Here is a 112,469-nt window from a genome sequence, read left to right on the forward strand (position 1 = left end):
AGAAGCCGGTCAGTTCGGGCTTGCAGGTCTGGCTGTAGCCGAACATGACGGCGCTACGGTAATCGGTCAGCGGCCGGGAGGCTTCGAGCGTGATGCGGGCACCATAGAGCGTCTTCCACAGCGCCTCGCTTTCCCCCTTGGGGTAGATTTCGAGCAGCGCCTGCGCGTCGTCGGCGCGGAACGTTGCATCGAACAGCGGGATGACATTGCCCGATAGCCGATCGGCCGAGCTCAGCCAGTCGGGCAGTGGCAGGGAGAATGTGTGCCCCAGGGAATCCAGCACCAGCGCGCTGCCCTCTTCGGTCAGCGGCAGCTCGCTCGATATCGGCTGCGCCAAAGCCGGCCCAGCAAACGCGGAGGCGGCCAACAGAACACCCAACAGGCGCATAAAGCCACGGGACAAAGCCATTGCGGGGGTCTCCTCACCCAATGCAGTCGAACCAATCCGGATCGCTTCCCCCAAAAGCATCCGTGCCGACGATTAGGGTGCAAGCGCCCCGGCTGGCAAGACCCGCCGGCATCGATTGCACCGAAGGCCTGCATTGTGGGTGTTTGGCGCAACACTGGCGCTAGGCGCGCAGGGTGCGCGCTCGGCCATGGGCGCTATCGGGCAGCACGCGATGCGGCGGCTGGTGCCCATCCATGAAGGCCCGGATATTGACGATGACCGTTTCGCCCATCTCGATGCGCGCTTCGAGCGTGGCTGACGCCATATGCGCGGTCAGCACCACCTTGTTGGCCTCGGCCAGCGCCAGCAGCCGCGAATCGATGCCGTTTCTGTTCTCGAATACGTCGAGTGCGGCGCCGCTCAGGTGACCGGATTCGATCTCGTCGACCAAAGCCGTCTCGTCGATCAGTTCAGGTCGCGAAACATTGACCACGAAACTGCCCGGCTTCATCCGCTTGAGCCGTTCGGCCGACAGCAGGTGGAAGGTTTCGCGCGTATGTGGCGTGTGCAGCGACACGATATCGACGGCCTCCAGCATGGGGTCGAGTTCGGGCCAATAAGTCGCACCCAAAGGATCCTCGACGCCGGGCGGCCGGCGATTGCGCGAGAAATAGTGGATATTGAGCCCGAAAGCCCTAGCTCGCTGCGCCACCGCCGTACCGATACGGCCCATGCCAACAATGCCCAGCGACTTGCCGCGCAGCCGGTGGCCCAGCATCGAGGTCGGCGACCAGCCGGCCCAGACGCCGTCGCGCACCAGCATCTGCGTGCCTTCCACCAGCCGACGCGGCAGCGCCAGCATCAGCACCATTGCCATGTCGGCGGTATCTTCGGTCAGCACCGACGGCGTATTGGTGACGGTAAGTCCGGCCGCCCAGGCCGCCTCGATGTCGATATTGTCAAAGCCATTGCCGAACTGGGCGATCAGCCGCACGCTCTTGGGCAGGCGGGCGATCAAGTCGGCATCGATCCGGTCGGTGATCGAACTCACCAGCACCTCTTTGCCCTCAAGCCCGGCAATGATGTCGTCGCCATCGAGCATCACGTCGCCCTCGTTGACGTCGGTCTCGAACAGCGTGGCCATGCGCGCCTCGATGGTCTCGGGCAGGCGCCGCGTCACGAGAATCTTGGGTTTTTGGCTGGCCATCAGTTCCGGGAGCATGGGGCGCTCCTTGTGGAAAAACCCACAATTCAGTGCCCATTAAGGATCATGGGTTAGTGATAAGGCAATTCCATTTGTTCTGCAAAGTCATGTTTGACGAGACCCTGCGCCGTCTTTCCGGCAGCCTATTTCGAGCTCTTTCCGCTCGCTTCGCCTGGATGCTGCTCGCCTTTGGCCTGCTGCTTGCGCCCGCCTTTGCCCAGGCCGCCAACCCGAGCGGACTGCCGTTGCCGCGTTTTGCTACCACGCGTTCTGAGCCCATTAACGTGCGCGTCGGACCGGGCACCAAATACGAGGTCGCCTGGACCTATCTCAAATCCGGCATCCCCGTCGAAATCGTCCAGGAATTCGATACCTGGCGCAAAATTCGCGATGTCGACGGCACCGAGGGCTGGGTCCACCAGAACCTGCTATCGGGTACACGTGCCGGCTATGCCGCGCCGCTGGTGGCCAATGGTGAACTGGCGCTGCGGTCCAACCAATCCGACGAGGCCGGCATCCGCGCGCGCCTCGGCGCCGGTTTCAAGGTCATCATCAAGCAATGCGACGGCACCTGGTGCGAAGTCACCGCCATCGGCCAGGACGCCAACCAACGCTCGACCAGCTATTCGGGCTATCTCCACCAGGAAGAACTCTGGGGCGTCTATCCGGACGAGGTGTTCGACTAACGGTAGCACACCCTCGTGGTTCGAGGGTCGCAAGGGCTCCCGCCTCACCATGAGGGTAACTGGAACACCGCATCAAAAGTAGTCCTCATGGTGAGGTGCGCGTTCTTCAGCGCCTCGAACCACGAGGACGTGCACCTAGCTCAGTTCAGCCAGCGCATTGGCGGTCTGTCGGGCAATGCGCACCGCATTGTCCTGCTTGGGGCAGGTGGCGCAGAGCCGGTCTGGGTCGATCAGGTAATCCAGGCAACAGCCCTTGCGCTTGACGATCAGCGCCTCGCGTCCATCCGGGGCGAACACCGACTCCAGATCGCCCTGGCCGGTGAGGCCCAGCGCGCCGAGCCAGCGGTTTGAGTAACTGCGGATCGTGTCCGCCGGCAGGTCGCGCCGCTTCTGGCTCAGCCACACCATCAGGGTCAGCATACGGTCGGCATGCAGCCGCCGCGCCGGGAGTGGTTTGAGCTTGCTCAGGGCATTGACCTCACCCAGCATCACCGCCGCCATGGCACCGAGCTGCCCGCCAACATCGTCGATCATCGCCTCCACCGAGCCACTGGTCTGCGGCCCCGGCACCAGCCGATAGCCATCGACATAGATGCCCCGGCGCTGCTGGCTGATGCCGGCAAGAGCGGGCACCGCGCCGTGGATATGCACGGCGATCACAGCCAGATAGGCCGGCTGCCACAGCAGGTTGGTCCATAGCCGTACTGCATAAAAGGCCTCCCCGGCCTCCGGATAGGTGACCCGCAGCGCGTCCCGCAACCCACCCAGCACGGCGTCATTATCGGCGCCCGGCTGGTACCAGCCCACCCGTGCCGTTCCCGGTTCACCCTTCATGAAGCCCGTCGCGGCGGCCGCTGTCGCGATCAGCCGTGTCGTGGCGACATCGGCATCGTCAGTCGGGAAAAGGAAGGAGCGGGCCATGACGTGCTTCTAGCGCCCGAGCCTGCAACTGAAAAGGCCGCCGGTGGTGTGCCGGCGGCCCGATGATCAGGCTGACGTTGCGAGATCCTGGCTAGATCTTGAGGATCTTGAAGCGATAGAGCAGCCCACCCAGCGCCCCGCCGACCAGCGGTGCGACGATGAACAGCCAGAGCTGCGCCAGTGCGTTGCCGCCCACCAGGATGGCCGGGCCGAAGCTGCGGGCCGGATTAACCGACACGCCCGTCACCTGGATGCCGACCAAATGGATGGCCACCAGCGTCAGACCGATGGCGAGGCCGGCAAAATGCGGCGCAGCGCGCTCGCCGGTCGAGCCGAGAATGACGATGACGAAAATCGCAGTGAACACGATCTCGAACAGCAGGGCCGCGACCAGCGAATATTCGCCGAGATAGCCCGGACCCCAGCCGTTCTGGCCCAGGCTCGCATTGCTGCCGACGATGGCCCAAAGGATGGCCGCACCCGCCAGCGCACCGGCAAACTGCGCGACCCAATGCTGGATCATGCTGACCAGTTCGAGCCTGCCATCGATGAAGAGCGCCAGGCTCACCGCCGGGTTGATGTGGCAGCCCGAGATCGGGCCGATGGCATAGGCCATGGCGACGATGGCGAGGCCGAAGGCCAGCGAAATGCCGACCTGGCCGATACTGTCGCCCCCCAGTACGGCTGCTCCACAGCCAATCAGCACCAGCACTGCCGTGCCGATGAATTCCGCAATCAGTTTGTTCATGACGCTTGGTATCCCCAGAAAGACTTCCCATACCGACCCCGAATCACGAGGCGGTGATCAAGCCTTCCTGCGACAACTCGCCACGGACAAGCGGATAGATACCAACAGGCACAGGATAATCAGGCCGCGGCGCGGGCTGCTGCGATGGTTTCCCGCACCGCGTCGGTATCGGTCAGCGTGATTTCATATTCCCGCTCGATCGCCGTGCCGCCCATGCCGACATGCGGATTGCGGAAATCCATGCCGCTCTTGATGGTGTGAAGCGCCGCAAAATGCATCTCGTCAACCCCGGTCGCCTGTCGCACCTGGGCTATATTGCCGGCATCCAGCGCGCCGCAGGCCATCACCACGATACGGCCATCGGCGATAGCAGCCGTGTCCTTGAGAATCTCGATGCCCTCGATGGCCGTGTCGCGCTGCCCGCTGGTCAGCACGCGGTCGACCCCGGCTCGAACAAGCGCCTCGATCGCCTCGCGGTAATCCACCGTCATGTCGAAGGCACGGTGGCAGGTGACCTTCATCGGTCGCGCCGCATCGACCAGCGCCTTGGTGCGGACTTCGTCGATCCGGCCGTCCGGTGTCAGGCACCCGATCACCACGCCCGCGACATCGCCCAGATCGCGCAGCGCCTTGATGTCTTCCACCATCGTCTGGAATTCGAGCTCGGAATAGAGGAAGTCGCCGCCGCGCGGCCGGATGATGACGTGAAATGGAATGGTCGCCACCTTGAGCGCTGCCTTCACCACGCCCAGGCTGGGCGTCAGCCCGCCCTCGAGCAGGCTGGCGCACAGCTCCACCCGGTCCGCGCCACCCTGCTGCGCCGCAACAAGACCGTCGATCCCCTCGACGCAGATTTCGATCTTGAACGGGTGCTTCGGCATGAGTGGTCTCCAATTGGTATTGCATTGGTAGTGCTACTGCCGCGGCGCGGCAAGGCGATTCTGCAACTGCTTACGCAGCCTTCCGTAGAGCCCCTCGCAATGATCCGCATACCCACGGTGACCAGGCGCCAGCCATGGTCGTGCCAGACTGGGCGCAGGGAGAATTGCCATGCGCTGCCTTTACGCCTGGGCCCGCAATACCAGCGGCACCTCGGCCGTCGAATTCGCCATCCTGACGCCGGTCTTCCTGCTGCTGCTGACCGGGATGCTGGCCTACGGCATCTATTTCGGTGCCGCCAATTCGCTGCAGCAGCTCTCCGCCGACGCCGCCCGCACCGCCATTGCCGGGCTCGACGAGACCGAGCGCAACGCATTGGTCGAAGACTTCCTCGATGCTAATGCGGACGGATACATGCTGATCGACCGCAGCCTGCTGACCTTCAGCATCGGCGACAAGCCCGGCGATCCCAACCAATACCGCGTCAGCCTGCGCTATGACGCGACCCAGTTGCCGATCTGGAACCTCTATCCGCCCCTGCCGCTGCCCGGCCCCCACATCGCCTATAGCTCCACCATCCGCCGGGGCGGCATATGAGCGGATTTCTCAGCGATACCAGGGGCAATATTGCCGTCCTGTTCGCCATGGGTTTTGCCGTATCGGCCATGGTCAGTGCCGTCGCGGTCGACGCGGCCTCGCTCTATCACGAGCGCCGGATGATCCAGAATGGCGTCGACCTGGCAGCGCTGTCGGCCGCCTCGGACACCGGTCAGGCCTCTGCCATCGCGCAGCAATCCTTGGTCGAAGCCGGCCTGCTGCAGGGCAGTTCGACCAACGGGCTTGCTGTTGCCGCCGGCCACTACAACCCCGATCCGGCCCTGGCCGCCAACCAGCGCTTCAAGCCGGGCGCCACTCCGCTCAACGCCGTCATGGTCAGCTTCGAGCGGCCCGGCCAGCTGCATTTCGCCCGCGGCTGGACGCAGTCGCCCACCATCGGCGCCTCGGCGATCGCCACCGTCACCCCGGAAGTCTCCTTCTCGATCGGTTCGCGCCTCGCCAGCCTCAATGGCGGCATCGCCAATGCCGTCCTCAACAGCCTGCTCGGCACCAATGTGGCGCTGACGGCGATGGACTATAACGGCCTGCTCAATGCGCAGGTCGATGCCTTCAGCTTCCTCGATGCGCTGGCTTTGCGGCTCGGCGTCACCGCCGGCACCTATGACGACCTGCTGGTGATGAGCTCCGATCACGGCACGCTCGCCGCCGCCCTCGCCGATATCCTGACCGGCACTGAACGCAATGCCGCGCTGACCCTGGCCGCTGCTGCCGGCCACAATGGCGTGGTCCCGCTGGGCAAGCTGTTCCAGCTCGGCCGATTCGGCGATGTCGACATCGGCACCGGGGCCGGCGAGGGATTGTTCACCAGCATCTCGGCGATGGACCTGATGTCCGCCAGCGCGGCCCTCAGCAATGGCGGACACCAGGTTTCGCTGACGCTAGCCGCTGGTGTACCGGGTCTCGTCAGTCTCGATGCAACCCTGGCGATCGGTGAGCCGCCCCAGGGCGGCAGCTGGTACGCCATCGGACCGACAGGCGCGGTGGTCCGCACGGCGCAACTGCGCCTCAAGCTGGTGGCTACGATACTTGGCTCAGGCGCGCTGGTCGGCGCGCCGATCCGCGTGCCGCTTTACGTCGAGATGGCCCATTCCGAGGCGATCGCCAGTGCTGCCACGTGCCCCACCGGCAACAACGCCTCCGGCACCGCAACTATCCTCACCAAGCCCGGCGTGCTGCGCGTCATGATCGGCGAGGTCACGCCAGCCAGCTTCGGCAATTTCGCCACCAGTCCGACGGTCGGCCTCGCCAAGCTGGTCGAGGTCAAAGTGCTGGGCCTGACCGTACTGCAGGTGCTGGCCTCGTCACTGGTCGAGATCGCCCAGACCACGCCGATCCCGCTCGGCTTCTCGGCCTCCGAGATCGCGGCGCGCACCGTCAAGACGGCCGCGACCAGTACACCCGTCACCTCGCTCACCACCTCGCTCTTGGGCAATCTGCAGCTCCAGGTGCCCATCCTGGGCCTGGGGCTGAACCTCACCAGCCTCGCGACGCTGCTCAAGGCGATCATCTCCCCTCTGGGCCCGACCTTCGATCTCACCCTCAACCGCCTGTTTGAGGCCGTCGGCCTGTCGATCGGCGAGGCCGATGTGCGGGTCTATGGCGTGCGGTGCTCCCATCCGGTGCTGGTGGGCTAGGTCGGCCTTCGGCATACCCCCTCATCCGTCGCTGCGCGCCACCTTCTCCCGCAAAGGGGAGAAGGTGCCATTACTGAAAGCCCTCGGCTGTGTCGCCTTCTCCCCTTGCGGGAGAAGGTGCCCGAAGGGCGGATGAGGGGGTGTGGCGAGCGCATACGGCCACCCCTTGACTCATCAGTTCAGTGTGCTACAACACCACCACACTACATAGGCACAACACATGGATGACTTTCACACCAGCCAGCCGATCTTCGTCCAGATCCGGCAACGGCTAGCCGAGATGATCCTGCGGGGATCGGTGGCCGAGGGGGACGCTCTTCCGTCCGTGCGCACCATCGCCGCCGATCTGTCGGTCAATCCGCTGACGGTCACCAAGGCCTTCGAGGAACTGGTGGATGTCGGGGTGGTCGAGAAACGAAGGGGATTGGGGATGTTCGTAAAAGTCGGAGCGCGGGCGGAGTTGCTTGCCCATGAGCGCGAAAAGTTTCTGAAAGAAGACTGGCCGCGCATTGCCGCCCAGATCAAGGCGCTCGATCTCGACCTCAATACCCTTCTAGCCAAGTCAAACCAGGCGCCGTCAGCCGAACATAAAGGGCAGACCCATGAATGAGCTTTCCCTCGCCAGCCAGGCGGACAGCATCGAGCCGATCGTCTCCGCCCGCGGCCTGCGCAAGAAATTCGGCGGCAAGGAAATCCTGCATGGGCTCGATTTCGACATCCCGCCCGGCCGCATCTATGGCCTGATCGGCCATAACGGCGCCGGCAAGACCACCACGCTCAACGCCATGCTGGGCCTGACCAGCTGCGAAGGCACCATCCGCGTTCTGGGCGAAGACCCCTTCGCCAAGCGCGCCAAGCTGATGGAAAACGTCGCCTTCATCTCCGACGTGGCCAGCCTGCCGCGCTTCCTGCGGGTGCGGGAGCTGTTTGCCTTGCTCAGCAATATCCACCCCAATTTCTCGATCGAGAAGGCGCGCAGCTTCCTCGAAGGCACCGACATCAAGCCCGAGATGAAGGTCAAGCATCTCAGCAAGGGCATGGTCGCCCAGCTGCACTTGGCCGTGGTCATGGCCATCGATGCCAAGCTGCTGGTGCTCGACGAACCCACGCTGGGCCTCGATATCACCTATCGCAAGCGCTTCTACCGGCGCCTGCTCGAAGACTACATGACCGAGGAACGCACGCTGCTGATCACCACCCATCAGGTGGACGAAATCGAGTTCATGCTCTCCGACATCATGTTCATCCGCGATGGCGAGCTCATCCTGCATATGCAGATGGAGACCGTGAACGACAAGTTCACCCAACTCGTCGTCAACGACAATGCCGCGCAGGCCGCCGCCCGCGCCCACAATCCGGTCTACGAGGAAACCCGCTTCGGCCAGACCGTGATGATCTTCGACGGCGTCGACCGCAACGTGCTGGAACCCTTCGGCAAGCTCTCGACCCCCACCCTCAGTGACCTCTTCGTCGCCCTGATGCAGCGGCCGACAGCCAATCCGGAGACCGCGCGATGAAGGCTTTCACCGCTCTTGTCCATCGCGAGCTCATCGAGCATCGCGGCGCCTTCCTCATCGGTCCACTGATCCTGGTGGGGGTGCTGTTCGGCGCGACCGTGCTGGCCTTTACCGTGGGGCGCGTCGATGCGCGCTTCTCGGGCGCCCTCTTCACCGTGGCGCCGCTGCGGGTCTATGAGATCGGCTTCCTCGCCTTCGGGCTCGGTTGGTCGCTCTATATGATCGCGGTGCTGTTCTTCTATTGTGCCGACGGCTTTGCCGCCGACAAGCGCAACAATGCCATGCTGTTCTGGAAGTCGATGCCGGTCAGTGACTTCCGGGTGCTGCTCAGCAAGCTGGTCGCCGGCCTGACCGTCCTGCCCGGCACAATCTACGCAGTGGCCCTGCTCAGCGGTGTGCTGCTCTATGGCGTGGCTTACGTCACCATGCTGATCAACGGCACCGCCTCGGTGGCGACGCTGGGCAGCATTGCCATCATCTACGCCAATGTGGCCCTGGCCATCATCGTGACGCTGGTCTGCGGCCTGCTGTGGTATCTGCCGGCCATGGCGCTGGTTGGTGCCATTGCAACGGCTGTCGGTCGCTGGGCCATTCCCATCTCGCTGCTGCTGCCGGCCATCGCCTCGACGCTCGAATGGGTGACCCTGGGTGGCTTGCACCCGTTCTCGACCCATACCTGGCGCTTCATCGAATATCGCGGCGCGCTGCCCTCGACGCCCTATGTCGAAAACTGGTTCATGACCGACCAGCCGTTCAGCGGCGTGGCTTTCGCCACCGACCTGATTGCCAACATGGACTGGACCCAGGTGGGCATCGGCATGGTCTTTGCCGTGGTGGTCATCTACCTGGCCAGCGAATACCGCCGCCGCACCAACGACAACTGATAGGCGCCACGAAAAAGGGCGGGCCGAGGCCCGCCCAGTTCGTTGGGAAACGCGATGGGGTCTTACTTGCCCCAGATACGAGCGTATTCGTCCCGGTAGCCATTGCCCGGGTCGAAGAGGTTGTTGTCGCCACCGTCAAAGGAGATGTTGTCCGCAGTGACGACATGCAGCGGTGAGGTATAGCCGGACCATTCGGCGCCCTGGATGGCGCGGTTCAGCTCGTCGATCAGCTGCCAGCCCTGCAGGTTGAGCGGCTCAGCCACCGTCACCGCCTGGTACTGGGCGGTGCGGATGCGCTGGTAGGCGCTTTCCGAGCCGTCGCCGGCCGCCACGGCCTTGGGTGCACCGTCGCCGGCAATGCCGGCTGCGGCCAGGGCTGGCCCCATGAAGTCGAAATAGATGTCGTTGATGGCCAAAGCATGGGTCCAGCTGGCACCATACTTCTGCAGCAGCGCTGTGGTCAGCGAGGGCATGCGTGTGGAGGTGTCGGCGATCGGCGTATCGACATATTCGAGCACCGTGCCGCCCAGCGCTTCGATCGTTTCCTTGATCTTGTCGGCCTTGGCGATGGCGATGGCATAGGTGGAGTCGGTGAAGATCACGACGCCCGGCTTGCCGCCGGCATCGGCGAAGGCCCACTTGGCTGCAGCAGCGGACACTTCCATCGCATCGGTCGAGACGTTGGCGAAGATGCCGCTGGCCGCGTCGGGCCCGATCACGGGGCCAGCATGCCAGCTGACGATCGGGATACCAGCCGCCTTGACCTGCTCGAGCGCCGCCTGCTGTTCGACGGCGTCGAAGCCATTGATGATGATGCCATCGGGGTTGAGTGCCAGCGCCTGGCCGAAGGCGGCGGCGCGGCCCTGGATCGAGCCGGCGCCATCGAGCACGTTGATGGTCCAGCCGATCCTGTCGGCCGCTTCCTGCACGCCCTTGGTGACGCCCAGGATACCGCCGTTCTTGAGATCGCCGGCGAGTACGACGATGGACTTGCCTTCAGCGGCAGCCGGGCCGGCGGTGGGGCCGTCCCAGGTGGTCTTCTGGCCGGCATATTTCTGCACTTCCGCCATGGCGTCCGAAATCGCGTCGGCGAAGGCGGGGCTGGATGCCATCAGGGCAAGCAGCGAGATGGTAAAGGTACGGCGCAGCATGTTTGGTTCCTCCTGTTGTGCTGTCGTTATTTCGAGCCGGCGCCCTTTTTGCGTTGGGCATATCCGGCAATGCCGATGGCGATGAGCAGCGTGGCGCCATTGAAGAGAGGTTCGACCCAGAAGCTGCCGCCGAACTGCTGGATGCCGGCAATGCCGACCGCCAGGATCATCACGCCAATGATGGTGCCCCAGACATTGACGCGGCCCGGCTTGATGGTGGTCGAGCCCAGGAAGGCGCCAACCAGAGCAGGCAGCAGGAATTCGAGGCCGACACTGGCCTGGCCGATGCGCAGCTTGGATGCCAGCAGCACGCCGGCAAAGGCCGTCAGCAGCCCCGAGGCCACGAAGGCGCCGACGACGAACTTGCGCGTCGGAATGCCGTTGAGCTCCGCAGCGCGCTGGTTGGCGCCGATGGCATAGAGGTAGCGGCCGATGGGGGTGTAGTCGAGCACCACCCAGAGCACGAGCGTGATGGCCAGCACGTAATAGGCGGTAATGGGCAGGCCGAAGACGAAGGTCCCGTTGACGGCATAGAAGGCGTCGGGCAACACGCCGACGATCTGCCGACCGCCGGTATGCCAGAGCGCGAGGGCATAAAGGATGGTTCCGGTGCCCAGCGTGGCGATGAAGCTGTCGATGCGCGCCACTTCGACCAAAAGGCCATTGAGCACACCCACCGCGACGCCCAGGCACAGCACGATCCCCACCGCCATCGGCCAGGGCAGGCCGTACATGGTCTGCAGCGAGATGGCGAGAATGTGCCAGAGCACGATGCCATAGCCCACGGTCAGGTCGATGCGCCCGGCCACCATCGGGATCATCGCTGCCAGCGACAGCAGCGCGATGATCGCCTTGTCGGACAGGATGGCCCGCAGGTTGAGCAGCGTCGGGAACGTGGTCGGCAGCAGGATCGAGAACAGCACGATGAGCGCTACGGTCAGGATGACCAGGCCATAGCTCGGCAGCATGCGCACCAGCTTGACCAAGGGCGGCAGGCCGGCCAGTTCGTCCTTGGTGGGCTCGATCGCGTTGGATTCAATCGACGGCATTTGCGGACCTCATGCGGCGTCACCGGCCGAAGCGGCCTGGATGAGAGTTTCGGTGGAGAGTTCGACGCCGGTCAGTTCGGCGACCGGCAGGCCGCGCGAGAACACGATGGCCCGGTGGCAGATATTGGCGATCTCCTCGAAATCGGTGGAGATCACGAGCACGCCCATGCCCGATGCCAGCGCCTCGAACAGCAAGTGGTAGATTTCGGCCTTGGCGCCCACGTCGACGCCGGCCGTCGGGTCTTCGGTCACCAGCAGGCGCCGCCCCGATTCCAGCCAGCGCCCAACAATCACCTTCTGCTGGTTACCGCCCGACAGGGCTTCGATGGGCAGGGATGGATCGTTGGGGGACAGCCCGACACGGGCGCCGATCCGGCGCGCCAGTTCCTCCTCCTGCCGCGGTCCCATCAGCGACAGCAGGCCGCGCCCGGTCGCCGAGGGATTGATGAAGGCATTTTCCCGGATGGTCAGACCCGTGGCGACGCTTTCGCGCACCCGGTCGCGCGCCACCAGGCCAATGCCGTCGCGCATGGCGCTCTGCGGCGACGACAGATCGGGCTCGCGGCCCTCGAGCACAACCCGGCCGCCGTGCTTGCGGCCGCCGATCAGCACGCGGCCGATATCCTCGTGCCCGGCGCCGCGCAGCCCGGCCAGGCCGAGCAGCTCGCCGCGGCGAATGTCGAAACTGACAGGGCCGACACTGCGCGTCGTCAGCTTGTCGACGCTCAGAATGGCCGGGCCCTCGAGCACGGCGGGACGCTGGATTTCGCGGGTCTTGCGGCCGACAATCAGCCCGACCAGCTCGTCCGGCGTGGTATGGGCGACATCGCGCATCGCCACCAGCTGACCATCGCGCAGCACTGCGACACGATCGGCAATTAGGAAGATTTCATCGAGCCGGTGGCTGACATAGATCATGCCCACACCGCGCTCGCGCAGCGGCCTGAGGGCCGAAAACAGGCGCTCTACCTCGTCCGCCGGCAGGCTGGCCGTGGGTTCGTCGAGCACCAGGAAGTCGCATTCGGCGGCCAGGGCACGGGCGATGGCGACCAGTGATTTCTGCGTGCGGGACAGGCTGGACACCCGGGCCGAAGCCGGAAAGTCCGCGTCGACCAGCGCCAAAGCGCGCTCGGCCTTGGCATGGGTGGCTGCCCAGTCGATCCGCCCCATCCGATTCTCATAGCCGAGCAGCATGGCGACGTTCTCGGCCACGGTCATCCATTCGATCAAGCCCAGGTCCTGATGGATGAAGGCGACCTTCTGACCGGAGGCGCGGCCCGCTTCATGGGCATAGGGCGTTCCGTCGATCGAGACCAGGCCGCTGTCGGGGCGGTGGATACCGCCCAGCACCTTGATCAAGGTCGATTTGCCGGCGCCGTTTTCACCCAGCAAGGCCACGATCTCGCCGCGCGCCACCTTGAGCGAGACACCGCGCAGGGCTTGCGTGCCGCCAAAGGATTTGGCGACGCGATCAAAGAATAAACCGCTGGCGGTTTCGTCCATTGGATGATCCTCCCCGGCCCTTGCTTTGATATCAGGTTTACCGGTAACGTAACTGCAACCTGATGCAACGGTCCGCGCGTGTCAAGCAAAAAAGATATCGATAACAATTCGCTCGATGCGTCGCCGGGAGAGCGCCGGCCTGCGGCAGGACTGGGCGATATCGCGCGCCTGACCGGCGTCTCGAAAATGACGGTGAGCCGCGTGCTGCGCGGCGGCACGGGCTTTTCAGAGGACACAAGGCGCAAGGTTCTCCTGGAAGCCGAACGGCTAGGCTACGTGCCCAACCGGCTGGCCTCCGCTTTCGCCGCAGATCAGGCTTCCACTCTCGTCGGTGTCTGCGTGCCCAGGCTGACCTCGGGCCTGTTCGGTCACGTGCTCGACGGTCTGGACCGGGCGCTGTCGCGGCTCGGCTATCAGATGATGATCGGCTGCAGCAATCACTCCCAGCCCGAAGAAGAGGAATGGGTCCGCCAGATCGTCAGCTGGCGCCCGGCCGGGGTCATCCTGGCGGGACGCAGCCACACGCCGGGGACGGTGCAGATGCTATCGACCAGTGGCATCCCGGTCGTCGAAATGTGGGATCTGACCACCAGCCCGATCGACCTGTCGGTCGGCTTTTCCCATTTCGACTGCGGTGTAGAGATGGCGCAATTCGCGCTGATCCAGGGACGGCGCCGCGCCGCTTACCTCGGCGCCCATTCGCGCAGCGACGTCATGGGACAGGCACGGCTCGACGGCTTTGCCTCCGCCCTCGCCGAAGCGGGACATCCGCTGGTCGAATGCGAGATTCTCGAAGACGCACCGAGCTTTTACGCCGGTTTCTACGGTCTCGAAATCCTCCTGGCGCGCCAGCCCGACCTCGACCTCGTCTATTTCCACAATGACGAGATGGCCATCGGCGGCCTGGCCTTCTGCCAGTCGCGCGGCCTGCGGGTGCCCGAGGATATCGGCATTGCCGGCTGGGGCGGCATGGAAGCCGCATCCATCCTGCCCAAGCGCCTGACCACCACTGTCGTGCCCACCACCGGCCTCGGCACACAGGCTGCCCGGGCGCTGGTCGCGCGCATCCGGGGCGAGCCCACCCGCCGCGTCATCGCGGTCCGGACCAAGCTGATCGAGGGCGAGACCATCTGATCAGGGCCGCTGCGCCCCATTCCGGTTGAGGACGACGCTGTAGAGGCTGGTTGTCGCCGTGATGAACAACTGATGCTTGGCCCGGCCGCCAAAGCACAGGTTGGAGGCCCGTTCGGGCAGCCGGATCAGCCCCATCACGTCGCCATCGGGTGATATGCACCGCACCCCATCCCCAGCCGACGACCACACATTGCCGTCGGTATCGAGCCGGATGCCATCGGCCGCGCCCACCGCGATGGCGTGGAAGACCCGGCCATTGCGCGGTCGGCCATCGGCCATGTCGAACTGCAGGATATGCGACGGATCCCCCGCATACATGCGGCCTGTGTCGGCGACATAGAGCGTGGTTTCGTTGGGGCTGAAGGCCAGGCCATTGGGGCAGTTCATGTCGGTGATGACGGCCTCGATGCTGCCACCAGGGTCAACGCGATAAACGTTGCACGAGAGCTCCTGCTCGCCCCGGAACCCCTCGTAGTCGGTCTGGATGCCGTAATGCGGATCGGTGAACCAAATTGCGCCATCGGACGCCACCACCACATCGTTGGGCGAATTGAGCCTTTTGCCGCCAAAGCTGTCGGCGATTACGGTGATCGAGCCGTCCCATTCGGTGCGCGTCACCCGACGCGTGCCGTGTTCGCACGAAACCAGCCGCCCCTGACGGTCGCGCGTGTGGCCGTTGCTGTAGTTCGAGTTCTGCCGGAAGATGCTGATCCCCTCGGGCGACCAGCGCATGATCCGGTTACTGGGAATGTCGGAAAACAGCAGGCAGCCCATATCGCCGAACCACACCGGACCCTCGACCCAGTCAAAGCCGGTCGCCAGCCGCTTCACTGGCGCATTGCCCATCACGAAGCGGCCAAAGCGCTCGTCGAAAACTTCAAAATCCGTCACGTGCCGGTCCTGTCAGGAAAATGCGATCTGCACCTTCATCGCCTGCGAACGGTCCGATGCCAAGGTGAAAGCGTCGACACTCTGCACAAGCGGCAGGGTTTGCGAGATCAGCGGCTTCACATCGATCAGCCCCTTGCGCATCAGCTCGACACCAATGGCGAACTCGCTGTGGAAGCGGAACGAGCCGCGGATTTCCAGCTCCTTGCTGGTAATGGCCTGCATGGGCACGCTCATGTCGCCGCCCAGCCCCAGTTGCAGCACGATGCCGCGCGGCCGCAGCGCCCCGATGCCGCCGGCCAAGGCCACCGCCACGCCGGAGCACTCATACAGGGCATCGAAATAGCCCTTGTCGGCCCCATAGGCCGCCAGCGCATCCGGCTCGCTCGCGGAATTGATGGTCCGATCCGCACCGGCCTTGCGTGCGATCGACAGCGTATAGTCGGACAGGTCCGTGGCCACGATTTCGGCCGCCCCCGCCCGCCGCGCCGCAAGAATGGAGAGAACACCGATCGGTCCGCAGCCGGTCACCAGCACCCGCTTGCCGAACAGGTCACCGGCCCGGCGCGTCGCATGCAGCGTTACCGCCAGCGGTTCGGCCATGGCCGCCTCACCGGCACTCAACCCATCCGCGACCGCGCACTGACTGGCCTTGGCCACCAGCTTCTGGCGAAATGCGCCCTGGATGTGCGGAAACGGCATCGCCGAGCCGTAAAAGCGCATGTTGAGGCACTGGTTGGGTAGGCCCTCGGCGCAATAGCGGCAGCTACCGCAAGGTCGCGATGGCGACACCGCAACCAGTTGCCCCTTTGCGAGACCCGTCACGCCCTCGCCGAGTTCTTCGACCACGGCCGAGACTTCATGCCCCAGGATCATCGGCTCCCGCAGCCGGACCGTGCCGAAACCGCCATGGTTGAAATAGTGCAGGTCAGAGCCGCAAATGCCGCCGGTCGCCAGCCGCAGTCCGACTTCGCCCGGCCCGACCGCCTCCTCGGCGCTTTCCTCGATCCGCAAATCCTTGGCGGCGTGAATAACGATAGCTTGCATCAGAGCACCGGGGTCAGGAGAGGACGGCCGGCAAAATGCGCCGCCAGGTTGTCGCGCACGAGCTGTCCCATGGCCTGGCGCGTTTCCACCGTACCCGAGGCATGGTGCGGCTGCAGCAACACGTTGTCCAGCGTCAGGAAACGCGGGTCGAGCTTGGGCTCGCCCTCGAACACGTCGAGTGCCGCCGCGCCAAGTTGGCCCGAACCGAGGGCCTCGATCAGCGCATTCTCGTCGATATTGGAGGCCCGCGAAATATTGATCAGCATGCCCTCCGGCCCCAAAGCCTCGATCACCGACTTGCCCACCACATGCCGCGTTGCCGCCGATGCCGCCAGCGTCACGAACAGGAAATCCGAGCGCTGGGCCAATGCCACCGGGTCGGGGATGAACTGCCATTGGCTGGCATAATCCTTGGCGCCTATGTCGGAATAGGCAATGTCCATGTCAAAGCCGGCGAGGCGTTTGGCGACCTCGAATCCGATCCGGCCCAGACCCAGCACGCCCACCCGCCTGCCCCACACCCGGCGCTTGAGCGGATAGAGCCCCTTGCTCGCCCACGATCCATCCTTGACCCAGGTTTCGGCGCCAATCACGCCGCGCGACTGCGCCAGCATCATGGCGATGCCGAGATCGGCCACGTCATTGGTCAGCACATCGGGCGTATTGCTGACGCGGATGCCGCGCGCCCGGCAGGCATCGAGATCCACAGCATCAAAGCCGACGCCATAGACGCTGATCACTTCGAGCTTGGGACACGCCGCGATGATCTGGGCATTGGCGCCCAGCTCGCCGCGTGTGGCAATGCCACGAATTCTTGGCCCGACCTCGGCCAGGAATGCGGCCTTGTCGTCTGCCTCGAAATAGCGGTGCGCGGTATATTCGGCATCCAATGGCGTCTGGTCCCAGGCGGGGTAGGGACCCATCTGCAATATCTCGGGCTTGGTCATGTGATCGCTGCAATTCCGGCTTGACACAAAATGTTATCGATATCAAAACAGCTGACGAAGCGTTTGTCGAGAGCAAATTTCGGAGGTGCCGTGTCTATCCAATTGTTCAACCTGGAAGGTCAACGCGCGCTGATCACCGGCTCTTCGCAAGGCATCGGCTTTGCCCTGGCCAAGGGCCTGGTGGCCGCCGGCGCGCAAATCGTGCTCAATGGCCGGGACGCCGACAAGCTGGCCGCAGCCGCGGCACAGCTGCCCGGCGCCACGACGCTCGCCTTCGACGCCACCGACCATGAAGCCGTACGGGCAGCCGTCGATCAGTTCGAGGCCGAAAGCGGCGCCATCGACATCCTGATCAACAATGCCGGCATGCAGCATCGGGCCCCGCTTGAGGATTTTCCGGCGGCCACCTTCGAAAAGCTGCTGCAGACCAACATCGCCAGCGTCTTCCATGTCGGCCAGGCCTGTGCCCGCCATATGATCGCTCGCGGCAAGGGCAAGATCATCAATATCGCCAGCGTGCAAACCGCCCTGGCCCGCCCCTCCATCGCCCCCTACACCGCCACCAAGGGCGCCGTGGGTAATCTGACCAAGGGCATGGCGACCGACTGGGCCAAACATGGCCTCCAATGCAACGCCATTGCCCCGGGCTATTTCGATACCCCGCTCAATGCTGCCCTCGTCGCCGATCCGCAATTTTCCGCCTGGCTGGAAAAACGCACCCCGGCCGGCCGCTGGGGCAATGTCGACGAACTTGTCGGCGCCGCAATTTTCCTCGCCTCGGACGCTTCCAGCTTCGTCAACGGCCACATCCTTTATGTCGATGGCGGCATAACGGCTTCACTATGAGCGCCCTGCGTGTCGTCGTCATGGGCGTGTCCGGCTGCGGCAAAACCACGGTGGGCATGGCACTCGCCGAGCGCCTCGGCGCCCGTTTCATCGAGGGCGACCGGCTCCATCCCGAAGCCAATGTCGCCAAGATGGCCGCAGGCATTCCGCTGACCGATGCCGATCGCTGGCCCTGGCTCGATGCCGTCGCGGCAGCTTTGGCCGCTGACGCCCCCGTCATCGCCTCCTGTTCGGCGCTGAAGCGCGCCTATCGCGAACGCCTGCGCAGCGGCTCAGGCACGCCGCTGCATTTCCTGCACCTGGCGGGCGATCGGGCCATCCTGGCCCAGCGCATGGGCGAGCGGCCGGGTCACTACATGCCCGTCAGCCTGCTCGACAGCCAACTGGCCACGCTGGAGCCACCCGGCCCGGACGAAGCCCTGACCTTGCCGATGGATATGCCGATCGACCACCTTGTCGAAACCGCCATCGCCGCCTTCACGAAAGGATCATCATGAGCCGACCCGTCGCCCTCATCGGAGCCGGAGCCATGGGGGGCGCCATTGGCGCTCGCCTCGCCCAATCCGGCACGACCCTCCGGGTCTATGACCGCGATCCCGCAAAGGTCGCGGCCCTCGTGGCCCACGGCGCCACCGCAGCCGCCAGCGCGGCCGATGCGGCGCGCGGCGTCGAGGCGGTTGTCGTCAGCCTCAATTCACCGACCATTGTCAGGCTGGCAGTATTCGGCCCGCAGGGCGTGGCCGATGGCGCCGATGCCGATACGCTCATCATCGACATGTCATCGATCGACCCCGCTGCCACGCGCCAACTGGCCGAGGATGCAGCGGCCCGCGGCCTGCGCTGGGTCGATAGCCCGCTGTCGGGTGGCGCGCCCAAGGCGGCGATCGGTCAGTTGACGCTGATGCAGGGCGGCAGCGAAGCCGATGTCGCCGATGCCCAGCGCATCCTCGGCAACCTCGCCTCCAACCAGACCCGCATGGGCAATGTCAGCGCCGGACAGGCCACCAAGCTGATCAATCAGGTGCTCTGCGGACTGGGCTTTCTGGCCGTCGCAGAAGCAACGGCGCTGGCTCAGGCCGCCGGCGTCGATGCCGGCCTGGTGCCCGCCGCGCTGAGGGGTGGCCGCGCCGACAGCGCGATCCTCCAGGAATACATGCCGCGCTTCGCCACCCGCGACTATCGCCGCACCGGCCGCATCGACAACATGGTCAAGGATCTCGACGGCGCAATCGACCTCGCCCGCCAGACCCGCGTGCCCATGCCGCTGACGGCGCTCTGCGCCGAAATCCACCGCATGCTGACCTCGGCCGGTCTCGGCGGCGAGGATCAGGCGGCGCTGATGGAATTCTTCAAGGGACCAGACAAGGAACAGTTCTCATGATTACCCGCTACGCCCTGTTCGAGGGCAGCATCCGCAACGGTCAGGTCGACGCCTTCCGCGCTGCCGTGACCGCCGAACTCCTGCCGCTCTGGAAGCAGTTTCCCGGCGCCAGCGCGGTCCGCCTGAGCTTTTCGGATGCCCGCGACGAGGGCGCTCCCGAGTTTCCGCTAATTCTGGCCGTCAGCTACCCCGACCAGGCCGCCATGCAGCAAGCCTTGGCCAGCCCGATCCGCGCCCAATCGCGCGCCGTCACCGAATCGGTGGTGGCCCGCTTCTTCGATGGCCGCATCCACCATCACGTCACCACGGCCACCGACTATCCCGTCTAGCACCGCGGGGGCCGCGCTTGCGGCCTCCACCACTTCCTGATCTCTATGGTGACGATAACACGGATGATTTGAACTGATGGTCAGCGCCAGACAACAGCCCACCATGATGGACGTTGCTCAGCGCGCCGGCGTGTCGCCCATGACCGTGAGTCGCGCCTTCAAGGATGGCACCTCGGTCAGCGCCAAGACGCGGGAAAAGGTTGCCGCCGCCGCCGATGAACTCGGTTATGTCTTCGACAGCACGGCGTCCAATCTGCGCTCGCAGAAAACCAATTTCGTCGCCGTCACCATCCCCTCGATCAACAATGCCAATTTCGCCCAGACCGTTCGCGGTCTCTCCGATGTCCTGCGCCCGCGCGGGCTGCAGATTCTGCTCGGCTACACCGACTACGACATGGCCCAGGAAGAACGGCTGATCGAGCAATTGCTAACCCGTCGGCCCGAAGCCATCGTGGTGACCGGCGGCAAGCATACGCCACGGGCCCGTCGGCTGCTGGAGAATGCCGGCATCCCGGTCGTGGAGACCTGGGACCTGCCCGAGCATCCGATCCAAAATGTCGTCGGCTTCTCCAATGCCGCCGCCGTCGAGCGGCTGGTCGATCACCTCGTCGAGCAGGGCAAGACCAGGATTGCCTTTATCGGTGGTGACACCACCCTCGATACGCGTGGCGCTGACCGGCGCCTGGGCTTTCTGCGCGCGGTGGAGCGGCATGGCCTCGCCACCGACCGGCTGATCGCCGTCGGCATTCCGCCCATTTCCATGCGCGAGGGCGCGGCGGCCATGGGTCATCTGCTCGACACCATGCCCGATACGGAAGCCGTCATCTGCGTCTCCGATCTCTCGGCATTCGGCGCCCTCACCGAATGCCAGCGGCGCGGCATCGCCGTGCCCGGCAGCATCAGCATTGCCGGCTTTGGCGATTATGACATCGGCCAGATTTCCGTCCCGCCTCTGACCACGCTCAACCCGTTCCCGACCGAAATCGGCCAGCAGGCCGCACGCCTCATCCTCGACCTCATGGATGGCCAGTCCCCAGAACCCATCCAGTCCATCGTGCCCGAACTGCTGGTGCGCGAAAGTACGCAGGGCCAGCCGGTCCCGAACCCGGGGCGGTAGCTCGTGCGATTTTGTTGCGCGACTTGAGCAAACCGCGGGACAGCATCGCGTGGCGCCGGGCAGACGCGCGAGCAATGCATGAAACTCCCGATATCGCTGTGCTAGCATCCCGTCCACAGGGTTTGGAGCGGAGATCAACGGGTCATGAGTGACGTCATCATTCTGGGGGCGGGCATTGTTGGGGTGTCGACAGGCATTCACCTGCTGCGGCGCGGCCGTAGCGTGACGCTGATCGACAAGCGCGAGCCGGGGCGAGAGACCAGTTTCGGCAATGCCGGGATCATCCAGCGCGAGGGCGTGCGCCCGCATGCCTTCCCGCGCGATCTGGCCATGCTGATGCAGGTGGGGCTGCATCTGAGCACCGCCGCTCGCTACGAGCCCCTGGCCTTGCCGCGGCTGGCGCCAGCTTTGCTGCGCTATTGGTGGGCCAGTTCGCCCGAGAGCTACAAGCGGGTGGTGGCCAGCTATGCGCCGCTGATCGGCCGCTCGATCATCGCCCATCAGGATCTGATCGAGCAAGCCGGCCCGGATGCTGCGGCGCTGATCCAGAAGGGCGGCTGGTTTCTGGCGTTCCGCAGCGATGAAGGCCTGCGCAAGGAGGCGGCCAAGGCCCAGGCGGACAAGGAGCGCTTCGGCATCAGCCACCGCGTGGTCGAATGGCCTGAGCTCAAGACCATCGAGCCGGACCTCAAAGGCGGGCTGGCCGGCGCCATCCACTGGACCGACCCCTGGACGGTGACCAATCCGGGCGAGCTGGTATCGCAGTATTTCAAGCTCTTCGAAAAGCTGGGCGGCACCTTCGTGCAGGGCGAAGCCAAGGATTTGACCCAGGATGCGTCCGGTTGGAGCGTCACCGCCAATGGCGCGCGCCTGTCAGGCAAGCAGGCCGTGGTGGCCCTTGGGCCGTGGGCGCCTGATCTCCTCGACAAGCTGGGCTATCGCCTGCCGCTCTTCGTCAAGCGCGGCTACCACATGCATTACGGCACCGAAGGCAATGCCAAGCTCAACAACCTGCTGCTCGACGCCGAAGTTGGCTATGTCATCGCCCCCATGGCACGGGGTATCCGCCTTACCACCGGCGCCGAATTCGCCCTGCGCGATGCCGCGCCGACCCCGATCCAGCTCGGCAAGGCCGAAGCGGCCGCCAAGGAACTGTTCCCCCTGGGCGACCGCCGCGATCCCGAGCCGTGGAAGGGCGCGCGACCCTGCACCCCTGACATGATGCCCATCATCGGCAAGGCTCCCAAGCATGACGGGCTCTATGCCGGCATCGGCCACGCCCATCACGGTTTCACCCTGGGCCCGGCGACTGGCGAATTGCTGGCCCAGGCGATGACCGGCGAGAAAACCGCCATCGATATCAAGCCATTCGGCATGGAGCGGTTCCTCTGAGCCGCGCCATCGTCTAGGGTACTGCCATGGCAGATAGTTATCGAGCGTGGCTGCGCGGCGCGGTCAAATGGCAGCAGATCGCAGTGATCGACCTCAAGGAAATCGACGGCACCGGCAAGCGCCTACAGGCAGCAGGCCTCAAGACGCTGGGCGAAATCGACGCGATGGAAGGCGCCGACCTGTTGAAGCTGCCGGGCCTGGGTATCGGCGTGATCAAGAAGACGCGCGGCATCATCAAGACCTGCAAGGCAGTGGAACGGAGGCGAAAATCGGCCGCCCTACCGCAGCGGCTGCGCGTGTTGCGGGTGTTTCCGAGCTGATGTCGTTCTGGCGTTTTGCCAAACGACAGTTCGGCAAGGCAGGGCGTGAAACTCAGTGCAATCGAAGTGGTGACGCGACCTGCCCAGGGTCGCCGGACGGCGGCTTTCGCCGATCCGTCCGGACATGTGTAGGAAGTCGCGCAGGCGATTTAGGACGATCAGGCAGCGCGCGCCGCGGCCCGAACGTGGCCCTGGGCAGGGTCCGACCGTACAAATACATCCACAATCCGGTCGAGTTCGGCCACCTGGCGCTCGGTCTGCTCGATCGCGGCATTGGTCTGCTCGACCAGCGCAGCATTGTGCTGGGTCATCTCATCGACCTGGCGTACGGCGCCCGAGACTTCGCCGATGGTGACGGCTTGCTCCTTACTGGCCTTGGCAATGCTGGCGACCAACTGACTGCTGGTGCGGATATCGGTCAACACAGTGCCCAGATTCTCGGCCGCTTCGGCGACAAAGCGCGTCCCGGCCGTCACTTCGACCGAGGACTCCTCGATGAGCACCTTGACGTCGGCCGACGCGCTGGCGGCCGACTGCGCCAGACGCCTGACCTCGATGGCGACCACGGCAAAGCCCTTGCCGGCATCCCCGGCGCGGGCTGCCTCGACTGAGGCGTTCAGGGCCAGGAGATTGGTTTGGAAGGCAATATCGTCGATCAGGCCGATGATATTGGAGATGCGACCGGAGGAGGTCGTGATACGCGCCATGGCATCCTCGGCCTGCTGCATGACCTGGCCTGTGCGTTCGGCAGTCTGGTTGACGGTCTGGACCGTCTCGACCACGGCATTGGCGCGCTGTGAATTTTCAAGCACGGTCTGGCTGAGCTGTTCGATGGCAGCTGCGGTTTCCTCGACGGAAGCGGCCGAGCGGCTGGTGCGATCGGCAAGGTCGTTCGCGCCGGCCAGGATTTCCCCGGTGGCCGATTTTAGCGCCCGTGAGGAGGTGCGCAACTGTCCAACCACGTGTTCGAGATTTCGGCCACGGCGTTGGTGTCGTCGCGTAGGCGGGCAAACGCCCCCTGGAAATCTCCGGTCATGCGCAGGCCCAACTGGTAGCGCGCCAGTCCTGACAGGACCACAGTGGTTTCGGCCAGGCCGGTATCGATGGTCTGAACCAGATGATTGACGCTGCCAGCCAGCCGGTTGAGCACCTCGTCCTGGAACCCGGCTGGGACACGCTTGCCGAAATCGCCTGCGACTGCCGCGTCAACGACCTCGCCAAAGGCATCCTGCAGCGATTGCATCATGGCGGCGCGCTCCTGGCGCCGGGCGGTGGACTGGGCGATCTCCTCGGCCGACATTTCGGCCAGGCGCAAGCCGTTGTGGCGGAACACTTCAGCGGCAGAGGCGATAGCCTTGAGTTCGTCCCAGGAGCGGGAGCCATAGACCGGCAGGGAGTAGTCGCCCTCGGCGATGGTCAGGAGCTGCGCCGAAATCGATCGCAGGCGACGCAGCACATAGACCGCCACAAATAGCGTCATGAGCACAATGAAGATGACCAAGACGCCGAAGGTGGACACCTGAACCAGGGCTTGATGGTCCCGTGCGGCAGCTATGGTGCGGGTATTGTCCTCGCGAACGGCCTGCACATGGGCGCGGTAGGCTTCGCTGATGCCCTGAAGCCGATCGAGTTCTCCGGTGATGGTCTCCGCTGTGGCATCAAACTCACCCATGAGCGCGTTACCACCCGCCGGTCCGCTTTCCACGAAGGCCTGAGCCATGCGCTGGCCGGTGGCATAGTAGGGCTCAAAGGCTACGTTCAGGCCATCGATCGCCGCCAGCATCTCGGCATCGTCGAGTTCGAGGGCCAGGGCACGCGCCGTCGCCAAGTCGGCCGCGAAGGCGGCGGCATAATTGGCAGCCTGGTCAAAGCCGTCATCAAGCCCATCGAGCCCCCGCGTTGCGGAAATATCGGTAAGCCATTGCTGCACCTGCACGACATCGAACTTGATTCGCGCTGTGGCGTCTGAAAGTTCGGAACTGCTGAGCAGTTGATCGATGCTCTGATCAACCAGCACCTGCTCCCGACGCGTGGCATCAAAATCCTGAACCTGGCTGGAAATTGCCAGGATTGTTGCAATGGTCGCTACCGCCAGACCAGAAACTAAAGCAAACCGCGCTAGGCGCATGAACAGACCTCCCCAAATTCCTGCCAACTTAAATTCCTAGGCGATAATTAATTGTGAATACCTTGTTTACCACGATGGAACGAGTTGACCGGGGCCGTGGCCAAGGCAGGCGAGCTGTGCTCCTTCCCGTCTAGACTCCTATCGATTTCTCGGTTTGGCCGCAGACCATTGCGATGCTATGAGCGGACGCATGACCCCGATGGAAACCAGACAGCCGCCCTTTAAGGTGATGGCGATCTATAAATTCGCCGACCTGCCGGATGCCGAAGCCATCCAGCCGGTGCTGGCGGAACTGTGCTGTGGGCGCGGCATCAAGGGCACGTTGATCCTCGCCCCAGAAGGCATCAACGGGACCGTGGCCGGCACCGAGGCCGCAATCGATGAACTCGCCGATTGGCTCTTCGCTGGCCCGGTGATGGGCGGACGACTCGCCGGGGCCGAGGTCAAGTATTCGACATCCGAGGACATGCCGTTCCTGCGCATGAAAGTCCGCCTCAAGCCGGAAATCGTGACTTTGCGCGCGCCGGAGGCCAATCCGGCCAAGACCGTCGGCACCTATGTCGAGGCCCAGGACTGGAACGCGCTGATCGAGCGCAACGACGTCGTGCTGGTCGATACGCGCAATGACTACGAGGTCGGCCTCGGCACGTTCCAGCGGGCGCTGGACCCGAGCACACAGAGCTTCACCGAGTTCAAGGATTACGTGGAAACCCACCTCGATCCGCGGCGCGACAAGAAGGTCGCCATGTTCTGCACCGGTGGCATCCGTTGCGAGAAGGCGTCGAGCTACCTGCTCTCCAAGGGTTTTGAGGAAGTCTTCCACCTGCGCGGTGGTATCCTGAAATATCTCGAAGTGGTGCCACAGGAGCAAAGCCGCTTTGCCGGCGAATGCTTTGTCTTCGACGAGCGCGTGTCGGTGGGCCATGGCCTGGTCGAGGGCGATGCGACACTCTGCCGGGCCTGTCGCCATCCGCTGACATCAGTCGACCGTGCTGACCCCGCCTATGTCGAAGGCGTCAGCTGCCCGCATTGCGCCGGGGATGAGGCCAAGCATGCCGCCGCCGTCGAGCGGCAGAAGCAGATGGATCTGGCCAAGCGCCAAGGCCTGGCCCATCTGGGCGATGCCGCAGCGACCATTGCCGCCGAGCGCAAGGCCGCCAAGCGCCTGCTGGCCGAAACCTCGCGGGCTCGCAACAAGGCATCCGGCCAATGACCGTGCTCGCAATCGATACCGCGGCGCCCCGCCTGCAACTGGGCCTGCTGCTGGCAGACGGTACGCGGGATGTGTCGGTGGACGATATCGCCACCGGCCATGCCGAGCTGATCTTCGGCCGCATCGCCGCGCTGATGGCCCGCCACGGCGCGACCTATGCGGACCTGACACGCGTAGTGACCACCACAGGTCCGGGCTCGTTTACCGGCCTGCGCATCGGCCTCAGCGCCGCGCGCGGCATTGGCCTCGCACGCGGTATCCCGGTCATCGGCGTGCCGAGCCTCCTGGCCCTGTCTCTGAGCGCCGAAGGCCCCAGCACGGTCCTGCTCGATGCGCGGCGGGACGAAGCCTATTTCCAGACCTTTGCCGGCCCGGGCCAGCCGCTCACCCAGGCTGACCTGCTGCCTATGGTGATCGCCCAGGCGGCGACGGTGCCAGGCACGACGCTGATCAGCTCGCCCTTCGTCGATATTGGCCTTGTCGCCCGTTACGGCGCGACCGCTGATCCCCTGACCCATCCGCCCGACCCCAACTATGTCAGGGATGCCGACGCCAAGCCGCAGACGGCGGCCCGGATCGAAAGGCTCAATTCATGATCAAGCTGTGGATGGCTCCAGCGGGCCTGCATATCGAGCCTGGGCAGCCCAAGGACGCCAGCGATCTGGCCCGCATTCACGCCCAGGGCTTCTATCGCGGCTGGCCGGCGGGCGAGTTCACCAGCTTCCTCAACGAGGCCGATACGCCGGTCTATGTGGCTTGCGACGCCAAGCGGAAAATCGCCGGCTTCGCGCTCATTCGCATCGCCGCCGACGAGGCCGAACTGCTGACCATTGCCGTCGATCCCAAATGGCGCGGCAAGCGCGTCGGCCAGGCCTTGCTCAAGGCCACCTTCGACGATCTGATGATGTCGCCCGCCCGCCGCATGTTCCTCGAAGTCAGCGAAGACAATGCCGCCGCCATCAAGCTCTATGGCAAGGCGGGCTTTACCACCATTTCCGCGCGCAAGGGCTACTATCCCAAGCCGGATGGCTCGGCTGCCACCGCGCTTGTCATGGCGCGCGATCTTGGGTAACCCGGTCTGGATCACTGAGCAGAGCGGAGGCGGCGCGTGAGCAGAGGCCAGACGGATCCAACGCTGGAAGAGGCCTGCGTCGCCAAGGGCATGCGGATGACCGACCAGCGCCGCGTCATCGCAAGGGTGATCGAGGCGGCAACCGATCATCCTGATGTGGAAGAGCTCTATCGCCGCGCCTCCACGGTGGACGACCGCATTTCCCTCTCGACCGTCTATCGCACGGTCAACCTGTTCGAAGAGGCAGGTCTGGTCACCAAGCACGACTTCAAGGATGGCCGCGCCCGCTTCGAGCTCATTCCCGACGAGCATCACGACCACCTGATCGACATCCGCTCGGGCAGCGTCATCGAGTTCCGCAACGAGGAAATCGAGGCCATCCAGGAGGTCATCGCCAAGCGGCTCGGCTATCGGCTGGTCGATCACCGGCTCGAGCTTTATGCGGTGCCGATCGAGGGAGACGGCAAGGGGAAAAAATGATCTTCCGCGTGCTGTTCTTCGTCTTCGTCTACATCCCCGTCCTCATCGTCGTCATTCCGGCCCAGGCGCTGATCAACGCGTTCAGGCTGCCGTTCTGGAATGTGCTGCCACGCTTCTTCCACCGCGTCGGCTGCATATTCCTGGGTCTGCGCGTCACCGTCATCGGCCAGCCGGCCACCGGGCGCGCCACGCTGCTGGTCTCAAACCACATTTCCTGGACCGATATCATCGCAATCGGCTCCGTCGCAGATGTCACCTTCGTCGCCAAGCGCGAGGTGGGCGAGTGGTTTTTTGTGGGCATGATGGCGCGGCTGCAGAAGACTATTTTCGTCGATCGCACCCGGCGCAGCGATGCCGGCCGCACCGCGACCGAAATGGGCGCCCACATGGCTGGTGGCAATGCCGTGCTGCTGTTCGCCGAGGGCCAGTCCGATATCGGCACTCATGTGCTGCCCTTCCGCTCGGCACTGGTCGGCGCGGCGCAGCATGCCATGATCGATGCGGGCGCCAGGGACGTTCTGATCCAGCCGCTGACCATCGCCTATGTCAGGCTCCAGGGGCTACCCGTCGGCCGCACCGATCGATCGCTGATCGCCTGGATCAAGTCCAAGTCGGTCAGGCAGAATATCCGCGAAATCCTGGGCGGCCCGGTCAAGGACGTGACGGTGGCCTTCGGGGTGCCGCGACCGCTGAGCGAGACCGATAACCGCAAGCGGGTCACCAAGGCGGCCGAGGATGATGTCCGCGCCATGCTGGTGAGCCTGAACCGTGGCAAGAGCTTGCCGGCGAAGGTGGCGTAGTCCGGGCACCGCCTGATCCATACAACTTTACCCAGTAATGCTAACGGCGACATCCGTTCGCCCGTTAGCGCTTCGTTAGCTATAGCTGCCTTGATTTCATGGAGGCGGCGATGGTTTGGCAGGTTGTGGCGATGTGGGCGATCGTGATCGTGACGATCACCTGGTTCGTGCGCGACGAACGCCGCCTGCGTCGCGAGGCCGTGCTGGCCCGGGCCGCGGCCTATTACGCGCATGCCCCCAAATATCGCCATGTCTCCGTAGAAGCACCGGCACAGCCACAGGCGCCGGCGCCGCGAGTCGGCGGTCTGTCGCGCAGCCAACGCGACTTTCTCGAAGGCCTGGCCAACAAGGCGTAGGTCAAGCGACCGGACCGCCCAAACTCGCCTTGAGCCGCGCGATAATCCGTGCAGCCTTGAGCATCAGCGCCATGTCGATGTCAGCATCGCTCGCGCCATCGGCCATATCGGCCCATACCGGAATAGCCAGTTCGTGCGTCTGCTCGTGGCCGTCCTGCGTCTCGCTGAGCACGGCGCGCACATGGCCGGTTGTGCGGCCCTCCAACCGTGGATGGGGCGCCTTGTCCCGCACGGCGATATCGATCAATTCAAGCGTCATCTTGGCCCCTGAGGGAGCCCCCGGAGCGAAAGCTAGCGCGCGGATGTTCCCGAGGCCTTAACGCCGAAAGGCTGCATCGGGTTCTCCACAGCGACAGCTTTGCCGGCGCTGTGGCAGCGCCATCACACCTTGACGGCGTGCTCCACCCGTCCGGCATCGCCGAACAACTTGACGTAGCGGGCAATCTCCTCAGGCTCGCCGGTCGCCTTGGCCGGATTGTCGCTGAGCTTGACGGCGGGGCGGCCATTGGCCTCACTCACCTTGGCCACGATGGAGATCGGATCGAGCCCCGGATTGGGGCCATCGGGGGCACAGCCCTCGAAATCGTTGGTGAGGTTGGTGCCCCAGCCAAAGGCCATGCGCACCTTGCCGTCGAAGTGGATATAGGCCTCCTCGATCATGTCGACGTCCAGACCGTCAGAGAAGATCAAGAGCTTCTCGCGCGGATCGCGGCCCCGCGATTTCCACCAGGCGATGATGCGTTCGCCCCCTTCGATGGCGGGAGCAGAATCGGGGCGGAAGCCGGTCCAGTCGGCCACCCAGTCGGGCGCATGCTTGAGGAAGCTGTCCGTGCCGAAGGCGTCGGGCAGCACGATCTTGAGGTTGCCGCCGTAGTAGCTCTCCCAATCCTGCAACACCTGATAGGGCGCGGCCATCAGCGCCTCATCGGTCTTGGCGAGAGCCGCCAGCACCATCGGCAGCTCATGCGCATTGGTGCCCAGCGCTTCGAGATCATTGTCCATGGCCAACTTGACGTTGGACGTGCCGGTAAAGGCCTCGCCGATACCTTCCTTGAGCGCCTCGACGCACCAGCGCTGCCATAGGAACGAATGCCGGCGACGGGTGCCGAAATCGGAGATGCGCAGGTCCGGCAGCTTCTGCAGCCGCTCGACCTTTTCCCACATCTTGGCTTTGGCGCGGGCATAGAGCACGTCGAGCGTAAACGGCCCATAATGCTTCATCGCGGCGCGACCACGCAGTTCATTGATGATGGCGAGCGCCGGAATTTCCCACATCGAGGTTTCGAGCCACAGGCCGGGGAATTCGAGCACGAACTGGCCGTTGCGCTTCTCGAGCGAATATTCCGGCAGGCTGAATGTTTCGAGCCATTTGAGAAAGGCCGGCTCGAAAATCTGCTTGGAGCCATAAAAGCTGTTACCGGCCAGCCAGATCATTTCCTTCTTGGTGAAGCGCAGCGTCCGGGCATGATCGAGCTGCGCTCGCAACTCGTCGATGTCGATCTCGTTGGCGAGCTTGACCGACTTGGTGCGATTGATCAGCGAGAACGTGGCATCGACCTTGGGGTAGAGCCCCCAGATCATCTGCAGCATCAGCAGTTTATAGAAATCGGTATCGAGCAGGCTCCGCACGATCGGGTCGAGCTTCCAGGTGTGGTCGTACACCCGCCGGGCAATATCGGTATAGGTCGCCATGGGTGTCTCCAACTCGCGGCAAGGCTTTTAGCGCGGCATTGGTAGGATGGAAAGCTTCGAACCGGACAAAGGCGAATTGCTCCAGTGGAGCAATTTCAGGTGAAAGGGCCATGAGAACTGTGACCGAATGGCGGTGAGCGGCGGAACCGCTCGGCGCCACGCCCTCGTGGTTCGAGGCTCGTGAAGAACTCGCACCTCACCATGAGGGCTACTATGGAATCGAGCTCCCAGTAGCCTCATGGTGAGGCGGGAGCGCAGCGACCCTCGAACCACGAGGCGTGGCACCTTAATCCCCCAGCTGGAACCGCTCGAACCGCCCCAGCGCCTCATCGATCGCCATCTGCCCTTCGGCCCCCACCTCGGCGAAATCCGTCCGCTTCTGCACCAGCAGCTTGCCAGCGGCCCGGTCCGTCTTCAGATCAAGCGCCGCCACGATGCGGTCGCCCATCAGCACCGGCAGGGCGAAATAGCCGAGCTGGCGCTTTGCCGCCGGCACATAGGCTTCGAAAATGTGCTCATAGCCGAAGAAGAACTTGAGCCGCTTGCGCTGGATGATCAGTGGATCGAACGGCGACAGGATATGCACCAGATCAGGTGGCTCGCCGGCTGTCGCCTCAAGCGTCTCCGGCGCCGCCCAATGCGGCACCTTTTCCGCCCCCTCTATCGTCACCGGCATCAGCAGCCTGCGGCGCACGCGGCTGTCGATCAGTTCCTTGACCGCCTTCTTGCTCGGCGCATCCAGATGGCAGATGGAATCCAGACTCACCACGCCCTGGCTGCGCAAGGCGCGGTCGAGCTTATAGGCGATGACCTGTCGCTCGGTGGCCGGCTTAGGCAGGGTCGCGAAGTGGCGTCCCATCAGGTCATAGGTCTTGAGCATGCCCTGCCGCGCCGAGACCGTCACCAGCCCCTGGAAGAACATCATTTCGAGTACCCGCTTGCTCGGCTTGCGGCTGCCCCAGAGATGGGTCTTGTCGACCAGTTCATCGTCGCCGATATCGCGGATGGACAGCGGTCCCTCCGTCTTGAGGCGCCTCGTCATCTTGCGCACCTCGTCCGGCGTCACCGAGCCGAACCAGCGGCTGGGCGTCTCGCGATACAGTTTCATCGCGGGCAGGAAGAACGGCAGATCGGCTGATGGCACATAACTCAGCGCATGTGTCCAATATTCAAACACCGATTTGTCCGCCGCTTGTGCCTGGACCAGGTGGGCGCGTCGATAACCAGGGATACGCGACCACAGGATGTGGTGATGGCAGCGCTCGATGACGTTGATGGTGTCGATCTGCACATAGCCCAGATGGGCAATGGCAGCCTGCGTCGCCTCAGGCGCATCGCCAAACGGCGCGGCCGTGTCGAGCCGTTGGGCGCGGATCCAGAGGTGGCGGGCGCGGATGGATTCGAGGACGATGGGAGCTTTGGGCAAGACGGAACCTGATCTTTCGGAATACCCACGAAGGGAGCCCCGGAGAAGCGTCAATTCTTGTCAGCAGCTGCTCATAGCCGCTTCTTCGCAAAGGCCCGCCCGGAGCCCGTCTTCAGGTAGGTCTCAAACCCGAACGCCTGCGCTTCATCGTCAAAGGCAAGGTAGGTCTTGATCCTCCAGGGGCCATACTTCGAGGTGTGGGCGACCCCACCTTCATTGTGCTTGGCCAAACGCGCCTTCAGATCGGCAGTGGTGCCGACGTAATGACGCTCTGGGTCGGATAAACTGCGGAGTATATAGACGTATTGCATGACCGGAGCTTAACCGGACATCGGGCAGGGTCAAATCGAGTCTGTGGGACAATCAGTCCGTCTCCGTTGCAAACGCAACTCCGACGCGGCAGCCTTCGCCTGTCATGTCCGCAAACATTCGGCTTAGCCCCGAGGGCTTGCCAAGCCGAAGCTACTGGAAGATCGGTCCGTCTCCGTTGCCAGAGCAACTCCGACGCGACAGCCTTCGCCTGTTATGTCCGCAAACATTCAGCTTAGCCACTAGGGCTTGCCGAGCCGAAGCTGCGGAGCAGCGAAGGCTGGTGGAGCCAAGCGGGATCGAACCGCTGACCTCTTGCATGCCATGCAAGCGCTCTCCCAGCTGAGCTATGGCCCCATTCCATTGGGTGTTTCGGAGCCTAAGCCGTCCGAAGCGAGGCGGAACCTATTGGATGATCCCCCACCACGCAAGTGCCTAAATGACACTTTTTTCTTTGGCCGGCTGACTGTGTCAGCCGACAAAAAAATCATGCAGAATCAACGGTCTTCGTCGCCGCCGACGTCAAAGCCCAGCTCGTCGTCCTCGTCTTCGTCCTCTTCGAGGAACACGTCGGCGTCATCGTCGCCGAGCTCCTCGTCGACTTCGACATCCTCGGTCTCCGGGATTTCCTCGTCGCCGGCTTCCTCGGCATCGGCATCCTCGAGCGAGACGATTTCGGGGGCCGCGACGTCCTCGACCTCCTCTTCGACTTCCTCTTCCTCATCTTCCGCCTTGGCGCGAGCGGCAACAGCCGCCGCCTTGCCGGTCAGCACAGCTTCGAAATAGGAGCGCGGATAGCTCTTGCCGGTATAGGGCGAGACGATCGGATCCAGGTTAAGGTCGTAGAACTTCTTCCCGGTCTCGGGATCGGTCCGCTTGGTGCCGCGTTCGGAACTGGCCATCGTGTTCCTCGTGGAAAGGGTTTGTCGGGGCGGAAAACATCGAACCTGCCCCGGTTCGGTCAGTCCGGTTATGGGCAAACCTGGCCCCTGTCAAACCGAAAATGTGGAGAGCTGGCCCTTGCTGCAACCGGGGTGGTGGCAATCGGGTCGGCGACCGTGTTAAGCCCGGTCCGTCCAGACCCGAGCCGAAATGACCGAGCCAGACGCAAACCACACGCCCCTTGCCAGCCACGGCGCCGATCCGCTGACCGGCCGTATGGTCACGCCAGGCGACCGATCGATCGCGCACCGGGTGCTGTGCGTGGCAGCGCTTACAGTCGGGCGCACCAGCCTCGAAGGGGTGCCTGAAAGCGCCGATATCCGGGCCACCGTAGCGGCCCTGCGGCAGCTCGGCGTGCGCATCGAGGGCCAGGACGGCACCTGGCAGGTGCACGGGCTGGGCGTCGGCGGCCTGCTCGAACCGCGCGGTCCCATGGACTTCGGCAACTGGGGCGCGGCCGTGCCGCTCGTGCTGGGTCTGGCGGCGCCCTATGATTTCACCAGCCGGCTGATCGGGGGACCGACCCTGATGCAGCAGCCGATGCATGGCCTGCTCGAAGCGCTCGGCGCGACCGGTGCGCGCGAAGTTGATGCGCGCGACGGCCGGCTGCCGCTGACCTTCCGCGGGTCGAGCCTGCCGCTGCCGGTTCGGCAGACGGCGGCCAGCGAGGCGATCAAGTCGGCACTGCTGCTGGCGGGCCTGCAGATATCGGGAACCAGCACGATCCGCGAAAGCGTGGCCACGCGCGACCATACCGAAAAGCTGCTGGCGAGCTTTGGCGCCGCCATCACGGTGACACCAGACGAAACCGGCGGCGTGACCATCACCCTGGCTGGCCGCAGCCCCCTGACGCCGCCCCGGCGGCTGGTCGTGCCTGGCGATCCGTCTGCAGCAGCCTATGGTGTCGTCGCGGCACTGGTCACACCGGGATCGGACCTTGTGGTCGAGAACGTTCTGGCCAATCCTTTGCGATCCGGGCTTGTCGATACGCTGCTCGAAATGGGCGGTGACATCCAGTTCCTCAACCAGCGTGAAATGGGCGGCGAACATGTGGCGGACCTGCGGGTGCGTTCGTCACGGATGAAGGGCGTGCGCATCGACGCGGCCCATGCTGCCGCCATGATCGACGATATTGCCGTTCTGGCCGTCGCCGCCGCCTTTGCCGTCGGCGAGACGCGGATCGAGGGTTTGGCCAGTCTGCGGCAGGGCGAGAGCGACCGCCTGGCGACCATCGCAGCCGGGCTTGCCTCCAACAAGGTCAGCGTTACCGAGGGCGAGGACAGCCTCGTCATATCAGGCAATGGCAAGGTCGATGGTGGAGGAACGGTCGTGACGCGCGGCGATGCCGCGGTGGCCATGGCATTTCTGGTGCTGGGGCTGGCCAGCCGGCACAAGGTGACGGTAGACGATGCCGGGGCGATCGAAACGGTCTATCCGGATTTCGTGGCGGCGATGACCGCAGCGGGCGGGCGCTTCCCGCCGATGAAGGGACGCTGACATGATCATTGCCGTGGATGGACCTGCCGCGTCGGGCAAGGGTACGCTGGCCTCGGGCCTCGCCCGTCACTACAACTTGCCCTATCTCGATACCGGACTGCTCTATCGAGCCGTCGGGCGCGCCGTCGAGCAATATGAAAACGACCCCGAATTCGAGCAGCGCGCCATCGCGGCGGCGCAGACGCTCGATGAAAACGACATCGAGCCGGAATTCCTGTTGTCGAGCAAGATCGGCAACCTCGCCAGCAAGGTGGCCGTGATCGGCGCGGTGCGCCATGCTCTGTTCGACTACCAGCGCGAATTCGCCGGCCAGGACGGTGGCGCCGTGCTCGACGGCCGCGATATTGGCACCGTCATCGCGCCCGAGGCTGATGTAAAGCTCTTCATCCAGGCCGACAGCAAGGCCCGCATGGAACGCCGCGCCCGCCAACTCGAAGCGCGCGGTCAGGTGGTTGATCGCTACGCCCTCTATCACCAGATTGAAGAACGGGACGCCCGTGACATGGCCAATCCCCATGGCGGTTTCTATAAAGCCGATGACGCGCACTTGCTCGACACCACGCTTCTCGATATAGAGGCCGCACTCCGCGCAGCCGTCGCGATCGTCGATCGGACCATGGCGCTCAAGGCAGGGGCTGAATAAGCCTCAAATCCAACCTTGGGTGTTCGTCGTCCCGGTGATCACCCAGCGTCGCTGCCGGGAACAATCTCAAATCAACGTTCGATCGGGCGCTCGCGCGCCGGCATACTCGTTTTGCGAGATGGCGGGCCCCGGTTTCACCTCAACCACCGGTGCAACGGAGAAGATATTTGGCACAGCAAACTGTGACGAAAGAAGACTTTGAATCGCTGTTGATGGACTCGTTTGTCGACAACGAGCCGCTAGAGGGTGCCGTCGTCAAGGGCACTGTCGTTGCGATCGAAAAGGACCTGGCGATCATCGACGTCGGTCTCAAGACCGAGGGTCGTATCGCCCTCAAGGAATTCGGCCAGGCTGGCCGTGACGGCACCATCAAGGTTGGCTCGATCGTCGAGGTCTATGTCGACCGCGTCGAAAACGCTGCCGGCGAAGCCGTGCTGTCGCGCGAGAAGGCCCGTCGTGAAGAGAGCTGGGTCAAGCTCGAAGTCATGTACAACAACAACGAGCGCGTTGAAGGCACCATCTTCAACCAGGTCAAGGGCGGCTTCACGGTCGACCTCGAAGGCGCCATCGCCTTCCTGCCGCGTTCGCAGGTGGACATCCGTCCGATCCGCGATATCGCGCCGCTCATGAACGTGCTGCAGCCGTTCCAGATTCTGAAGATGGACAAGCGTCGCGGCAACATCGTTGTCTCGCGTCGCGCTATCCTCGAAGAGTCCCGCGCGGAACAGCGTTCGGAAATCGTCCAGCAGCTCGAAGAGGGCCAGGTTGTCGACGGCGTGGTCAAGAACATCACCGATTACGGTGCGTTCGTTGATCTCGGCGGCATTGACGGCCTGCTGCACGTCACCGACATCGCATGGCGTCGTGTGAACCACCCATCCGAAGTGCTGACGATCGGCGAGACCATCAAGGTCCAGATCGTGCGCATCAACCACGAGAGCCACCGTATCTCGCTGGGCATGAAGCAGCTTCAGGCTGATCCATGGGATGGCATCGAAGCCAAGTATCCGATTGAAGCCAAGTTCACCGGCCGCGTCACCAACATCACCGACTACGGTGCTTTTGTTGAACTCGAGCCCGGCATCGAAGGCCTGATCCACGTCTCCGAAATGAGCTGGACCAAGAAGAACGTCCATCCCGGCAAGATCGTCTCGACCTCCCAGGAAGTCGAAGTCGTCGTGCTGGAAGTCGATCCGGACAAGCGCCGTATCTCGCTCGGTCTCAAGCAGACCCTGCAGAACCCATGGGAAAGCTTCGCCGAGAAGTTCCCCGTTGGTTCGGTCATCGAAGGCGAAGTCAAGAACAAGACCGAGTTCGGCCTGTTCATCGGCCTCGACGGCGATGTGGACGGCATGGTTCACCTCAGCGACCTCGACTGGCAGAAGTCGGGCGAAGTGGCCCTTGAAGACTACAACCGCGGTGACATGGTTTCGGCCAAGGTCCTCGATGTTGATGTCGAAAAGGAACGCATCTCGCTTGGCATCAAGCAGCTTGCCGCTGGCGAAGGCACCTCTGCCGGCGCTTCGGGCAGCAGCGATGCTGGCGAAGCCGGTGGCATCCGCAAGGGTGGCGTCGTGACCGGTACGGTCATCGAAGTCAATGATGGGGGCATTGAAGTCCGCATCGCCGACAGCGAACTCACCGCCTTCATCCGTCGTGCTGATCTCAGCCGCGACCGCAACGACCAGCGCCCGGAGCGTTTCTCCAAGGGCGAAAAGGTCGACGCACGCGTCACCCAGTACGACCGCAAGACCGCGCGTATCCAGCTGTCGATCAAGGCACTTGAGATCGCCGAAGAAAAGGAAGCCGTGGCTGCCTATGGTTCGTCGGATTCGGGCGCTTCGCTCGGCGACATCCTGGGCGCTGCGCTCAAGGGCCGCGACGAGAAGTAATTCTGTCGCAGCAATCATCAGGCCCGCGCTTCCCAGCGCGGGCCTTTTGCTTTTTAAGAACAGTATGAGTCACGCGATGCACTGGCGGCCCCTGACGACGCTCGACCTGCCGGCAGTGGAAGCCATTGCAGAGCAGGTGCATCCGGCCTTTCCCGAGGACACTGCTGTCTTCGCCGAGCGGCAGCGGCTCTATCCCGATGGCACGCGCCTGCTCGAGCTCGACGGCATCCCCGCCGGCTACCTGCTCAGCCACCCCTGGCGCTACAAGGCACTACCCGAACTCAATTCCCTCCTCGGCGCGCTGCCCGACGATGCCGACACCTACTATCTCCACGACCTGGCCATCCTCCCCAAGGCGCGCGGCACCGGCGCCGCCGCCATGATCGTCGGCGAAATCCTGCGCCATGCCCGCGCCGCCGGCTTCGCCAATATCAGCCTCGTCGCCGTCAACGGCTCTTTGCCCTTCTGGCACAAGCATGGCTTCCGCGCCGTCAAGGCGCCGGAACTGGACGCGAAACTGACCAGCTACGAGGCCGCGGCCAAGTTCATGGTCAAGCCGCTTGTGTAGTTACAAATTTGTAGTTACATTTGCGACAAACGCGGAGGGGGACTGCGCGTGGAATTCGAATGGGACGAGAATAAGAAGTTACGCAACCTCGTAAAACATGGCGTCTACTTTGAGGACGCTGCGACCGTCTTCCGGGATCCACACGAACTGACCCTGCCGGCGAGAACGGTCGACGGGGAAGAGCGTTTCAAGACCATTGGTCACTTTGGCCCGGCGGCGATTTTGCTGGTGGTGCATACGAGGCGGCAGATTTCTGGCGGAGACCTGATTGTCAGGATCATCTCGGCGCGACCGGCATCAAGGGTAGAAAGGAAGCTTTATGAACGACGAGAGTCCTAAATTCGTTCGCTATGTGCCTGGGCCCCTCACTGCCGAGCAGATCGAGCGTATGAACGCCTTGGCCGATCGGCCCGACAGCGAGATCGACTTCTCCGACATCCCCGAGCTTGATGACGAGTTCTTCAAGAACGCCAAGCAGGGCATGATGTATCGGCTGATGAAGAAGCAGACCACGCTTCGCCTCGACGCCGATATCCTCGACTGGTTCAAGCGTCACGCCAAGAACGGCAAGGGCTACCAGACCGACATCAACAAAGCCCTGCGCGCCTATGTGGTCGCCCAGGAGAAGCGCGCAGCCAAGAAGGCCGGCTAGACGCGGCTTGCCAAAACCGGCAACAGCGGGTCTAGCTGCGCTCACCTGAATGCCGAGGCCGTCATGACCGACCAGCGCACGTCCGACTCCCACGCCACCATCGCCGCCTATTCTTACCGCAAGTCGCGCGGGCTCTGGCGCCTGCTGGCCTTCATCGCGCTGGCGATCGCCGTCACTGTGGGCCTGGGTCGCTTTGCGCTGCCCGAGGCGCCCGTTAGCGACCATATTGCCCGGCTGGTCATCGATGGCACCATCGCCACCGATCCGGCGCGGCTGGCCGAGATCGAGGCTCTGGCCGAAGATGACAGCGTCAAGGCCGTCATCATCGCCATCAATTCACCCGGCGGCACCACGGCTGGTGGCGAGGAGCTCTACGAGGCCCTCGGCCAGCTGCGCGCCGCCAAGCCTACCGTCGCCGTGATCAAGGAGCTGGGTGCATCGGCGGCCTACATGACAGCCATTGCCACCGACCGCATCTTTGCCCGGCGCCTCTCCATCGTCGGCTCGATCGGCGTGCTCTATCAGCACGTCAACGCCGGCAAGCTGCTCGAAACCATCGGCGTCGACCTCGACAAGGTGGCCTCCGGCCCGCTCAAGGCCGAGCCCGATTTCGACGAGCCGATGGAGGGCGCCCCGCGCGCCTCGATTGCGGCCCTGGTCGATGACAGCTTCCAGTGGTTCGTCGATATCGTCGCCGAACGGCGCGGCATGGACCGCACGGCCACGCTGGCTTTGGCCGATGGCCGCATCGTAACCGGCCGCGTCGGCGTCGAAAGCGGCCTGATCGACGAAATCGGCGGTGAGCTCGAGGCCATTGCCTGGCTCGAGGCCGAGCGTGAGGTGGCGCTCGATCTCGACGTCAGAACCGTCTGGCCACGTCCGGAACAAGGCTTTGACCTTCTTGGAACCTTCCTCAATGGCCAGGCCCGCGCCGCACTCGGTTTGCTCGATGGCCCCATCACGCTTGACGGGCTGGTTTCGCTTTGGCAGGTTGGCTCGGCCTCGTGATCCAATGAGGCGGCGGCCTGCCAACTGGAGCCAGGGATGATCAAGTCGGAACTCGTCGAGAAGCTCGCGGCGGAAAATCCACATCTGTTCCAGCGCGATATCGAAAATATCGTCAATGCCATCCTCGACGAGATCGGGGATGCGATGGCCCGGGGTGACCGCGTCGAACTGCGCGGCTTCGGCGCTTTTTCGGTGAAGAACCGCCCGGCCCGCGTGGGACGGAACCCGCGGACAGGCGAGCAGGTTGATGTGGGCGAAAAGTATGTTCCCCAGTTCAAGGCCGGCAAGGAAATCCGCGAGCGGCTCAACCGTTCGTAACGGGCAAAGCCCAACGGACCAGATTGTGTGGACGGTTGGGTCAAGACGAGGCGAAAATGGTGGTTTTCGAGAACCGGAGCGGAGCGTACTGTTGTACGTGAGCACCGGAAGCGCAGGAAACTGGCATTTGCAGCCCGTCATCACCCAACCGTCCACACAAGCTAAGGCGACTGATGGTCAATAGAATAGTCGGCTGGCTGGTGCTGGTGCCACTTTCGGTGGCGCTGATCGTCTTCGCCCTGGCGAACCGCCATTTCGTGGCGGTCAACTTCAATCCCTTCACCGCGGTCGATACCGCGACGACGCCCGGCTACGGCGTTCCCATGTTCGTGGTGCTCTATGTCGTGCTGCTCGTTGGCGTCTTGCTGGGCGGCATTGCGACGTGGTTCGCCCAGGGTCATCACCGCAAGCGCGAAAAACACTGGCGGCGCGAGGCCCACCTGCTCAATGGTGAGCTCGAAGGCCTGCGCAAGAGCCAGCGCCCCGCCGGTAGCGGCGTCGGCGAAGTCGACGATATCCTGGAGCTCCGTTGAGCGACGCCATGGCCGACCCCCTGATTATCAAGATTTGCGGCATCAAGACCCCTGAACTGCTGGAAACGACCATTGCGGCTGGCGCCGACATGGTGGGCTTCATGCACTTTTCGCGCTCGCCCCGGCATGTGTCGATCGACCAGCTTGGCGACCTGATCTCGCTGGCCCGCGGCCGTATCGAAACCTGCGTGGTGCTGGTCAACCCGGATAATTCCTGCGTAGCCGAAGTCGCGGCGCTTGGTCCGGACTGGATCCAGCTGCACGGCCCCGAAACCCCGCATCGCGCCGAGGCCATCAAGGCCGAGGCCGGCGTCGAAATCATGAAGGCGCTGCCCATCGGCACGGCTGAAGACGTGGCCCATGTCGCCGATTTTCTCGACGTGGTCGACCGCGTGCTGCTCGATGCCAAGCCGCCCAAGGGCGCCGACCGGCCGGGCGGATTGGGCGATACCTTCGACTGGGCCCTGCTCAAGGCGCTTGACCCGTCTATCCCCTTCATGCTTTCCGGTGGCCTGACGCCGCTGACCGTTGCCGACGCCATCAGGACTGTGCGCCCCGCAGGGGTGGACGTATCCTCCGGGGTGGAAAGCGCGCCTGGCGTCAAGGACAAACGGCTGATCGAGGCATTCATCCGAAACGCCCGCGCCGCCGTATAGTCTTCATTCTCCCTCCCCATGCGGGGAGGGCGGCCCGACCGGGTCGGGTGCGGCTCGCTCCGTATTCGCTTCGCGTGGCCACCCCACACTTGGCGCTGCGCGCCTTCCCTCCACGATGGAGGGAGGGTGCAGGCACCGAAGCATTTTGAGGCACACGTGGATACCACCGGCATCAACTCCCTGCGCAACGGCCCGGACGAAGATGGCCGCTTCGGCCTCTATGGCGGGCGCTTCGTCGCCGAAACCTTGATGCCGCTGATCCTCGATCTCGAGCAGCACTACCGTGCCGCCAAGGTTGATCCGGCCTACCAGGCCGAGGTGAAGCACCTCGCCATCCACTATACCGGCCGCCCCAGCCCGCTCTACTATGCTGAACGCCTCAGTAAGCATCTGGGTGGCGCCAAAGTCTGGCTCAAGCGCGAAGAGCTGAACCATACCGGCAGCCACAAGATCAACAATTGCCTGGGCCAGATCCTGCTGGCCAAGCGCATGGGCAAGACCCGCGTCATCGCCGAAACCGGCGCCGGCCAGCATGGCGTGGCCACGGCAACCGTCTGCGCCAAGTTCGAACTGCCCTGCACCATTTTCATGGGCGCCACCGACGTCGAGCGCCAGAAGCCCAATGTGCTGCGCATGAAGATGCTGGGCGCGGAGGTCCGTCCGGTGACCGCCGGCGCCGGCACGCTCAAGGATGCCATGAACGAGGCTTTGCGCGACTGGGTGACCAATGTCGACACCACCTATTACCTGATCGGCACCGCCGCCGGTCCGCATCCCTATCCGGAAATGGTGCGCGACTTCCAATCCGTCATAGGCACCGAGCTCAAGGAACAGTTCAAGGCTGAAGAGGGCAGGCTGCCCGACGCGGTGGTCGCCTGCGTCGGCGGCGGCTCCAACGCCATCGGCACGTTCCATGCTTTCCTCGATGATCCCTCCGTCGCGCTCTACGGCGCCGAGGCCGGTGGCCACGGCATCGATGTCGAGAACGGCCATGCCGCCTCGATGACCGGCGGTCGCCCCGGCGTGCTGCATGGCAACCGCACCTACCTGCTGCAGGACAAGGACGGGCAGATTCTCGAAGGCCACTCCATCTCCGCCGGTCTCGACTATCCCGGCGTCGGCCCCGAGCACTCCTTCCTGCATGACAGCAAGCGCGTCACCTATGCGCCGATTACCGACGGCGAAGCCGTCGAGGCGTTCCAGTTGCTGACCCGCATGGAGGGCATCATTCCGGCGCTGGAATCGGCGCACGGCCTGGCACAGGTGATGAAGCTGGCGCCATCAATGGGCAAGGACCAGTCCATCGTGCTGTGCCTCTCCGGTCGCGGCGACAAGGACGTCGAGACCATCGGCAATCTGCTGGGTCTGCTCTAGCCATGCGCACCGGCCGCGCTGCACTTGTCGCCGGCCTGCTGCTCATGGGTGCTGTGCCGGCTCATGCCTGGATGACCTTTGTGGCCCGCGACGTGGCGACGGGCGCCCGCATCGGCAAGGGTGCCCGTGTGGCCCTCGAGAAGCAGGATCCCGCGCTCAGCATTGCCTGCATGCCCGATGGCCTGACCGCGACCTTCGAGACCGGCCTGCCGATCACGGCGGAAACCAAGCTGGCCGACATGTCCGTGCCGATCTCGGTCGCCGCCGATGGTGGCGAATACGACCCGATTCCGACCACCGCCGAGAGCTTCGATTCCGGCAGCGGCCCCACCATCCGCCTGCGCCTCAGCGCCGACGAGGCGATGGGCCTGGTCGAATATGTGCTGGGCGCCGAAACCTCGATCCAGGTCAGCTACCGCGTCGGGACCGAAGAGCTGGCCCATGCCAGCTTCCCCAACGACAGCGCCCCGATTTCCATCGGCGCCGTGCTGAGCGAATGCGAGGAACGCTAGGCAATCGCGCCACGCCCTCGTGGTTCGAGGCTCGCGAAGGGCTCGCACCTCACCATGAGGACTACTGATACTCCAAGCCAACAACAGCCCTCATGGTGAGGTGCGCTTCTTCAGCGCCTCGAACCACGAGGGCGTGGCACCACGGATGATTGACTCCATCCCCCTCGCCCCCCTAAACCCCAGACCGGAAAATGGGAAACCCGCTTATGTCGTCTCGCATCGAAGCGCGCTTTGCCGCGGTCAAGGCCGAGGGCCGTCCGGCCTTCGTTACATTCGTCATGGCCGGCGATCCCGACCTTGCCACTGGCCAGGCGATCCTTGAAGCCCTGCCGCAGGCCGGCGCCGACATTATCGAGCTGGGCATGCCCTTTTCCGATCCGATGGCCGATGGTGTCGCCATCCAGCTCGGCGGCCAACGCGCCCTCGCCTCGGGCCAGACTCTGCGCGGCGTCCTCGGCATGGTGGAGGACTTTCGCCGCAAGGATGAGCACACGCCCATCGTGCTGATGGGTTACTACAACCCGATCTACATTTTCGGCGTCGACAAATTCCTGGAAGCGGCCAACGCCGCCGGGGTCGACGGCCTGATCATCGTCGATCTGCCGCCCGAGGAAGATGCCGAACTCTGCATCCCGGCACTCAAAGCCGGCATCAACTTCATCCGCCTGACCACCCCCACCACCGACGACAAGCGCCTGCCCGCTGTGCTCAACAACACCTCGGGCTTTGTCTACTACGTGTCGATGACCGGCATTACCGGCGCCGCCATCAAGTCGCGCGCTGCCGTGGGCGATGCCGTCCAGCGCATCAAGAAGCACACCGATCTGCCCGTTGCCGTCGGCTTCGGCATCAAGACCGCCCAGGATGCCGAAGAGATCGGCAAATATGCCGACGGCGTCGTTGTCGGCACCGTTCTGGTCGATGCTGTCGCCAAGACGCTGGTCGATGGCAAGGCCACCGACAAGACGGTCAGCGCCGTACGCGACCTGGTCGCCGACATCTTCGCTGGCGTGAAGCGGGCGCGGGGCTGACACGATCTGTCCCTCCCCCTTCTGGGGAGGTTAGGTGGGGGTACTGTCGCCGCGCCCTTTGCCCTCTCCGCCCCACCCTGATAACAATTGCCACAATCACAGCTTAGGTGACGTCAAAGTCCCCAACGAGGCCGCCATGAACTGGATCGATAACTTCGTCCGCCCGAAAATCCGCTCGATGCTGGGCCAGCGCCCCGAAATCGCGGAAAATCTCTGGGTCAAGGACCCTGAATCCGGCGAGATGGTGTTCTATCGCGATCTCGAGGCCAATCAGTGGGTCGTGCCCAATTCGGGCTACCACATGAAGATCAAGCCGGCCGACCGGCTCAAGACCTTCCTCGACGAGGGCGAATACAAGCTGGTTGCCGTGCCGTCGGTCGCCGTCGATCCGCTGAAATTCCGCGATCAGAAGCGCTATACCGACCGCCTCAAGGAAAATCGCGCCAAGACCGGCTATGACGACGCCGTGATCGTTGCCACCGGCAAGCTGTTTCAGCGCGACATCACCGTCGCCGTGCAGGATTTCGACTTCATGGGCGGCTCGCTCGGAATGGCAGCCGGACAGGGCATCATCACCGGCCTCGAAACCGCTGCCAACCGCAAGACGCCCTTCGTGCTGTTCGTCGCTTCGGGCGGCGCCCGCATGCAAGAAGGCGTCCTGAGCCTGATGCAGATGCCGCGCACCACCGTGGCCGTCCTGCGCCTGCGTGAAGCGGGCCTGCCGTTCTTCGTGGTGCTGACCAACCCCACCACCGGCGGGGTAACCGCTTCCTATGCCATGCTCGGCGATGTCCACCTGGCCGAGCCCGGTGCGCAGATCGGCTTTGCCGGCGCCCGCGTCATCGAGCAGACCATTCGCGAAAAGCTGCCCAAGGGCTTCCAGCGCTCGGAATATCTCTACGAGCACGGCATGGTCGATATGGTGGTCCACCGCCACAACTTGCGCTCGACCATCGGTTCGCTGGCGGCGATCCTGACCAAAAGCGAATCGACAGGCGCGCTTGCGGCCTCGGCTTCGCCGACCGTTTCGCGCTCCAGCCTGCGCGATGCGGCTGTGGCGGCAGAAGGCGATGATGCGGATCTGTCGGCACCCTCCGCCGCGCATGCCGAGTAGGGTCTTTACCCACACTTAAGGACGTTGGGCGTATTTTTGCGCAAAGTCGTGCTGTGCCAGTGAATTAACACCGGCCACACGGCACTGCCGCAAGAGGGGCCCGTCCGTGTTCAAATTCTCGATGCCGATCGCCCGCAAGCTGCCGCTTGCTCTGCTCGGGTCTGCCCTGCTGGTGAGCTTGGGCGTGGGCACGGCCAGCTATATGATCGGCAGCCAGGCTTTGCGCACGTCGGCCGAGACCAACTTGGTCATGCTCGCGACCGAACGCGCTGCGGCCGTCACCACCTATCTCAAATCGGTGCAGGACGACCTCGTCGCCACGTCCCGCTCGGAAGCGACCGTGCAGTCGCTGCGCGATTTCGGCGGCGCCTGGCTTGGCTTCAAGGTCGATCCGACCGCCGAAGTGCGGAAACTCTTCGTCGACGACAATCCCAACAAGGACAATCTGGCGGCGCTCGATACGCTCGGCACCACCGGCACCTATGACGTCACCCATACGCGGTTTCATCCAGGCTTCCGCAACCAGATCACGGCGCGCGGCTATCGCGACCTCTACCTGTTCGATCTCAAGGGCTTCATGGTCTATTCGGTCAACAAGGCCGAGGATTTTGGCACCAGCTTCGCCGAAGGCGGCCCGCTCGCGGGCACCACCCTGGGCCAGGTGTTCCAGCAGGCCGTGGCCATTGAAAACCCCGATGATATTGCCTTCGCCGATTTCGCGCCCTACCAGGCTGCAGCCGGCCTCCCCGCCAGCTTCTTCGCCAAGCCGGTTTTCAACGCACAGGGCCGTAAGGTCGGCGTGCTCGCCATCCAACTGCCCAGCGAGCGTCTCGACGCCGTCATCGGCGACCGCACGGGCCTCGGTCAGACCGGCGAAGTGCTGGTCGCCGGCCCCGATGGCCTGCTGCGCAGCGATTCCACCTTCACCGAAGCCAATGACGCGCTCCTGACTCCCCTTTCCGGTCCCGTGCTCGATACGGCTCTGGCCGGCACGCCCAATGAGGGCGAGACATCGGCCTATCGTGCCACCGACATGCTGGTGGCTGCTGCGCCGATCACCACCCGCGGCCAGCCCTGGGCAGCAGTGGCCGTCATGGCGACCAACGAGGTCCTCGCGCCAGTCGTCAACATGCGCAACATGATGCTGATGATTGGCGCCGGCCTGCTGGCCGTCGTCGCCGCCCTCAGCATCCTGTTCTCGCGCACTATCACCAAGCCGATCACCCGCCTCACCGGCACTATGGAAGCACTGGCGCAGGGCGATCTCGATGTCGAAGTGCGCGGCGCCGCTCGCACCGACGAGCTGGGTGCCATGGCCCGGGCCGTCGAAGTGTTCCGCGAGAACGGCCAGAAGGTCGCCCAGATGACCGAGGCGGAAGCGGCCCAGGTGCTGGCCAACCAGGCCGAACGTGCCCGCATGATGGTCAGCCTGCAGCGTGCCTTTGGCGACGTCGTCGATGCCGCCATTGCCGGCGATTTCACCAAGCGTGTTGGCGCCGAATTCCCCGATGCCGAACTCAATGCATTGGCCCGCTCGGTCAATTCGCTCGTCGAAACGGTCGATCGCGGCCTGGGTGAAACCGGTGAAGTGCTCTCCGCCCTCGCCGATACCGACCTGACGCGCCGGGTGCGCGGCGACTACGAGGGCGCCTTTGCCCGCCTCAAGACTGATACCAACGCCGTGGCCGAAAAGCTGGGCGAGATCGTCGGCCAGCTGCGCTCGACTTCGGGCGCCCTCAAGACCGCCACCGGCGAAATTCTCTCAGGTGCCAACGACCTTTCCGAGCGCACCACCAAGCAGGCTGCGACCATCGAGGAAACCTCGGCCGCCGTGGAACAGCTGGCTGGGACGGTCATCGACAACGCCAAGAAGGCCGAAGCTGCCAGCGTCCAGGCCAAGGCTGTCTCCAAGACAGCCGAAGAGGGCGGCGCCGTCATGGCCCAGGCCACCGAGGCCATGGACCGCATCACCGCATCGTCGAGCAAGATTTCCAACATCATCGGCCTGATCGACGACATCGCCTTCCAGACCAATCTGCTGGCCCTGAACGCCTCGGTGGAAGCCGCCCGTGCCGGCGACGCCGGCAAGGGCTTTGCCGTCGTGGCGGTCGAAGTGCGCCGCCTGGCGCAGTCCGCCGCCAATGCATCGCGCGACGTCAAGGTGCTGATCGAGCAGAGCGCCAACGAGGTCAAAGGCGGCAGCCGGCTGGTCTCCGATGCCGCGACCAAGCTGTCCAGCATGCTGGGCGCCATCCGCGACAATACCACCGCGCTCGAAGCCATCTCGCGCGACAGCCGCGAACAGGCCGGCGCCATCGAAGAGGTCAACGTCGCCATCCAGCAGATGGACGAAATGACCCAGCACAACGCCGCTCTGGTTGAACAAACCAATGCCGCCATCGAGCAGACCGAGGCCCAGGCCACCGAACTCGACCGCATCGTCGACATCTTCACCATCGACGCCAGCCCGGTGCGAGCGGTAACCGCCAAAACCGCCCCGGTCGCTGCCCCAGCCGGTGGCATCCGCGGCATGCAGGAAAAGCTCAAGGCCGTCGCCGGCAGCTACCTCAAGCGCGGCAATGCCGCAGTGGACAAGGACTGGGCCGAGTTCTGATCCTCCCTTCTCCCCTTGCGGGAGAAGGTGGCGCAGCGCCGGATGAGGGGGAGGGTACGTACCGGCATCGGGGCAGCCCCCTCACCCGCCCTTCGGGCACCCTCTCCCGCGAGGGGCGAGGGAGACGCGGTGGGGTGTTGCAGCCATCTCGCATCAGCGCTAACTCATCGGCTCACGCTCTCGCCGTACGAGTCTCATGTCCCGCACCGATGCCATCCTCAAGCGCCTCTCGGGGCTGCACCCTAAGCTGATCGATCTCAGCCTCGACCGCATGCTGCCGCTGCTGGAGGATCTGGGCAATCCACAGGACAGGCTGCCGCCGGTCATCCACGTCGCTGGCACCAATGCCAAGGGGTCGACGATCGCCTATCTGCGCGCTTTCCTCGAAGCCGCAGGCAAGTCGGTGCATGTCTACAATTCCCCCCATCTCGTGCGCTTCAACGAGCGTATCCGCCTGGCCGGCAAGCTGGTGGGCACGCGCCGACTCAACGCGGTGCTGGAGCGGGTCGAGCGGGTCAATGCCGGCCGCGGCATCACCTTTTTCGAGGTGACAACGGTTGCCGCCTTCGTGCTCTATGCCGAGACACCGGCCGACTACCTGCTGCTCGAAGTCGGCATGGGCGGCACCTATGACACCACCAATGTGGTGAAACAGCCATTGGGCACGATCATTACCCCGGTCGACCTCGACCACCAGGCGTTTCTCGGTCCGACCATCGCCGATATCGCCGTCAGCAAGGCCGGCATCCTTAAACGCGGCAGCAAGGCGGTCATCGGCATCCAGCAGAAAGAGGGGCGTGCCGTGATCGATCGCGCCGCTCGCAAACTGGGCGTCCAGCCGATCTGGCAGAACGAGGATTTCCACGGTTCGGCGCAGGATGGGCGGCTGGTCTATCAGGACGAGGACGGCCTGCTCGACCTACCGCCGCCGGCTTTGCCGGGGGCGCATCAATTCGACAATGCGGCTCTGGCCATCGCGGCCGCACGGCATTTCGGCCTGCCGGTCGACGCCGATGCCATCGCCGCCGGTCTGCGCAACGTGGTCTGGCCGGCGCGCATGACGCCACTGCTCAAGGGACCGCTGCGCGACCTCTTGGGTCCGGGTGCCGAACTCTGGCTCGACGGCATCCACAACGCCCACGGCGCCGCCGCCGTGGCGATTGCGCTGCGCGACCTGGACAAGGCCCGCCCGGCGCCGCTGGTGCTGATCATGGGCCTGATGAGCAACCGCTCGCCATCGGCCGTGCTGGCGCCCTTTGCCGGCATGGCGCAGCAGGTGATCGCCGTGCCGATCCCCGGCGAGATCAATGCCCACAAGGCCGAGACCATCGCCGCTGCCGCCCGCGAGGCCGGCTTTGCCGCCTCGGCCCAGCGTTCGGTGATTTCGGCGCTGAAAACCGCAGCAAAGGTCCCCAATGCCCGCGTGCTGATCTGCGGATCGCTCTACCTGGCCGGCGACGTTCTGGCCAAGAACCGGACGCCGCCGGACTGAGCGACCATCAACCCTTGTTGAACTGCAATGCGCTTCATACCTAAGCCCTGAAGGGCTAGGCTCGTTGGCGCGTGTCGACTGATGCTGCCCTAGCAATTTCAGGAAGAACAGCCATGACCATCGACCCCTCCATTCCGTCCGTCGTCGCCGTGCGCGCCCATATCCCCGAAGACGCCTTCACCGCCCGGACGCTGGGCACTTTGCGCGAGGGCAGCGGCGTGGTGATCGGTGACAAGGGGCTGGTGCTGACCATCGGCTACCTCATCACCGAGGCCGAAGAGGTCTGGCTGACTACCCATGACAACCGTGTCCTGGCGGCACATGCGCTGGCTTATGACACGGAAAGCGGCTTTGGCCTCGTGCAGGCCCTAGGCGACCTTAACCTGCCGGCCCTCGAATTCGGCGATTCCGCCAAGGCCAGGCTCGGCGATGCCGCCGTGTTCGCCGACGGGCAGGGCGAAGCGGTGCGCACCGTCATCGTCGCCAAACAGGAATTTGCCGGCTATTGGGAATACCTGCTCGACGAGGCCATCTTCACGGCGCCGGCCCACCCTTCATGGGGCGGCGCAGCCCTCATCGACGGCGAGGGCAAGCTGCTCGGCATCGGTTCGCTGCGTCTGCAGATGATCCACAACGGCCAGGTCACCGACATCAACATGGTCGTACCGATCAACCTGCTGCCGCCCATCATCGACGATCTGCTCTCCCGCGGCAGCGTCGACAAGGCACCACGCCCCTGGCTGGGCGTATTTTCCGCCGAGAACAACGGCGACGTGGTGGTGATGAACGTCTCCGACAACGGCCCGGCCGCCAAGGCTGGCCTGCAGCGCGGCGACGTCATCTCCGACGTTGCCGACGGCAAGGTCTCCGGCCTCGCCGATTTCTACCGCAAGGTCTGGGAAACCGGCCCGGCCGGCGCTGCGGTACCCATGCGGATCGTCCGCGACGGCCGCGAGAAGTGGGTCCGCGTGGCCTCGGCGGACCGCAACAGCTTCCTGGCCAAGCCACATCTGCAGTGAGGTAGCGCGTGCCAAGCCCACGAGGCGTGGCGCTGGCCCTCAATACTTCCCCTGATCGCTCCCCACGAACGGATCGACCGGGCTCACCCCCGAAAACGCCTGCCGCCCCATGATCGCCTCGACCACGGCGGCCTGCAGCGCCTCGCTCGATCCATAGGCGTTGACGTAAGCCGGCACACGCGGCGCGTCGTACAGGTAATATGGGTAGCCGAACGAGATCATCAGCGTCGGGATATCGTGCCAGTAGCGGCTCATGGCGCCGAACACCGAGCCGGTGAGCTTCTGCCAGTCGAGGAAGATGCGGCTGCGGGTGAGCAGTGTCTCCTCGGCGAACAAATAAAGCAGCAGGTCGTAGTCCTTGGGACTGACCGGTGTGCCCGGCGTATAGACGGTGACCGCGAAGCCCTCCTTCTCCAGCCGCTCAGGCACGCTCAGCGGCAGCGGATGCGGCACAAAGGGCAGGATGACGCCGCCCGAAAACACCAGCACCCGCTTGGTCCTGGCCGGCGATAGCGGCAGGATGTTCCTGATATCCTTGACCAGGGTGGGCACGCGCGACGTGACGCCATTGGTAACCAGCCGGCTCTCGTCGCTGGCAACGACCTGCCGGGCCCGCTCGATGCTTGGCTCGGCACGGTCCTTGTGCAGGCCCAGGGCGGCCTTGAGCGCCAGCACGCGGGTCACGGCTTCGTCGACCCGTTCCTGGCTCAGGCGGCCATCGGCTATGGCCTTGACCAGGCGCATCAGGTCGCCATTGGGATCGTCGGAGAACAGCACCACGTCGCACCCGGCAATAACCGTCTGCGGCAGCACCTCGTCGCGATTGCCCCAGTCGTTCATGCCGGCCATCGGCGTCGCGTCCGAGACGATCAGGCCGTTGAATCCGAGCTCGCGCCGGAGCAGGTCCTCGTTGAGATATCTGCTGAGCGAAGCTGGCCGATAGGCCTCGGCACCGGCATCGGGTTCGAGCGCCCGCACATAGGATGGCAGCGCGATATGGGCCGACATCACGCTCATCACGCCGGCCTCGATCGCTTTGCGATAGAGCCGGCCGAAGGTGTTTTCCCATTCCGCCATCGACAGCGGGTTGACCGTGGTCACCAGATGCTGGTCGCGGTCGTCATAGCCCTCGCCGGGCCAGTGCTTGACTGTGGCCGCAACGCCATTGGCCTGGAATGCCGCTATCTGCGCCAGCGCATGGCGCTCGACCTTGTCGATATCGCTGCCATAGGAGCGCGTACCGACAATGGCGCTGCGCCAGGCGACATTGAGATCGACGACCGGCGTAAAGCTCCAGTTGAGGCCCACCGCATTGGCCTCGCGCGCCATGATGGTGGAAATCGCCGTCGTCGAATCGACGTCATCGACGGCCGCCAGACCCAGCGGATTGGGCACAGACGTGCCGAAGGGCATGCTCATGCGGCTGCCTTCGAGATCGGCGCTGACTAGCAGCGGCACCGCGCTCAGCGTACCCAGGTCGCGTGCTAGCCCAATCTCGGCCTCAAGATCAGCAGAGTAGATTCGGGTAATGCCACCCGGCTTGAAGCTGCGGACCTCCTCCGCCACTTCCTCTGGCGTACCCCGCGCCAGCAGCACAAACAGCTGCGAGAGCTTGTCGCGCGGACTGAAGCCATCGCGGGTCGTGTTGACCCAGGCAATGGCCTCGTCATCGAGGTTAAACGGCGCGGCGGAAAGATTGACGGGCGCCATCGGCGTCCTCCCATAAGTCTTCTTGTTGGAAGGACACTACCACCGCGCCATTGCGGCGAAAGCTGGATTCGCGCGCAAAATCAGGCCGCGTGGCCCTCCAGCCACTTGACCAGTTGCACCCGCGATTGCCCGGCGCCGACCTTCATGTCCACCGGCTCGCCATTCTTGAACACGATCAGCGTCGGCATGGCGCGCACGCCATATTGGGTGACGGTGGATGGATTGCTGTCGACATCGAGCTTGACGATGCTCACCTTGCCCGCGAGATCAGCCGAGACCTGCTCGAGAATAGGGTCCATCGCCTTGCACGGCCCGCACCATTCCGCCCAGAAATCCACCAGCACCGGCTTGTCGGAAGCCAGAACCTGGGCGGCGAAATCGGCATCGGTGACCTGGTGGGCCATGAGAAAAGTCTCCATCGGTAAGGGACGATGGATGCTATAGAGAGTCTTGTGGTTTGGGAAGGCACACAAGATGTTGTGGGGACCCAATCGCGAGAAGGATATTCTCTGATCGGCACGCTCGGCGCCGAAGAATACCCCCACCTAACCTCCCCCTGAAAAGGGGGAGGGATTCCATCGAGGCTTTCAACGATCCCGCCACATCCACCGGCCAGTCCCTCCCCCTATCAGGGGGAGGCTAGGTGGGGGTACCCGCCAAAGACTCTTATTGGCCCCCACAAACAAAAACACCGCCAGCGTATGCCAGCGGTGTTCTGCAATTCAATCGCGTGTGAAAAATCAGGCGGCGTGGCCCATCAGCCATTTGCTGAGGCCGGCCTTGGGCGTGCCCGCACCGATCTTCATGTCGGCGGCTTCGCCGCCCTTGAACAGGATCATGGTGGGGATGGAGCGGACGCCATACTTGCTGGCGGTACCCGGATTGTCATCGACGTTGAGCTTGACGATCTTGACCTTGCCGGCCAGTTCAGTCGAAAGCTCGTCGAGCACGGGGGCGATAGCGCGGCACGGCCCGCACCACTCCGCCCAGAAATCCACGAGGACGGGCTCTTTGGAGTTAAGGACTTCCTCGCCGAAATTGGCGTCGGAAACGTGAGTAGTCATGGGTTGTTTGCCTTTTGGGTTAAAGCGGCGGTCTGTCTGCGCCTAAAGCTGGGGAGAGTCCAGCTTGGCGACAAGCAGGGTCACCGCATGGTGAAGCCCTTTGTGCCCGTCGCCAGAAGATCAGGCGGCAGATTCATCAATGATTCCAGTCGTGTCCATAAGATCGACGCATACACCTGTCGTCCGGGGAAAAGCTGACCTGCAACCAACGCATATAATCCGAGCTGGGTGACATAGTTCCCCGGTACGTCGCCCGGCCCCCCGGGAACCGACGCATCGGACTTGTAGTCGACCACCGTTACCCCCCTCTCGTCAACCACCAGCCGGTCGATACGCCCGGTCAAACGGATGGCTTTGCCATCACGTTCTGCGTCGACCAGAAACGGCAGCTCGGCGCGGCTGGACGGGCCGAATACATGCGCCAGCTCAGGGTGATCGAGAATGGAAATGGCCTTGGCGGCGAGGCGAGCGTGGTCGGCAGCCGCGTCGAGCAGCAACGCTTCCAGCGCGCGGGCTGCAATGTCCGGGCGATCATTCCGCTCGATCCGGCCCAGATGCTGCAGCAAGGCGTGCAGCGCAATGCCCTCTCTCCGCGCCCCCTCGGCATCGCGCACCTGCTCGGCGAGGCTATCGAGCGCCAGGATCGGCGCCACATGCGCCCCGACGCGCGACGGCGAGACCAGCGGCACGACCGCCGGCGCTGGCACCGCAGCGGGGCGGATCGGCCGGCGGCCTGCCGCTGTGGCGGCGCCCAGGCTCTTGACCGCATGCGGCTCCACCCGCTCGCGCGGATAGACCAGCGCGATCTCCCGCCCATCCGCGTCCAGCTTGACTTCACTATGCTCGCGCAGGGCCCGCTCGATCGCCTGATACCAGGTGTCCTCCAGTTGCCGCTCGGCCTTGGTGGCGGGCGTCAGCGGGCCGGTCACATAGAGCTCGTCTTCCGCCCGCGTCATGGCGACATAAAGCTTGCGCCAGTATTCCTTGCCCAGATTGGCCTCGATCGCGTCGCGCGCCGCCTTGCTGCCCGCCGCATGCTGGCGACTGCCCGAAGCATGCATCAGCAGGGGGCCGGGGGCCTTGTCGAGCACATAGACCGGACGGTTGACCTGATTGCCCTGCGGCTTGCTGGCCGCGTCGGCCAGGATGACGATGGGCGCCTCAAGCCCCTTGGCGCCATGCACGGTCATCACACGCACCCCACCGCTGGTCTCGTCGAGATTGCGCTTGATGGAAATTTCGGTCTGCCGCAGCTCGGCGACAAAGCCCTGCAGCGACGGCTGTGTTCCCTGCTCATGCTTGAGCGCCAGCTCCAGCAGTTCGGCGAACACCTCGTCGACCTCGTCACCGAGCCTGGCATGGAAGCGCCGCAAACCGCCCCCGGCATAAAGCACCTCGGTCAAGAACTCGAAGGGCCGCTCGAAATCGAGCTCGCCGCGCCAGCGGAACAGGCGCGCATAGGCCTCCATGCAGCTTGGCGTCGTGCAGGTCTGCAGCGCCCGCCACAGCGTGGTGTGGTCGTCGCGTGGCTGCGCCAATGTGTAGAGATCGTCCTCGCTGACATCGAACAGCGGCGAGCGCAGCAAGGCGGCCAGCTGCAGATCGTCGGCGGGATTGAGCAGCACGTCGCATAGCGCCAAGAGGTCCAGCACGGCGATATGGGTGCTGACTTCAAGCCGGTCGGCGCCGGGCGTCGGCAGGTTATGCTTGCGCAGGGCACGGATGATTTCCTGGAACAGCGCGCCGCGCGATTGCACCAGGATCAACACGTCCTGCGGCCTGACTGCAACGCCCCGGTTGGCCAGCGGACGCTTGCGCGCGATCCAGCCTGCAATTTCTCCGGCGATGCGCTCGGCCACCTGACGCGGCGCGGTGCGCTCGCCACCCTGCGCCTGGATCGGCCAATCGGCGTCGTCGGTGGCGCTGGCCAATTGCTGGATCGGCGGCCACAGCGTCACCAGCCCGCCCGTCGCCTGTCGCGCCGTATCGTGATGCACCTTGTCGATGGAGAGGAGGGCGGCCTGGATGTCGGCCTGGTCGCTGACCAGGTCGACCGCTCTCAGGATTTCGGGCAGCGTGCGGAAGCTGGTATGGAGCGGCAGCCGCTCGAAGGGGATGGCGCTTTGCCGGGCGCGCACACCGAAATCGAGCCCCGTCTCGGCAAACAGCGTCGGCTCGGCGCCCTGGAAGGAATAGATCGACTGCTTCTGGTCGCCCACCGCAAAGAGCGAACGGCGGCGGTTGGTCCCGGCCGCGCCGGCGAAGAACTCCTCGGCAATGGCCCGCACGACTTTCCACTGCTCAGGATTGGTATCCTGGCTTTCATCGACCAGCACGTGGTCGATGGCGGTATCGAGCTTGTACTGCACCCAGGCGCCGACATCCCGGTCGGCAAATAGGCTCCCCAGCCGCTCGACCAAATCGTCGAAATCGAGCCGCGACCGGGCCCGCTTGCGGGCTTCATAGCGCTGGGCAATGGCGGCCACGACATCGAGCAGCGCCTCGCTGCGTTCGATCAACTGGGCGCTGCGCAATTCCGTCATCATCGTAGCAAGGCGCTCGGCCTCGTCGGCGACCAGCTGCGCCAGCCCCGGATCGGCCGACCACACCGCCTTGGCCGGAAAATTCTTCTGCAGCTCGTCCTTCTCGGTCAGGAAGATGCCCTTCCAGTCTTCCTGCTGCGGATGGTCGAGGTCGACGCCATCGAGACGCTTGCGCAGAGCATCGTTGGCGATCGACAGCAGCTTTCGAGCGGCTGCGCCATCGAGCAGCCGGCCGGTGACCACCTCGGCCTCGATCGTGGCGCCCGCGCGGGGAAACGCCACATCGGCCAGCTTGCGCAGATTGGTCTTGGCGTTGTCTGGCTTGGCCAGCACGGTCCGCAGCTTGCGCCCGTCCATCAGCGCCAGTTCGATCGCCTGCGAAATCTGGAAGTCGCTGAGCAGGGCGAACAGCGTCTCGACGGCATCGGCTGGACCGGCACCGCGCAGGCCATCGGCCAGCACTGCCTCGCGCGCGGCCAGGATCATCTGCTTGCGCTCTTCGTCCTCGATCACCGAGAAATCGAAGGGCACCCCGGCCTCGATCGGAAAGCGATGCAGGATGCTCTCGCAGAAGGCGTGAATGGTGAGGATCTTGAGGCCACCCGGCGTTTCCAGCGCACGGGCGAACAGGGTTCGGGCCCGCTCGACCATGTCGGGGACGAAGTCCTTGCCCTCGATCTCCTTGAGGTCCTTGATCAGCGCTGCCTCGTCCATCGTCGCCCAATCGGCCAGCCGGGCGGCGACGCGGCTGCGCATCTCGGCGGCCGCCGCCTTGGTATAGGTGAGGCACAGGATCGCCTGCGGCCTGACCCCACTCAGCAACAGCCGCAGCACGCGGCGCGTCAGCACATAAGTCTTGCCGGAGCCGGCATTGGCCTCCACCCAGATCGACCAATGCGGATGCGACGCCAGCGCCTGGTGACGGCGCGTCTCCGGTGGCACCGACATGGCGCCGCGTTCGCTCACCACCATTGGATGATCTCCTCATCATCCTCGACGGCGGTCCATTCGGCCATGCGCATGAGATGGTCATAGGCGCCGGGGAAGCGCTGTTGCTTGACCGGCAGCAGCCGCGGCGGCATCGGCGTCTGCTTGAACAGGAACAGGTCCACATGGCGCTGCATCCGCCGCACAATTTCGTCGGCGGCCGTCATGATCGTGTTGCCTTCAGCCAGCGAAAACCCCTTGTCGATGAAGGCGTCAGGGCCAAGCCCGATCTTGATATAGCGCAACGCCGAGGTATCGAGCGGCGGCACCGGGGCCAGGCCATTGCCCTTGGCCATGGCCGCTTCGAGCAGCATCTGCGGCGCCTCGAACGCCTTCATGGCACCCGGCGCCGGAACCGAGCCGGTCTTGAAGTCGATGATTTCAAGCGTGCCGTCGACCAGCTCGTCGACCCTGTCGGCCCGGCCGGTCAGCGTAAAGCCAATTGGCAGCTCCCAGCGACCATCGATCTCGGCGTGCCGCAGCCTGACCCTGTCGTTGCGCTCCCGCTCGAAGGCGAGGAATTGCCGTGCCGCCACCGAAAAACGACGCACCCAGATGTCGCGGCGCTCGGCAATGGCGTCGAAGCCGGCAAACTTCTCTCGGGCAATATCAGCGAGAATGCCAAGCGCATTGGGATCGGTGACCGCATGCCCCCTGAGCACGAAGTCCGAAAAGATATCGTGCACCGCATTGCCGCGATCGCGCGCATCCGCTGTCACGCCCAGGCCGTCGAGCGGCCGCAGCTGCAGCACATGCTTGGCATAGACGTCGTAGGGCGAGCGCATCAGCGTCTCGATCTCGGTCACCGACAGTTTGCGCGGGCGCGTTTCGACCGGCGGATTTGGGGCAGGGCGGGGCGCGCTTGCCACGCCATCGACCGCATCGAGCAACCGCGACTGGTCCAGCCAATGCGCGCCGCGCTGGCGCCAGTCACCGGCCAGCGCCGCGCCGGCAAAGGCCTCCAGCCGTTGCAGCAGCCTTGATGGCAGCGACGGACTGGTGCCGACGCGGTCGGCATAGGCGATGATCACGCGCCGGTTGCCCAGACCCTGGACGAAGTCATGCGCCGCCTGTCCCTGCCGCCGCTCCGGTGGTTCGAGTCCGGCGGCCAGCCGCATACCGCGACTGAGCCAGGGCCCCGGATCGGCCGTTTCAGGCCACTTGTCCTCATTGAGCGCCGCCATGATCAGCAGATCGGGATTCTGCAAGCGCGCCTCGAGCTGCCCCCAGATCGCGATATCCTGCCGCCGGACCTCCTGGGTGCGCACCTGGAAGCCCAGCATCAGCGCCTGCAGCACGCGATCGAGCCCGCGCGGCGCGAAGGGATGGCCATTGCCGGCCTGAGCTGCCATCTGCTCGGCCCAGACTGTTAGTTCGGCACGGCCGGGAATATCGGCACCCTCGGCCACCAAAACGAAACTCTGGCACAGCGCCTCTGCCAGCGCGCTGGCCGTGATCGTGGGCAGGGCGATCAGCGCCAGCAGTGGCGCAATCGTCGCTTCGATCCGACTGAACAGGGTTTCGATCGGCTCACGGTGACGGTCGCCCAGGCGCTTGGCCGGATATTTGGTATCCTTGCCGATATTGGCATCGAGCAGCGTGCGCAGGCCGGCCAGTCCGGGCATCGGGCGCTGGCCCCGCAGCAGGCCCAGTTCGATATTATCGGCGAGGCGCGCAATGTCGTATCGCTGCTGGCCGAACAGGGCCGCGCGATTGCGCAGCAGCGCGACGAGGTCGACCGCGCCGCAGCCGCTTTCGGCCAGCGCCAGGATTTGCCGCAGCAACCGCCCGGCCGCCGACTGGAACAGCGGCGCACCGGCCGCATCGTCGACTTCGATCTCGAACCGCTTGAGCTCGGCAGCGATGCGGCGCGCCAGATTGCGGTCCGGCGTGACAATGCCGACCGTGCTACCCTTCTCAAGTGCATCGCGTGCCGCCAGCGCCACCGCGCGGGCCTCTTCGTCCTCGTTTCGCGCAGCAATCACCGCCATGCCGACGGTGGCCAGGCCATCCTCCATGGCCATGGCATGGGCCTTCTGCCCTGGCCAGCGCGTCGTATCCTTGGCCAAAGCCATGGCCCGATTGACCATCGTTGTCCTTGCGTCGGTCGTCTCGGCCAGCTCCTCGACCGCGGTGGCTGGACTACCCAGTTCAGCCAGCAGCCGCGCCAGCTGGTATTGCGGATGGCCGTGTGGATTATGCTCGTTGTCGAGCAGGGCTGCCTGATCGGCAGCACTCATCGTCGTATCGAGCCCCGGCAGGACGACCGCACCACGCGGCAATGCATTGATCGCCTTGAGCAGTCGCGCCGTCGCCGGAATCGACCCCGTCGACCCCGCCGCGATCACCGGCCGATCCCCGAACAGCCACGGCAGCGCCAAGGCTTGCCGTTCAAGCCGCTGGCGACGGAGCGTAGCGCCATCGGCCAAGCCCCGCGCCGCCAAATGGGCGGGCCAGTAGTCGAGGGCGATATCGAGAAAACTCAGCGTCTGTTGCCAATAGGCGCCGAGATCGCCCGCCAGATCGGGGACGATGGCGCGGATATCGTCCGCGTTGCGCTCTTCAGTCAGCAGGTCATCGATCAACGAACCGAGCGATTCGGCCATGGAGAGAATTTCCGCCGCCGTCGGCGGGGTCGAGAAAGCGCGGCGCCCGGCCGGAGTGGTGGCCCATTTGTCCACGAGGCTCGACAGCGCCAACCGCCGCTCCAGCGCTGTCGCCGGTTTGCTCAGACTCGGCGTCTCGAATGGCGGCAGAAACGGCTCCTCGTCTTCGGCCTCGCCGCCGAAGGTGCGCAGGTCCGGCAGTAGCCCAAACCCGCGCCGGGAAAACGCATCGGCCAGTGCCAGTTTGGCGCGGCGGGTGGGGAGGATGATGGTCGTATCGGCCAGCCAGAACGGGCTGGACCGATCTGCGCCTTTCAGGAGCGTCCCATCGATCACCTTTTCGGCCAGAGTGGGGATGAATTTCGAATGGGGCGCGATGGAAAACAGCGTCATGCCGAGAGCCGCTTTTCCGCCTCTGCCAACGCTTGGGGATCACCGACATGAAACCACGGCGCATCCAGCGCAACGCCGAACAGCGTCTCGCGTTCGAGGCATTTTTCGAACAAATCATTGAGCGAAAAGGCGCCGTCGGGGGTACCCTCGAACAGCGACTTGCCCAGCAGCGCAACACCGCCATAGATGACCGGCGCGCCATAGTCGCGCGTCACAACGCCTTGCGGCGACAGGCAAAAATCGTGGCTGCGGGCAAAGCCGGTGGCGTCGCGCGGATGGACGCAGAGCAGCACCATTTCGGCTTCGTCACGATAGCGCGCGATCATTCGCCCGATCGGCGCATCGCTGCCTGCCGGCCAGAAGGCGTCAGTGTTCATCACCAGAATGGGATCGGAATGCAGCATCGGCAGAGCCCGCTTCACGCCGCCACCGGTGCCAAGCAATTCATCCTCGCGACTGACCTTCAGCAACCCGCCGAAATGGGCGAGAATCTGGTCGGCCCGATAATGGGCATTGGCCACAAACCGTTGCGCGCCCTCGGCTTTTGCGTTGCCCATGATGCGCTCGATCAGCGGCACCCCAGCTACCGGCACCAGCGGTTTCGGGATCGTGTCCGTGATCGGCCGTAGCCGCGTGCCGAGGCCGGCCGCGAGCAGCATCACATCTGGGAATCGGGCGGGTTCGGTCATGGGCGGATAAGACCGAGGTGGGGGCGGGATGTCCAGTGCCCGACCTCGTGGTTCGAGGCTCGCAAGGGCTCGCACCGCACCATGAGGTCTTCGAGAGTGTCGCGCTCCCAGCAGCCCTCAGGGTGAGGCGGGAGCGCCGCGACCCTCGAACCACGAGGGAGTGGCACTAGGTCCGCAGCACGCCACCACTCGTCTTGGTCACGGCCGCAACCACGGCAGCGGAAATCTTGTCGATGTCCTCATCCGTCAGCGTCTTGCTGGTCGGCTGGATGGTCACTTCGATGGCGACCGACTTCTTGCCCTCGCCAACGTGAACGCCCTCGAACACGTCGAACACGTTGACGTCCTTGATCAGCGCCTTGTCGGCGCCGCGTGCCGCCTTGAGGATGGCGCCGGCGGTGACCGCTTTGTCGACGACGAAGGCGAAGTCGCGGCTGAGTGGCATCAGCGCCGACAGATCGAGCGCCGGCTTGGTGCGCGTGGCTTTCTTGCGCGGCTCGGGCAGGGCGTCGAGATCGAGTTCGAACGCTGCGACCGGCCCGTCAATATCGAGGTCCGCCGCCCAGGCCGGGTGCAGCTCACCGAACCAGCCTAGCGTTTTGGGACCCTGCGCAATACGGCCACCACGGCCGGGATGCGACCAGGCGGCCGGCTCGGCAAAGAGCTGCACCTTGTCAATATCGTAGCCCAGCGCGTCGAGCACGGCGGCAAGGTCGGCCTTGGCGTCGAACACACCGACGGCTTCCGGCTTGCCCGACCAGTGACGGCCGGCGCCGCCGAGTTTGGCCGTGCCGGTGCGGATGCCGGTCGCATAGGTGTGTTGGCCCTCAGGGGCGTCGCTGAGGAAGACCTGGCCGACTTCGAAAATGGCGAGGTCAGCAAGGCCGCGATTGGCATTACGCCGCGCCGCCGCCAGCAGGCCCGGCAGCAGTGACGGGCGCATGTCGGTCATGTCGGAGGCAATTGCATTGGCCAATTGCAGCGCTTCGCTGCCACCGCCAAAGCGCGTGGCTTCGTCGTGGCTGATGAAGCTCCAGGTCACCGCTTCGTCGAGGCCGCGTGCCGCCAGCGCCCGGCGGGCGATGCGGCGGCGATTCTGGATATTGGTCAGCATGCGCGGCGCCACGTGACTGAGACGCGGCAGCGGCTCGACCGGAACATTGTCGACGCCGACCATGCGCATGACTTCCTCGACCAGGTCCGCCTTCTGCGTCACATCGGGGCGCCAGCTCGGCACCTTGACTGTGAGGACATCGCCTTTGGTCGCCGCAATCTCGAAGCCCAGGCGAGCGAGGATGGCATTGACGATCATGGGCTCAACCGAAAGTCCGGTGAGGCGGCGGATTTCGCTGAGCGGGAATTCCACAACCGTATTGGGGAACACGTCCTCGCCGGAGATTGCCGGCTCCATCGGCTCGCCGCCGCAGAGTTCAAGCACCAGCCGCGTCGCCAGCTCAAGGCCGGGCTCGGTCAATGCCGGATCGACATTGCGCTCCAGCCGATAACGGGCGTCCGAGACGATACCGGTCTTTCGGCCGGTGCGGGCGACCAGTTCAGGGTCCCAGCTGGCGCATTCCATGAAGAGGTTGACCGTCTCGTCAGTCGTACCCGAGCGAACCCCGCCCATGATGCCGCCCAGGCAAAGTGGGCCCTGGTCATCGGCGATGACGGTCATGGTCTCGTCGAGCGTATAGATCTTATTGTCCAGCGCATCGAACGTCTCGCCAGCTTTCGCATTGCGCAGCACCGGTTGGCCGACCAGCTTGTCGGCGTCATAGGCGTGGAGCGGGCGGCCCCAACCGAGCGACACCCAGTTGGTGATGTCGACAATGGCGTTGATGGGGCGCAGGCCGACGGCGCGCAGGCGCTGCTGCAGCCATTCCGGCGACGGGCCGTTCTTGACGCCCTTGATATAGCGACCGCCGAACTTGCGGATAGTCTTGGGGTCATCGGCCGAAAACAGCTGCGGCAGCGGCGCGATCGGGCTCTTGCCCTTGGACGGAATCGGCGACATGTCGGTGGCTTTGAGCGTGCCGAGACCGAAGGCAGCCAGATCCCGCGCCACGCCATAAACGCCGGTCGCGTCGCCGCGGTTGGGCGTGATCGAGATATCGAACACCACGCCGTTGATGCCCGCATAGTCGACATATTTCGACCCGATCGGAGCGTCATCCGGCAGGGTTATGATCCCGTCGTGGTCGTTGCTGAGTTCCAACTCTGCGGCCGAGCAAAGCATGCCATTGGACGGCGCGCCGCGAATGACAACGCCGCCCTTGAGCTCGAAATCCTTGCCCGGAATGTACGTACCGGGGAAAGCGAAGACCGACTTCATGCCCGTCTTCACATTCGGCGCGCCGCAGACCACGTCGATCAACTCGCCCGTTCCGGCATCGACCTTGCAGATATTAAGGTGGTCGGAATTGGGATGCGGCTCCGCCTTGACCACTTGGGCCACGACGAACTTCTCCAGGCGCAAGCCCATGTTCTCGACGCCTTCGACCTCGAGGCCGACAGTGGTGAGCGTGGTGGCGATCTCATCGACCGATGCATCGGTGTCGAGGTGATCCTTGAGCCAGTCGAGGGTGAACTTCATGGGTCTGGGCCTTTAGCGGAAGTCGGACTTGCTGCCAGTGATGGCAGGCAGGGAACGGGAGATTTTCATCAGTTCGACGAGCACGTTGGCGAAGCCGCGCGCATCATCGATGGCTTTATGCGTATGGGCGATGTGGCCGTAGAATTCGGCCGGCAACTTGCTCATGCCCCAATCGAGATAGGGGGCGCCGCGCAGCGTGCCGGCCATCGTGTAGAGGCAGACGCCGCCGCCGCGGAAGATCTGCCGCTGTTTGAACGGACCCGACAACACTCGTGTACCCGCAAATTCGTCGAGATAGTGGTCCATCCAGAGGCCGTCAAAGATCATCGGCGCGGCGACGAAGACCTTGGGACCCGGAAGACTTTCGACCCAGTCGGCAAAGCGCGGCATCACCACTGAGGGTTCCTCGGCATTAGCTGTGGTCGCTTCCCAGGCCTCGGGCTGCGTCGCCCACCACGCCATGGTCTGTTCGTTGGTTGTGCGGTCTGGGCGCTGCAACAGCTGGGCTTCGAATTCGCCATGGCGCGTGCCATCGGCCTCGATGGCAACCGAGGCAAAGCTCAGCATGGAATTGTGCAGCGGCGTCGGCCCATCGGACTCGATGTCGGTGACGATGAAGATCGGCGAGACCACCTGATTGTAGAGTGCTCGTCCTGCCGGCAACACTTCGATCAGTTTGAACTGCTCGCAGACCAGCTCGATTTCCGGCGAGAAACCACCATTGCGGGCGAAATAGGCCTCGTGACCGGTGCGCCAGGCCGCATAGTCACCCTCGCCTTCGCGGTCGGTGAAGCTTGGCTCGACGTCCTCGAAGCGCTTGATCTCGATCGACAGGGTTTCAATCACCGCCGCCGGCTCGCCGGCCCCGTTCAGCACCACGTCGCGGCGCCCGGCCACCGGCATGGCCTCCTTGCCCGGACCATAGTCGCGCAGCGCGCCACAGGTTGCCGTCTTCTTGCCCGCTAGCATCAGGCCGAGCAATTCATCGTTCAGCTCGGGCGAGTCGCCGAAGCTGAAGGTGACGGCATTGGCATATTGGGGCGGGAGCTCGGCCATTGGTTTACTGGCTCAGCCCACCAAACAGCGTCGGCAAATCCAACGGGCGGAACCCATAGTGGTCCAGCCAGCGCTGGTCACCGTCGAAGAACGCCCGCAAATCCGGCATGCCGTATTTCAGCATGGCGATGCGGTCGATGCCCATGCCCCAGGCGAAGCCTTGGTAGACATCAGGATCGAGGCCAGCATTTCGGATCACATTGGGATGGACCATGCCGCAGCCCAGGATTTCGAGCCAGTCGCTGCCCTCGCCGATCTTCACTTCACTGCCCGAGCGATCGCATTGCACGTCGACTTCCATCGACGGTTCGGTGAAGGGGAAAAAGCTGGGGCGGAAGCGCAGGGTGACGTTGGGCACCTCGAAATAGGCCTTGAGGAACTCCTCCAGCACCCAGCGCAGCTGGCCGATATGGCTCGACTTGTCGATGACGAGGCCCTCCACCTGATGGAACATCGGCGTGTGGGTCTGGTCGGAGTCATTGCGATAGGTGCGGCCGGGAATGACCACGCGAATGGGCGGATCCATCGATGGCGTCATGTAGCTGGCGGGCGGCTTTTCGTTGGTCTTCTGCATGACGCGGACCTGCACCGGCGAGGTGTGGGTGCGCAGCACCTTCTTCACCCCATCGGCACCCGGCTTCATGAAGAAGGTGTCGTGCATCTCACGGGCCGGATGGCCCTCGGGGAAGTTGAGCGCCGTGAAGTTGAAATAGTCGGTCTCGATATCGGGGCCCTCGGCGATCGAGAAGCCCATGTCGGAGAAGATCGCGGTGATCTCGTCGATGGTCTGGCTGATCGGGTGGATGCGGCCGCGGGCGGTCGGCGCGGGCTGCAGCGGTAGGGTGACATCGACGGTTTCGGCCTTGAGGCGAGCGTCGAGCGCGGCGGATTTGAGCTGGCCGCTCTTAGCCTCGATAAGGCCTGCGATTTCGGCCTTGAGGCCGTTGATGGCGGGGCCGGCGCTCTTGCGCTCTTCGGGGGCCATGGAGCCAAGCGAGGCGAGCAGCGCCGACACGCTCCCCTTCTTGCCCAATGCCGAAACGCGCACTGTGTCGAGCGCGGCGTCGTCGCCTGATGCGGCAATGGCTGCCGAGAGTTCGGCGCGAAGGGTTTCGATCTGGCTATCGAGGGACATCGAGAATACTTCCAAAATTGCTGGCTGCGTTAGAGCAAAACAAAACGCCCCGCGCCAGCCTTCACAGGCGGCGCAAGGCGCTATTTTGACCTCAGCAGAGCTGGGGAGTGTTAGGCGGTGACGCGCTCGTGGGTCGTCTTGTCGACGCTTTCGAGATACGCGAGAGCAGCCTTGGCCTTTGCGACCAGCACGCCGAACGCTTCAGGCTGGGTGATCGCGAGATCGCTCAGCACCTTGCGGTCAACGGCAACCTCAGCCTTGCTGAGGCCGTCGATAAATCGGCCATAGGTCAGCCCGTAATCGCGCACGGCAGCGTTGATACGCTGGATCCAGAGCGCGCGGAAATTGCGCTTCTTGACGCGACGATCGCGGTAAGCGTACTGGCCGGCCTTTTCGACGGCCTGCTTGGCGATACGGATCGTCGACTTGCGGCGGCCATAATAGCCCTCCGCAGCCTTCAAGACCTTCTTATGACGGGCGTGGTTGGTAACGCCTCTTTTAACGCGTGACATGTGTCAGCTTCCTTTCAGCGTTAGCGGTTGTACGGCATGTACCACTTGACCAGACCCTCGTCGCCCTTGGACAGGATCTTGGTGCCGCGGTTCGTGCGAATGTACTTGGCGTTGTGGTTGATCAGGCGGTGGCGCTTGCCGGCGACGCCTGCCTTGACACGACCGGTCGCTGTGAAGCTGAAGCGCTTTTTGGCGCCAGACTTCGTCTTCATCTTGGGCATTTTGCGGGTCCTTGGATAGAGATTGGATGGATTTGGGCCCATCGCATTCAAGAACCGCCACGGCATGCCTTTTGGCCGGGCGGTCCGGAGAAGTGGGGTCTATAGGGGGAATCCGGCGGGCTGGCAAGAGGCCGGGCGGGCAGCATTGAATGTCGATCACGCGGGAGTGTCACCGCAAACGAACACTGCACTGAAACCTTTTGGGCGGGGGCAGCGTAATTACCTGTACAGATCGACATTCCTGGTCTGCGTCAACCCAAGGATTTCATTATGAAAATGCTCAAGATCATTGCCGTTACCGCTACGCTTGTTGCTGGTGTTTCGGCTTCCTACGCCAGCCCGTTCAACGCCATGGGCGGCATCGATACGCTCGACGCCATTGGCTCGGCCACTCATGCCACCGTATTGCAGGCCGATGCCGGCGAGGCCAACTTCCTGCGCTTCGACAATGACGTCGACTCGGTCCAGTCGCGCATCCGCAACAACCCCTACCTGGCGCGCACTGTTGTCGAACAGGGCTACTCGATCGACCAGATCGTTGGCGTGACCGGTAGCGAAACCGACCTGACGATCTACGCGCTCTAATTGAGCCGGTTCGTCTGCCAAGAACGGGCGGTCCCTTGCGGGCCGCCCGCTTTCATTTGAGGCGGGGTTCGAGATGGTCCTCGAACAGCAGGCCGGGTCGGGCAGCCAGCGCGGCGCCATAGAGGCCCTCCGCTTCCAGCGATATCCGCAGGAAACGCGCCACGCCGTCCACCTCAGCCTCGGGCAGGCCGTAATGGCCCGTTTCCAGCCGGCGCAGGATCTCGGTTTTCGACCGGATCATGCCCTCAGCGACATTCTTGCCGTTGCTCATGGATGAACTGCGCTTGATGTAGTCGTGCAGGGGCGTTCCCAGATGCATCGAGGTCGGCGCAGTACGGTAGAGCTGCAGCAGGAATTCGAGGTCGGTCATGTTGCTCATGGTGGGGTCGAAGCGGCCCTCGGCGCGGCGCCGATCCCAGACGATCATCGAATCCATCGAGAGGTTGACCCATTTATGGGTGCCCGGCGTCAGCACGCGATCAGGTCCGTCGCCGACGAACCGCAGGTGCTGGAAATCATCGGTCATCACGTCGAGTGCCGTGCTGACAATGCCGTGATCAGCCAGAGCGCGGACGGCGAGTTCGAGCTTTTGTGGCTTGAGGCGATCATCGGCATCGAGAATGGCGGCATAGGGCGCGTCGATCCGCTCCAGCGCCACATTGCGGGTATTGGAGGCGCCGCGACCCGTGCCGCCGCTCGACAAATACCGGATACGGCTGTCGCTGATACCAGCAGTTGCGAGGAACGCTTCGTAGTCAGCGCCGTCGTCGGCAATTAGCCACAGCTGCCAGTCGGCATGGGTCTGATCAAGCACGCTTTGCACCGTGGTGACGATGGTGTCCTGCGCGTTCCAGGCGGGGGTGATGATGGCAACGGTCTCGGTCATGGGGAAATGTCGGTCTTGAACGGGGAAACGTCCTGTCCCATATCTCTGTCAGGCGCGCGATGCCACTGCTTGGGTCGCGTGCCGAGACGTTGCTTGACGATCAAGGACGGTTTGGATGTCGCGTATTTCGGTGTTTTCAGCCCCATTTCTCCTCGGCTTCGATAGTTTCGAGGAGCGTGTCGACCGGTTGGCCAAGTCCGCCGACGGCTATCCGCCCTACAATATCGAACGCGCCACCGATGCCGAAGGCACCGAGCGTTTTCTGGTCTCCGTCGCGGTCGCCGGCTTTTCCGCCGCCGAACTCGATGTTGTCACAGAAGACAACCAGATCGTGGTGCGCGGCAAGCAGAAGGACGAGGCAGGGCGTGAGTTCCTGCATCGCGGCATTGCCGCCCGGCAGTTCCAGCGTTCGTTTCTTCTGGCCGATGGCATGATCGTGAAGGATGCAACTCTTGGGCATGGTATGCTCGTTATTGCTATAGAGCGCCCCAAGACGCCCAAGATCGCCCGCCGTATCGAAATTCGCTCCGTTTAGAGGAAAGGGCCGACAATGTTTGAAAAGCGTAATGACGAGGCCGCAACGGATCACGTGATCCATCCCCTCAAATCCCTGACCAGCGCCCAGTTCGCGGCGCTTGGCGGCGATGCCGTCGCCTATATGCGCCCGGTCAGCGGCGCCCTGCTCGGCACGATGATCCACGATGCCGAATTCGAGGCGGAGACGGAATATCAGCTGCTGATGTCGGCCGATGGCACGCCGCTGCTGGTGACCGATACCGAAGACGCCGTGACCGACTGGCTCGGCGACAAGAATCTGGGGCTGGCGACGCTGCACTAGCAGCGGTCATAGCCCAAACAAAGAGACCCTCGGGCGACAGCGCCCGAGGGTCTTTGCTTTTGCGTGTTTGGCCTCAGGCCGCGTAATGCGTTGCGACAGGCGCGGTCAGTACGGCATGCAGCCGGTCACAGTCCGCGGTACCACGAAGTTCGTCCACCACCGACTCGGTGCGGAGCAGGCGCGCCACCCGCGACAGGGCCTTGAGATGATCGGCACCGGCGCCGGTCGGCGCCAGCAGCATCACCACCAGGTCGACCGGCTGATCGTCCACCGAATCGAACTCGAGCGGCGAATCGAGCCTTGCGAACAGAGCCGTCACCGATTTCAGCCCGGCGATCTTGCCATGCGGAATGGCGATGCCATTGCCAAGCCCGGTCGAGCCAAGCTCTTCCCGGCTGCTGATGGCCTCGAGGATTTCGGCTTCCGGATGTCCGGTCAGTTCTGCTGCGCGCGCAGCAAGCTGTTCAAATAACTGGCGTTTCGATTTTACGCCGGTGCAACAAAGCACCGCGCGCTCAGCCAGGATATCGGCCAATTCCATTCAGTTCGCCTTGAAATCAACTACACTGGAGTGTGGCTGGGAGCCGTCAATTGGCTCCGAGGGCCGGATCAATCCAGCCTATATTGCCGTCGGAGCGGCGGTAGACCACATTGAGCCCGCCATGTCCAGCGTGGCGAAACATCACAACCTGGCCACCGGTGAGGTCCAACTCCATCACCGCCTCCTCCACGCTCATCTGGCGCAGGTTCTTGGTGGTTTCGGCGATAACCGGTGGTGCATAGTCGTCGTCAACCTCGTCCAGGTCATCGGCGGCACTGAACACGGTGTAGGACGCGGTGAAGCTATCGGCATCGCCATTGATGCCGCGCGGGCGCTGCTTGAGTTTGCGGTTATAGCGGCGCAGGCGCTTCTCGATATTGAGCGCCATCACTTCATAGGCAGAGGTGGCGTCGCCGCCCTGGGCGCTGGCCTGCAGCACCGCGCCGGAATCGAGGTGGACCACGCAATCGGCGCGGAAGCCGATGCCGTCGGGGGTGAGGGTGAGATGTCCGTCATAGCCGCCGTCGAAATACTTCCCGACCACGGCGGCGAAATGATCCTGCGCTTTGCCGCGCAGAGCATCGCCGACATCCATGTTCTTTCCCGAAACGCGTAAGGTCATGGCTTCCTCTTTCCTTTGTCGTTATCAGACACGAGGATCCCTGAAAGCCGGTTCCCGGTTTTCGGGATCACGCCTGCGGCTTACCTGATGTGGGTATGCGGCATGAGCGATGCTAGACCCGCGTGCGCAGCATACGCAATGCGCAAGACCCCCTGCCGGTTCGTTTATCCTTTGGACATCGCCACACAATGGCCTTAGCGTTCGCGGGCGGTTAAGCCGGCTAGGTGATTTGGCGCTATGAGCGCGTGCCGCTAAGCCCGCTCCAGGTTCTTCTTCTGCCGCCGCCGGATCACGGAAGAGGGGATGTTCATGCCCTCGCGATATTTCGCCACCGTGCGTCGGGCCACGTCGATGCCCTGCTCTTTCTTCAGCATCTCGGCGATCGTGTCGTCGGACAGCACATCGGCCAGCACCTCGGCATCGATCAGCTGCTTGATACGATGGCGCACCGCCTCCGCCGAGTGATCGCCACCGCCATCGCTCGACGAAATGGCGGTGGTGAAGAAGTATTTCATCTCGTAGAGGCCACGCGGCGTCGCGATGTACTTGTTGGACGTAACGCGGCTCACGGTCGATTCATGCATGTCGATGGTCTCGGCCACCATGCGCAGGGTCATTGGCCGCAGATGGGCAATGCCGTGGGTCAGAAATCCATCCTGCTGGCGTACGATCTCGGCGGCCACCTTGAGGATTGTCTGGGCGCGCTGGTCGAGACTCTTGGTCAGCCAGTTGGCCGTGGCCAGGCAGTCGGACAGAAAGGCCTTCTCCGCCGGATCGCGCGTCTTCTTGGTCACCGTCGCGTAGTAGACCCGGTTGACCAGCACGCGCGGCAATGTCTCGCTGTTCAGTTCGATCTGCCAGGCACCGTCATTGCCACGGCGCACGAAGACATCGGGCACCACCGCTTCCACCGGACCGCTGTCGAAGGCCAAACCCGGCTTGGGATCGAGCTGGCGCAGCTCGCCCAGCATGTCCATCAGGTCTTCGCGGTCGCAGCCCACCGCTTTCATCAGGCCGGCCATATTGTGTTCGGTCAGCATGGCGATGTTGTCGAGCAGCGCCAGCATCATTGGATCGAGCCGATCGCGCTCGCGCAGCTGGATGGCGAGGCATTCTGGCACAGTGCGGGCGAACACCCCGATCGGATCGCAGCCCTGCAGGGCTTCGAGCACTGCTTCGATATCGCCCAGTTCGGTGCCAAGCAGGTCGGCCAGCGCTTGGAGGTCGGTGGTGAGGTAACCCGCTTCGTTCAACCCATCGATCAGGTGCCGGGCAATCAGGCGATCGGCCGGCATCCGCAGGATCATGTTGGCCTGGTTTTCGAGGTGCTCGCTGAGCAGCGGGCGCGAGGCGACGAACTGGTCGAGATCGGGGGCCTCGCCGCCCTCGCTCGACCCATTGCGGTCGAGGCGGCTTTGCGGGTTGAGCTGGTCCTGAGCACCTTGGTCGGGAAAGACGTTTTCCACCGCCGTGTCGTAGCCATCGGCGATGGAATTGGCGTCCTGGATGCGATCGCCGCGATCGACGGTGTCTTCGTAGGCGCTGATTTCGGTGGAGCGCTCCGGTGCTTCGGCAGGCTCGGTCTCGCCGGGTTCGGCGCCGTCCTCGCGTTCGAGCAGCGGATTGCGCAGCAATTCGGTATCGACGAAATCGTTGAGTTCAAGGTGGCTCAGCTGAAGCAGACGGATCGACTGCATCAGTTGCGGCGTCAGCGTCAGGCTCTGGGCCTGGCGGAATTCAAGACGCGGCGAAAGAGCCATTAATGGTCAGACCTTTAGCGCAAACATCAGCCGTTGCCGGCCGCTTCCCGGATCGGACCATGACTCATTTTTGGGCAGGCCGCAAGCGCAAGGGCAAGTTCCGTGCCAAGTTGGCACGCGGGCTTGCAAGCTGGGTTGCCACGCCCTCGTGGTTCGAGGCTCGCGAAGAGCTCACACCTCACCATGAGGGCTACAGGGCACTCGGTTTATCAACAGCCCTCATGGTGAGGTGCGCTTCTTCAGCGCCTCGAACCACGAGGGCGTGCCACCAGCGCGGCTAGATTTCGAAGTTCTCGCCCAGATACACCCGGCGTGCATCCGGATCGGCGCTGATGGTCTCGGGGCGGCCCTGGATCATCACCTTGCCGCCATGGATGACATAAGCGCGGTCGACCAGGCCCAGCGTCTCGCGCACCGCATGATCGGTGATGAGCACGCCGATGCCCCGCTGGGTCAGCTGGCGGACAAGGCCCTTGACCTCGGCCACGGCAATCGGATCGACGCCGGCAAACGGCTCGTCGAGCAGCATGAAGGCGGGATCGGCCGCCAGTGCCCGGGCGATCTCGACGCGACGGCGCTCGCCGCCGGACAAAGCCAGCGCATTGGACTTGGCCAGGTGCTGGATGGAAAACTCTTCCAGCAGCGATTCAAGCCGCGCCTTGCGCTCCGCCCGGCCCTTCACGTGATTCTCCAGCACCGCCAGGATATTGCCGCTGACGGTGAGACCACGGAAGATCGAGGGTTCCTGCGGCAGATAACCGATGCCCAATTGCCCGCGCTGGAACAGCGGCAGGTGGGTGATGGCGCGGCCATCAAGCTGGATCGAGCCGGCATCGGGCTTCACCAGCCCCATGATCATGGTGAAAACCGTTGTCTTGCCGGCGCCATTGGGACCGAGCAGGCCAACCGCTTCGCCGCGACGCACCGCGATCGACACATCCCGCACCACGATGCGCTTGCCAAAGCTCTTGGCCAGGCTATGGGCCACCAGCCAGCCGGTCTGGTCGATGCGGGGCTTGGTCTGCGTCTCGGTCATTGCGAGGTAAAAACCCCGGTGACCCGGCCACCATTGCCGCTGGTGAAGGTCGAGACATTGGTGGCCAGATTGACCACCAGCTCGTTTGAATTGACGGTGCCGCCCGAATTGGTCACCACCACATTGCCCGTCAACCGCAGCAACTGATCGCCGGGTGTGAACACCGCCTGCTCGCCGGTCGCAACCTGGTCGGTGGTCTGCAGTTTGACGTTACCCGTCGCCACGAAGCTCTCGATATCGGAGGTTCCGCCGGCGCCATAGGTGGCGACCACCTTGGGCGCCCAGACCGTCACAGTCGGGTGGGTCACCACCACATTGCCGGTGAAGACCGCATTCTTGGTCGCTTCATCGATGGTGAAGAGGTCTGCGGTGATATTGACCTTCTGCTGCGCCAAAGCGGGCGAGGCAGCCAAAGCCAGCATCAGGAACGCGACCAGGCGGAGCATCATGGTGTGGTGATTTCCGATGGTTCTGGTTCCTGTGTGTCCAGTCCGGGCGTGCCGGGCAAGGTGACGTTAGCCCCTGAAAATGTCCAGACCATGCTCTTGGCGTCATACGTCATGCCGACGCCATCGAGCGTGGTGCCATCGGCATAGTCGATATGGACGGCGCCCTCGCCCACCAGTGTCTGACTGGCATAGTCGAACACCGAATCGTAAATGGTGCCCGAGGTGCCGGTGGAATCCTCGACATAGGCGACGTCGGTAATGGTGACGATTTCTCGCGTGGAATCGAGCAGGGCGCTTGGAGCGTTGACTTCCATGGTCACCCCGGTGACGCGATTGAGGGTCAGCGCCGCGTCGATCAGCCCGATCTGGTCGGTGCTTTCGATGGCGGCCTCGGCCGAGGCCGCCCAGACGCGATAGGTGGTGCCATCTTCCAGCACGCCCGAATATTCGGGCGCCTCGATCGACACCGCGTCGCGGCTCACCGAGATACGACCGACGCCGAAGCGGTTGGAGAGGCTCGATATGTAGATCTGGCCGATCAGCGCCACCAGGATGACGGCGCCCAAAGCCGGCACACCGATGCGCAGGATGCCGACGAGCCGGTTGCGCCCTTCCAGGCGCCGGTAGAGGGCGAGGCGTTGGCTGGCATTGGCCTGCTGGTTCATCCGGCGTCCTCGGCTCAGGTATGAGCGAAGATGTCGGTTTCGTCCCAGCCAAGCAAATCAAGTTCACAGCGCGTCTTGAGGAAATCAAAGCAGGCCCGGGCAATGTCGCTGCGGCCCTCGCGCACCAGCATGCGATCGAGATGGCGCTTGAGATCATGCAGGTAGAGCACGTCGGAAGCGGCATAATCGAGTTGGGATTCGCTGAGCTTGTCACCACCCCAGTCCGAGCTTTGCTGCTGCTTGTTGAGATCGACGTTCAGCAGTTCGCGCACCAGATCCTTGAGGCCATGCCGGTCGGTATAGGTCCGCACCAGCTTGCTGGCGATTTTGGTGCAATAGATCGGCCCCGTCACCACGCCGAAGCGATGCTTGAGCACGGCGACGTCGAAGCGGGCATAGTGGAAAATCTTGGTGACATCAGGATTGCCCAGCAGCTTGACCAGATTGGGCGCGTCACTGGCATTCTGCGGAATTTGCACAATGTCGGCACTGCCATCGCCGGGCGACAACTGCACCACGCACAGCCGATCGCGATGCGGGTTGAGGCCCATGGTCTCGGTATCGATCGCCACCTCGCGGCCGTCATAGTTATTGAGGTTCGGCAAGTCGCCGCGATGCAGTCGGATGGCCATGAACAGTCTCGATGTTGCTTGCAGTCCGTGATGACACAGCAAAACGGCGATGGGAAGGCGGTCAGACCACCCGCTTGCGCTTCCGCCCGGCGACCACCGAGATCAACAACCCCGCAATCAGTGCGATCAACAGCGGCCAGTAGCGGACTTGCGAGAACACCGTGCTCGCCAGCCGCTCATGCGGGCGCGCGTCGAGCGCCGCCATCTGCATGGGGGGCAGCTCGGCGGTGATCCGACCCAGCGGATCGGTGGCGAAGGTGAGGCCGGTATTGGCTGCGCGGATCAGGCTCATGCCTTCTTCCACTGCACGCACCCGCGCATGATGGGCATGCTGGGCCGGGCCAATGGAGTTGTCGAACCAGGCATCGTTGGTGATGTTGAACAGGAACTGCGCGCTGGCCGTATCGCCGAGATCGCCCGAAAACAGGATTTCGTAGCAGATCAATGCCAGCAGCGACGGCGTGTTGGGCAGGTTCATCAGCCGGCGGCGGGCATCGCCATGCGCCCAGCCTTCGGCACCGGGCACGAACTGCTTGATGCCGATCTTGCCCAGCAGCTCGCCAAACGGCAGGAACTCGCCGAACGGCACCAGGTGGGACTTGTCGTAGCTGGCGACGACCTCGCCATTGGTATCGATGGCGAGCAGGGCGTTGAACGGTGGCCCAGCCCTGGTGGTGTCGCCAGGCTCATACTGCTGGCGCGGGGCACCCGTCAGCAGCATCGCGCCATCGGGCAGCATGCGGGCGATGCGGGCCAAGGCTTCCGGATAGGTCGAGAGGAAGAACGGCAGGCTCGATTCCGGCCATACCAGATGCGTAATGTCAGCCAGTCCCTGGTCGGACGGGTCCATGCGCATGTCACTGAGCATCAGCAGGCGATCGATCAGCGCTACCGGGTCGACATTGCCGAAATCGGTATGCTCATAGACCAGCGGCTGCACCAGCCGCATGGCAATATCGGTGCGCTCGGTCGACACCGTGCCGGTCAGGCGATTGTAGCCATAGGCGAGCTGCCCGGCGATCACCAGCAGCGCGATGAACAGCGGTAGCAGCCGCCGGCTGAGGCTTCTGTTATCCGCCGGCCAGATCAGCGCCGGGGTCATGGCGAGGAGCGCGGCCACCAGCGTCAGGCCATAGATGCCGATGACCGAGGTGATCTGCATCATCTCGTCGGTCGGCGTCAGCGCATAGCCCAGCAGGTCGAACGGGAAACCGGTCAGCACATGGCCGCGCGCCCATTCGGCAATGGTGAGGAAGGTGGCGAGCGTCACGATGCGCCAGGCGCCATGCGACCAGAACAGATGCGCCAGCGCACTGGCCACGCCCCAGAAGAAGGCAATCATCGCCGCCAGCGCCAGAATGGCGAAGGGCATCAGCACCAGCATGATGCCGCCATCGACAAAGAAGGCAGCACCCAGCCAGTGGAAGGCCACGGTGAAGTAACCCCAGCCAAAGGCAAAGCCGATGCTGAAAGCCGGACCGAAGACGCGCCGCCAGCCACGACCAGGTTCGGCGCCATCGAGGCACCAGATCCAGATCGGGAAGGCGATGAACAGAGCCGGGACGATGAACAGCGGCGGTACCGAGAGACCGGCAATGGCGCCCGCGACGACCAGCAGCAGGAAGCGCCGCCAGCCATGGCTCAGCATGGCAGTTTCGGCCAGCCAGGTCATATCAGGGTGCTCGGCGAATCAGGACGCATGGGGGCAAGCTGGCTGGTGGGGCAGGGACCGTCAAGGCAGGCGCAGAGCAGGCATCCTCTGGTTCGGCTTCGCAATCGCAAAAGCCGATGCTAGACATCAATTCTCAGCGATTTTCGCGTCTTACATAAGCCGAACCGATGGACCTCGACCAACTTCGTACCTTTGACCGCATCGTGCGCGAGCAGAGCTTTACCCGCGCTGCGGCCTATCTCAACATCACCCAGGCGACGGCCTCCATGCGTATCCGGGCGCTGGAGAGCCTGCTCGGCGTGTCGCTGTTCGTGCGCGGCCGCACGGTGACGCTGACCGACCAGGGCATGACGTTCCTGCCGTTCGCGCGCCGCATCATCGGCACGGCGCAGGAGGGCCGCGAGGCCCTGCGTCGGGTCGAGCGCGGCCGCATCGCCATCGCATCGCTGCGCAGCCTCGTCAGCCCGCTGATCACCGAGCCGCTGCTGCGCTTCCAGGAAAAATATCCTGGCGTCGACGTGGTGGTGAATGAGGGGCGGCAGGCGCAGATCGCTGCCATGCTGCATGAGCGCGATGTCGAGATGGGCATCCTGTGCTGGCCCAATATCGATCCCCTGCTCGTGGACCTGGTGCCGCTGGTGGTGATGCGCGAGCGGGTGCCGCTGGTGGTCGCGCCCGAAATCGCGGCGCAACTGTCGGCACAACCCAGCATCGAGGAGGTTCTGGCCCTGGTGCCGCGTGTCATCTCGCTGCGCTGGTGGCAGGCAGAGCCCGAGACGGCGGCTGCTTTGGTGCGGCTGGCCAAGACCAGCGTCGAGCTGCCCACCGGTCCGGCGCGGCGGCTGGCGGTGAAGGGGCAGGGCCTCGGCTTCTTCGTCAATTCGGCCATTGCGGACGATGTGGCGGCTGGGCGGCTGGTCGAGATTGCGCCCGTCAATTTCGAACCGTTGCATCGCGACACCGCCATGGTGGTGCGCTCCACTTCAGCCCTCGATCGCGACATGCTGGCCGATTTCATCGCCGAGATCGCCCAGGAATGCGCCAAGGTGGGGATGATTATCGACAATCGGCTGGTAGAGCTGACCTCGGCTGCATAAGCTCGGCAGCGGAGGACTACCGATGCCAGACTATGATTTCGTGATTGCCGGCGGCGGCTCGGCGGCAAGCGTCGCGGCGATGCGGCTGGTCAGCGAATTCGGCTTTCGCGTGCTCATCATCGAGCGCGGCCCGGCCACGACCAACCGGGTCATGGCCATGCCCGCCGGCTACATGAAGTATCTGGCCCGCGACGATTTTCTCGAAATGCACAAGACGGTGCCGCAGCCGCAACTGGGTGGCCGCGCCCCCATCGTGCCCGTCGGCAAGGCACTGGGCGGCGGCAGCGCGGTCAATGCCATGGTCTATATGCGCGGCCAGGCCGAGGATTATGACGGCTGGGCCGCCGGGTTGGGCAATACCGGCGAATGGTCGTACCGGGACATGCTGCCCCATTTCACCGGCATCGAGGCCAATAGCCGGTTCAACGACCAGTATCACGGCATATCGGGCAATCTGCGGGTGTCGGAGCCGGGTCAAATATCGCCGACAACCGAGGACTTTCTGCTGGCCGCACAGGGGCTGGGTCATGCCTTCAACCCAGACTTCAACGGCGTCAGGCAGAACGGCGTTGGCATCATGCAGCACACCTATGGCCAATGGGGTCGCTACAAGGAGCGCTCCGACGCCAAGAAGGCCTTTCTCGATCCGCTCAAGGATGATGGCAGGCTGACCATCATCACCGGCGCGCGGGTCGATCGCATCGTGGTCGAGAACGGCCATGCGCGCGGGCTGGTCTACGAGAAGGACGGTCAGCAAAACACCGTCCATGCCGAGCGCGAAGTGCTGGTCGGATCAGGCACCTATAACAGCGCCAAACTGATGCTGCTGAGTGGCATCGGGCCGGCCGATCACCTGCGCCAGCACGGCATCGACGTCGTGGCGGACATTGCCGGGGTGGGGCAGAACCTGCAGGATCATCACGAAGTCCCTGTCATCGCCACTACGCGCGGTCCCTCGGGCTATTTCGGCCAGGACAAGGGCTGGAACATGGTGCGCAATGGGCTGCAGTACCTGCTGTTCAATTCGGGTCCGGTCACCACCACGGGCATCGAGGCCTGCCTGTTCTTCGATCCCGATGGCGGCGAGCGGCCGACCATCCAGCTCTATTGCGCCCCCATCGTCTATCTTGACCGCGACGTCAGCGCCGCCGAGCCGACCTGGGGCGTCACCTTCACCTCATGCCTGCTGCGACCCAAGGCGCGCGGCAGCGTGACGCTGCGTTCCGCCGATCCAGGGGATCAACCACTGGTCAACTGCAACTTCTTCGGTGATCCCGACGATCTGCGGCTGACCATCGCGGCCCTGCACACCGCCCGCAAACTGCTGGCGACCGAGCCCTTCAAGAGCAAGATCGCCGACGAACTGCTGCCGGGCGCCGGTGTGATTGAAGACCAGGCGGCGCTGGAGCGCTATTGCGGTCAGACGGTCAAGACCAACTATCACCCGGTGGGCACCCTGCGCATGGGCGTCGACAGCGATCCGACGGCGGTGGTGGGGCCCGATCTCAAGGTGCGCGGCATCACCGGCCTGCGGGTCATCGATTGCTCGATCATGCCGCAGATCGTCTCGGGCAACACCAATGCGCCCGCCATGGCGATTGGCAGCAAGGCGGCGAGTTTGATCGCGGCAGATTACTAGCCAATCAGCCCCGCTGCCTTGGCGGCCGAAAGATAGCTGCGGCTGATAGGCACAACGGTGCCGTTCTCCAGCTCGAGCATCGGTTTGCCGGATTGGCGCATGGCGCGGTGCACCGCATCGAGGGCAACCCAGTGGGAGCGGTGGACCTGCAGCCCCTGAACAGGTGCGGTTTCGCGTATGGCGTCGGAGAGGCGCATCAGCAGCAGGGCTCGGCCCCTGTCGGTGGCAACATCGACATAGTGATCGGCCACCGCGATATGCAGCAGGCGTCCGCGCTGCGGATAGGGCAGGCGCTCCAGCAAAGCGGGGGACGCCATCGCGACCGGCGCGGCGGCATGCGGCGCGAGAACGGCGCCCAGGACGCCGACGGCCGCTGAGATGACGGTGCAGTAGAACCACAGTGTCAGCAGGTTGAGCGGCTGGGCCCACAGGCCGAATGCAATCACGTTGATTGCAGCCACGACCAGGACAACGGGAAGACCAGCAAGAGCTCCGGCAAGAGCTGCCCGCGGCAGCCAATACAGATGGTCACCTATGAGTCGCTCAGCCAGGGTCGTCACTGTGGTGCCCATGGCGGCCGTTGAGAGGACGACCGCTGTCCAGTAACCCAATCGCCCCAGGGGCGGCATTTCAAACGTTCCGAACGGACCGATGAGCCCGACCACAAGGCTGAGCACGGCCAGCACGGACCAGGTCCGGGCATTGCGCGCAAGGACGCGCATTTCACGAAGCGTGGATTGCAGGGCGGTGAAATTCACGTAGCGGGCTTGCCGTTGGCGAAAGGAGCGTTGCGCGGCAGAGTCTAGCCGTTCATGCCGGGTTGGCAATCCCCAGCAAGGTGCTTCCTCATGTCGCTCGACCCCCTGCTCCAGGCCACTCCGGCCATCCAGATCCACGCGTTCTCGGCCATTGCCGCCTTTGCGCTCGGTGCCTTCGTGCTCTGGCGCAAAAAGGGTACGCGGCTGCATCGAACGCTGGGCATGGTCTGGGTCGTGCTGATGCTTGTGGTGGCGACCAGTTCGTTGTTCATCAACGAAATCCGGCTCATCGGCCCCTTCAGTCCGATCCACATCTTTGCCGCCATGACCTATATCGGCCTTGGCCAGTCGCTGTGGGCCATCCGCGTCCAGCGCAACGTTGCGGCGCACCGGGCTGGGATGCAGGGCGTCTATCTTGGGGCGCTGTTGTTGGCCGGCGCCTTCACCTTCCTGCCGGGCCGGCGCATGCATGCAGTGCTGTTTGGCGCCGATGCCGGCTGGACCCCGTCGCTGATCGTTATCGGCGCCGCCTTGGTCGCGACCGCCATTCTGTGGTGGCGGCTGCGGCGCGCCAGTCCACTGGTTACGCTGCGGTCCAGAACGTCGTGAGTTCACGCCGCCATGCCTGCGTGGCGTCCAGATTGGAGCAGTGACCGCCCAGCGGCAGTTCCGTCACCGTCCAGTTCGGCCGCGGCGTGATGCGTCGCAGCGTGGGTCGCAACGCCAGGTTGACGGCCGTATCGTGGCCGCCCACCAGCACAAGAACCGGACCGGCGAATCCCAGCGCATTGTCGAGCAGATCATAGCGCCGCACATGCGCGCTGATCGCAGCGCCAACCTTTGGATCAAACGCATGCGCCATAGCCGCGATCACCGGTCGCGCTGGCCTGTGCCGCGTCGTGTTGAAGGCGGTGACGCGCGACAGCAGCCTGCGGCCCAGCACGCCATAGAGCAGCGGAAATACCGGACTGACCACCGCTGGCAGATTCAGCGCGAAGGCCGTGCCGAACAAGGCCAGCGAGGCAAACCGCTGTGGCTCCCGGCCGATGAGGTCGAGCGCGACGATGCCACCCAGCGAGTTGCCCACCCAGTGGACTGACGCAGCTCCGGCATGATCGAGCATCGCGCCCATATCGTCCGCCATGGTGCGGATCGAATAAGTGTCCGGCCCGATTTCCAGTGGTGCGGTCGATCGGCCGTGGCCGCGCAGATCGGGCAGCAATACCCGGTAACCCAGACCCGCAAAATGCTCTGCGTCGGCGGTGAACTGCAGGCTTCCGGCCGCCAGCCCGTGACACAACACCACCATGGGTGCATCGGGCGCGCCGATAGCGGCATAGCTCAACAGCACCCCGTCCGGCGCGCGATAGTTCTGGTGCTGCAGATGCGATCCTCCCAGATCAGGCGTTGCCGATCAGGATTCCCGCGGCAAACACCAGCGAACCACCCAGCACCACCTGCATCACGGCCCGCCAGAACGGGGTCTGCATGTAGCGGTTCTGGATGAACGCGATGGCCCAGAGTTCCACGAGAACCACGGCAATGGCAACAGAGGTGGCGATGGTGAAGTCGTGGATCAGGTAGGGCAGCGCATGGCCCAGGCCACCAATCGCCGTCATGATGCCGGCGGCAAGGCCGCGCTTGATGGGTGAGCCACGCCCCGTCAGCTTGCCATCGTCCGAAGCGGCCTCGGTAAAGCCCATCGAAATGCCCGCGCCGATGGCGGCGGCAAGGCCAACCAGAAAGGTCTGGTGCGTATCGCCGGTGGCAAATGCAGCGGCAAACACCGGGGCCAGTGTTGACACCGACCCATCCATCAAGCCGGCCAGACCCGGCTGCACATAGGTCAGCACGAACTGCCGGTGCGACTCGCTGCTTTCGCTGTCGCGCCCCTCGGCGCCCAGCACGCCCGCATCGATGCGATCTGCCGCGTCGGCATGCTTGCGCTCCTGCGCGGCCAGATCGCCCAGCAGCTTGCGAATACCGGCATCGGTGATCTGCTTGGCCGCCTCCATGTAGAAGCGGTAGGCGCCCTCCTCCATCTCCCACACCTGCTGGCGTACGGCTTCCAACGTCAGCGATTTCATCAGCCATAGCGGCTTGCGCGCCACGAAACCCTTCACATGCTCGCGGCGGATGGGGACCAGCCGCTTACCGAAGCGCTCGACATAGAGATCGAGCAGCCGTCGACGATGCTCATCCTCCTCGGCCGCCATGCCCTCGAACAAGGCCGCCGAGCCCGGATAGGCCTCGGCAAGGCGCGTGGCAAATTCGAAATAGATACGCCCATCCTCCTCCTCGGCAGCGACCGCCAGGGAGAGGATTTCACGTTCGGACAGTGAGGTGAACGGGCGGCGGTTGTCGGGCAGCAGCGTGAACATCGGGTGCTTCATAAATTAGAATAGTTCTAAACAATGATTAGAACGGTTCTAAGGTGAAGGCAAGAGTGTGAGGCGAGCGTAGTGGGCGGCGCGGGACCGGTGGAACCTCCAAACCTTCAGTCGACACCCTCCCCCTTGTGGGGAGGGATCAAGGGAGGGGGTAGCCCAACCTATAGGACTCGCGGGAGAACCCCCACCCGACCCCTTCGGGGCCACCCTCCCCACAGGGGGGGGGACATCGATTGTTGGCTCGCTGCGCGTTATACCAGCATCGACTGCTGCGCAAAGATCGCGGCCATCGCGCCGTTCGAGCTGGCCAGCGTCACCGACGCCATCGGATTGGCTAGGTCTCCAGCCGCGTAGATGCCCTTGATGCTGGTCTCGCGACGCTCATCCACCTTGAGCACCATCCCAACCGGCCCATCGACCGTCTCCAGCCCAAGCGCCTCATGCAGCTTCGCCGAAGGTCGGTTGCGCGGATGGGCGAACAGGACATCGACCGCGACATGAAAGCCGGTATCGAGATTGACGGTCGATATCTGGCCCATGTCATGGGCGATTTCGATGATCTTGCCATCGACCACCGGCACATTGCGCCGCGCGAGATCAGCTCGATCGTCTGCGCTGATCTCGTGGCCATCGGCAAACAGCGTCAGTCGGTCCGTCCAGTCGTGGAACAGCGTCACAGCGTGAATGGAATGCGGGCCGGAATAGACCAGCCCCCAATGCTGCCCCGCCACCTCGAAGCCATCGCAATAGGGGCAGGGCACGATGGACTTGCCCCAGCTCTCGGAAAAGCCGGGGATATCCGGCATCTGGTCCGTAACGCCGTAGCTCAGCAACAGGCGGCGCGCTTTCAGCGTCTCGCCGTCATCAGTCAGTACGGAGAAGTCGTCGAGGGCGCCGGAAATGCTGTCGGCCCGCGCAGTGACCAGCTTGATCGTGGGGTAGCGAGCGAGTTGCTGCCGTGCCGCTGCCAGAATCTCCAGCGGCGGCTTGTGATCGTGGCCGAGCAGGCCGTGCGAATGCCCGGCAAAGCGATTGCGCGGCAGGCCGGTATCGAGAACGGTGATCTTGCGGCGGGCGCGCCCGAGCTGCAACGCACCGGCAAGGCCGGCAAAGCTGCCGCCGATGATGATGACGTCATCCATGAGAATGGCTTTCGTGATTGGGAAAAAGGGGGTGGGGCGTCGCCTGACGGGCGATGTCGTCGAGCGAGACGCGCTCAAGCCTTGCCGCCAGCAGCGCTTCGGCATCGGCTAGGAACTCACCCATCACCGCATTGACCGATCGCACGATGCCGCACTGGATATCGCCGGGGTCGCTTTCGGTCCGGATGAGGAGGCTCTCGCCCATGGCGGCATAAATTGATCGCAACGTGATCTCGGCTGCCGGACGCAGCAGCCGCCATCCCCCATCGGGGCCTTTTGCGGCACCGACAATGCCGGCCTCGCGCAATTCTCCCAGCACCCGGCGCACCACGACCGGATTGGTCATCAGGCATTGCGCCAGGGTTGTCGAACTGATGGCGGTATCGGGCTGCTTGTGCAGATGGACGAGCGCATGCAAAGCGAGGGAGAGGCGACTGGAGCGTTTCATGTAACTTTAATTGTTACATATAAATCGACCTGTCAACCCTGGCGCGCAATCCTGCTTCCGCCGCAATGGCGCGGTGATATGCTCCGGCGTCTGCGGCGCTCCGGGAGGACCCCATATGAAAACCTTGCTTACGGCCCTGGCTCTCAGCCTGGCCTTCGGATCAACCGCCTTTGCCTTCGACGCCGAGACCCAGGACGTGATTGGCCGCCACAAGGCCAACAAGCCGCTCAACAGCACCGATATCGCCACGCTGATGCGATCGAGCGAACGGTGGTGCTATGCAGAAGACGCCGGCACCTGTTCATGGTCCGATATCTATCTCGACGTCACCGACGAAGGCGCCGAATTCGAGATTGGCAATGCCTGGAGCGAGACGGTCGACGTGATGTTCACCGATACCGGCGTGTTCAAGGACAGCCGCTACATCTGCGAAGCCGGCATAGACTGGGTGCCGACCCTGCGCGCCGCCAACCGCTCGGACAACACGATCGTAACAGGCAAAGAGCTCAAGCAGATCAAGACCGACCTCTATGCAACGCAATCGGAAACCGTCATCGACTGCTTCGACTACCTCTATCGCGGCTCCGATGCCGAAACCCAGACGATAACGCTGCTGCAGCGGCAATATACCGAGGACGTCTACGATCCCAGCAAGGACACCGAGGTGACCCTGCATTTCAATGCGGACAACGCGGCAGCACTCACCTGGCGCTGGTAGCAGATCGGGGCAAAGCCGGCGGGCACGGCTTGCATTGACCGCGGCTATGGGGTTTGTGTCGCCAGCAATCGACCAGGGCCTGCCATGAACCCCATTCGCCAAGGTGCGACCGCCGCACTCGGCCACATCACCCTGACCGCTCTCCTCGTGCTGCCATGCGTGCTGGGAAGCTACGCAGCCTATATTGCGCTGCTGGCCACCCTGCTCGCACTGGTGGTGGGCTTTGACAGGGCTGCCTTGTTCGCGGCGACGCAGGCGGGCTGGGTGCGGATGATGGCGGCCGCCTTTGCATTGCTTGCCGTGGCTTTCGTGGTGGGTGCAAAGACCCAGCAAGATGCGCTCTACGCGCTCGATTTTCTCCCGCTGCTGCTGGCGGCACCAGCCGTGATGATGCTGCAGACGATGCGGGTGGCCAATGGCCCACAATATCTGGCGCGACTGGCTCTGGCCGGATCGGCAGCAGCCGTTCTGGCCGGGGCATATGACCTGCTTGTACTGGGACTGGACCGCGCCAAGGGACTCGAAAACAGCCCTATCCACTTTGCCGACTACGCCATGATGCTCGGCTTCATGGCGCTAGTTGGCGTGATCGTGGACCGCTCGCGCTGGCGCTGGGTCTATGTCCTGGGGCCAGTCTTCGGGCTGGTGGCCGTGCTGCAATCGGGTACGCGCGGCGCGCTCCTGGTGGGTGGATTGCTGGCCGTGATCTTCGTGCTGACCCTGTGGCGTCGGTGGATTCGCCGCTGGCGTGAGGCTTTGGCGGCCCTCGCCGTGGGCGTGGCAATAGTGGTTGCTGCCGCCTTAGCCGCCGAGGTAATGGGCTTCGCGCGGCCATTCGGAGCGCTGTCGGTCGTCGGCGATCTCATCGCCGGGCGGCCGGTAACCGACTACTCGACGGCCCTCCGTCTGGACTTCTATTCAAGCGGGTTGCGCGCTATTGCCGATGCGCCCTGGTTTGGGCATGGCTGGCACAACCAGATCAAGAGTGCCTTGCCCTATTTCAGCGAGGCGACGCTGGCCGCCTATGCCAATGAGGGCTGGGGCTTCATCCACAATGAACCGCTCGGCTTTGCCATCAGCGGTGGGCTGGTGGGTTTCGTGGCCTATTGGCTCTTCACGCTGGCGCCCATCGCGGCCCATGTCACAGCCCCCAAGGGCAAGGGATCCGACATCCGGCTCAGCCTGATTCTGACCCTGGTGGGTGGATTCTTCCTCGGGGGGATGACGGATGTGCTGATGATGTGGGAATTGCCCAAGATGATGTTCGTTATTCTCACCGCCGCCATCGTTGTGCTGGCCGGTCCGCGGCAGCAAGAGGTCTAGTTGACACAAGCACCCATCCACATCGCGCTGACCTTCGACGATAATTTCTGGGCGCCGGCCTATGCCACCATGCGCTCGATTTGCCTGTTCACGCATCGCCGCAGCGACCTGGTGTTCCACCTCTGCCACCGTACCCTGACCGATGCGCATCGCGCCGACCTGCTGGCGATCACCGAAGAATTCCCGATCACCCTCCGCTGGTATGATCTCGACGCCTCCGAGCTGTTCCGTGATGTCGCCAAGCGCATGCCCGAGAACAAGCGCCTCTCCAACATCGTCTATGCCCGTCTGATGATCGACCGGCTGGTCGGCCCCGACGTGTCCCGCGTGCTTTATCTCGATTGCGACATGCTGGTGCGCGACAATATCGAGAAGCTGTTCGATATCGACATGGAGGGTCGCCCGATCGCGGCGGTACGAGACAGCATCGGCGCCTTCATCACCGGCCGTCGCGACCTCAAGAGCAATCGCGACCTGTTCGATCCCGCCGATGCCTATTTCAATGCCGGCATGGTGCTGATCGACGTGGCCCAATGGCGCGACGCCGATATCATCGGCCGCATGGAGAAGGCGCTTCGGGATGGCGTAATGGCGCGCATCTATTACGACCAGGACTTTTTGAATCTGGTCTTCCAGCGCAACTGGCTGCAGCTAGCCTGGCGCTGGAACACCATCGATGCCCGCCACGCCCATGAAGGGCTCGATCCGGCCATCCTGCACTATACCGGCGAGAACAAGCCCTGGGGGGTTCTCTCAGGCATCCTGCAATCGGTTGCCTTCGCCCGGCTCTATCGCCACGTGATGACCAACGACCTCTTCTACCAGTTCGCCCGCCACCGCTGGAAGCGCTGGTGGAAGAAGAAGCTGGGGCTGGGACGCTAGTGCCATGCCCTCGTGGTTCGAGGCGCCAAGAGGCGCACCTCACCATGAGGGCTGTTGATACATCGCGCTCCCGGTAGCCCTCATGGTGAGGTGCGAGTTTTTCACGAGGCTCGAACCACGAGGGCGTAGCACTATATTGTAGCGATCCCCTCGCGCCGGCACAGCTCGGCCAGCGCGCTGCCCGGTTCGGGCGGCGGCAGGTCGGCCCGGCCCCGCCGCGTCAGCTGGCTGCGCCACAGATGCACCGCCAGCGTATCGGGCGCGATCGCCGCATCAATGCTCGATCCCGGATGCATCAGCGCTGGAATGCCCTCGTATGGGATCGGGTAGAGCACCCGGCTGGGCAGTACGAGATGCTCCAGCCCGCGTTGCCGCATGTAGTGGGTCAGCGCCATCGGCCCGGTGGCGCCATATTGCATATCCTCAGGCGCAATCTTTTCACCGAACAGCCGCCGCGCCGCCACTTCGATGCGCCGGATCGGCGGTAGATGCGGCTCGAGCAGCGGTCGCTGCGTATCGGTGAAGATGGCCAGCAGATCATTGAGCAGCGGCGCATCGGCTGGAATATGCAGCACCGCGCCATTGATTGAGCCCGGCCGCTCATAGGCCATCAGATAGTCCGGCGGTCCCGCGATCGGCTTGACGCAATAGACGTCGAGATCGGCATAGACGCCACGCCCCTGCTTGAGCGCCGACATGCGGAAATAGTCCGAGAACACCCCCGGCGTACCCTTGCCCTTGTAGAACACCAGCTTGTCGCGCGGCAGCACCTCGGCCGCATCGCGCCAGATGGCGCCCTCCGGCAGCCCCTCGATCGGATCGAAGGAATACACCTCGACGACGTGGCCATGCCGGCGGAACGAGGCGATGCTGAGCCGTTCGAGCCAGCTCATCGGCCCATGCCAGAAACTGACGATGGTGGGCAGGCTCACTTGCTCTTCTCCGGACCGAACACGTCGGCAAAGGTGTCGATCATAAGCTCGTCCCGCACATGCAGCCTGGCGTCGAAGGGAACATTCTCGGTGCGGTCCCAATACCACGAGCGGGAAATGCCGATGAAATGATAGCCATAGAACATGTCCGACGAGCCCGACAGGTTGAGCCACCCCTTGACCTGGTGCGTCCACGGTTGCGCGCGCCAACTGGCGAAAAGCGCCCGCCCCGGCGCCAGCGCCCACTTCTTGCCGCGGTCACGCGCGGCGACGCCCTTCTTGCGGATAAAGAACTGCCGGTGGCGCGGCGGGCCGTCTTCCTCGCGCGCATTGAGCACCCACACCCGGTTGAATCGTAGCAGCCCGAACGGCGAGCGCTCGACCGCCTTGAACACCGATTTGCGGAACGGCGAAAATACCAGCTCGTCCACATCGACATTGAGAATGGACCGCGCCGACATCGCATATTTGCGGAAGAACTGGGTGAATTTGGGCGGCTGGGCAAACATGCCCCAATTGCCGCCGAATTTGTGGCCCTCGAACACATCGTCCATCGAGCCGAAGCGATAGGGCCAGAGGATGACGAGGAATTTTTCCAGGCCCGCAACGGCAGCCAGCGTATTGCGCAAGTCATCGAGGCTATAGCTGACCGAGCCATTGTCATAGACCACGGCGGCGGTCGCCCCATGCTCGACGACGTAGAACCGCGCCCAGTCAGCGATCCAGGCGAGATCATTGTCCTTGTTGATGGTGAAGATCACCCGGTCGCCATCAAGCGCATCGCTGCGATTGGGCTGGATCGCCACCCCGACCTGCTGGTCGCCAAAGTCGAAGCTGAGCCGGGTATCGTCCTCGGGCAACGTGACCCGTAGGATCTCGGCCTGCACACCGTGATGGATCCTGGGCCTGGCTTCGACGCCGGAGGGATGGCCGGTGATAACAAGGCTATCGATCAGCGGCGTCAGGTTCAGTGCCATGGGGCCAATCAGATAGACATGGCTCCCGGTATGGTCGCGAAACACATCATAGAACACGGCGCTGTCATCGAAGCGCTCATAGAAGCTCGGCGGTCGCTCCAGCTCCGGCCCCAGCGGAATGCGACGCAGCGGCTTGCTCGCGTCGAGCATGACGGCGGAGGAAGCAGCAATGGCGGGGTCGGTGAGCGCAAGGTCGATAGCCATGGCGGTGCCATAGCGCGAGATTGCGGCCTTGGGTAGGGGTGGAGCGGTCTCGATCTGACTCCCTCCCCTTGATGGGGAGGGTTAGGGGTGGGGTGGGCCGAGAGCGTTGCGTTTGGGGCTCACCCCCACCCTTAGTCCCTCCCCACAAGGGGGAGGGAGACCGCCTGGTGAGCCGGGACAGGTTGTGTCCTAAATCCGCCCGTTCTTCAGCGACTCCGCCAGCGGCGCGGGCCGTTCGACCGGGGTCTTGATGTCGATGGTTCGGCCTTCACGCGAGGCAACTTCGAACGCTTCCATCACTTCGAGCACATGCAGGGCCAGGTCGCCATTGGCGCGATGCGGGCGGTTTTCGAGAATGCCCGTGGCCATGTCTGCAACGCCGAGCGAGCGATAATTGCCATCGGCATAGGGCTGGTTCACCGGAACGGGTGTCCACTCCTCGTCGCGGCCACGCTTCTTGAGCTCGACATCGCCGCCGAAGAAATTGGGGTCCGGAATGATTAGGCTGGCTTCGGTGCCATAGAGTTCGAGCGGTACATGCTTGTGCCCGGCCACGTCGAAGCTCATGCCGACCTGCACGATAGCGCCATTGGCAAAGCCGAGCGATCCGGTGACATGAGTGTCAACCTTCACATCCATGATCTGCCCCTTCTTGGGCTCGGACAACACCGGGCGCTGCAGCCGCAAGCGCGACGCCATTGCCGAAACCCGGGCGACCGGGCCGAGTAGATTGACCAGGTCGGTGATGTAATAGGGGCCCATATCCAGCACGGGGCCGCCGCCGATATCATAGTAAAACGCTGGATCGGGATGCCAGGCTTCGTGACCCGGTGCCTGCATGAAGGCGGTGCCGCCCACCATCTGGCCCAAGGCGCCGCTATCGACCACGGCACGCGCTTGCTGGTGCGAACCACCGAGGAAGGTGTCCGGCGCCGAGCCGATCCGCAAGCCGGCCTTGACTGCCGCATCGAGCAGCTTGCGCCCTTCGGCATAATTGATCCCGAGCGGCTTCTCCGAATAGACGTGCTTGCCGGCGGCCAGCGCCCGCAGGCCGACATCGACATGGGCGCGCGGGATCGTGAGATTGACGATGAGCTGGATCTCGGAACTAGCAAGCATCTCATCGATGCTCATCGACTTGAGGCCAAATTCGGCCGCCCGCGCCTGCGATGCTTCCGGCCGCATATCGGCGAGGCCCTTGATATCGAGCACCGGAAAGCCGGCCATGTTTTCATGGCCGGTAATGGCCCGCAGATAGGCTGATGAAATGTTGCCGGTACCGATAAAGCCGATACCGAGGCGCCCAGTGGTCATGGCGCGATCCTCCCTGAAATGTTAGCGCAAACTAACGGGGACGATCGCGCCGCGCCAGACGGTCGGGCTATTTTATTTGGATCACGCAGAATTTGTCTTGAGCCATTCCGGATCGGGCTCGATCGGGGTGATCACGTCGAGATAAAGCCCGTTGGGATCGGTGGCGATGAAGTGGCGTTGGCCGAAGACTTCGTCGCGTAGCGGCTGGGCGATGGGCACACCTGCAGCGACTAGGCGGGCGTGTTCAGCCGCAGCATCCTCGACGTAAAAGCTCAGCAGCATGGCCTTGGTCGGACCGCGGCCCGGCTCGGGGATGGTCTCGTGATCCTGCACGATCAGGGCAATCTCGAACGGGTGGTCTGCACTCGCCCGCAACTGCACATACCAGTCACTGCTGAAAATGCGGGTGAAGCCGAAGTTCTGCTCATAGAAGCGGGCAGTGGCCTCGACATCGTCGACCTGAATCAGCGGATAAAGGCTTTGGGTAAACATGGCTTGCTCCTTGATATAGCGATCAATAAAATACATACTGCATGTATCAAACATATACATACAGGCTGCATGCTATGCAAGCACGAAAAACCCAGGAAGAACGGCGGACGCAGACGCAGCGGGCTCTGATCGCCGCCGCTCGGCGCCTCTTCGCGGAAAAGGGCTATGCCGGCACCGGCACGCCCGAGATCGTTGCCGCCGCAGGCGTGACGCGCGGCGCGCTCTATCACCACTTCGCCGACAAGCTGGCTTTATTCACCGCCGTGGTCGAGGAAGAGCACCTGCTGATGGCCATGGCCATCAACGCCGCCGCCGAGGGCGAAGACGAGCCTGGCCCGATCAAGGCGCTGATCGCCGGTTGTGACGCCTTCCTCGATGCCATGCAGGACCCCGGCCGCCGCCAGATCATGCTGATCGATGCCCCCGCCGTTCTCGGACGCGCCGTGGTCGACGAAATCGACGGCCGCCACGGCCTCGACACGCTGATCTGCGGTCTGCGCGACGCCATGGAGGCCGGCGCCATGAAGAAGCTGCCGCTCGAACCCCTGGCCCACCTCTTCGGCGCGCTGTTCGATCGCGCGGCTCTGGCACCGCCCGACGAGCTGGCGGACTATCGCAAGAGCATCAAGGCGCTGATCCGGGGACTGAAGATTTAGGAAGAGTACCCCCACCTAACCTCCCCCTGAAAAGGGGGAGGAATTTGGCCGGTGCTAGGCTTTGATCGCGCCCCAAACTCGGTCAATCCCTCCCCCTCTTCAGGGGGAGGTTAGGTGGGGGTATTCTTGCTGCTTTCCAAAGCCTCAACCTTCACCGCCAACTCCTGCACCGCCTTGACCAGCGGCGCAATGAACGCGTCATAGCGCAAGCCCTGCTCGCTCTCGGCATCACCAGGGTCGGCCAGAATGTGCCCGCCGAAATCCCTCCCATCGAGCACCGCCAGCACCTCCTGCGCCAGCAAGCCATAATGCGTACGCCGCCCCGCTCGGGCCTCGCCGTCCTCATTGCCACCCACGACCCAGCGATAGCGCACCGGGTTGAGGCCCATGATGAAATCGAGGCCCAGATCGCTGGGTGCGATATCGGTCTTCTGCCTGATGTCGGATGTCTGGATCGTCCCCGTGGCCGCCCACACCGCGGACCATCGGGCACCCGATCCGCCCAGCGTCATGGCATTGTCGGTGGCGGGCCGAAAGGTTGCGGCGACGGTGGCCGCGCCGGTCGTAGCATTGACGACGACGGCACTGACCCAGCTCGACCCATCCGGGCTGACCTTGAGCCGCCAATCGTCATCTCCAGCCAACCCCATCTCGGCGCGCCCAGACCAATTGGTCTGGTACAGCAGGCTCGCCGTATCGCCGGCTGCGTTCTTGTTGATCTTGATCTGATGACCGTTGCCGGCATGGTTCAGCAGCGTCGCCGCCGCCGATACGGCAAGCCGGTTGGTGGTATCCGCCGTGGCATTGATGCCCAGCCGTGGCAGGGCCGAGCCGAGCGAGGTCAGCGGCGTCCACGCACCGGCGTCGAACACATATTGGGTCTTGTCGGCCTTGCAATAGACCTGCCAGCCCGACGCCGGATCAAGAAACAGCCAGGCGCCGGATTGGAACGTGGCAATCTCGTCCGTATGGCCCGACCAGGCACCGCTGGCGCCCGACGGCACGATATAGGTGTCGCCGGCCAGCGGACTGCCCGGCGGGGTGGTCAGCGTCCGGCTTTCGATGGCGGCTTGCACCAGCGCATCGAGCGCCTGGATGGCCTCGTTATGCGTAATGTGCTTCTGCGCCTGGCTCGGCATGATGAAGGGCAGCGTAAGGCGTGGGGTATGGTCCATGGGATCTCCTTTGCGAGGAGTATCCGGCCGGATGGGCAGGGCGGGGATAAGCGGGAGAAGTTATGCGGCAACAGCTGCCGGCCGCCGCATCGTCGTCACCACAAACGTCACGACGAAGGTCGCACTCATCAGCAGCACGATGGTCGGTGCCGGCGCACTGTCGATGAAGAAGCTGGCATAGATGCCTACCAGCGAACTCAGCACCGACACAGCCACCGCTATCAGCATCATCGGCGCAAAGCGCTTGCTGATGAGATAGGCGATCGCGCCCGGCGCCACCAGCAGCGCGATGACCAGCACGATACCGACAGCCGTCAGCGCCGCCACGATGGTCAGCGACAACAGCGCCAGCAGCCCATAATGCAGCCAGCGTACCGGCAGGCCGATCGCCCCGGCCTGTTGCGGATCAAAGGTGAACAGCAGCAGGTCGCGCCATTTCGCGAGAACGATCAGCGTCACCACCAGCGCGATGATGCCGGTCTGCACAAGGTCAGCCTGGCTGACGCCAAGGATATCCCCGAACAGGATATGGTCCAGATGCACATCGGTCTGAATCGAGGTGTAGAGCACGATGCCCAGGCCAAACAGCCCGGCAAACACCACACCCATGACCGTGTCTTCCTTGATGCGGCTATTTTCCTTCAGATACCCCACCGACAGCGCGCAGCCCATGCCGGCGGCGAAGGCGCCGATGCCGAGCGGGATACCGACGATATAGGCCAGCACCACGCCGGGCAGCACGGCGTGAGAGATCGCGTCGCCCATCAGCGACCAGCCCTTGAGCACCAGGAAACAGCTGAGCAAAGCCGTGGGGATGGCGACCGTGACCGCGATCGCCATCGCCGAGGTCATGAACGGAAACTGGAACGGCCACATGGCATAGACGAGAAACTCGTTCACTTGGCGATCTCCTCGGCAGCACGACGCCTGTTGGCGAGGAGGCCATGTTTGGGCGCGAACACGAAGGCGAGCAGGAAGACGCCCGTCTGCAACACCACGATAACGCCCCCAGTGGCGCCATCGAGGAAGAACGAGATATAGGCGCCGACCAGGCTCGATAGCGCCCCAACCGCAATGGCAATCAGGATCAGCCGCGGAAACCGATCGGTGAGCAGGTAGGCCGTCGCGCCGGGGGTCACCACCATGGCGATGACGAGAAAGGCACCGACAGTTTGCATGGCCGCCACCGTGCAGGCGGCCAGCAGCGTAAAGAAGATCACCCGCAGCAGCGGCGGATTGAGGCCAATGGAGCGGGCATGGCTCTCGTCGAAGAAGGTCACCATCAGGTCCTTCCAGATGAAGAACATGACAATGAGCGTCACCACCGAAATGATCACCAGCTGCAACGTATCCTCCGGCGTCACCGCCAGGATATTGCCCATCACGATGGTCTGGATGTTCACCGACGTCGGCGACAGCGAGATCATGAACAGGCCCAGCCCGAAGAAGGCCGTGAAGATCAGCCCGATGACCGCATCTTCCTTGAGCTTGGTGCGCTGCGTCAGGAACAGCATGGCCCCTGCCGCCAGTCCGCCCGAAAAGAACGCGCCGATGGAAAACGGCAGGCCCAGCATATAGGCGCCTGCCACGCCCGGCACGATGGAGTGGCTCAGCGCATCGCCGATCAGCGACCAGCCCTTGAGCATCAGATAGGCCGACAGGAAGGCGCAGACGCCGCCAACCAGGGCCGAGACCCAGATGGCGTTGATCATGTAGCCGTAGGAAAAAGGCGCCAGCAGCGTTTCGATCATTTGGGTTCGACCGGGTCGGACTGCTTGGTGGTCATCTTGCCCTTCTCGCCATACATCACCAGCGGCCGCTCATCGTCGGTCAGTACCGAAATGTGGCGCGGATCGTCATCGTCATGCAGGCCTGCTCCGGCCAGCACGAAGTGGCGCAGCGCGCCGCCGAAGGTGATTTCGAGCCATTCGCGGGTGAAGATTTCCGAGGTTGGGCCCGAGGCCAGCACTGTGCCCTTGACCAGCACCGTGCGGTCGCAGAATTCAGGCACCGAGCCCAGATTATGCGTCGACACCAGCATCACCTTGCCCTCGTCGCGCAAAGCGCGCAGCAATTCGACGATGGCGTCCTCGGTCTTGACGTCGACGCCGGTAAACGGCTCGTCGAGCAGGATCACCTGCCCCTCCTGCGCCAGCGCCCGCGCCAGGAACACCCGCTTCTTCTGCCCGCCCGACAGTTCGCCAATCTGGCGGTGGCGGAATTCGAGCATGTTGACCCGCTGCAGCGCCGAAGTGACCATGTCGTGGTCAACCTTGCGCGGCCGGCGCAGCATGTTCATGTGGCCATAGCGGCCCATCATCACCACGTCTTCGACCAGCACCGGAAAGTTCCAGTCGACATCTTCCGACTGCGGCACATAGGCGACCAGGTTACGCTTGAGCGCCTGCTTGCCGGGGACGCCCAGAATCTCCACCGAGCCGCCGGCCAGCGGCACGAAGCCCATGATGGCCTTGAACAGGGTCGATTTGCCCGAACCGTTCACGCCGACCAAGGCGGTTATCGAGCCTTTCGGGATGGAAAAGCTGGCATGCTTGATGGCGGTGGTGCCGTTGCGATAGGCGACGGTGATGTCGCTGATCGCAAGGCCGGGCTGCTGGGCGTCGTTCACTGGGTCAGGCCTTGCACGATGGTCGATGTGGTAACGGACAACAGGTCCAGATACGTCGGAACCGGGCCATCTGGTTCAGACAGCGAGTCCACATACAGCACGCCGCCATACTTGATGCCAGTTTCCCGGGCGACCTGTTCGGCCGGCTTGGACGAGATCGTGCTTTCCGAGAAGATTGCCGGCACATCATTGGCGCGCACTTCGTCGATCACGTGGCGCACCTGCTGCGGCGTGCCCTGCTGGTCGGCATTGATGGGCCAGAGATAGAGTTCCCTCAGGCCGAAATCGCGGGTGAGATAGCTAAACGCACCCTCCGACGTGGCCAGCCACCGGCGCTCTTCGGGAATGGCAGCGATGGCGGCGCGGATCGGCTCGACCGTCGCGGTGATCTTGGCCGAATAGGCGGCGGCATTTGCGGTGTAGACCGCCTCATTGGCCGGGTCGGCGGCGACGAAGGCCTTGCGGATGTTCTCCACGTAGATCAGCGCGTCGGTGGGCGACATCCAGGCATGCGGATTGGGCTTGTCTTCATAAGGGCCTTCGCCGATCCCCATCGGCTCGATGCCTTCGGTGACCACGACAGATGGCACATCGCCCAGATTGGACAGGAACTGCTCGAACCATTGCTCGAGATTGAGCCCGTTCCACAGGATGAGATCGGCATCCTGCGCCGCGATCAGGTCGCCGGGGGTCGGCTGGTAATTGTGGATTTCGGCACCGGGCTTGGTGATCGACACCACATCGGCAGCATCCCCCGCCACGTTCCGCGCCATGTCGGCGATAATGGTGAAGGTGGTGACAGCCTTGAGACGCTCCTGGGCCAAGACGGGAAGCGAGCCGGCCAGCACAGCCGATAGGGCAAGAACAGAAAACAGGCGGCGATGCATCAATCACTCCAGGTCAGTATGACTGACATGCATAGTGCAATTGCAAATCATTCGCAATAGCAGAGTGTCGTAGCCCTACGAATCGTCCGGCAGTGTTAGCGGGTGGAAAGGATTGCCCATGCCCATTCAAAAATGGCCCACGCCCCCCTAACAGTTTGGCCCATTGGTGATGGACGGAAAAAGTCAGCTACATGGCCTCATTCGGGCTACATCCGACAATTGTAGAGATCCGGGCGTCTAATCTGAACGACGCTTGTTCTGCTTTGGGGCGGGAAGCTGCTGATCGTCGATGCCCCATTTCGGCCCTCAGGCCGCCTTTTCGATTTCCTGAAACCTGCCGGTCCGCTTAGCCGCTGGCGGTGGCAGCAAGGAGGTGGGAAGGCGACCCAGCGGACTACATCACGTGTCTATACCTGGCGATACACGACCCATCGGGCTGTATCCAAATGATCAGGCTTTCCCGAATAAGGATGTCCACCGGCCTGAAGAAGATCCAACTCATCGTGCCGTCGGGAAATCCCGCCCCACTACTTGGCACCACAGCGCGAGGAAATTCGGGGTCCCGCAAAGCAATCTCATTTAGAGAGTCTGGATCGACCATTGCGCATACAAGTTCAGAGACATCGATCGCGCGTGATCCCTCGGGCCCAAGTTTGAGCCAGAGTTGCTTTCGCTCGTTCATGAGCGCTTCGATTTGCGTGCGGAGATTGTGCTTCATTTGCTCCTCAGCACTCGGAGCATTTGGGAGGGTTAAGGCTGCACAACAGAGTATGGCGCTGAGTGTCAGAGTTCGCATACTTGGTCTCTCCCAATCATCAATCTCTAGGATCGATTCTATCGATCGCCAGACTCTTCGGCGACAAGGTGTTGGAATGCGCTCACCATGCAAGATTGGTTAGCGGACGTCGGTAAGCTGCCCAGCCGCAGTCGACCCCATGGCGGTCCTTCGGGGTTCGATAGTGGCCTCCTAAAGCAGACGTTGAAGTCTGCACCCGGGCATGTCGGAGGTGAAGGCCTGGCGCTGCTTAATCCCATTCTCGCCTGATTTGGCAGTTACTGACACCTACTGATCGAGATCATTGCCGGGTGGTTGGGCAGGTCGACAGGTGACTTCGTTATTCGCCTGTGTGTGCGGTCTCCTCGCGCGTGGTCGAAGAAGACATCGGCCTTGCCGAGGCTTTCACCCCTCTCAGACGTGGTGTCTCGCATGGCAGGAGCCATCCGCGCCGCGAGCACATTTCGTTCTGTGACCCGCTACGGCTGCGCAGGGTGAACCAGTCTCTCCCCGCCGCACCGAAATCAAACCTCACCGGAGCTTTTCATGCGCATTTCGTGGGCCTTCCTGGCCCTGACTCTGCTCGTCCCCGGCTCCGTAGCCGCCCAGCCCACAACGGAAACAGACATGTCCCAAATGATTTATCCCGAAACAAAGCAGATACCGGTGGTCGAGGATCATTTCGGCCATACCATCACCGATCCCTATCGCTGGCTGGAGAACGATGTTCGCAGCGACGAGGAGGTGTCCCAGTGGGTCGAGGCGCAGAACTCGGTGACCGACGAGTATCTGGCTGGCCTACCGGGCCGGGCCGTTTTCGCCGAGCGAATGGCTGCACTGCTGAACTACGAGCAGGTCTCCGCGCCCGTCAAACGGGGCGGCCGGTATTTCTACACGCGTAATTCGGGCCAGGAGAACCAGCCGACACTTTACGTGCGGGACGACCTTGGTGGGCCGGCGAAGGCGCTGATCAACCCCAATGCGTGGTCGGCGGACAGCGGCGATGCGCTGGCCGAGTGGTCGCCATCCGACGATGGCCGTCTGGTCGCCTATGGCGTGCAGCAGGGCGGCACAGACTGGCGCACCATCCGCGTGCTCGACGTCGATACCGGTACGGTGCTCGAGGATAGCGTCGCATGGGCCCGCTTCACCGACATAGCCTGGGCCCCCGACGCCTCCGGCTTCTTCTATGCGCGCTTCCCCGAACCCGAAGGCGCCAATGCGGCGGCCGGTATCGTCAATCACGCGGTCTATTTCCACGCTATCGGCACGCCTCAGTCCGAGGATCGGTTGATCTATGCCGACCCCACTCGGCCCACCAATCTCGTCCCGATCAAGCGGACTGCCGATGGCCGTTACCTCGCCATCTATCCCACCCCCGGCGCCGGCGCGAATGCCCTGGCGGTGGTCGATCTGGATAGCGAGTATTGGACACCGCGCATGCTGATCGAGGATTTTACCGCCGATTGGTCCGTGGTCGGCAACGGTGGCAGCCGGCTCTATGTCAACACCAACCAGGATGCAGAGCGGGGGAAGATTGTGGTCTTCGATCTGGCGGAAGCCGAACCGCAGCCTGTCGAGGTGGTCGCGGAGGACGAAGCCGTAATCAGCAATGCCATCCTCGTCGGCGGGCGCCTGCTGACCACCTATCTTGTGGATGCCCAGACCGAGATGCGGCGCTTCCTGCCTGACGGCACGCCGGACGGCGTGGTGGACTTGCCGGGCATCGGCACGGCGGGCGGCATCCAGGGCGATTTCGCTGAAGATGAAGCCTTCTTCCTCTTCACCAGCTTCGACACCCCGATCACAGTCTACCGCTACGACGTGGCCGCCAACAGCTACGACGGGTGGGCCGAGCCAAAACTGGCGGCAAATTTCAACAATGTCGTGGTCGAACAGCGGTTCTATACGTCAAAGGACGGGACGCAGGTTCCGATGTTCATCGTCAGCAATGGTGATGTCACCAAGCCGGCGCCGACCTTGCTGTATGGGTATGGCGGGTTCGGCATCCCCATGGTGCCGTTCTACAACCCCCTGCAGATGGCCTGGGTAGAACAGGGCGGCGTGCTGGCGGTCGCCAATATCCGCGGTGGCGGCGAGTATGGCCGCGCCTGGCATCGGGCTGGACAGCTCGAAAACCGGCAGAACGCCTATGACGACTTCATCGCTGCAAGCGAATATCTCAAGGCCGAGAAGATTGCCAGCGACGATGGTTTGGTCGTCCAGGGCGAATCCAATGGCGGCCTCCTCGTCGGGGTGGTGACCAACCAGCGGCCTGACCTTTTTGCAGCGGCGCTTCCCGGCGTCGGTGTGATGGATATGCTGCGATACCATCAGTTCACCGGCGGCGCCTTGTGGATTTCCGATTTTGGCAGCCCGGATGAAGAGGTGCATTTCGACAATCTCCTTGCCTATTCGCCCTATCACAACATCCGGGACGGCGAAGACTATCCGGCGATCCTGGCGACCACCGCGGATACCGACGATCGTGTTGTGCCGGGTCACACGTTCAAATACACCGCCGCTCTTCAGGCGGCAGACCTGGGAGACAAGCCCCATCTGGTCAGGATCGAGACCAGGGCCGGTCATGGCGCTGGCATGCCCCTCGACAAGGTCATCGCCCTGCATGCCGACCAATGGGCCTTCGCCGCACACTGGGCTGGCCTCGAAGTCGGCAAGACGCCGTGATCCTGGTCTTGGATCACAGGTCAAACCCCGTTTGGTGGCATGACCTCCAAGTCCGGTTTTGCCGAAGTCAGCGTCTCGAACGCCGCGCGGTTGGGAGGGCGAGCAATGTTCGCCCCTCGATCGCAGATGCTAGAAAAGGGACCGTCGCTGGGCCGTCTTGTACTCGCTTCATTGTTACCAGAAGCTGATATTCCGTTGTCGGCCCAAGTTCACCAATCGCAAAAATGATCCGTTAGTGCATTGTTCTTACTTATCTTTCTTTGATGTCTGGGGCATCCTATGGGCGATTTTACAAGTGAGTGTGAGCGGGTGGGCTGGAATGTTCACTACCCCCAGGAAATGGCCCACGCTTTCATAGTGATCCGGTGGGCGACCACCCGCGTAAGGACATTACCTGCGCGGAGAAACCGATGTATATGGTGCCCATGACCGATGCAGAACGCAGGCAACCCTTGAGCGCTGGACTGCAGGAAGACCCGTCTGCTTTGCTGCATCGCGTTGCACAGTTTAGGGACAAGGCTGCTCTGGCGGCCTTGTTCAGCATGTATGGCCCAAAGCTGAAGTCGATGATGCTCAAGCTTGGCACCAGCGACGCTCTGGCCGAGGACTTGGTTCAAGACACGTTTCTCAATGTCTGGCGCAAGGCCGCGCTCTATTCCAATCAACGCGGTGCGGTGAGCACCTGGATTTTCACCATCGCCCGCAACCTGCGGATTGATCAGCTTCGGCGTCAATCCAACAAGCCCTACGAAGATCTCGAAGCTCTGGAACTGGCCAGCGAGGCGCCGACGGGATTGTTTCTGACCGAGCAAAACCAGGTTGTCGCCCGGGTAACGGCGGCTCTGGATACCTTGCCGCTGGAGCAGCAGGAGGTGATCCGCCTCAGCTTCATTCATGAATTGCCGCATGCGGAGATCGCCGAACGGACCGGCATTCCGCTTGGAACCGTAAAATCTCGACTGCGCCTTGCCTATGAACGGCTCCGGCCTGCGCTGGAGGATCTGCAATGACCGTCAACCATCACCCCGACATCGCGACGCTCATGGCGTTCAGCGCCGGCACGCTTGACCATCCCTATGCCACGGTTATTGCCACGCATTTGGCAATGTCCGAAGGCGGTCGCGAGACGATGCGTCATATCAATACGATCGGCGGGGCGCTGCTGACGGCAGAGCCGGGGGGCGATCTGGCTCCCGATGCCCTTGATCGTCTGCTGAATTCGCTGGAAGACGACGAGAGCGAGGTCGTTTCGCAGCCCCTGCTGAACAGCGATCTACCGATCCCCCTGCAGCGCTTCCTGCCCGATGGCCTCGACAGCGTGCGATGGAAGTGGACCGGGCCCGGCGTGGCGACGGCAGACCTGGCATGGAGTGCGGCCGGGTCGCGCCTGATGCTGCTGCGCGTTGCCGCTGGCCGACGCGTTCCCGAGCATGGGCACGGCGGCCAGGAACTGACCTTGATCCTCAAGGGCGCCTATCGCGACCGCTTCGGCATCTTTGCGGCGGGCGATATCGCCGACCATGACGAGGATGTCGAACACCAGCCGATCGCCGAACCGGGCGAAGACTGCATTTGCCTGGTTGCCGTGGACGCCAGGCTCACCTTCCGCGGGCGGCTCATGCGGCTGTTGCAGCCGCTGTTTGGCATGTAGCGGCGGGTCTGGCTTCTACCCCTTGGTCCGCAACGTCGAGCGACCGCCGTCGACGCCGAGCACCTGTCCGGTGACCCATGTCGATTGGTCGGACAGCAGGAAATCGGCTGCAGCGGCGATGTCGTCCGCTTCGCCAAGCCGCCCCATGGCGTGCATCTGGGCGATGGCGCTCGCTGTCGCCTCGTTGCTGGTCAAAGCCTGGGCGAGCGGGGTTTTCGTAAGCGACGGCGCCACGGCATTCACCCGGATCCTGGGGGCCAGCTCGGCGGCGAGGGCCCGCGTCAGGCCCTCGATCGCGCCCTTGGCCATGGCCACGGAAGCATGGCCGGCAAAACCCTGGCCAACGGCCACGCTCGAAAACAGCACGACTGAACTCGTCGTGGCATTGGCCTTCATGGCCGGGAGCGCCGCCTGGACGGTGATGGCAGCACCCAAGGCGTTCAGAGCGAAGTCGGTGGCAAAGTCGTCGAGCGACAGGCGCGCAAGCGGCTTGAGATTGATGGAGCCCACAGCGTAGACGAGGCCGCCCACCGGCCCCGGCGAAGCCTCCACTGCTGCCTTCAACGCCCCGGTGTCGAGCACGTCGGCGATGGCCCATGTCGCACCCGTCGCGCCCGCAAGCGCTTCCAGCTTTTCGGCGTCACGGCCGACCAGGTGGAGCGGAACGCCGCGAGCGCTGAGGCGGCGAGCCAGGGTAGAGCCCACGCCGCCGGTTGCGCCAACGATGATTATGGTTCCTGACACGGCACACCTTTCGGTTGATCGGTCGGCCCGCGCATTCGTGCCGATAGAAGCTGATACGCAGCAGTGCCCGATGCGGATTGGCGGTGCTCATAGCCGCCCGCGCTGCGTGACAACGCCCAAAAAGCCGCTAAGCTCCAGCTCATGATTTCAGCGCCAAACAACCCTTCCGACCTGCCGTTGATCCTGGTCGGCGCGGGCCTGGCTAGCGCGCTGATCGCGCAGCGGCTGTCCCATGGCGGCAATGGTCCGGCGATCGTCATGCTTGAGGCCGGTGAGACGCCGTTTGGCGAACACACCTGGTCGTTCCACGAGGCCGACGTCGAAGCCGAAGACCTGGCGTGGCTCGCCCCCCTTGTTGCCCATCGCTGGGATGCGCAATCGGTTCGGTTTCAGAATCTGCGGCGCCAATTGCAGTCCGGCTACGCGACTCTGACGTCGGCTTCGGTCGCGAGTGCGATGTCGCAGCTCGCCAATTTAGACCTGCGAAAGCGCAGCGCTGCGGTGGCAGTGGGCCCCGATCACGTCACCCTCGCGGATGGAACGCGCATCGATGGTGCCTGCGTCATCGACGCGCGCGGTTACCAGCCGAGTGACGCGCTGGCCCTGGGCTACCAGAAATTCGTCGGCCTCGAGATCGAGACCGAACAGCCGCATGGCCTGGTCAATCCTGTGATCATGGATGCTTCGGTCGACCAGCGCGATGGCTACCGGTTTGTCTATCTGCTGCCCTTTTCGCCGACACGCGTCCTGATCGAGGACACGCGCTATTCGGATGGCGAGGCACTGGACCTGCAGGCATTGGCGGCCGATGTGTCCGCCTATGCGACGGCGCAAGGTTGGTCCATTGCGCGTGTCGTCCGCGAGGAGCATGGGGTGCTGCCTATCGCGCTGGCGCATGACGCCGAACGCTTCTGGTCCAGCAAACCCCGCGACGTGCCACAGGCGGGCATGCGCGCCGCGCTGTTCCACCCGACGACCGGTTACAGCCTGCCCGAAGCGGTCAGGGTCGCCAATCTGGTCGCCTCGGCCTGGCCGATCGGCAGTGCCGAACTTGCGCCCAGAATACGGGATCACGCGGTGACGCGGAACCGGCAGCAGCGGTTCTATCGGCTGCTCAATCGCATGCTGTTTAGGGCGGCGCGGCCGGAGCGGCGGCACCTGGTGCTGCAGCGCTTCTATAAATTGCCAAAACCACTGATCGAAAGGTTCTATGCCGGCCGTACAAGCTGGACAGACATTGCCCGTATCCTGATCGGCAAGCCGCCGGTTCCCATCCACCGCGCTCTCGCCTGTCTGCGAGAAGCGCCCCTGCTCAAGCCGGAGAAGCCGTGAACTCGCCAACCAGGACCGCAGCAGTCATCGGCGCAGGCTTTGGAGGCTTGGCCCTCGCGATCCGGCTCCAGAGCGCCGGCATAGCGACGACGCTGTTCGAGAAGCGCGACAAGCCCGGTGGTCGCGCCTATGTCTATGCCGATGATGGCTTTACCTTCGATGCCGGCCCCACCGTCATCACCGATCCAGACTGTCTAGAACAGCTCTGGGCGCTTTCCGGCCGAAAGCTGTCGGACTATGTGACCCTGCTGCCGGTGACGCCCTTTTACCAACTGTGCTGGGAAGACGGCTATCGCTTCGACTACGCGGACGATCAGGCCGAGATCGATCGCCAGATCGCTGCCAAATCGCCGGAGGATGTCGCGGGCTACCGCAAGTTCCTCGCCTATTCCGAGGACCTGTTCTGCGAGGGCTACGAGAAGCTGGGCACGGTGCCCTTCCTCAATTTCTGGTCGATGATCAAGGCGGCGCCGCAACTGGTCCGCCTCGAAAGCCATCGCAGCGTCTATTCCAAGGTCAGCCAGTTCATCAAGGACGACCAGCTGCGCCAGGCCTTCAGCTTTCACTCCCTGCTGGTCGGCGGCAACCCGTTTCAGACGTCGTCGATCTATGCGCTGATCCACGCCCTGGAGCGCAAGGGGGGCGTGTGGTTTGCCAAGGGCGGCACCGGGGCGTTGATCGCCGGCATGGTGAAGCTGTTCGAGGATCTCGGCGGCAAGGTGCATCTCAACGCGGAAATCGATCGCCTTGAGACCAGCAACGACCGCGTTACGGCGCTGATGCTGAGGGATGGCAGCCGCCACGTCTTCGACCAGGTGGCTTCCAATGCGGACGTCGTCCACACCTACAAGCACATGCTGCGGGATACGGAGCGCGGCAAGGCCAATGCCAAGGCACTGGAAAAGAAGCGCTTTTCCATGTCGCTCTTCGTCATCTATTTCGGGCTGAAGACAACGCATCCCGAGCTCAAGCATCACATGGTGCTGTTCGGGCCGCGCTATCGCGATCTGATCGCCGACATCTTCAAGGCCGATGGCCTCGCCGATGATTTCTCGCTCTACCTGCATGCGCCGTCGGTGACCGACGACAGCCTTGCCCCGGCTGGGTCGAGTGCGTATTACGTGCTGTCGCCGGTGCCGCATCTCGGCACTGCCGATATCGACTGGGCGGTCGAGGGGCCGAAATACCGCGACCGCATCCTCAAATATCTCAACGACCGCTACATTCCCGGCCTGCTCGACGATCTGGTGACGGTGCGCCATTTCACGCCCTTCGATTTCCGCGACGAGCTCAACGCCCATCTGGGGTCGGCATTCTCGGTCGAGCCCATCCTGACCCAGAGCGCCTGGTTCCGACCGCATAATCGGGACGACGAGATTTCCAATCTCTATATCGTCGGTGCAGGCACCCATCCGGGTGCCGGCATTCCCGGTGTCGTTGGCTCCGCCAAGGCGACCGCCGGCCTGATGATCGAGGATGCACAGGCATGAGCGATGCCGTTATTGCCAATAGCGAAGTCGCCATTGCGCAGGGTTCGCAAAGCTTTGCGGCGGCGGCACGCCTGTTCGACAAGGCGACGCGCGACGACGCTGTCATGCTCTATGCCTGGTGCCGGCATTGCGACGACGTCGTCGACGGACAGACCCTGGGTCACGCCCAGCAAGACGATTTTCGTGACGGCCAACACCAGCGCCTCGATCTGCTGCGCCACCAGACAGCCGCGGCACTGAATGGCGAACGCACCGACGATCCGACCTTCGAGGCCTTGCGCCGCGTCGTGCAGCGCCACCAGATCCCGCACCGCCATCCGCAGGAGCTACTGGCCGGGTTCGAGATGGATGTCTCTAATCGGCACTATGCCACGACGGGCGACACACTCGACTACTGCTACCATGTCGCTGGCGTGGTCGGCGTGATGATGGCGATGATCATGGGCGCGCGTGATCCTAAGGTGCTGGACCGGGCCTGCGATCTGGGCCTGGCGTTCCAGCTGACCAACATCGCCCGCGACGTGATCGACGATGCCCGTGTGGGCCGCGTTTACGTACCGGCGGATATCCTGCGTCGGCACGGTATCGCGCGGATCGACGCTGATGACCTGTCGCAGCGGCCGGCGCTGCACGCAGCCGCGCTGGAGCTCCTCGACCTCGCCGAACGTTACTACGCGTCCGCCTATATCGGCATGGCCGCGCTCCCCGCACGCTCGGCCTGGGCGATCGCGGCTGCGCGGCGCGTTTACCGTGCCATCGGCAGCAAATTGCGGGCGGGTGGTCCGGCAGCCTGGAACCAGCGCGTCTCGACGACAAAGGCCGAAAAGCTCGCTCTGCTCGGCCTCGCCCTCGGCGATGTGGGCGTGACACGGGTCATCAAGCGCAACACGCCGCGTACGGGCCTCTGGCAGCGTCCCTGATCAATTCGCCGACGGCCGCTGCTCCTCATCCTTCAGAGCATTGGTGTCAAACCCGCGCTTGTTGTCCTGTAGTTTCGCGACCAGTTTATCGACCGGTTCGGCATAGACGAAGCCGAAGGACACGCAGCCATCGCGTCCCTCCACGGCGTGGTGCAGCCGGTGCGCCTGATAAACGCGCTTGAGATAGCCCCTGCGCGGCACATATTTGAACGGCCAGCGCTGATGCACCAACCCGTCATGCATGAAGAAGTAGAGGATGCCGTAGATCGTTATGCCGACGGCGATCCACCAAAGCGGCCAGAACCAGGTGGCGCCGATCCAGAACAGCGCGATAGCGAAGCCGGCGAAAACGACGGCATAGAGGTCGTTTTCCTCCAGGGCCTCGTCATGCGGTTCGTGATGGGACTTGTGCCAGCCCCAGCCCCAGCCATGCATGATGTGCTCATGCGACCAGGCGGCAAACCATTCCATGAAGGCAACCGTCCCCACAACCAGCAGGGTGGGGATGAGATAATGCAACACGCTATCCATTCTCGACCTCAGGCTATTCCTGGTTGATTGCCGACCGACGTTGAGCCGGCAATTTCCACCACGGCACCCATGGCGTGTCGTGATGCTCATGATGATAGCCGAAATGAAAGCAGGTCAGGAGAGACATCAAGGGCGAAAAATCGTTGCTACGGGCACGGTGCCGATCGCTGAACGGGACCTCATCGATGCGGTGCGGACGATAGGTGCCGAAATAGAAAAGCTGCACCGATGACAGCAATGCGGGCAGGGCCCAGAAGACCAGCATGCTGGGAAAGCGCTCGCGCAGGATGAACAGGTAGATGACGACGGCGATAGTCAGCACGCCGAATTCGCGCCAGCCGAAATAATGGCGGAAGAATTTGAAATACCACGGCCAGAAGCTCGACGAATGTTCGATATCGAAATCCGGATCGTCGGCGGTGCCGGCATTACGATGATGGGCGTGATGGTTCTCGTAGAGCTTGTCGTAGGAAAAGCCGGCATAGATGAAGACGCAGAACCGGCCGATGGCGCGGTTCAGCCACGGATGCTGCGGCGCCAGTGAGCCGTGCATGGTGTCATGGGCGACAATGAACAGGCCGACGCTCAGCCAGCATTGCAGGGCGACAACAACGGGAGCCGCCAGCCAGAGCGAGTTGGCCGTCCAATCGACCAGGAAGATCGCGCTGATATGGACGGTCAGCCATGTGCCGACGACAAGGCCTGCCAGCACCAGACCGACCGCTGTATTGGCGCCGCTGACCCGGCTATCAATCGTCGATGTCGCCATGTCCGATTATTCCTTAGAGCCGCAGTCGCAGCCTCGACACCAGCAGGGCCAGCGTGGTTCCGACGACGGCCATCGCCAGCAACCAGCCAAGTTCCGGCAGCAGATCCATCAGGTCTTCGCCGCGCCAGAGCACGCCATGATAGGCCTCGATGGTCCAGGCATTCGGCGTGTACCAGCCGATATCCTGCAGCCAGGGTGGCATCATGAAGCGTGGCACCATCGACCCGCCGATGGCCGAACAGACTAGCACCACGAATGTGGAGATTGTTTGGGCCTGCTGCTTGGTGGTGCACGCCGCCGCGACGGCCAGCCCCAGGCCCGAGGCGGCGGCCGCCGCAGCCAGCGTGGTCATCGCCCAAAGACCGGCATGCTGCAGCACATCGACCTGGTAGACGAGCGCCGCCACGGCAAAGATCAGGCCCACCTGTACGATGCCTTGGACCGTCAGGAACAGAAATTTGCCGAGCACCACGACATCGGTGCCCGCAGGCCCGACCGCGATGCGATCGATAATGCCCGAATGGCGCTCCTCGATCAGCGTGGCCGCGCTCTGCATGGCCGAGAACAGAAGGAACAGGATGGCCACCGCACCGGCATAATAGGTGACCGTCGCCCCAGAGCCATTCTGTGGACCCACGGTCTGGGACTCGATCATGCCGGCCTGACCGTCTTCGGTCGGGCCATCGGTGGCAAGCTGCTCAATCGCGGCGGCAAGGCGCGCCGACTGTTCTGGTGTGAAGCCGCCCACCAGCGCTTCAATCGTGGGCGCCGTGCGTGACAGCGCCAGATCCGGCAATTCGAGCCCGATCAGGCGCTGCACCTGGCCCGACAGGATCGCCCCGGCCATCACCTTGCCCGGATCGACGTATACGACGGCCGGTGCCGCGCTGGTCTCATTGAGGTCACCGCGCAGCAACAGCCCTACGTCTGCCTGCCCGCTTTCTACGACCGCGACGACTGCCTCTTCGTCAGCCGCCGTGCTCGGCAGTATGCGCAAAGATGGTTCGGCGCGCAGGGCCGTTTCCAGTCGCTCCGTCAGGCTCGAGCTCTCGCTGATGCCCAGGACGACCTGCAGGCGCAGTTCATCGCCGCTGGTGCCTGAAAAGATTGCGGCGAAGATTACGAAGATGGTGGGCGGCAGCAGGAACGCCATGACCAGCGCACCCCGATCCCGGATCAGGCTCAGCGCCATGACGCGAAGCATGGCCAGGATCATTGCGCGGTCTCCAGGTCCGGACTGCGCGATAGTTGCACGAACAGGCTGTCGAGCCCCGGTTCACGCAGCCTGACCTCACGGGTCGCTATGCCGGCCTCCTCGAGCGCAACCGTGAGCTCTTCCGCCGAACCGTCCGAAGCACGGCCGAGCATGGACCACGTCACGCCCCCATTGGTCGCCGAGAATCCGGCCTGGCCGAGCGTAACGGCCTGGCTCGCTGAAGGGACATGCCTCAGTTCCAGGATGATTTCGCGCCGCCCACCGAATGTCGTCTCGACCAGCGTCCGCGGAGCACCTTGCGGCGCCACGACGCCGCTGCGCAGAAAGCCGACGGTGGTGCAGATGGTCTCAGCCTGGTCGAGATCGTGCGTCGCCAGCAAAACTGCCATTCCCGTCTGGCTCAACTGCTGGATCACGTCCTGCAAACCGTTGCGGGCGTCGACGTCGACACCGACGGTTGGCTCGTCGAGAATGAGCAGTGCAGGTCGATGCAGGATGGCTGCGGCGATGTTGACCCGACGCTTCCACCCTCCCGACAGGATCTCGATCCTGTCCTTGAGGCGCTCGGTCAGATTGGCGGCCTCGCTGGCCCACTCTATGGCCGCCTTGGTCGCCGCCGAATTCATGCCCGATAGCCGGCCAAAGACCTCCAGATTTTCCCGAACGGTCAGATGCCCGTAAAGCGCAATCTCCTGCGGCACGAGGCCGATCTTGCGCAACGCCTCCCGGCCGGATGGAAGGCCTGCAACGGTGACACTTCCGGCGACAGGGCGGAGGCGCCCGCAGATAGTGCGGATCAGCGTGGTCTTGCCCGCGCCATTAGGGCCGAGCAGGCCATAGATTTCGCCCGCCGCAACGCTCAGGTTCAGTCCGCGCAGCACGTCGCGATCACCGTAGCGGATGCGCAAATCGGCGATGGTGAGCGCGGCAGGCTGTCCGTTCACTGCGGCGAACCCGGCTGGCGGGCGTCGAACAGCCGCATCATCAAAGCGCGAACAGGTGCCGCGGAGACGCCGCTATCCGCCAGGGCCTGCTCGGCATGGGCAAGGTGCTGCTGGCAGGTCATGCGAGCATGGCTCGCGCCGAACAGGGAAACCAGCGTGGCTTTGTCTCCATCCTTGCCCACATCCTTGCCGGCCTGCTCCGCCGTATCGGTGCGGTCGAGCAGGTCATCGGCGGTCTGGAAGGCCAGGCCGAAGTGCCGGGCGAACCGTCTGACCGCCTCCAGGCGCTCAGCTTCGAGGCCGCGCAGGATCGCCCCCATCTCGGCAGCTGCCACGAACAGGACGCCGGTCTTGAGCCAGTTGAGGTTTTCCACCTGCTCGGCGTCCTGCAGGCTGGCGCGGTTGTTGATGTCGATTTCCTGACCGGCGACGAGGCCATCCCACCCCACTGCATCGGAAAGCACCGCAGCGAGCCGCGTACGGGTGGTCGCCGGCACGTCCTCCAGAGCGGCGATGATGCCAAAGGCCCGCGTCAGCAGCGCTATGGCGCTGAGGATGGCGGTCGGCTGGCCGAACGCAATATGCGTGGTTGGCCGCTGCCGACGCAAAGTCGCGTCGTCCATGCAGGGCAGGTCGTCCAGGATGAGGGATGCCGTATGGACCATCTCCACCGCACAGCCGACATCGAGCACCGGGCCAATCTGGGCATTACGCGGCTCAGCGATCATGAACATCATCACCGGCCGAACGCGCTTGCTGTGTCCCAACAAGGCATGCCGCAGCGCCGCATGCAGATTGCCGGGCACGCTCGCCTGCAGATCGATCAAACTGGCAAGACGCTGTTCCACCGCGGCGCGAATATCACCCGGGTCCGTCAGATCATCGTCCAGTTTCCGGCTGCCTTCGACGAATAGGCCCGAAGATGTCATCGATGGGTCTCCCCAAGCAGACTGATCAAACAGCAGTGAACCAGAAACTTGGCGCCGACGTAAGTAGAGAAGGATCGGAAGTGAGCCGTTTGATTCCTGCAAGCGAATGCTAAGGTGGTCAGCGGAGATATGTGTTTGTCGCGGGCGGGGGACGTCATTGCTGACTGATCGCAAGAATGAACACCTCGACGTCGTCCTCGGCGGCAGGGCCGGCTCTCAGGCAACCACCGGTTTCGACGAAATCGTCTTTGAACATGCGGCTCTCCCCGAGCTCGATATGGACGAGATCGACCTGACTACGCATTTCCTCGGCAAACGGATCAGCGCCCCCCTGCTGGTGAGCTCGATGACCGGTGGTCCGGCTCGGGCGGCTGTCATCAACGAGAACCTCGCCATAGCCTGCCAGAGCCTGGGTCTGGCACTGGCCGTTGGCTCCCAACGCGTTGCGCTGGAAAACCGCGAACTGGCAGGGCTTGGCGCCGAGTTGCGCCGACACGCTCCCGATATTCCGCTGCTTGGCAATTTTGGCGCGGCACAACTCAATCTCGGTTTCGGTGTCGACGAGGCCAGGCGCGCGGTCGACATGATCGGCGCCGACGCGCTGATCATCCACCTCAATCCCTTGCAGGAAGCCGTGCAGCCGGAGGGCAACCGCAACTGGCGAGGTCTGCTTGGCAAGATCGAGGCCCTTGCAGGGACGTTGGGCGTTCCCCTGGTCGTCAAGGAAGTCGGCGCCGGCATATCGGCGCGCCTGGCCAGGCGGCTCGTCGATGCGGGCGTTGCCGTCATCGACGTTGCCGGCGCCGGTGGCACCAGTTGGGCTGCTGTCGAGGCCGAGCGGTCCAAAACGCCTGAACAGGCAGCCATAGCGCGGGCGTTCGTGGATTGGGGCCAGCCCACGGCGCACGCCATTGCCGAGGCCCGGGCAGCGTGTCCCGATACGGTGATTGTGGGTTCAGGCGGGGTTCGCAACGGCCTCGATGCCGCCAAGGCCATCCGTCTTGGCGCTGACATTGTTGGCCAGGCCGCCGGCGTGCTGCACGCCGCCACGCTTTCCCCCGAAGCCGTAATCGCCCACCTGTCCGTGGTCGTGGCTCAACTCCGCGTCGCCTGCTTCTGTACATCATCAATTGACCTGACGGCCTTGCGGACGGCGAGCTTGCAGAAAGGCGTGATGGGATGATCGCGGAGTCGACACGGCTGGAGCACGCCCCCAGTGCTGGCGATCTTGGCTGGATTTGCCGGAGCATGGTGTTCTCATGGCGCGGCAGCGAACCTCGCGGCGACGCTGCCGAACTATTCGCCGATGTCTTCGGCTTTGGCGCGACCAACGCCCATCGCAACAAATTTCCCACGGCGAGCATGCCTTGCCGCAGTTGGGCGCGTGGCATGAGCGACGGAATCGCCGTCGACCTGCGCATCGGCGTGGACAACGATCATTCACAGTTGCGTCTGCTGGCCAGTGCAAAGGGCGAACCGGTGCCGAGCGCTCTTGCCCAGTTCAGAGTCTGCGTCGAAAGGCTGGAAGCTGCAGCGGCCGCCTCGCTTGTCAATCACCGCGCGGTGCTCGACCTAGAGCTCCCGGACAAGGCGGATCATGCCGGTTTCCTGCACTGGCTTGGCCATGAAGATTGGCAGGCCCACGCTCGGCTGTTCAGGCAGGAGTATGTGTTTGCACCCGGTGGTGGGAACACCGAACTCAGCATTGCCGCATCGGTGGATCGTCGTACCGACAAGACGCGATTGACGGTCGGCGTAGCCTTCCCTGCCACCCCGGACGTCGCTGGTTCAGCGGAGCTGTTCGAGACTATCCATCTCTTGCTCGCCACCGGGCGGATTGCCGATCTCGCCACCGTCTAGCGCGGCAAACGCATCGTCGACGATCTGGCCATTGATGGGTGAGAAAGCGCCAGACGCCGTCGCCACCACTTCACCTACATCATCCAGCACAAGCACATGCACCGCAGATGTACCGTCGATGGCGAGCTGCTCTTGCAGGGCTCCGACATCGGTGAACAGCAGAATAGTCCGGTCAAGCTGCACGGGGTCCTTCGCCGTGCTCCGAATGATGCCTTCGACCATGCCGCGCACCATGCTGAGGCCAGCGGCCAGAACCGGAAGAACATAGTAGCGCGCTTCTGGCCTGGCAGCCGTCATTTCATCCAGGAACGGTACCCAGCTATCGGCCTCCGGCTGCTGGTTCTGATCATAAACGATGACGATGATGCTCGGCCCGTCAGCGAACGCCTCGGGCAGGTCCAGCGCCAGGCCACTGATGGTCTCGACGTCCATCTGCGGAAACGCGGCCGCCGTGGCAACAGCCGGCCCCACCACGATTGGCCATGCGACCAGCATGAGTGCAAAGCGATGCAGGCCGGCGATCCGGTAAAAACGCATGTCTGGCCCTGGCCTGTTTCCGCAACATTGTGTCCGGCGCAGCAGCGGCGTCAAGCGGGGCAGTCCGCCAACATCTGGTCGCCTGTGCGGGCGGCCATGGGCCGGCCGATCTGGCCAAGTGTACGGCTGGGCGACGCTGGCGTGAGCAGCGCCACCGTGAACAGCGCTGCAACGACCCGCTCAGCGCCCTCAAACTGCATTAATTCCATACTATGAAATTGTTCGCGGTGTCATTGCATCTTCGGCCGTGCAATATGCAGACTGGTATTGGCTCAAGCCCCCTCATTTCGTATAGTTTTTTAGTTTGTTCGCTCGTATTCCGCCTCCGAATTTAATCGCGAAAATGCGCTAGAACGCAAAATCAGGTTTCCCGCATGCTTGAATCGAAAAAACCCATCGAGCTCGGCGGCGCCATCGTCGACGGGAGCCGGATCGAGGACGCGCGCACCTTCAATCGGCGTCTGGTTTTCGAGACGATCTTTCAGCGTGGACCGATCAGCCGCGTCGAGATTGCGGGTCTCGTGGGACTGCGGCCGCAGACTATTTCCTCCATCACGCGCGAGCTGATCGAGCAGGAATTGATCGTTGAAGCCGGGCGCTCCAGCGGCCTGCGTGGCCAGCCGCAGATCTATCTCGAGCCCAATGCGCAGGCCGGCTATTCTGTCGGCGTCCATATCGACCGCAATTTCTGCGTGCTGGTGGTGTGCGATCTCAAGCGCACCGAGCTGGTCCGGCGCGAACTCAGCTTCGACACCGCCGATCCCAGGGATGCGCTGGCCCGCATCGCCCGCGCCATCGACGAGGCGCTCGCCGTCGCCAAGGCACCGCGCAACCGTGTCTGGGGTGTAGGTCTGGTCCTGCCGACCTTTGGTTCGGACATCTACGATTTCAATTTTGCCATGCCGCATTGGGAGGCCTGGCGCAACATCTCCTTCGCCGAAGACCTGCGCGCCCTCTGCGGCCTGCCGGTGCTGGTCGAGAACGACGCGACCGCGGCGGCCATCGGCGAGCGCTTCCACCGGCAGGACATTACCAACGCCATTTTTGCCTATTTCTATATCGGGCACGGCACCGGCTGTGGGCTCATCATCGATGGCGTGCCGTTCAAGGGCTTTGGCGGTAATGCGGGCGAAGCCGGTCTGCTACCCGTCTTCGGACTTGATGGCTCGCCCGTCTGGCCCGATTTGCAGACGACAGACGTGCTGTCGCTCCGTGGCATCGCTGCAGCCCTTGCCGTCGATGAAAGCGAACTCACCATCGACATGATCACCCGGCTGCATGCCGTCCGCGATCACCGGCTG

115 protein-coding genes, 1 tRNA gene and 1 pseudogene (2 of these 117 only partly in view) are annotated in these 112,469 nt (G+C 63.7%); 56 read left to right on the top strand and 61 right to left on the bottom strand.

All coding sequences use genetic code 11. The annotated features are described in order from the left end of the window. Both IM737_RS13970 and IM737_RS13975 read right to left on the bottom strand, forming a co-directional pair. On the bottom strand, positions 1-409 hold the 5' portion of the coding sequence (locus IM737_RS13970) for a hypothetical protein (protein WP_236894619.1). The gene continues 272 nt to the left of window position 1, outside the view; only the first 409 of its 681 coding nucleotides appear in the window; it begins with the start codon at positions 407-409; the stop codon falls past the left edge of the window. Positions 410-569: 160 nt separating this feature from the next. Further along, positions 570-1,610, bottom strand: coding sequence for a 2-hydroxyacid dehydrogenase (locus tag IM737_RS13975; RefSeq protein WP_236894621.1), 1,041 nt, complete (start codon positions 1,608-1,610; stop codon positions 570-572). A gap of 89 nt (positions 1,611-1,699) precedes the next feature. Between IM737_RS13975 and IM737_RS13980 the strand changes: the two genes are divergently transcribed. Then, the gene (locus tag IM737_RS13980; RefSeq protein ID WP_236894623.1) at positions 1,700-2,278 is read left to right on the top strand and encodes an SH3 domain-containing protein; all 579 of its coding nucleotides are present in this window, start codon (positions 1,700-1,702) and stop codon (positions 2,276-2,278) included. 135 nt (positions 2,279-2,413) lie between these two features. Here the strand turns inward: IM737_RS13980 and IM737_RS13985 are convergent, their stop codons facing one another. From IM737_RS13985 to IM737_RS13995, 3 genes are all read right to left on the bottom strand, one after another. Next, on the bottom strand, positions 2,414-3,199 hold the full coding sequence (locus tag IM737_RS13985; protein WP_236894625.1) for a siderophore ferric iron reductase: 786 nt from the start codon (positions 3,197-3,199) through the stop codon (positions 2,414-2,416). Between the two features lie 91 nt (positions 3,200-3,290). After that, entirely contained in the window at positions 3,291-3,947 is a 657-nt protein-coding gene (locus IM737_RS13990; protein ID WP_236894627.1) for an aquaporin, read from the bottom strand. Positions 3,948-4,066: 119 nt separating this feature from the next. After that, entirely contained in the window at positions 4,067-4,828 is a 762-nt protein-coding gene (locus IM737_RS13995) for a copper homeostasis protein CutC (RefSeq protein ID WP_236894629.1), read from the bottom strand. Positions 4,829-4,997: 169 nt separating this feature from the next. Between IM737_RS13995 and IM737_RS14000 the strand changes: the two genes are divergently transcribed. From IM737_RS14000 to IM737_RS14020, 5 genes are all read left to right on the top strand, one after another. Continuing rightward, complete coding sequence (locus IM737_RS14000; RefSeq protein WP_236894631.1) at positions 4,998-5,423, top strand: TadE/TadG family type IV pilus assembly protein; 426 nt, start codon at positions 4,998-5,000, stop codon at positions 5,421-5,423. Next, entirely contained in the window at positions 5,420-7,078 is a 1,659-nt protein-coding gene (locus IM737_RS14005; RefSeq protein WP_236894634.1) for a TadG family pilus assembly protein, read from the top strand. Before IM737_RS14000 ends, IM737_RS14005 begins: the two co-directional genes overlap by 4 nt. A 220-nt stretch (positions 7,079-7,298) precedes the next feature. Further along, on the top strand, positions 7,299-7,688 hold the full coding sequence (locus IM737_RS14010; protein ID WP_236894642.1) for a GntR family transcriptional regulator: 390 nt from the start codon (positions 7,299-7,301) through the stop codon (positions 7,686-7,688). Next, complete coding sequence (locus IM737_RS14015) at positions 7,681-8,595, top strand: ABC transporter ATP-binding protein (protein WP_236894644.1); 915 nt, start codon at positions 7,681-7,683, stop codon at positions 8,593-8,595. The genes IM737_RS14010 and IM737_RS14015 overlap by 8 nt, the downstream gene beginning before the upstream one ends. Continuing rightward, positions 8,592-9,479, top strand: coding sequence for a hypothetical protein (locus IM737_RS14020; RefSeq protein WP_236894646.1), 888 nt, complete (start codon positions 8,592-8,594; stop codon positions 9,477-9,479). Before IM737_RS14015 ends, IM737_RS14020 begins: the two co-directional genes overlap by 4 nt. 62 nt (positions 9,480-9,541) lie before the next feature. Here IM737_RS14020 and IM737_RS14025 read toward each other — a convergent pair whose 3' ends face one another. From IM737_RS14025 to IM737_RS14035, 3 genes are read right to left on the bottom strand one after another with little or no spacing between them, the layout of a single operon-like run. After that, on the bottom strand, positions 9,542-10,630 hold the full coding sequence (locus IM737_RS14025; protein WP_236894648.1) for a substrate-binding domain-containing protein: 1,089 nt from the start codon (positions 10,628-10,630) through the stop codon (positions 9,542-9,544). Positions 10,631-10,656: 26 nt separating this feature from the next. After that, positions 10,657-11,679: an ABC transporter permease gene (locus tag IM737_RS14030; protein WP_236894650.1), complete on the bottom strand. Its 1,023-nt coding sequence runs from the start codon at positions 11,677-11,679 to the stop codon at positions 10,657-10,659. Positions 11,680-11,688: 9 nt separating this feature from the next. Further along, on the bottom strand, positions 11,689-13,182 hold the full coding sequence (locus tag IM737_RS14035; protein WP_236894652.1) for a sugar ABC transporter ATP-binding protein: 1,494 nt from the start codon (positions 13,180-13,182) through the stop codon (positions 11,689-11,691). Between the two features lie 78 nt (positions 13,183-13,260). On the opposite strand from IM737_RS14035, the gene IM737_RS14040 reads away from it, so the two are divergent. After that, entirely contained in the window at positions 13,261-14,316 is a 1,056-nt protein-coding gene (locus IM737_RS14040) for a LacI family DNA-binding transcriptional regulator (RefSeq protein WP_236894654.1), read from the top strand. Here the strand turns inward: IM737_RS14040 and IM737_RS14045 are convergent, their stop codons facing one another. Genes IM737_RS14045 through IM737_RS14055 form a run of 3 tightly spaced genes read right to left on the bottom strand, consistent with a single transcriptional unit; the run spans position 14,317 to position 17,198 of the window. After that, positions 14,317-15,162, bottom strand: coding sequence for an SMP-30/gluconolactonase/LRE family protein (locus tag IM737_RS14045; protein WP_442874205.1), 846 nt, complete (start codon positions 15,160-15,162; stop codon positions 14,317-14,319). Between the two features lie 57 nt (positions 15,163-15,219). After that, entirely contained in the window at positions 15,220-16,251 is a 1,032-nt protein-coding gene (locus tag IM737_RS14050; RefSeq protein ID WP_236894666.1) for an L-idonate 5-dehydrogenase, read from the bottom strand. After that, positions 16,251-17,198 carry a 2-hydroxyacid dehydrogenase gene (locus IM737_RS14055; RefSeq protein ID WP_236894668.1) on the bottom strand — a complete coding sequence of 316 codons (948 nt, stop codon included), beginning with the start codon at positions 17,196-17,198 and terminating at the stop codon, positions 16,251-16,253. Before IM737_RS14055 ends, IM737_RS14050 begins: the two co-directional genes overlap by 1 nt. A 90-nt stretch (positions 17,199-17,288) precedes the next feature. On the opposite strand from IM737_RS14055, the gene IM737_RS14060 reads away from it, so the two are divergent. The 7 genes from IM737_RS14060 (at position 17,289) to IM737_RS14090 (ending at position 22,583) form a co-directional block, all read left to right on the top strand. Beyond that, entirely contained in the window at positions 17,289-18,044 is a 756-nt protein-coding gene (locus IM737_RS14060) for an SDR family oxidoreductase (protein ID WP_236894670.1), read from the top strand. Next, positions 18,041-18,541, top strand: coding sequence for a gluconokinase (locus tag IM737_RS14065; RefSeq protein WP_236894672.1), 501 nt, complete (start codon positions 18,041-18,043; stop codon positions 18,539-18,541). The genes IM737_RS14060 and IM737_RS14065 overlap by 4 nt, the downstream gene beginning before the upstream one ends. Next, a complete protein-coding gene (locus tag IM737_RS14070; RefSeq protein WP_236894674.1) occupies positions 18,538-19,425 on the top strand; it encodes an NAD(P)-dependent oxidoreductase in 888 nt (295 codons plus the stop codon). The genes IM737_RS14065 and IM737_RS14070 overlap by 4 nt, the downstream gene beginning before the upstream one ends. Next, positions 19,422-19,754 (top strand): hypothetical protein, encoded by a 333-nt coding sequence (locus IM737_RS14075; protein WP_236894676.1) that lies wholly within the window; start codon positions 19,422-19,424, stop codon positions 19,752-19,754. The genes IM737_RS14070 and IM737_RS14075 overlap by 4 nt, the downstream gene beginning before the upstream one ends. Before the next feature lie 76 nt (positions 19,755-19,830). Then, positions 19,831-20,871 carry a LacI family DNA-binding transcriptional regulator gene (locus tag IM737_RS14080; RefSeq protein WP_236894678.1) on the top strand — a complete coding sequence of 347 codons (1,041 nt, stop codon included), beginning with the start codon at positions 19,831-19,833 and terminating at the stop codon, positions 20,869-20,871. A gap of 144 nt (positions 20,872-21,015) precedes the next feature. Beyond that, positions 21,016-22,263, top strand: coding sequence for an NAD(P)/FAD-dependent oxidoreductase (locus IM737_RS14085; protein ID WP_236894680.1), 1,248 nt, complete (start codon positions 21,016-21,018; stop codon positions 22,261-22,263). Positions 22,264-22,289: 26 nt separating this feature from the next. Next, complete coding sequence (locus IM737_RS14090) at positions 22,290-22,583, top strand: hypothetical protein (protein ID WP_236894682.1); 294 nt, start codon at positions 22,290-22,292, stop codon at positions 22,581-22,583. Between the two features lie 158 nt (positions 22,584-22,741). Here IM737_RS14090 and IM737_RS14095 read toward each other — a convergent pair whose 3' ends face one another. Beyond that, positions 22,742-23,533, bottom strand: a complete 792-nt coding sequence (locus IM737_RS14095) for a methyl-accepting chemotaxis protein (protein ID WP_236894684.1) — start codon at positions 23,531-23,533, stop codon at positions 22,742-22,744. After that, complete coding sequence (locus tag IM737_RS14100) at positions 23,509-24,711, bottom strand: hypothetical protein (RefSeq protein WP_236894686.1); 1,203 nt, start codon at positions 24,709-24,711, stop codon at positions 23,509-23,511. Before IM737_RS14100 ends, IM737_RS14095 begins: the two co-directional genes overlap by 25 nt. A gap of 190 nt (positions 24,712-24,901) precedes the next feature. Here IM737_RS14100 and trhO point away from each other — a divergent pair, with 190 nt between their 5' ends. From trhO to IM737_RS14130, 6 genes are all read left to right on the top strand, one after another. After that, positions 24,902-25,924: an oxygen-dependent tRNA uridine(34) hydroxylase TrhO gene (trhO, locus tag IM737_RS14105; protein ID WP_236894689.1), complete on the top strand. Its 1,023-nt coding sequence runs from the start codon at positions 24,902-24,904 to the stop codon at positions 25,922-25,924. Beyond that, positions 25,921-26,520, top strand: a complete 600-nt coding sequence (gene tsaB, locus IM737_RS14110) for a tRNA (adenosine(37)-N6)-threonylcarbamoyltransferase complex dimerization subunit type 1 TsaB (RefSeq protein WP_236894691.1) — start codon at positions 25,921-25,923, stop codon at positions 26,518-26,520. Before trhO ends, tsaB begins: the two co-directional genes overlap by 4 nt. Beyond that, the gene (gene rimI / locus IM737_RS14115; protein WP_236894693.1) at positions 26,517-26,996 is read left to right on the top strand and encodes a ribosomal protein S18-alanine N-acetyltransferase; all 480 of its coding nucleotides are present in this window, start codon (positions 26,517-26,519) and stop codon (positions 26,994-26,996) included. Before tsaB ends, rimI begins: the two co-directional genes overlap by 4 nt. A gap of 90 nt (positions 26,997-27,086) precedes the next feature. Further along, positions 27,087-27,476 carry a Fur family transcriptional regulator gene (locus IM737_RS14120; protein WP_236899929.1) on the top strand — a complete coding sequence of 130 codons (390 nt, stop codon included), beginning with the start codon at positions 27,087-27,089 and terminating at the stop codon, positions 27,474-27,476. Continuing rightward, the gene (locus tag IM737_RS14125) at positions 27,473-28,276 is read left to right on the top strand and encodes a lysophospholipid acyltransferase family protein (protein WP_236894703.1); all 804 of its coding nucleotides are present in this window, start codon (positions 27,473-27,475) and stop codon (positions 28,274-28,276) included. The genes IM737_RS14120 and IM737_RS14125 overlap by 4 nt, the downstream gene beginning before the upstream one ends. 110 nt (positions 28,277-28,386) lie before the next feature. Next, entirely contained in the window at positions 28,387-28,632 is a 246-nt protein-coding gene (locus tag IM737_RS14130) for a hypothetical protein (RefSeq protein WP_236894705.1), read from the top strand. A gap of 1 nt (position 28,633) precedes the next feature. Here the strand turns inward: IM737_RS14130 and IM737_RS14135 are convergent, their stop codons facing one another. The 6 genes from IM737_RS14135 to IM737_RS14160 all read right to left on the bottom strand — a co-directional run bounded on the left by IM737_RS14135 (position 28,634) and on the right by IM737_RS14160 (position 32,961). Beyond that, positions 28,634-28,891, bottom strand: coding sequence for a hypothetical protein (locus IM737_RS14135; RefSeq protein WP_236894707.1), 258 nt, complete (start codon positions 28,889-28,891; stop codon positions 28,634-28,636). Positions 28,892-29,013: 122 nt separating this feature from the next. After that, complete coding sequence (gene pncB / locus IM737_RS14140; protein ID WP_236894709.1) at positions 29,014-30,324, bottom strand: nicotinate phosphoribosyltransferase; 1,311 nt, start codon at positions 30,322-30,324, stop codon at positions 29,014-29,016. Positions 30,325-30,610: 286 nt separating this feature from the next. Beyond that, the gene (locus IM737_RS14145; protein WP_236894711.1) at positions 30,611-31,750 is read right to left on the bottom strand and encodes a winged helix-turn-helix domain-containing protein; all 1,140 of its coding nucleotides are present in this window, start codon (positions 31,748-31,750) and stop codon (positions 30,611-30,613) included. Positions 31,751-31,821: 71 nt separating this feature from the next. Then, entirely contained in the window at positions 31,822-32,061 is a 240-nt protein-coding gene (locus IM737_RS14150) for a GIY-YIG nuclease family protein (RefSeq protein WP_236894713.1), read from the bottom strand. 279 nt (positions 32,062-32,340) lie between these two features. Then, a tRNA-Ala gene (locus IM737_RS14155) sits at positions 32,341-32,416 on the bottom strand. 140 nt (positions 32,417-32,556) lie between these two features. Beyond that, positions 32,557-32,961: a TIGR02300 family protein gene (locus tag IM737_RS14160; RefSeq protein WP_236894715.1), complete on the bottom strand. Its 405-nt coding sequence runs from the start codon at positions 32,959-32,961 to the stop codon at positions 32,557-32,559. Between the two features lie 190 nt (positions 32,962-33,151). On the opposite strand from IM737_RS14160, the gene aroA reads away from it, so the two are divergent. From aroA to IM737_RS14245, 17 genes are all read left to right on the top strand, one after another. Continuing rightward, entirely contained in the window at positions 33,152-34,498 is a 1,347-nt protein-coding gene (aroA, locus tag IM737_RS14165; RefSeq protein WP_236894717.1) for a 3-phosphoshikimate 1-carboxyvinyltransferase, read from the top strand. Between the two features lies 1 nt (position 34,499). Continuing rightward, positions 34,500-35,141: a (d)CMP kinase gene (cmk, locus tag IM737_RS14170; RefSeq protein WP_236894720.1), complete on the top strand. Its 642-nt coding sequence runs from the start codon at positions 34,500-34,502 to the stop codon at positions 35,139-35,141. Between the two features lie 212 nt (positions 35,142-35,353). Continuing rightward, positions 35,354-37,033, top strand: coding sequence for a 30S ribosomal protein S1 (rpsA, locus tag IM737_RS14175; protein ID WP_236899930.1), 1,680 nt, complete (start codon positions 35,354-35,356; stop codon positions 37,031-37,033). Positions 37,034-37,109: 76 nt separating this feature from the next. Next, positions 37,110-37,601 carry a GNAT family N-acetyltransferase gene (locus IM737_RS14180; protein WP_236894723.1) on the top strand — a complete coding sequence of 164 codons (492 nt, stop codon included), beginning with the start codon at positions 37,110-37,112 and terminating at the stop codon, positions 37,599-37,601. Between the two features lie 48 nt (positions 37,602-37,649). Continuing rightward, positions 37,650-37,940, top strand: a complete 291-nt coding sequence (locus tag IM737_RS14185; RefSeq protein WP_236894725.1) for a BrnT family toxin — start codon at positions 37,650-37,652, stop codon at positions 37,938-37,940. Beyond that, positions 37,921-38,253 carry a BrnA antitoxin family protein gene (locus tag IM737_RS14190; protein ID WP_236894727.1) on the top strand — a complete coding sequence of 111 codons (333 nt, stop codon included), beginning with the start codon at positions 37,921-37,923 and terminating at the stop codon, positions 38,251-38,253. Before IM737_RS14185 ends, IM737_RS14190 begins: the two co-directional genes overlap by 20 nt. 63 nt (positions 38,254-38,316) lie before the next feature. Continuing rightward, complete coding sequence (gene sppA, locus IM737_RS14195) at positions 38,317-39,261, top strand: signal peptide peptidase SppA (RefSeq protein ID WP_236894729.1); 945 nt, start codon at positions 38,317-38,319, stop codon at positions 39,259-39,261. Positions 39,262-39,297: 36 nt separating this feature from the next. Then, positions 39,298-39,579 carry an integration host factor subunit beta gene (locus tag IM737_RS14200; protein WP_035099264.1) on the top strand — a complete coding sequence of 94 codons (282 nt, stop codon included), beginning with the start codon at positions 39,298-39,300 and terminating at the stop codon, positions 39,577-39,579. A gap of 173 nt (positions 39,580-39,752) precedes the next feature. Further along, positions 39,753-40,112, top strand: a complete 360-nt coding sequence (locus IM737_RS14205; RefSeq protein ID WP_236894731.1) for a DUF1049 domain-containing protein — start codon at positions 39,753-39,755, stop codon at positions 40,110-40,112. Positions 40,113-40,120: 8 nt separating this feature from the next. Beyond that, on the top strand, positions 40,121-40,768 hold the full coding sequence (locus tag IM737_RS14210; RefSeq protein ID WP_236894733.1) for a phosphoribosylanthranilate isomerase: 648 nt from the start codon (positions 40,121-40,123) through the stop codon (positions 40,766-40,768). 156 nt (positions 40,769-40,924) lie between these two features. Continuing rightward, positions 40,925-42,142 carry a tryptophan synthase subunit beta gene (gene trpB / locus IM737_RS14215; protein ID WP_236894735.1) on the top strand — a complete coding sequence of 406 codons (1,218 nt, stop codon included), beginning with the start codon at positions 40,925-40,927 and terminating at the stop codon, positions 42,140-42,142. A gap of 2 nt (positions 42,143-42,144) precedes the next feature. After that, positions 42,145-42,654, top strand: a complete 510-nt coding sequence (locus IM737_RS14220; protein ID WP_236894742.1) for a hypothetical protein — start codon at positions 42,145-42,147, stop codon at positions 42,652-42,654. A 206-nt stretch (positions 42,655-42,860) separates the two neighbouring features. Beyond that, on the top strand, positions 42,861-43,685 hold the full coding sequence (trpA, locus tag IM737_RS14225; RefSeq protein ID WP_236894744.1) for a tryptophan synthase subunit alpha: 825 nt from the start codon (positions 42,861-42,863) through the stop codon (positions 43,683-43,685). Between the two features lie 136 nt (positions 43,686-43,821). Continuing rightward, positions 43,822-44,799 carry an acetyl-CoA carboxylase, carboxyltransferase subunit beta gene (gene accD, locus IM737_RS14230; RefSeq protein ID WP_236894746.1) on the top strand — a complete coding sequence of 326 codons (978 nt, stop codon included), beginning with the start codon at positions 43,822-43,824 and terminating at the stop codon, positions 44,797-44,799. Positions 44,800-44,905: 106 nt separating this feature from the next. Next, positions 44,906-47,413, top strand: coding sequence for a methyl-accepting chemotaxis protein (locus IM737_RS14235; protein ID WP_236894748.1), 2,508 nt, complete (start codon positions 44,906-44,908; stop codon positions 47,411-47,413). Between the two features lie 196 nt (positions 47,414-47,609). After that, the gene (locus IM737_RS14240; protein WP_236894750.1) at positions 47,610-48,905 is read left to right on the top strand and encodes a bifunctional folylpolyglutamate synthase/dihydrofolate synthase; all 1,296 of its coding nucleotides are present in this window, start codon (positions 47,610-47,612) and stop codon (positions 48,903-48,905) included. A 113-nt stretch (positions 48,906-49,018) separates the two neighbouring features. After that, positions 49,019-49,924 carry a S1C family serine protease gene (locus IM737_RS14245; RefSeq protein WP_236894753.1) on the top strand — a complete coding sequence of 302 codons (906 nt, stop codon included), beginning with the start codon at positions 49,019-49,021 and terminating at the stop codon, positions 49,922-49,924. A 39-nt stretch (positions 49,925-49,963) separates the two neighbouring features. On the opposite strand, the gene IM737_RS14250 is transcribed toward IM737_RS14245, so the two are convergent. From IM737_RS14250 to rpmI, 11 genes are all read right to left on the bottom strand, one after another. After that, positions 49,964-51,634 carry a glycoside hydrolase family 3 protein gene (locus IM737_RS14250; protein WP_236894761.1) on the bottom strand — a complete coding sequence of 557 codons (1,671 nt, stop codon included), beginning with the start codon at positions 51,632-51,634 and terminating at the stop codon, positions 49,964-49,966. Positions 51,635-51,714: 80 nt separating this feature from the next. Continuing rightward, positions 51,715-52,038, bottom strand: a complete 324-nt coding sequence (trxA, locus tag IM737_RS14255; protein ID WP_236894763.1) for a thioredoxin — start codon at positions 52,036-52,038, stop codon at positions 51,715-51,717. 336 nt (positions 52,039-52,374) lie between these two features. Then, positions 52,375-52,698, bottom strand: coding sequence for a thioredoxin (gene trxA, locus IM737_RS14260; RefSeq protein WP_236894764.1), 324 nt, complete (start codon positions 52,696-52,698; stop codon positions 52,375-52,377). A gap of 80 nt (positions 52,699-52,778) precedes the next feature. Then, a complete protein-coding gene (addA, locus tag IM737_RS14265; RefSeq protein WP_236894765.1) occupies positions 52,779-56,213 on the bottom strand; it encodes a double-strand break repair helicase AddA in 3,435 nt (1,144 codons plus the stop codon). Beyond that, positions 56,204-59,227 carry a double-strand break repair protein AddB gene (addB, locus tag IM737_RS14270; RefSeq protein ID WP_236894766.1) on the bottom strand — a complete coding sequence of 1,008 codons (3,024 nt, stop codon included), beginning with the start codon at positions 59,225-59,227 and terminating at the stop codon, positions 56,204-56,206. Before addB ends, addA begins: the two co-directional genes overlap by 10 nt. Next, positions 59,224-59,916, bottom strand: a complete 693-nt coding sequence (locus IM737_RS14275) for a nucleotidyltransferase family protein (protein ID WP_236894767.1) — start codon at positions 59,914-59,916, stop codon at positions 59,224-59,226. Before IM737_RS14275 ends, addB begins: the two co-directional genes overlap by 4 nt. 166 nt (positions 59,917-60,082) lie before the next feature. Beyond that, entirely contained in the window at positions 60,083-62,509 is a 2,427-nt protein-coding gene (pheT, locus tag IM737_RS14280) for a phenylalanine--tRNA ligase subunit beta (protein WP_236894768.1), read from the bottom strand. Positions 62,510-62,521: 12 nt separating this feature from the next. After that, positions 62,522-63,565, bottom strand: coding sequence for an ASCH domain-containing protein (locus IM737_RS21015; protein ID WP_336886205.1), 1,044 nt, complete (start codon positions 63,563-63,565; stop codon positions 62,522-62,524). 4 nt (positions 63,566-63,569) lie between these two features. After that, entirely contained in the window at positions 63,570-64,700 is a 1,131-nt protein-coding gene (pheS, locus tag IM737_RS14295; RefSeq protein ID WP_236894769.1) for a phenylalanine--tRNA ligase subunit alpha, read from the bottom strand. A 110-nt stretch (positions 64,701-64,810) separates the two neighbouring features. Continuing rightward, positions 64,811-65,212 carry a 50S ribosomal protein L20 gene (rplT, locus tag IM737_RS14300; protein ID WP_236894770.1) on the bottom strand — a complete coding sequence of 134 codons (402 nt, stop codon included), beginning with the start codon at positions 65,210-65,212 and terminating at the stop codon, positions 64,811-64,813. A gap of 20 nt (positions 65,213-65,232) precedes the next feature. Next, positions 65,233-65,433, bottom strand: coding sequence for a 50S ribosomal protein L35 (rpmI, locus tag IM737_RS14305; protein WP_035099236.1), 201 nt, complete (start codon positions 65,431-65,433; stop codon positions 65,233-65,235). Positions 65,434-65,703: 270 nt separating this feature from the next. Here rpmI and IM737_RS14310 point away from each other — a divergent pair, with 270 nt between their 5' ends. Then, the gene (locus tag IM737_RS14310; protein ID WP_236894771.1) at positions 65,704-66,018 is read left to right on the top strand and encodes a hypothetical protein; all 315 of its coding nucleotides are present in this window, start codon (positions 65,704-65,706) and stop codon (positions 66,016-66,018) included. Positions 66,019-66,070: 52 nt separating this feature from the next. On the opposite strand, the gene IM737_RS14315 is transcribed toward IM737_RS14310, so the two are convergent. Continuing rightward, a complete protein-coding gene (locus IM737_RS14315; protein ID WP_236894772.1) occupies positions 66,071-66,904 on the bottom strand; it encodes a glycosyltransferase family 2 protein in 834 nt (277 codons plus the stop codon). Between the two features lie 115 nt (positions 66,905-67,019). Between IM737_RS14315 and IM737_RS14320 the strand changes: the two genes are divergently transcribed. Both IM737_RS14320 and IM737_RS14325 read left to right on the top strand, forming a co-directional pair. Then, a complete protein-coding gene (locus IM737_RS14320) occupies positions 67,020-67,439 on the top strand; it encodes an Hsp20 family protein (protein ID WP_236894773.1) in 420 nt (139 codons plus the stop codon). A gap of 15 nt (positions 67,440-67,454) precedes the next feature. Next, positions 67,455-67,742, top strand: a complete 288-nt coding sequence (locus IM737_RS14325) for a DUF1150 family protein (protein WP_236894774.1) — start codon at positions 67,455-67,457, stop codon at positions 67,740-67,742. Between the two features lie 73 nt (positions 67,743-67,815). Here IM737_RS14325 and IM737_RS14330 read toward each other — a convergent pair whose 3' ends face one another. The 8 genes and pseudogenes from IM737_RS14330 to lnt all read right to left on the bottom strand — a co-directional run bounded on the left by IM737_RS14330 (position 67,816) and on the right by lnt (position 75,119). Next, complete coding sequence (locus IM737_RS14330) at positions 67,816-68,283, bottom strand: PTS sugar transporter subunit IIA (protein ID WP_236894775.1); 468 nt, start codon at positions 68,281-68,283, stop codon at positions 67,816-67,818. Between the two features lie 46 nt (positions 68,284-68,329). After that, positions 68,330-68,905 carry a ribosome hibernation promotion factor gene (locus IM737_RS14335; RefSeq protein WP_236894777.1) on the bottom strand — a complete coding sequence of 192 codons (576 nt, stop codon included), beginning with the start codon at positions 68,903-68,905 and terminating at the stop codon, positions 68,330-68,332. A gap of 251 nt (positions 68,906-69,156) precedes the next feature. After that, entirely contained in the window at positions 69,157-70,665 is a 1,509-nt protein-coding gene (gene rpoN, locus IM737_RS14340; RefSeq protein WP_236894779.1) for an RNA polymerase factor sigma-54, read from the bottom strand. 277 nt (positions 70,666-70,942) lie between these two features. Further along, positions 70,943-71,662, bottom strand: a pseudogene (gene lptB, locus IM737_RS14345) (LPS export ABC transporter ATP-binding protein); the annotation flags it as partial. Between the two features lie 35 nt (positions 71,663-71,697). After that, a complete protein-coding gene (locus IM737_RS14350; RefSeq protein ID WP_236894781.1) occupies positions 71,698-72,150 on the bottom strand; it encodes an LptA/OstA family protein in 453 nt (150 codons plus the stop codon). Then, the gene (locus IM737_RS14355) at positions 72,147-72,815 is read right to left on the bottom strand and encodes a hypothetical protein (RefSeq protein WP_236894783.1); all 669 of its coding nucleotides are present in this window, start codon (positions 72,813-72,815) and stop codon (positions 72,147-72,149) included. The genes IM737_RS14350 and IM737_RS14355 overlap by 4 nt, the downstream gene beginning before the upstream one ends. 14 nt (positions 72,816-72,829) lie before the next feature. After that, positions 72,830-73,447, bottom strand: a complete 618-nt coding sequence (locus IM737_RS14360) for a ribonuclease D (RefSeq protein ID WP_236894785.1) — start codon at positions 73,445-73,447, stop codon at positions 72,830-72,832. A 61-nt stretch (positions 73,448-73,508) separates the two neighbouring features. Continuing rightward, entirely contained in the window at positions 73,509-75,119 is a 1,611-nt protein-coding gene (gene lnt, locus IM737_RS14365) for an apolipoprotein N-acyltransferase (RefSeq protein ID WP_236894788.1), read from the bottom strand. Between the two features lie 167 nt (positions 75,120-75,286). Between lnt and IM737_RS14370 the strand changes: the two genes are divergently transcribed. Further along, positions 75,287-76,216 (top strand): LysR family transcriptional regulator, encoded by a 930-nt coding sequence (locus IM737_RS14370; RefSeq protein ID WP_236894789.1) that lies wholly within the window; start codon positions 75,287-75,289, stop codon positions 76,214-76,216. Between the two features lie 22 nt (positions 76,217-76,238). Beyond that, positions 76,239-77,855, top strand: coding sequence for a GMC family oxidoreductase (locus tag IM737_RS14375; RefSeq protein WP_236894791.1), 1,617 nt, complete (start codon positions 76,239-76,241; stop codon positions 77,853-77,855). Here IM737_RS14375 and IM737_RS14380 read toward each other — a convergent pair. Then, positions 77,852-78,577: a LytTR family DNA-binding domain-containing protein gene (locus tag IM737_RS14380; RefSeq protein ID WP_236894794.1), complete on the bottom strand. Its 726-nt coding sequence runs from the start codon at positions 78,575-78,577 to the stop codon at positions 77,852-77,854. The two genes, IM737_RS14375 and IM737_RS14380, sit on opposite strands and share 4 nt — an antisense overlap. Positions 78,578-78,703: 126 nt before the next feature. Here IM737_RS14380 and IM737_RS14385 point away from each other — a divergent pair, with 126 nt between their 5' ends. Then, complete coding sequence (locus tag IM737_RS14385) at positions 78,704-79,222, top strand: DUF2306 domain-containing protein (RefSeq protein ID WP_236894795.1); 519 nt, start codon at positions 78,704-78,706, stop codon at positions 79,220-79,222. On the opposite strand, the gene IM737_RS14390 is transcribed toward IM737_RS14385, so the two are convergent. From IM737_RS14390 to IM737_RS14405, 4 genes are all read right to left on the bottom strand, one after another. Next, entirely contained in the window at positions 79,197-79,958 is a 762-nt protein-coding gene (locus IM737_RS14390; RefSeq protein WP_236894796.1) for an alpha/beta fold hydrolase, read from the bottom strand. The two genes, IM737_RS14385 and IM737_RS14390, sit on opposite strands and share 26 nt — an antisense overlap. Before the next feature lie 55 nt (positions 79,959-80,013). After that, positions 80,014-80,994: an iron exporter MbfA gene (gene mbfA / locus IM737_RS14395; RefSeq protein WP_236894797.1), complete on the bottom strand. Its 981-nt coding sequence runs from the start codon at positions 80,992-80,994 to the stop codon at positions 80,014-80,016. Positions 80,995-81,254: 260 nt separating this feature from the next. Further along, positions 81,255-82,145, bottom strand: a complete 891-nt coding sequence (locus IM737_RS14400) for an NAD(P)/FAD-dependent oxidoreductase (RefSeq protein ID WP_236894798.1) — start codon at positions 82,143-82,145, stop codon at positions 81,255-81,257. After that, the gene (locus IM737_RS14405; RefSeq protein ID WP_236894799.1) at positions 82,138-82,593 is read right to left on the bottom strand and encodes an RrF2 family transcriptional regulator; all 456 of its coding nucleotides are present in this window, start codon (positions 82,591-82,593) and stop codon (positions 82,138-82,140) included. Before IM737_RS14405 ends, IM737_RS14400 begins: the two co-directional genes overlap by 8 nt. A gap of 115 nt (positions 82,594-82,708) precedes the next feature. Here IM737_RS14405 and IM737_RS14410 point away from each other — a divergent pair, with 115 nt between their 5' ends. From IM737_RS14410 to IM737_RS14420, 3 genes are all read left to right on the top strand, one after another. Further along, entirely contained in the window at positions 82,709-83,311 is a 603-nt protein-coding gene (locus IM737_RS14410; protein WP_236894800.1) for a hypothetical protein, read from the top strand. An 84-nt stretch (positions 83,312-83,395) separates the two neighbouring features. Beyond that, positions 83,396-84,634: an O-antigen ligase family protein gene (locus tag IM737_RS14415; protein ID WP_236894801.1), complete on the top strand. Its 1,239-nt coding sequence runs from the start codon at positions 83,396-83,398 to the stop codon at positions 84,632-84,634. Further along, on the top strand, positions 84,635-85,516 hold the full coding sequence (locus tag IM737_RS14420) for a glycosyltransferase family 8 protein (RefSeq protein WP_236894802.1): 882 nt from the start codon (positions 84,635-84,637) through the stop codon (positions 85,514-85,516). It abuts the gene before it with no gap. Positions 85,517-85,647: 131 nt separating this feature from the next. On the opposite strand, the gene IM737_RS14425 is transcribed toward IM737_RS14420, so the two are convergent. The 4 genes from IM737_RS14425 to IM737_RS14440 form a co-directional block, all read right to left on the bottom strand. After that, positions 85,648-86,448 (bottom strand): hypothetical protein, encoded by an 801-nt coding sequence (locus IM737_RS14425; RefSeq protein WP_236894803.1) that lies wholly within the window; start codon positions 86,446-86,448, stop codon positions 85,648-85,650. Then, positions 86,445-87,629, bottom strand: coding sequence for a hypothetical protein (locus IM737_RS14430; protein WP_236894804.1), 1,185 nt, complete (start codon positions 87,627-87,629; stop codon positions 86,445-86,447). Before IM737_RS14430 ends, IM737_RS14425 begins: the two co-directional genes overlap by 4 nt. A gap of 189 nt (positions 87,630-87,818) precedes the next feature. Further along, on the bottom strand, positions 87,819-88,943 hold the full coding sequence (locus IM737_RS14435) for a Gfo/Idh/MocA family protein (protein WP_236894805.1): 1,125 nt from the start codon (positions 88,941-88,943) through the stop codon (positions 87,819-87,821). An 81-nt stretch (positions 88,944-89,024) separates the two neighbouring features. Further along, a complete protein-coding gene (locus IM737_RS14440) occupies positions 89,025-89,435 on the bottom strand; it encodes a VOC family protein (protein WP_236894806.1) in 411 nt (136 codons plus the stop codon). 65 nt (positions 89,436-89,500) lie between these two features. Here IM737_RS14440 and IM737_RS14445 point away from each other — a divergent pair, with 65 nt between their 5' ends. Continuing rightward, positions 89,501-90,091, top strand: a complete 591-nt coding sequence (locus tag IM737_RS14445; protein WP_442874206.1) for a TetR/AcrR family transcriptional regulator — start codon at positions 89,501-89,503, stop codon at positions 90,089-90,091. Positions 90,092-90,201: 110 nt separating this feature from the next. Here the strand turns inward: IM737_RS14445 and IM737_RS14450 are convergent, their stop codons facing one another. From IM737_RS14450 to IM737_RS14470, 5 genes are read right to left on the bottom strand one after another with little or no spacing between them, the layout of a single operon-like run. Then, positions 90,202-91,266 carry a DUF2793 domain-containing protein gene (locus IM737_RS14450; protein ID WP_236894810.1) on the bottom strand — a complete coding sequence of 355 codons (1,065 nt, stop codon included), beginning with the start codon at positions 91,264-91,266 and terminating at the stop codon, positions 90,202-90,204. Between the two features lie 60 nt (positions 91,267-91,326). Continuing rightward, positions 91,327-92,142: a metal ABC transporter permease gene (locus IM737_RS14455; RefSeq protein WP_236899932.1), complete on the bottom strand. Its 816-nt coding sequence runs from the start codon at positions 92,140-92,142 to the stop codon at positions 91,327-91,329. 20 nt (positions 92,143-92,162) lie between these two features. Next, positions 92,163-93,017: a metal ABC transporter permease gene (locus IM737_RS14460; RefSeq protein WP_236894813.1), complete on the bottom strand. Its 855-nt coding sequence runs from the start codon at positions 93,015-93,017 to the stop codon at positions 92,163-92,165. After that, positions 93,014-93,895, bottom strand: coding sequence for a manganese/iron ABC transporter ATP-binding protein (locus IM737_RS14465; protein ID WP_236894815.1), 882 nt, complete (start codon positions 93,893-93,895; stop codon positions 93,014-93,016). Before IM737_RS14465 ends, IM737_RS14460 begins: the two co-directional genes overlap by 4 nt. Further along, positions 93,892-94,782: a metal ABC transporter substrate-binding protein gene (locus IM737_RS14470; protein ID WP_236894817.1), complete on the bottom strand. Its 891-nt coding sequence runs from the start codon at positions 94,780-94,782 to the stop codon at positions 93,892-93,894. Before IM737_RS14470 ends, IM737_RS14465 begins: the two co-directional genes overlap by 4 nt. 1,402 nt (positions 94,783-96,184) lie before the next feature. Here IM737_RS14470 and IM737_RS14475 point away from each other — a divergent pair. The 3 genes from IM737_RS14475 (at position 96,185) to IM737_RS14485 (ending at position 99,896) form a co-directional block, all read left to right on the top strand. After that, positions 96,185-98,245 carry a prolyl oligopeptidase family serine peptidase gene (locus tag IM737_RS14475; RefSeq protein ID WP_236894819.1) on the top strand — a complete coding sequence of 687 codons (2,061 nt, stop codon included), beginning with the start codon at positions 96,185-96,187 and terminating at the stop codon, positions 98,243-98,245. Positions 98,246-98,655: 410 nt separating this feature from the next. Further along, positions 98,656-99,255 (top strand): sigma-70 family RNA polymerase sigma factor, encoded by a 600-nt coding sequence (locus IM737_RS14480; protein ID WP_236894821.1) that lies wholly within the window; start codon positions 98,656-98,658, stop codon positions 99,253-99,255. Further along, a complete protein-coding gene (locus IM737_RS14485) occupies positions 99,252-99,896 on the top strand; it encodes a ChrR family anti-sigma-E factor (protein WP_236894823.1) in 645 nt (214 codons plus the stop codon). The genes IM737_RS14480 and IM737_RS14485 overlap by 4 nt, the downstream gene beginning before the upstream one ends. Positions 99,897-99,911: 15 nt before the next feature. Here IM737_RS14485 and IM737_RS14490 read toward each other — a convergent pair whose 3' ends face one another. After that, positions 99,912-100,640 carry an SDR family NAD(P)-dependent oxidoreductase gene (locus IM737_RS14490; RefSeq protein ID WP_236894825.1) on the bottom strand — a complete coding sequence of 243 codons (729 nt, stop codon included), beginning with the start codon at positions 100,638-100,640 and terminating at the stop codon, positions 99,912-99,914. Positions 100,641-100,781: 141 nt separating this feature from the next. On the opposite strand from IM737_RS14490, the gene crtY reads away from it, so the two are divergent. Genes crtY through IM737_RS14505 form a run of 3 tightly spaced genes read left to right on the top strand, consistent with a single transcriptional unit; the run spans position 100,782 to position 104,382 of the window. Further along, entirely contained in the window at positions 100,782-101,972 is a 1,191-nt protein-coding gene (crtY, locus tag IM737_RS14495) for a lycopene beta-cyclase CrtY (protein ID WP_236894827.1), read from the top strand. Next, positions 101,969-103,462, top strand: coding sequence for a phytoene desaturase (locus IM737_RS14500; RefSeq protein ID WP_236894830.1), 1,494 nt, complete (start codon positions 101,969-101,971; stop codon positions 103,460-103,462). The genes crtY and IM737_RS14500 overlap by 4 nt, the downstream gene beginning before the upstream one ends. Next, on the top strand, positions 103,459-104,382 hold the full coding sequence (locus IM737_RS14505) for a phytoene/squalene synthase family protein (RefSeq protein ID WP_236894832.1): 924 nt from the start codon (positions 103,459-103,461) through the stop codon (positions 104,380-104,382). The genes IM737_RS14500 and IM737_RS14505 overlap by 4 nt, the downstream gene beginning before the upstream one ends. Here the strand turns inward: IM737_RS14505 and IM737_RS14510 are convergent, their stop codons facing one another. Genes IM737_RS14510 through IM737_RS14530 form a run of 5 tightly spaced genes read right to left on the bottom strand, consistent with a single transcriptional unit; the run spans position 104,383 to position 108,771 of the window. Continuing rightward, a complete protein-coding gene (locus IM737_RS14510) occupies positions 104,383-104,913 on the bottom strand; it encodes a sterol desaturase family protein (protein ID WP_236894834.1) in 531 nt (176 codons plus the stop codon). A 13-nt stretch (positions 104,914-104,926) separates the two neighbouring features. Next, positions 104,927-105,682, bottom strand: coding sequence for a fatty acid desaturase (locus IM737_RS14515; protein WP_236894835.1), 756 nt, complete (start codon positions 105,680-105,682; stop codon positions 104,927-104,929). Between the two features lie 13 nt (positions 105,683-105,695). Continuing rightward, positions 105,696-106,898 (bottom strand): ABC transporter permease, encoded by a 1,203-nt coding sequence (locus IM737_RS14520; protein WP_236894836.1) that lies wholly within the window; start codon positions 106,896-106,898, stop codon positions 105,696-105,698. Next, positions 106,895-107,842, bottom strand: a complete 948-nt coding sequence (locus IM737_RS14525; RefSeq protein ID WP_236894838.1) for an ABC transporter ATP-binding protein — start codon at positions 107,840-107,842, stop codon at positions 106,895-106,897. The genes IM737_RS14520 and IM737_RS14525 overlap by 4 nt, the downstream gene beginning before the upstream one ends. After that, positions 107,839-108,771: a polyprenyl synthetase family protein gene (locus IM737_RS14530; protein WP_236894840.1), complete on the bottom strand. Its 933-nt coding sequence runs from the start codon at positions 108,769-108,771 to the stop codon at positions 107,839-107,841. Before IM737_RS14530 ends, IM737_RS14525 begins: the two co-directional genes overlap by 4 nt. A 157-nt stretch (positions 108,772-108,928) precedes the next feature. On the opposite strand from IM737_RS14530, the gene fni reads away from it, so the two are divergent. Further along, entirely contained in the window at positions 108,929-109,954 is a 1,026-nt protein-coding gene (gene fni / locus IM737_RS14535; protein WP_336886206.1) for a type 2 isopentenyl-diphosphate Delta-isomerase, read from the top strand. Next, entirely contained in the window at positions 109,951-110,631 is a 681-nt protein-coding gene (locus IM737_RS14540; RefSeq protein ID WP_236894844.1) for a hypothetical protein, read from the top strand. Before fni ends, IM737_RS14540 begins: the two co-directional genes overlap by 4 nt. Here the strand turns inward: IM737_RS14540 and IM737_RS14545 are convergent. Together IM737_RS14545 and IM737_RS14550 are read right to left on the bottom strand one after the other, a co-directional pair. Continuing rightward, the gene (locus tag IM737_RS14545) at positions 110,560-111,168 is read right to left on the bottom strand and encodes a hypothetical protein (RefSeq protein ID WP_236894846.1); all 609 of its coding nucleotides are present in this window, start codon (positions 111,166-111,168) and stop codon (positions 110,560-110,562) included. The genes IM737_RS14540 and IM737_RS14545 overlap by 72 nt on opposite strands. Positions 111,169-111,218: 50 nt before the next feature. Beyond that, positions 111,219-111,368 carry a hypothetical protein gene (locus IM737_RS14550; RefSeq protein WP_236894847.1) on the bottom strand — a complete coding sequence of 50 codons (150 nt, stop codon included), beginning with the start codon at positions 111,366-111,368 and terminating at the stop codon, positions 111,219-111,221. Between the two features lie 174 nt (positions 111,369-111,542). Here IM737_RS14550 and IM737_RS14555 point away from each other — a divergent pair, with 174 nt between their 5' ends. Then, positions 111,543-112,469, top strand: partial view of an ROK family transcriptional regulator gene (locus IM737_RS14555; protein WP_236894856.1) — the 5' portion only. The gene runs 345 nt beyond the window's last position; 927 of the gene's 1,272 nt are visible here — the first part of the coding sequence; the start codon lies at positions 111,543-111,545; its stop codon lies beyond the right edge, outside the window.

Source organism: Devosia sp. SL43 (genome assembly GCF_021729885.1).
In the GTDB taxonomy this organism is placed as follows: domain Bacteria; phylum Pseudomonadota; class Alphaproteobacteria; order Rhizobiales; family Devosiaceae; genus Devosia.

Bases quoted from the DNA above. Each gene is read 5' to 3' on its own strand.
- IM737_RS14330 (WP_236894775.1), bottom strand. From the start codon at position 68,283: ATGGAATTGGCCGATATCCTGGCTGAGCGCGCGGTGCTTTGTTGCACC.
- IM737_RS14515 (WP_236894835.1), bottom strand. From the start codon at position 105,682: ATGGCGACATCGACGATTGATAGCCGGGTCAGCGGCGCCAATACAGCG.
- IM737_RS14430 (WP_236894804.1), bottom strand. From the start codon at position 87,629: ATGGCTATCGACCTTGCGCTCACCGACCCCGCCATTGCTGCTTCCTCC.
- IM737_RS13995 (WP_236894629.1), bottom strand. From the start codon at position 4,828: ATGCCGAAGCACCCGTTCAAGATCGAAATCTGCGTCGAGGGGATCGAC.
- IM737_RS14325 (WP_236894774.1), top strand. From the start codon at position 67,455: ATGTTTGAAAAGCGTAATGACGAGGCCGCAACGGATCACGTGATCCAT.
- IM737_RS14135 (WP_236894707.1), bottom strand. From the start codon at position 28,891: ATGACGCTTGAATTGATCGATATCGCCGTGCGGGACAAGGCGCCCCAT.
- aroA (WP_236894717.1), top strand. From the start codon at position 33,152: ATGACCGAGCCAGACGCAAACCACACGCCCCTTGCCAGCCACGGCGCC.
- IM737_RS14410 (WP_236894800.1), top strand. From the start codon at position 82,709: ATGAAAACCTTGCTTACGGCCCTGGCTCTCAGCCTGGCCTTCGGATCA.
- IM737_RS14035 (WP_236894652.1), bottom strand. From the start codon at position 13,182: ATGGACGAAACCGCCAGCGGTTTATTCTTTGATCGCGTCGCCAAATCC.
- cmk (WP_236894720.1), top strand. From the start codon at position 34,500: ATGATCATTGCCGTGGATGGACCTGCCGCGTCGGGCAAGGGTACGCTG.
- trpA (WP_236894744.1), top strand. From the start codon at position 42,861: ATGTCGTCTCGCATCGAAGCGCGCTTTGCCGCGGTCAAGGCCGAGGGC.
- IM737_RS13980 (WP_236894623.1), top strand. From the start codon at position 1,700: ATGTTTGACGAGACCCTGCGCCGTCTTTCCGGCAGCCTATTTCGAGCT.
- IM737_RS14160 (WP_236894715.1), bottom strand. From the start codon at position 32,961: ATGGCCAGTTCCGAACGCGGCACCAAGCGGACCGATCCCGAGACCGGG.
- IM737_RS14315 (WP_236894772.1), bottom strand. From the start codon at position 66,904: ATGACCGAGACCGTTGCCATCATCACCCCCGCCTGGAACGCGCAGGAC.
- IM737_RS14505 (WP_236894832.1), top strand. From the start codon at position 103,459: ATGAGCGATGCCGTTATTGCCAATAGCGAAGTCGCCATTGCGCAGGGT.
- IM737_RS14370 (WP_236894789.1), top strand. From the start codon at position 75,287: ATGGACCTCGACCAACTTCGTACCTTTGACCGCATCGTGCGCGAGCAG.
- IM737_RS14545 (WP_236894846.1), bottom strand. From the start codon at position 111,168: ATGCGTTTTTACCGGATCGCCGGCCTGCATCGCTTTGCACTCATGCTG.
- IM737_RS14030 (WP_236894650.1), bottom strand. From the start codon at position 11,679: ATGCCGTCGATTGAATCCAACGCGATCGAGCCCACCAAGGACGAACTG.
- IM737_RS14375 (WP_236894791.1), top strand. From the start codon at position 76,239: ATGCCAGACTATGATTTCGTGATTGCCGGCGGCGGCTCGGCGGCAAGC.
- IM737_RS14220 (WP_236894742.1), top strand. From the start codon at position 42,145: ATGCGCACCGGCCGCGCTGCACTTGTCGCCGGCCTGCTGCTCATGGGT.
- IM737_RS14450 (WP_236894810.1), bottom strand. From the start codon at position 91,266: ATGGACCATACCCCACGCCTTACGCTGCCCTTCATCATGCCGAGCCAG.
- IM737_RS14150 (WP_236894713.1), bottom strand. From the start codon at position 32,061: ATGCAATACGTCTATATACTCCGCAGTTTATCCGACCCAGAGCGTCAT.
- mbfA (WP_236894797.1), bottom strand. From the start codon at position 80,994: ATGTTCACGCTGCTGCCCGACAACCGCCGCCCGTTCACCTCACTGTCC.
- IM737_RS14440 (WP_236894806.1), bottom strand. From the start codon at position 89,435: ATGTTTACCCAAAGCCTTTATCCGCTGATTCAGGTCGACGATGTCGAG.
- trxA (WP_236894764.1), bottom strand. From the start codon at position 52,698: ATGACTACTCACGTTTCCGACGCCAATTTCGGCGAGGAAGTCCTTAAC.
- sppA (WP_236894729.1), top strand. From the start codon at position 38,317: ATGACCGACCAGCGCACGTCCGACTCCCACGCCACCATCGCCGCCTAT.
- IM737_RS14200 (WP_035099264.1), top strand. From the start codon at position 39,298: ATGATCAAGTCGGAACTCGTCGAGAAGCTCGCGGCGGAAAATCCACAT.
- IM737_RS14130 (WP_236894705.1), top strand. From the start codon at position 28,387: ATGGTTTGGCAGGTTGTGGCGATGTGGGCGATCGTGATCGTGACGATC.
- addA (WP_236894765.1), bottom strand. From the start codon at position 56,213: ATGGTGGTGAGCGAACGCGGCGCCATGTCGGTGCCACCGGAGACGCGC.
- IM737_RS14180 (WP_236894723.1), top strand. From the start codon at position 37,110: ATGCACTGGCGGCCCCTGACGACGCTCGACCTGCCGGCAGTGGAAGCC.
- IM737_RS14045 (WP_442874205.1), bottom strand. From the start codon at position 15,162: ATGGGCAATGCGCCAGTGAAGCGGCTGGCGACCGGCTTTGACTGGGTC.
- IM737_RS14010 (WP_236894642.1), top strand. From the start codon at position 7,299: ATGGATGACTTTCACACCAGCCAGCCGATCTTCGTCCAGATCCGGCAA.
- rpsA (WP_236899930.1), top strand. From the start codon at position 35,354: ATGGACTCGTTTGTCGACAACGAGCCGCTAGAGGGTGCCGTCGTCAAG.
- IM737_RS14000 (WP_236894631.1), top strand. From the start codon at position 4,998: ATGCGCTGCCTTTACGCCTGGGCCCGCAATACCAGCGGCACCTCGGCC.
- IM737_RS14470 (WP_236894817.1), bottom strand. From the start codon at position 94,782: ATGCATCGCCGCCTGTTTTCTGTTCTTGCCCTATCGGCTGTGCTGGCC.
- rimI (WP_236894693.1), top strand. From the start codon at position 26,517: ATGATCAAGCTGTGGATGGCTCCAGCGGGCCTGCATATCGAGCCTGGG.
- IM737_RS14455 (WP_236899932.1), bottom strand. From the start codon at position 92,142: ATGTGGCCGTTCCAGTTTCCGTTCATGACCTCGGCGATGGCGATCGCG.
- IM737_RS14025 (WP_236894648.1), bottom strand. From the start codon at position 10,630: ATGCTGCGCCGTACCTTTACCATCTCGCTGCTTGCCCTGATGGCATCC.
- IM737_RS14120 (WP_236899929.1), top strand. From the start codon at position 27,087: ATGCGGATGACCGACCAGCGCCGCGTCATCGCAAGGGTGATCGAGGCG.
- IM737_RS14485 (WP_236894823.1), top strand. From the start codon at position 99,252: ATGACCGTCAACCATCACCCCGACATCGCGACGCTCATGGCGTTCAGC.
- IM737_RS21015 (WP_336886205.1), bottom strand. From the start codon at position 63,565: ATGGCCGAGCTCCCGCCCCAATATGCCAATGCCGTCACCTTCAGCTTC.
- IM737_RS14055 (WP_236894668.1), bottom strand. From the start codon at position 17,198: ATGACCAAGCCCGAGATATTGCAGATGGGTCCCTACCCCGCCTGGGAC.
- IM737_RS14435 (WP_236894805.1), bottom strand. From the start codon at position 88,943: ATGACCACTGGGCGCCTCGGTATCGGCTTTATCGGTACCGGCAACATT.
- pncB (WP_236894709.1), bottom strand. From the start codon at position 30,324: ATGGCGACCTATACCGATATTGCCCGGCGGGTGTACGACCACACCTGG.
- IM737_RS14275 (WP_236894767.1), bottom strand. From the start codon at position 59,916: ATGACCGAACCCGCCCGATTCCCAGATGTGATGCTGCTCGCGGCCGGC.
- IM737_RS13990 (WP_236894627.1), bottom strand. From the start codon at position 3,947: ATGAACAAACTGATTGCGGAATTCATCGGCACGGCAGTGCTGGTGCTG.
- IM737_RS14460 (WP_236894813.1), bottom strand. From the start codon at position 93,017: ATGATCGAAACGCTGCTGGCGCCTTTTTCCTACGGCTACATGATCAAC.
- IM737_RS14520 (WP_236894836.1), bottom strand. From the start codon at position 106,898: ATGATCCTGGCCATGCTTCGCGTCATGGCGCTGAGCCTGATCCGGGAT.
- IM737_RS14250 (WP_236894761.1), bottom strand. From the start codon at position 51,634: ATGGCGCCCGTCAATCTTTCCGCCGCGCCGTTTAACCTCGATGACGAG.
- IM737_RS14205 (WP_236894731.1), top strand. From the start codon at position 39,753: ATGGTCAATAGAATAGTCGGCTGGCTGGTGCTGGTGCCACTTTCGGTG.
- IM737_RS14210 (WP_236894733.1), top strand. From the start codon at position 40,121: ATGGCCGACCCCCTGATTATCAAGATTTGCGGCATCAAGACCCCTGAA.
- IM737_RS14050 (WP_236894666.1), bottom strand. From the start codon at position 16,251: ATGCAAGCTATCGTTATTCACGCCGCCAAGGATTTGCGGATCGAGGAA.
- IM737_RS14360 (WP_236894785.1), bottom strand. From the start codon at position 73,447: ATGGCCATCCGACTGCATCGCGGCGACTTGCCGAACCTCAATAACTAT.
- pheT (WP_236894768.1), bottom strand. From the start codon at position 62,509: ATGAAGTTCACCCTCGACTGGCTCAAGGATCACCTCGACACCGATGCA.
- IM737_RS13975 (WP_236894621.1), bottom strand. From the start codon at position 1,610: ATGCTCCCGGAACTGATGGCCAGCCAAAAACCCAAGATTCTCGTGACG.
- tsaB (WP_236894691.1), top strand. From the start codon at position 25,921: ATGACCGTGCTCGCAATCGATACCGCGGCGCCCCGCCTGCAACTGGGC.
- IM737_RS14475 (WP_236894819.1), top strand. From the start codon at position 96,185: ATGTCCCAAATGATTTATCCCGAAACAAAGCAGATACCGGTGGTCGAG.
- IM737_RS14510 (WP_236894834.1), bottom strand. From the start codon at position 104,913: ATGGATAGCGTGTTGCATTATCTCATCCCCACCCTGCTGGTTGTGGGG.
- rplT (WP_236894770.1), bottom strand. From the start codon at position 65,212: ATGTCACGCGTTAAAAGAGGCGTTACCAACCACGCCCGTCATAAGAAG.
- IM737_RS14480 (WP_236894821.1), top strand. From the start codon at position 98,656: ATGTATATGGTGCCCATGACCGATGCAGAACGCAGGCAACCCTTGAGC.
- crtY (WP_236894827.1), top strand. From the start codon at position 100,782: ATGATTTCAGCGCCAAACAACCCTTCCGACCTGCCGTTGATCCTGGTC.
- IM737_RS14245 (WP_236894753.1), top strand. From the start codon at position 49,019: ATGACCATCGACCCCTCCATTCCGTCCGTCGTCGCCGTGCGCGCCCAT.
- IM737_RS14070 (WP_236894674.1), top strand. From the start codon at position 18,538: ATGAGCCGACCCGTCGCCCTCATCGGAGCCGGAGCCATGGGGGGCGCC.
- IM737_RS14355 (WP_236894783.1), bottom strand. From the start codon at position 72,815: ATGAACCAGCAGGCCAATGCCAGCCAACGCCTCGCCCTCTACCGGCGC.
- IM737_RS14075 (WP_236894676.1), top strand. From the start codon at position 19,422: ATGATTACCCGCTACGCCCTGTTCGAGGGCAGCATCCGCAACGGTCAG.
- IM737_RS14080 (WP_236894678.1), top strand. From the start codon at position 19,831: ATGGTCAGCGCCAGACAACAGCCCACCATGATGGACGTTGCTCAGCGC.
- IM737_RS14015 (WP_236894644.1), top strand. From the start codon at position 7,681: ATGAATGAGCTTTCCCTCGCCAGCCAGGCGGACAGCATCGAGCCGATC.
- IM737_RS14100 (WP_236894686.1), bottom strand. From the start codon at position 24,711: ATGCGCCTAGCGCGGTTTGCTTTAGTTTCTGGTCTGGCGGTAGCGACC.
- addB (WP_236894766.1), bottom strand. From the start codon at position 59,227: ATGACGCTGTTTTCCATCGCGCCCCATTCGAAATTCATCCCCACTCTG.
- IM737_RS14380 (WP_236894794.1), bottom strand. From the start codon at position 78,577: ATGCGCGTCCTTGCGCGCAATGCCCGGACCTGGTCCGTGCTGGCCGTG.
- IM737_RS14415 (WP_236894801.1), top strand. From the start codon at position 83,396: ATGAACCCCATTCGCCAAGGTGCGACCGCCGCACTCGGCCACATCACC.
- IM737_RS14385 (WP_236894795.1), top strand. From the start codon at position 78,704: ATGTCGCTCGACCCCCTGCTCCAGGCCACTCCGGCCATCCAGATCCAC.
- trxA (WP_236894763.1), bottom strand. From the start codon at position 52,038: ATGGCCCACCAGGTCACCGATGCCGATTTCGCCGCCCAGGTTCTGGCT.
- IM737_RS13985 (WP_236894625.1), bottom strand. From the start codon at position 3,199: ATGGCCCGCTCCTTCCTTTTCCCGACTGACGATGCCGATGTCGCCACG.
- pheS (WP_236894769.1), bottom strand. From the start codon at position 64,700: ATGTCCCTCGATAGCCAGATCGAAACCCTTCGCGCCGAACTCTCGGCA.
- trhO (WP_236894689.1), top strand. From the start codon at position 24,902: ATGACCCCGATGGAAACCAGACAGCCGCCCTTTAAGGTGATGGCGATC.
- IM737_RS14405 (WP_236894799.1), bottom strand. From the start codon at position 82,593: ATGAAACGCTCCAGTCGCCTCTCCCTCGCTTTGCATGCGCTCGTCCAT.
- IM737_RS14400 (WP_236894798.1), bottom strand. From the start codon at position 82,145: ATGGATGACGTCATCATCATCGGCGGCAGCTTTGCCGGCCTTGCCGGT.
- rpmI (WP_035099236.1), bottom strand. From the start codon at position 65,433: ATGCCCAAGATGAAGACGAAGTCTGGCGCCAAAAAGCGCTTCAGCTTC.
- IM737_RS14125 (WP_236894703.1), top strand. From the start codon at position 27,473: ATGATCTTCCGCGTGCTGTTCTTCGTCTTCGTCTACATCCCCGTCCTC.
- rpoN (WP_236894779.1), bottom strand. From the start codon at position 70,665: ATGGCTCTTTCGCCGCGTCTTGAATTCCGCCAGGCCCAGAGCCTGACG.
- IM737_RS14065 (WP_236894672.1), top strand. From the start codon at position 18,041: ATGAGCGCCCTGCGTGTCGTCGTCATGGGCGTGTCCGGCTGCGGCAAA.
- IM737_RS14005 (WP_236894634.1), top strand. From the start codon at position 5,420: ATGAGCGGATTTCTCAGCGATACCAGGGGCAATATTGCCGTCCTGTTC.
- IM737_RS14085 (WP_236894680.1), top strand. From the start codon at position 21,016: ATGAGTGACGTCATCATTCTGGGGGCGGGCATTGTTGGGGTGTCGACA.
- IM737_RS14540 (WP_236894844.1), top strand. From the start codon at position 109,951: ATGATCGCGGAGTCGACACGGCTGGAGCACGCCCCCAGTGCTGGCGAT.
- IM737_RS14310 (WP_236894771.1), top strand. From the start codon at position 65,704: ATGAAAATGCTCAAGATCATTGCCGTTACCGCTACGCTTGTTGCTGGT.
- IM737_RS14335 (WP_236894777.1), bottom strand. From the start codon at position 68,905: ATGACCTTACGCGTTTCGGGAAAGAACATGGATGTCGGCGATGCTCTG.
- IM737_RS14550 (WP_236894847.1), bottom strand. From the start codon at position 111,368: ATGCAGTTTGAGGGCGCTGAGCGGGTCGTTGCAGCGCTGTTCACGGTG.
- IM737_RS14090 (WP_236894682.1), top strand. From the start codon at position 22,290: ATGGCAGATAGTTATCGAGCGTGGCTGCGCGGCGCGGTCAAATGGCAG.
- IM737_RS14350 (WP_236894781.1), bottom strand. From the start codon at position 72,150: ATGATGCTCCGCCTGGTCGCGTTCCTGATGCTGGCTTTGGCTGCCTCG.
- IM737_RS14190 (WP_236894727.1), top strand. From the start codon at position 37,921: ATGAACGACGAGAGTCCTAAATTCGTTCGCTATGTGCCTGGGCCCCTC.
- accD (WP_236894746.1), top strand. From the start codon at position 43,822: ATGAACTGGATCGATAACTTCGTCCGCCCGAAAATCCGCTCGATGCTG.
- IM737_RS14320 (WP_236894773.1), top strand. From the start codon at position 67,020: ATGTCGCGTATTTCGGTGTTTTCAGCCCCATTTCTCCTCGGCTTCGAT.
- IM737_RS14530 (WP_236894840.1), bottom strand. From the start codon at position 108,771: ATGACATCTTCGGGCCTATTCGTCGAAGGCAGCCGGAAACTGGACGAT.
- lnt (WP_236894788.1), bottom strand. From the start codon at position 75,119: ATGACCTGGCTGGCCGAAACTGCCATGCTGAGCCATGGCTGGCGGCGC.
- IM737_RS14240 (WP_236894750.1), top strand. From the start codon at position 47,610: ATGTCCCGCACCGATGCCATCCTCAAGCGCCTCTCGGGGCTGCACCCT.
- IM737_RS14020 (WP_236894646.1), top strand. From the start codon at position 8,592: ATGAAGGCTTTCACCGCTCTTGTCCATCGCGAGCTCATCGAGCATCGC.